This window comes from Pseudomonas sp. HP_12 (genome assembly GCF_055283955.1).
Genome location: NZ_JBTOQG010000009.1, coordinates 1 through 112,736, shown reverse-complemented (window position 1 = coordinate 112,736; position 112,736 = coordinate 1). Strand labels below are relative to the sequence as shown.

Here is a 112,736-nt window from a genome sequence, read left to right as displayed (position 1 = left end):
TGCGTCTGCGCCAACCGCATCTATGTGCAGGACGCGGTCTACGACGCGTTCGCCGAGAAGCTGCAGGTTGCCGTCGCCAAGCTGAAAGTAGGCGATGGCCTGGCTGAAGGCACCACCACCGGTCCCCTGATCGATGAAAAAGCCGTGGCCAAGGTCAAGGAACACATCGCTGACGCGTTGAGCAAAGGCGCGAAAGTGCTGAGTGGCGGCAACAGCCTGGAAGGCAATTTCTTCGAACCGACTATCCTCGTCAACGTGCCGAAAAACGCAGCCGTCGCCAAGGAAGAAACCTTCGGTCCACTGGCTCCGCTGTTCCGCTTCAAAGACGAAGCCGAAGTGATCGCCATGGCCAACGATACCGAGTTCGGGCTGGCGTCGTACTTCTATGCGCAGAACCTGAGCCGCGTGTTCCGTGTGGCGGAAGCGCTTGAGTACGGCATGGTGGGCATCAACACCGGCCTGATCTCCAACGAAGTCGCGCCGTTCGGTGGCATCAAGGCGTCCGGTCTTGGCCGTGAAGGCTCCAAGTACGGCATCGAAGATTATCTGGAAATCAAATACCTCTGCCTCAGCATTTGAACCGGCTGAGTGGCAGAGTGAAGTAACTGTTCTACAACCTGCGGGACGCGAGAGCGCCGTTTCGCAGGTTTCAGTGGCACCAACTTATTGGTGGCCGGGAGGCCGCGACAGTCGATCATCGTATGCTGTTGCTGTTGACCCCGCTGCTTGATCCTTGAACCGCGCCGCCCGATGAGCGGCGAATGAGGAAATGATGAGCAAAACTAACGCATCCCTGATGAAACGCCGCGAAGCTGCTGTCCCACGCGGCGTTGGTCAAATTCACCCGATCTTCGCTGAGTCTGCGAAGAACGCCACCGTTACCGACGTCGAAGGCAATGAGTTCATCGACTTCGCGGGCGGCATTGCGGTACTGAACACCGGTCACCTGCACCCGAAAATCGTCGCCGCCGTTCAAGAGCAACTGACCAAGCTGACCCACACCTGCTTCCAGGTGCTGGCGTACGAGCCTTACGTCGAACTGTGCGAGAAGATCAACGCCAAGGTCCCGGGCGATTTCGCCAAGAAAACACTGCTGGTCACCACCGGTTCGGAAGCGGTTGAAAACGCCGTCAAGATCGCCCGCGCCGCGACAGGCCGTGCAGGCGTCATCGCCTTCACCGGCGCCTACCACGGCCGCACCATGATGACCCTGGGTCTGACCGGTAAAGTCGTGCCGTACTCGGCCGGCATGGGCCTTATGCCGGGCGGTATCTTCCGCGCCATCTACCCGAACGAGCTGCACGGTGTCAGCGTTGACGATTCGATCGCCAGCATCGAGCGCATCTTCAAGAACGACGCCGAGCCGAAAGACATCGCCGCGATCATCATCGAGCCGGTGCAGGGCGAGGGCGGTTTCTACGTCGCGCCAAAGGCGTTCATGGCGCGTCTGCGTGAACTGTGCGACAAGCACGGCATTCTGCTGATCGCTGACGAAGTGCAGACTGGCGCTGGCCGTACCGGCACCTTCTTCGCCATGGAACAGATGGGCGTGAGCGCCGACCTGACCACCTTCGCCAAATCCATCGCCGGTGGTTTCCCGTTGGCCGGCGTGTGCGGCAAGGCCGAATACATGGACGCCATCGCCCCGGGCGGTCTGGGCGGCACGTACGCGGGTAGCCCGATCGCATGCGCGGCTGCGCTGGCGGTGATGGAAGTGTTCGAAGAAGAGCACCTGCTCGATCGCTGCAAAGCGGTTGGCGAGCGTCTGGTCACTGGCCTGCGTGCCATCCAGGCCAAGTACCCGGTCATCGGCGAAGTTCGCGCGCTGGGCGCCATGATCGCCGTCGAGTGCTTCGAGAATGGCGACACCCACAAGCCGAACGCTGCTGCCGTCGCACAAGTGATCGCGAAGGCTCGTGACAAGGGGCTCATCCTGCTGTCCTGCGGCACCTACGGCAACGTATTGCGCGTGCTGGTCCCGCTGACCTCGCCGGACGAGCAGTTGGACAAAGGCCTGAAGATCATCGAAGAATGCTTCGCTGAAATCGCCTGACTTCATGCCGATGAGCTGCGGCACGTTTGATCAAATGTGACCGCTTCGTCAGAAAAAACCTGCTTCGGCAGGTTTTTTTGTTTTTGACGTCAGGAAATTCTCTTTCGGTTTGTATCCCTGCGCAGTCTTTGACTATGGTGAAGAGACTGATGCCGGAGAGTCATGATGACCGTTGTAGAGGCGCTAGCCGTTCCCCGCGTGTTGATCGCTGAATCGGACCCTTGGGCCCGCGAGATGCTCAACGAATTGGTCCTGGATGTGCGTTGTGACGCGCAGCTGGACATCTGTTCCAACGGCCGGGAGGCCATCGAGCGGATGAGCGGGTACATCCCCGACCTGGTAATCGCCTCCCGCGAGCTGCCGGGCGTCGATGGGCTCAGCCTGCTGCGCGGGCTGCGGCAGCTGCGCCGTCAGCCGCCGGTTCGTTTCATTCTGCTGAGCAGTCGCAGCGACAGCGTCAGCGTGCGTGAAGCCGTGCAGCTGGCGCCCACGGCCTACCTCACCAAACCCCTGAACCTGGAAGGCCTGCGCCAACGGCTGGAAACGCTGCTGTTGCAGGACGGTGCGCAGGTTGCCTGTGCGGTGCCTGGTCTGGTGCCGGGCGTCGGGCTGGATGCGTTTCTGGAACAGCGCCGGGAAGTCGCAGACGGCGGACCGCTGTTCGTTGACGTGGCCGCGGCGGTGGCCAGCAGCCGCGGAGCGTCGGGCGTTGATCTGACGTTGCTGGAACAGGCGTTGACCCACGACCCCCATGTCACCGCGTTGTTGATTGCCGCCGCCAACAGCGCGTCCCACCATCAAGGCAAGCCCGTGCAGACGCTGGGGCAGGCGCTCGCCGTATTGGGCGGTACCCAGAGCGTCAATCTGGTTCAGGGTCTCGCTCTCAAGCGTGGCGCGGTGCTCACGGATGCAGCGTTGCTGCTGCAAGCCAGCGAAATCTGGGAGGTCTCGCAACGCACCGCCGAATGTGCGCGGACGCTGGCGCTCAAGCTGGATCTGAATCACGAGCGTTGTTACTGCGCCGGTTTGCTCAGGGGGCTGGGCGAATTGACGGTGTTGCGCTGTTTGCAGGACTGGCTGATCGCCGGCGGCGCGCTGGATGAGGCCACCATTCGCCGCGCGTTGGCGCAGTATTCGGCCTCGTTTGGCTCGGCATTACGGACGCGCTGGCGCCTGCCGTTGGAGCTGCGTGAGCTGATTGCGGCGGTGTACCAATACAACACCGGCGTGTTCACGCGCGAGGTCCTGGCGATGAATGTGGCGGGACAGATGGGATCACTCGGACTTGAAGACCCGCTGGAGGCACTGGCGAAAAGCAAATCGGCGCGGCTCTTGAAGGTCAGCAGGTCAGATCTGGAAGGGGTGCGCAGCAAGACGGTGGCTTAGCCGGGAGGTTGATTCGGAAAAGCAGGCTTACACCAGCACAATCTGATTCTTGCCCTGGCGCTTGGCCTGGTACATCGCAGCGTCAGAGCGTGCGTAGAGCGCTTCCAGGCTCTGGTCCTGGTCGCCGAGGTTGGTCAGCCCCTGGCTGGCAGTGATACCGAAAGTTTTGTCATTGCACTGAAAGCTCAGGCGCTGAATCTCCCGCTGCAACCGCTCGGCAATCTGCTGGGCCATTTCCGGCGCACAGCCCGGGAACACCGCGGCAAATTCCTCACCGCCAATTCGCCCGAACAGATCACCACGACGGAGCGTCTTGCGCCCGCATTCGGCAATGCGTTGCAGCACGAGATCGCCTTCCTGGTGGCCGTAGGTGTCGTTGACCAGTTTGAAATCATCCACGTCCAGCAACAGGAATGCCATCGGCGTGCCCTGCAAACGGGCCTGCTCGAATTCCCGCTGAGCGCATTCGAAGAAGTGCCGGCGATTGCTGCTCTGTGTCAGGACATCGGTGGTGGCCAGACGCTGCAGCTCGTCTTCGAGGTGCTTCTTCTCGGTGATGTCCTCGGCGATACCAACCACGATCAGGCGCTGGCTGTGCTCGGCCTGATGACTGACGAAGCACTTATCGCTCAGCCAACGGACCTGGCCGTCGGCGCGAATAATGCGGTACTCGCGGTCTTCGATGGAGCCCTTCTCAAGCACTTCGCTCAGGCTGCGCTCGGCGTAGTCCAGATCGTCGGGGTAGATGCTGTCGCGCCATTCGCTGTAATCGGCGAGCAACAAACCGGCGGAACGGCCGAAAATGCGCTCGTAGGCGGGGCTGACATAGATCATGCGTTGCGTCTGCCAGTCGAACGCCCACAACACGGCGTTCACGCTGACCAGCAGAGAACTGAACAACTGCTCGCGCTCGCTGAGACGCGCCACTTCCGCCTGGGCATGCATCAGCGCCAGAAGGGTTTCTGCTGCGGCGGGGGTCTCAACGTGGGGAGTCTGGTTGTCCATGAGCACTGCATCTCGGAATAAGGTGCGGCGCATGCCACAACATGTCACACAGCATAGTGCGAAGGTGTTAATGAGATAGGAGTAATGGCACTAAGTTCCGATCGGTGCCACTCGGACGAATGGTCACCGATCAACGGCATCAGGCGTGATGAGGCCGCAGCGAGTAGGTTTTCAGCTGATCGGCGAAGTCACGCAGCGACTGAATACCGCTGGCTTCCGCCTCGTGGACCCAGTCCTTGATGGCCGCCAGCATGTCGTGACCATTGCTGCTGGTCTTTGCCCAGATCTGCTGCAGCGCCAGGCGTTTTTCGTAGATCACTTTCAGTGCCTGACTGTGCTCCAGCATGGTCTGGATGCGCGCTTGATGCTTGTCTTCCAGCAGGCTTGGCTCGCGGGAAAGCAGGCGTTTGGCGCGGCGGAACTGGTGACGCACGGATGCATCGGCTTTGGCCAGTTCCTGCGCGACCAACGGCGCAATGACCAGCTTGCGGTACTGAGCCATGATCTGGAAACGGTTGTTGAGGATGGCCATCGCCGTGTCCATGTCCAGATGGCCCTTGCCTTCCACACGGTGCGCGATCGGCGCGACCCGCTGCACCTTCGCCAGGCGCAACCAGCTGAACACTTTGATCCACGCCCAGCCCATGTCGAACTCCCAGCGCTTGACCGACAGCTTGGCCGAGTTGGGGTAGGTGTGGTGGTTGTTATGCAGCTCTTCGCCGCCGATCAAAATGCCCCAGGGCACCAGATTGGTGGCAGCGTCGCGGCATTCGAAGTTGCGATAGCCGACCGCGTGGCCGAGGCCATTGACCACACCCGCTGCCCATACAGGAATCCACATCATCTGGATCGCCCAGACGGTGATGCCGATGACGCCAAACAGCGCCAGATCGATCACGCCCATGAGCGCGACGCCTAGCAGTGGATAGCGCGAATACAGGTTGCGCTCGATCCAGTCCTCGGGGCAGTTTTTACCGTAGATGCGCAGCGTCTCGGGGTTCTCCGCTTCGGCGCGGTATAGCTCGGCGCCTTTGCGCAGCACGGTCGACAGACCCTTGATGACCGGGCTGTGCGGATCATCGACGGTTTCGCATTTGGCGTGGTGCTTGCGGTGGATAGCGGTCCACTCGCGGGTGTTCTGCGCCGTGGTAAGCCACAGCCAGAAACGGAAAAAGTGCTTGAGCCCTGCGTTGAGTTCCAGGGAGCGATGCGCTGAATAGCGATGGAGATAGACCGTGACGCCGACGATGGTGACGTGTGTCATCGCCAGGGTGACTGCGACCAATTGCCAGACGGAAAGGTCGAGCAGACCGTTGTTCCACATAGGCTGATTTGCCCTCGGTTGTAACGCGTGCAATGTACGGATCCGCCTGAGCAGACCCTGAGACAGAAGCGGGCATTATCACTTAGCTCACAGATAAAAACAGTCGGTCTTTCAGAGAAGCGTCGCAAGATGTTTCTTGTTCTATAATTTCCGACTTTCGCAAGGTTGTTTCTTTCTATGTCGAGCATTACCCGGGATGCGCTACGCACCGCAACGTTGTACGGGCTTTTGTCGATGGTGTGGCTGGCGATCAGTGACTACTTACTGCCGCGGCTGATCGAGGACGCGACCGTGCTGGCGCGAGCGCAACAGACCGGCGGTTATCTCTGGCTGGCCGTCAGCGCAGTGCTGATCTATCTGGCTCGCTCGCGGCTGCTGCGATTCATGGGCGTCACCGAGCTGGCGCGCCGGCATGAGGACATGCAGCGTCTGCGACTGGCAGCGGCCGTATTCGACACCACGCTGGAAGGCGTGCTGGTCACCGATGCCACGGGCGTGATCGTCCACGTGAACCGTGCCTTCAGCGAGATCACCGGGTATCAGCAGGACGAAGTGGTGGGTTTGCGGCCGAGCACGTTCAAGTCAGGCCGCCATGGCCCCGAGTTCTACGAACGGATGTTCAAGACCATCCTCAGCGCCGGGCAGTGGAGCGGCGAGATCTGGAACCGGCGTAAAAGCGGCGAGATCTACCCGCAGTGGCAGAGCATTCGTCCGATCCGGGACGAGCAAGGCGAAATCACACAGTTCGTCGCCGTGTTTTCCGATATTTCTTCGATCAAGCATTCCGAGCGAGAGCTGGCGCATCTGGCCCATTACGATCCTTTGACCGGTCTGCCCAATCGCCTGCTGTTCACCGACCGTGCCGAGCAGGCTCACACCCACGCACGCCGCAATAAACGCACCCTGGCGCTTCTGCTCGTCGATCTCGATCACTTCAAGCACATCAACGAAAGCCTTGGCCACAACGCTGGGGACGAAGTGCTGAAAGCCGCCGCCGAGCGGCTGCAAATCCATCTGGAAAAGGGCGTCACGCTGGCCCGTCTGGGCGGCGACGAATTCGCGATTCTGCTCGAAAATGCCCAGCAGGTCGCGCAATCCGCCGAACTGGCGCAGAGCATTCTGGAAGGGCTGCGCGAGCCTTTTCTGGTCAGTGGGCAATCGCTGTTTCTCACCGCCAGCGTCGGCATCAGCATCTTTCCCCAGGATGCGCTGACCGCCGAGCAACTGCTGCGCAATGCCGACGCCGCGCTGTCACAGGCCAAGCATCAAGGCCGTGAAAGCTACGCGATGTACACCGCCGAACTGACCGCCCACGCCCAGCGCCGCGTCGAGTTGGCGGCCGAGCTGCGACAGGCCGTCGAGGAGAACGAGCTGCGGGTCTTTTATCAGCCGATCCATAACCTCCACAGCCGCTGCATCGAGGGCGTCGAGGCACTGGTGCGCTGGCAGCACCCCGCGCGCGGCATGGTCTCGCCGGGTGAATTCATCCCCATCGCCGAGCAAAGCGGGCTGATCGCCGACATCGACAACTGGGTGCTGACAGAAGCCTGCCGGCAGATGGGCGAGTGGCTGGCGCAGGGTGTGAATATCGCCTTCGTCGCGGTCAACGTGTCCAGCCGGTTGTTCGGACGCGGTGATCTTGATCGCCGGGTGGCCAAGGTGCTGAACGAAACTGGTCTGGCACCGGAGTTTCTGGAGCTTGAGGTGACCGAAAGCGCGATCATGGACGACCCTGATCAGGCCATCGAGCAGATGCACCGTCTGCGGGATCTGGGTCTGAAACTGTCCATCGACGATTTCGGCACGGGGTACTCGTCACTGCTGCGGCTCAAGCGCATGCCGGTGCAGAAACTGAAAATCGATCAAGGGTTTGTGGCCGGGTTGCCGGACGACGATGACGACATCGCGATCGTCAACGCCATCATTGCCCTGGCGCGCGCCATGGGCATGCGCGTGCTGGCAGAAGGCATTGAGCAGGCCAGTCAGGCCGGTTTTCTGCTGAAGCACAATTGCGAACTGGGGCAGGGCTATTGGTTCGCGCGCCCCATGCCGGCGGAACAGATCAACTGGCAGCATGCGCCGGTGTTTGTCTCTGCCTGACACAGCCGTGTGGCGCGCGCCACACGTTCAGAACCGCTTTATCGGTGGTTCCCGGCCAACCTCAGGCGCAAATTCCTTTTGGTTATATCTGCATTCTTAAATAGTATTTTTAAGAATATCTCTGCCTCTCTAATATCGCGCTCACGCCACAAGCAGCGTCTGCCCCCACGCTGCGGCAAATCTTTCAAGGAGCACGAACATGAGCGCATCTCTACGTAGCGTTGACGGCCAGGACGAAGCAAGCATTTTGCGTGAAATTCAAAGCGCGCTGCGTGACCTGCGTTTTGGCGCGGTTGAAATCACGGTGCACAACGCGCAGGTGGTGCAGATCGAGCGCAAGGAGAAATTCCGTCTGCAAAACCCGAGCAACAAGCAGGGCTGAGCCATGCTCCCGCATAACGAACACCGCATGACCTAAAACTAGAAAAAGCCAACAACACAAAATTTGTCCAGGAGCCTGATTCATGTCCATTCGTCGTTATGCGCTGGCCGCGCTCGCCAGTGCGGTGTTTGCCGGTTCTGCTATCGCCAAGGATTTCACCCTGCTGAACGTCTCGTACGACCCGACGCGCGAGCTGTATCAGGACTACAACGCCGAATTCATCAACTTTTGGAAAAAATCCCATCCGGGCGACACCGTGAAGATCAACCAGTCCCACGGTGGCTCGGGCAAGCAGGGCCGCTCGGTGATCGACGGCTCGCCTGCCGACGTGGTGACCCTGGCGCTGGCCGGCGACATCGACGAAATCGCCAAACTGGGCAAGACCATTCCTGCGGATTGGCAGACCAAGTTGCCGGACGCCAGCACCCCGTACACCTCGACCATCGTGTTCCTGGTGCGCAAGGGCAACCCGAAAGGCATCCATGACTGGGGCGACCTGATCAAGGACGGTGTATCGGTCATCACGCCCAACCCGAAAACATCCGGCGGCGCTCGTTGGAATTTCCTGGCGGCTTACGGCTATGGCTTGAAATCCAATGGCGGCGACGAAGCCAAGGCCAAGGATTACATCGGCAAACTGTTCAAGCACGTTCCGGTGCTGGATACCGGCGCACGCGGTTCGACCATCACTTTCGTCAACAACGGTCAGGGTGACGTGTTGCTGGCGTGGGAAAACGAAGCGTTCCTGGCCCTTAAAGAAGACGGCGGCGCGGACAAGTTCGACATCGTCGTCCCTTCGCTGTCGATTCTGGCCGAGCCTCCAGTGGCCGTCGTCGAGAAGAACGCCGAGAAGCACGGCACCACCGAAATCGCCACCGAATACCTGAAGCACTTGTACAGCAAGGAAGGTCAGGAAATTGCGGCGAAAAACTTCTATCGTCCTCGTGACGCGGAAGTAGCCGCCAAGTACGAGAAGCAATTTCCTAAACTCAATCTGCTGACCATCGACAAAGACTTTGGTGGCTGGAAATCGGCTCAGCCCAAGTTCTTCGATGACGGCGGTGTGTTCGATCAGATCTACATCCCGCAGTAACCGCAGCGCCCCACGGAATAAATGGACCCGGACTTGTTCCGGGTAACGTGTGTAAACCAAGGACTTTTATGTCTCGACGCATATCCCCCGTCATACCCGGCTTCGGGCTGACGCTGGGCTACACATTGGTGTACCTCAGTCTGATTGTGCTGATACCGCTTGCGGTCATGTTCATCCACGCCTCCCAACTGAGCGCCGTTCAGTTCTGGAACGTCGTCACGGCGCCTCGCGTGCTTGCAGCGCTCAAGCTGAGTTTCGGCACGGCGTTCTTCGCGGCGATCATCAACGGCATCATCGGCACCCTGCTGGCCTGGGTGCTGGTGCGTTACACCTTCCCCGGTCGCAAGATCATCGACGCGATGATCGATCTGCCCTTCGCATTGCCCACCGCCGTTGCCGGTATCGCGCTGACTGCGCTGTACACGCCGACGGGTTTCATCGGCCAGTTCGCTGCCGATATGGGCATCAAGATTGCCTACACCCCCTTCGGTATCACCCTGGCGTTGACCTTCGTCACCATGCCCTTTGTGGTGCGCACGGTTCAGCCGGTGCTGGCGGACATTCCGCGTGAAGTCGAAGAAGCGGCGGCCTGCCTTGGCGCCAAACCCATTCAGGTGTTCCGTCACATCCTCGTGCCGGCCTTGTTGCCTGCCTGGCTGACCGGCTTTGCGCTGGCCTTCGCCCGGGGCGTGGGTGAATACGGCTCGGTGATTTTCATCGCCGGCAACATGCCGATGAAGACCGAAATTCTGCCGCTGCTGATCATGGTCAAGCTCGACCAGTACGACTACACCGGCGCCACGGCGATTGGCGTGATGATGCTGCTGGTGTCGTTCGTGCTGTTGCTGCTGATCAATCTGTTGCAGCGACGCATCGAAACCCCTAACTGAGGAGGCGCACGTATGTCTGGTTCATCGCTCATTGCAGCGTCCTCCGCCAATGCTGCCCGTCGTGGCAGCGCGGTGTCGCGGCGCATTCTGATCGGCCTTGGCTGGCTGGTCTTCGCGTTCTTCCTGCTACTGCCGCTGGTGGTGGTGATCGGCCAGGGTTTGAGCAACGGCCTCGGCGGATTCTTCGCGGCTATCCTGGAGCCCGATGCACTGTCGGCCCTCAAGCTCACGGTGTTGGCTGTATTGATTTCGGTGCCGCTCAACGTCGTCTTCGGCGTCGCGGCGGCCTGGTGCGTGAGTAAATACTCGTTCCGCGGCAAGGCGATTCTGGTCACCCTGATCGACCTGCCGTTCTCGGTCTCGCCAGTGATCGCCGGTTTGATTTATGTGCTGATGTTCGGCGCCCGTGGCGTGTTCGGCCCCTGGCTGCAGGAGCACGACATCCAGATCGTCTTCGCCCTGCCGGGCATCGTGCTGGCGACCATCTTCGTGACCGTGCCGTTCGTGGCCCGCGAGCTGATCCCGCTGATGCAGGAGCAGGGCACGCAGGAAGAAGAAGCCGCGCGCCTGCTCGGTGCCAATGGCTGGCAGATGTTCTGGCATGTGACCGTCCCCAATATCAAATGGGGCCTGATCTACGGCGTGGTGCTGTGTACCGCGCGGGCCATGGGCGAGTTTGGCGCGGTGTCGGTGGTCTCGGGCCACATTCGCGGCGTGACCAACACCCTGCCGCTGCATGTCGAGATTCTCTACAACGAGTACAACCACGTGGCTGCATTTGCCGTGGCGAGCCTGTTATTGATCCTTGCGCTGTTCATCCTGCTGCTCAAGCAGTGGAGCGAAGCGCGCATTAGCCGTCTGCGCAAAAACGCGGCGGAGGAATAATTCATGTCGATCGAAGTCCGTAACGTCAGCAAGAATTTCAACGCCTTCAAGGCCCTCGACGGCATCAGTCTGGATATCCAGAGTGGCGAGCTCGTGGCGCTGTTGGGCCCGTCCGGCTGTGGCAAGACCACGCTGCTGCGCATCATTGCCGGGCTGGAAACGCCGGACAAAGGCAGCATCGTGTTCCACGGCGAGGATGTCTCCGGCCACGACGTGCGCGATCGCAATGTGGGGTTCGTCTTCCAGCATTACGCGCTGTTCCGCCACATGACGGTGTTCGACAACGTCGCCTTCGGCCTGCGCATGAAGCCGAAGAACCAGCGCCCGAACGAAAGCCAGATCGCGGTCAAAGTGCATGAGCTGCTGAATATGGTGCAGCTGGACTGGCTGTCGGATCGCTATCCGGAGCAATTGTCGGGCGGTCAGCGTCAGCGGATTGCGCTGGCCCGCGCCTTGGCGGTGGAACCCAAAGTGCTGCTGCTGGACGAGCCGTTCGGCGCGCTGGACGCCAAGGTACGCAAGGAGCTGCGTCGCTGGCTGGCGCGGCTGCACGAAGACATCAACCTGACTTCTGTGTTCGTGACCCACGACCAGGAAGAGGCGATGGAAGTCGCGGACCGCATCGTGGTGATGAACAAGGGCGTGATCGAGCAGATCGGTTCGCCCGGGGATGTTTATGAGAACCCGGCCAGCGATTTCGTGTATCACTTTCTGGGTGACTCGAACCGTCTGCATCTGGGCGAAGACAACCACGTGTTGTTCCGCCCGCACGAGGTGTCGTTGTCACGGCATGAAGTGGAAGGGCACCACGCGGCGGAAGTGCGGGATATTCGTCCGTTGGGCGCCACGACGCGGGTGACGCTGAAGGTCGAAGGGCAACCCGAGTTGATCGAAGCCGAAGTGGTGAAAGACCACGACAGCCTGACAGGGCTGGCGCGGGGAGAAACGCTGTTCTTCAAGCCGAAGGTCTGGCAGAAGCGAGAGAGTATTTAGGGCGCTCTCTGATCAAGAGTATTTAAGCGCTCTCTAATCAAATGGACAGCTCGGCCACCGCGCTGTCTGGGGGTAGATACACATCTTGTGGGAGCGAGCTTGCTCGCGAAGAGGTCATTACATCCGCTAGATTTTCAGCGGCTGGAATCCAGCCTTCGTGAGCAAGGTGGAGCGCCATCCCGGTCACTCCCACATTCCTTCATCCGCAGGGAAATCAGCGATGTCCTTCGACGATCGATCTGATTGGTTGTTAAACACAGTTCTAGACCGTCGCTTTTTTCAGATCCCGCCGGTGCGTCTTGCCCACCCGCGCCTCAATGGCGTGTTGCAACTTCTTTCGCATTCCCAGCAAAAAAGCCGCTTCGGCAACGACAAACAGCGGGCCGATGATCAGGCCTGTGAGGTCGTCGACAAACGCCGGCTTGCGGCCCTCGTAATAATGGCCCACAAACTGAATCGCCCAGCCGAGCACGAACAACCCGACGCCGGCGCTGAGCCAGACCATGGTGGTCTGTTGCGCCAGGCTTGCGCCGAGCCACAGGCAAAGCGCGAGCAGAACGCCCATCAGCACGCCGAAGAAGGCGTCCAGCCGCAGGTAGAAAAACGTCGCCGCCAGACTCACCAGCAAGGCCGGCGACACCCAAAGCCCGCCGAGGGACCAACTGGTCCAGCCGGGGTGTGACAACAGCACGGCCACGGCGATCACGATCAGGGGAATGCCGACGAAGTGGGTAACGATGTTACGGGTGTCGCGGTGGTAGGCCGCGTACTGGCTGAGGTGATCGACGAGGTTTTTCATTGTTATTCCTCTCTGGATACATGGATCATGCCGCTGATTTTTTTTGGCTGAGGCCGCTGCACGGCTCAGCCTGCAACAAAACGCCGGCTATCAAAAGGAGATTCACATGACGAATGGAACCCAATGGCGCTCATGGTTTATCAACGACCGATGGTTCCGCGATCTGCCTGCGCTGTTGCAGGATAGCTTGCTGATCGGCATGCGGCAGCGCCGGGTGACGCCCGGCAAATCGATCTTCCAGCGCGGCGATCCGGCGCCCGGCCTGTATGCGTTGCTCACGGGCTCGCTGCGTATCAATCCCCTCAAACCGCAGCAAGCAGACGGGCCCCCGGCAGAAGGCTATCGGCCGTTCTGGTTTGGCGAAGCCTCGTTGTTCGACGGCCTGCCCGCGACCCACGATGTCTTCGCCCAAGACGCGGTCATTCTCCTGCACATGCCCCACGCGCCAATCAAGCAACTGCTGGCTGAACACCCGGCCTTGTGGCGGCATTTCCGTGATTTGCTGGGGCGCAAGCTCGGGCTCGCCGTGCCCGCCCTTGAAGACATCACCCTGATGCCCACCGAGGAACGCGTGGCGTTTCGGCTGCTGATGCTGGCCGAGGCCTACGGCGAGATGGATCGTTCGGTGCGCAGCGTGCCTCTGTCCGACATGGCCTCCAATCGCTGCCTCGGGCTGAGCGCTGAGGTGGTCGAACGGGTACTTGGGGCGTTCGCCGAACGGCAAATCGTGCGCCGCGATCACGACCTGATCCATGTGCTGGACACCGAATGGTTGCGCGAGACGGCGCTTCATCGCCTGACCGGCGCAGGCGCGTGATGGCGTCACCGGTCAGCGATTCATCCCTTCGCGGTACTGGCTGGGCGTCATGCCGGTCCAGCGCTTGAACGCGCGGCTGAAACTGCTGGTGTCAGCGAAGCCGAGCAGATAGGCCACTTCACTGAGCGAGCAAACGGGGTCGCGCATGTGTTGCAGCGCCAGATTCTGCCGGCACTGATTGAGCAGCAGATCGTAGCGACAACCCTCGTCGGCCAAATGACGCTGAAGACTGCGCAAGCTCAGGTGCAGCGTGTGGGCGATGTGCTCGGCGGACGGCTCGCCTTCCGGCAATTGAGTTTCGATGGCGCCGCGCACCTTGCGCTCCCAGGTCAGCGCGCTGAGTTGTTCGAGGGTGCGGTTGAGCACGGCCTCGTTATGCTCGGCCAACTCGGGATTGGCGTCGTCCAGATGGCTGTCGAAATCCTTACAGGAGAAGATCAGCAGGTTCTCCGCCGCACCGAAGAACAGCGGCGCACGAAAGACGGCATGCCAGGGCTGCGGATCTTCCGGCTGCGGCCGCATCAGGTGAACGGCCAGCGGCGCGTAATGACGCCCCAGGCGGTTGCGGCAGGTGCGCACGTAGATTGCGGCGAAGGCGTCCATGGCCTCATTGGCCGGTATCGGACTGCCGTCGGGCACGCGGAAACGAAATTCGTAACGCTCGTTCACACGTTCAAAACTCATGACCAGCGCGTCGCTCACCACCGGGTGATAACGCACGATGCGCTCGAACACCTCACGCAACGACCCGCTGGCAACCAGCGCATAACCGAGTGCATGAAAGGTCGTCGGGCTGACGAACCGTGACACTCGCAAGCCCAGCGCCGGATCGCCGCTGGCCTGCACGGCCAGTTCCCAAAAACGGGTGGTGACCGTCACCGGGTATCGCGCGTTGGGGTCATCCATCAGCTGCGGATCCAGGCCCGCAGCCCGGCTCAGTGCGAGGCTGTCGAGGCCGAGGGCATCGAGTTGCTTGCGCAGGGCGCGGGTCCAGCTGGCGAGGATGCTCGGCTCAGACATACAAGTTGGCGCTTCCGGTCTACAGATTGGCGTTCACGGTCAGGCAGCATCCGGGCTTAAGCGGCAAAGTGGTGCCACGTTTTTTCATCCTGAAACCGGAGAATGGAAGCATGCACGACACTTCTGCAAGTGCTGCCGGACTGAATGCACAACAACGATCAGCGCATATTCGTGCGGTGGTTTCCGCCCATGGTGCCGCGCTGCGAGAGCGCTATCCGCTGCTGCGGCACCAGGATGCCATCGGCGCCGGCATCCTGTGCTTCGCACTCGCCGGCATGATTGGCAGCGCGACGCTCTATATCGGGGGTTACCTGGCCTGGTGGGCGTGCCTGCTGCTGAATGCGTTCTTTGCGTCGCTGACCCATGAGCTTGAACACGACCTGATCCACAGCATGTATTTCCGCAAGCAGCGCGTGCCCCACAACCTGATGCTGGCGCTGGTCTGGATGGCGCGGCCGAGCACGATCAATCCCTGGATTCGTCGGCACCTGCACCTCAATCATCACAAGGTCTCCGGCACCGAGGCAGATATGGAAGAGCGCGCCATTACCAATGGCGAGCCGTGGGGCCTGGCGCGGTTGCTGATGGTCGGCGATAACGTGATGTCGTCGCTGATCCGCATGCTGCGGGCGAAAACCTGGGCGCATAAATTCAGCATTCTCAAGCGCACCCTGCGCGTCTATGCGCCGCTGGCGCTGCTGAATTGGGGCGCGTGGTACGTGTTTCTTGGCTTCCATGCCGCCAATGGCATTGCCGGTCTGATGGGCAGCTCGATTGACTGGTCGGCGAACACGCTGGCGGTCATGCACGTCATCGACGTCGCTGTCGTGGTCCTCGTCGGTCCGAACGTGCTGCGTACGTTCTGTCTGCATTTCGTCAGTTCCAACATGCATTACTACGGCGACGTCGAACTGGGCAATGTCATGCAGCAGACCCAAGTGCTCAATCCGTGGTGGATGTGGCCGATGCAGGCGTTCTGCTTCAACTTCGGCAGCACCCATGGCATTCATCACTTTGTGGTGAAGGAACCGTTCTATATCCGCCAGATGACGGCACCCGTTGCGCACAAAGTGATGGCCGAAATGGGGGTGCGCTTCAATGATTTCGGCACCTTCGGGCGGGCCAACCGCTTTGAACGAACGACTGAAAACGACGCGGTGCTCAAGCCTGCACGCGGTTGATGCTTGGCGGCCCATCGCGCCAGTCTCGCCGGCTTGTGGGAAATTTCTCCGGATAAAAATTTCTGTAACAACCGCCCCTTAATCTCTGCTCATCCCCGGCGAGCTGGGGGCAGACAGCGTGATTCTCAGGGTCACCCCTTTAAGGCAGGGGGTGGCCCTCTTTTTTTGCGCCTTTCCCTGAAGCTGCGGCATATATTTTCGAGCTATTAACAAATAGCTTCTTATTCTTTTTCGAATATATGTCCGATCCCTATACTCGCCCCCATGAACGCACCATGCAGGAGGCGAAGGCCATGCATAACGAATCGATCCGTTACCTGATCGTGCCAGGCTGGCAAGGATCTGCCGACGACCATTGGCAAACCCATTGGCAGAACAGTCTGCCCAATAGCGTGCGTGTGGAGCAGGCCGACTGGCTCAAGCCGCGCCGAGAAGATTGGGTGGGTGAGCTGCAACGCGCTATCGCCTCTGACAGCACCCCGGTGATTCTCATCGCCCACAGCCTGGGTTGCGTGACCGTTGCCCATTGGGCGCAGCTGGCGCCACTGGCGAGTTTGCGTCAGGTGCGCGGGGCCCTGCTGGTGGCGCCCGCTGACGTCGAGCGCCCCAATTGCCCGCCGGCGATCCGCAATTTCGCGCCGATTCCCGTGCACCTGCTGCCGTTCCCGACCCAAGTGGTCAGCTCCGATAACGATTCAGCCGTCAGCGCATTGCGCGCGATGGAAATGGCCCGCAACTGGGGCGCCGAAATCGGCATCCTCAGCGGCGCGGGTCATATCAACGTGAAGTCTGGGCATCAGCGCTGGGAACAGGGTTTCGCTTATCTGTACCGGCTGCAAGGGCGCATCGAGCATTTCAACCGCCGCCGCGCATGACCATCGCAGTTGCAACGGTCGTTGCGCCTGAGACCTCTTTTCTCACGATCACTTTCGCCGCAGTGAACCGACAGGCGCTGCGGCCTTTTTTTTAAAAACGCTTCGGTCAATGGATGGCCGGGGCGGGAGCCTGCCATGAGCCTTTCCGACCTATCGAGCAACCCGCTGTTGACCTTCCCTGATGCTGAAAAAAGCCCGCTGAGCATCCGCGCCAAGGCCTTGGTGTTCATCGATCCTCGATCGCGGCAATTGCGCGAAGAGATGGAACTGCTGGCGCCGCTGGACTTGCCCGTGTTGATCCGCGGCGAATCCGGCACGGGCAAGGAATTGCTGGCGCGTCATATTCATCGAGGTAGCGACCGGGCCGGGTTATTCGTGTCGGTCAACTGCGGCGCCATCAGCTCGACCTACGCCGACGCCGAGCTGTTCGGTTACGCCGCCGGCGCCTACAGCGGGTCCGCCAGCAGTCGGGCAGGCTGGTTCGGCTCGGCAACGGGCGGCACGTTGTACCTGGATGAGATCGCCGACCTGCCGATGGCGATCCAGATCAAGTTGCTGGCAGCGCTGGAAAACCACGAAGTCACCCGCGTCGGCGCCACGCAGCCCAGCCAGGTCGACGTCAGACTGGTCGCCGCGACCAGCATCGATCTGCGCCTGTCAGTCGCCGCTGGCAAATTCCACGAGCGGCTTTATCGCTACCTGAACGAAGGACGCCTCGACCTGCCGGCGTTGCGCGAACAGCCCGGCAACATTCTGCCGTTGGCCGAGTACTTCCTGGGGATTTACAGCCAGCGCTTCGATTTTGAGATGCCGCTGATCAGCGAAGACGCGCAAAGAGTGCTCGAAGCCCATTACTGGCCGGGCAACACACGAGAGCTGGAGAACGTCATTCACTTCGCGTTGCTGGTGAGCAGCGGCGCGGAGATTCTGCCTGAGCACCTGAATCTGCCGGTCCGGTAATGGCTCCTGAGCTTACCGGGCAGGTAGCCGGGTGGCAAAATGCCTGCTGATAACGAAAAAGCATAACCATCCGACTAAAAAGTATTGTCTCGGAATAAAAAATCTCGGTACTGTCCGCATCAGCCGCTCCCCTGCCAAGGGTCGATCCCGCGGCAGACCGAAAACAAAGTCGCCCACGAGGCGACCCGATTTCTATTAAGGACATCGCATGAAGAAGACGTTTTTGTTCACCGCACTGGCGGCTGCTCTCTCCCTGGGCATCAGCGCTGCACAAGCTGCCGAGAAGCTCGTCGTGGGCGCCACCGCTGTTCCGCACGCCGAGATCCTCGAGCTGATCAAGCCTGAACTGGCCAAAGAAGGCGTGGACCTGCAAATCAAGGTCTTCACCGACTACGTGCAGCCGAACGTGCAACTGAACGAGAAGCGTCTGGACGCCAACTACTTCCAGACCAAGCCTTACCTGGACGGCTTCAACAAAGGCAAGGGCGCTACCCTGGTGACCGGCGTCGGCGTACACGTCGAACCGTTCGGCGGCTACTCGAAGAAGTGGAAGTCCATTGACCAGTTGCCAGAAGGCGCAACCGTTGCCATTCCGAACGAAGGCAGCAACGCCGGTCGCGCTCTGCTGCTGTTGCAGAAGAACGGCCTGATCACCCTGAAAGACCCGACCAACGCCCTGTCGACGCCGAAAGACATCGCCACCAATCCGAAGAAACTGAAGTTCCGCGAACTGGAATCGGCTCTGCTGCCCCGCGCGCTGGATCAGGTTGACCTGGATCTGATCAACACCAACTACGCGCTGGAAGCCAAGCTCAGCCCTAAAAAGGATGCGCTGATTCTGGAAGGCTCCGACTCGCCGTACGTGAACTACCTGGTCACCCGCACCGACAACGCTCACACCGACGCGATCGAGAAGCTGTCCAAGGCGCTGACCAGCCAGCAGGTCAAAGACTTCATCAACAAGAAGTACGACGGCGCAGTTATCCCGGCGTTCTGATGAAGGCTTGAATGCGCGATTGCAGCGCATTCGTATACAAAACGCGCTTGCCCGCCGTTGCTCCCGCTCCGCTGACGTACTGTCATCGGGTGCATGGAAGTGACGGCGGGCAAGCGCGTTTTTGCGTTTCGAGCGTAGCGCCTGTGCATAAGTCGGCTTTTAGCTGCCTCGCTGATCAGTAATGGCCAACGGCCGTCGCTAGGTCGTTCGGCGCTATGCATATGCTCTAACGATATTTAAACTTCGCTTCTTATAGCTTTAAAGTCCTCCCTCCTCAGCCACACCTTTTGGAGTCGGAGTTCTCATGCCAGCAGCCTCCCACGCTTCGTCCGCGCAAGCGCCCGGTCAGCAGTTCGATGTGCGTCCATTCGCCGAAAAGGTGGGCGCGGAAATCGTCGGTCTGGATCTGTCCCGTCCGCTCAACGACGCCGATTTTGCCCGTGTGCATCAAGCGCATCTCGATTACCACGTAGTTGTTTTCCGCGATCAGCACATCACCCCGCAGCAGCAGATCGATTTCAGTCGCCGTTTTGGCGTCCTGCAGATTCATGTGCTCAAGCAATTCCTGCTCGCCAATCATCCCGAGATTTTGATCGTCTCCAATATCGTCGAAAACGGCCAGCCGGTCGGGCTGGGCGATGCCGGCAAATACTGGCACTCGGACCTGTCCTACAAAGAACTGCCGAGCCTGGGCTCGATGCTCTACGCCCAGGAGCTGCCAAGCGAAGGCGGTGACACCCTGTTCGCTGACATGCATTTGGCCTGGGACACGCTGCCCGAGCATCTGCGCAAAGCCGTCGAAGGTCGCAATGCGGTGCACAGCTATACGTCCCGCTACAGCCATGGGCATAACGCCGATAACTGGCGCCCGACCCTGAGCGCTGAACAGTTGGCCCAAGTCGCAGTGGTCAGCCATCCGATCGTGCGGACCCACCCGGAGAACGGGCGCAAGGCGCTGTTTGTCAGCGAAGGCTTCACCACCCACATCGTCGGCCTGCCGGAAGACGAGAGTCAGGCAATTCTCACAGAGCTGTACGCCCACAGCGTTCGCCCGGAAGGCGTTTACCGCCACAAGTGGCAGGAGAACGACATGGTGTTCTGGGACAACCGCTCGCTGATTCATCTAGCCGGCGGCACGCCCGATCACCTGCGCCGTCGCTTGCACCGCACCACCATTCAGGGCGATGCGCCGTTCTGATCCAGGAGAGCTCCATGAATGCTGTTCTGCAAAGCCACACGGCTAGCGATCGCTTGAACGCGCACCAGGCCAATCAGCCCACCGCTGAAGCGCTGCTGCAAGTACAAGGCGTCAGCCTTGAATACCGCACGCCGGAACGCGTGGTGCGGGCCACCCATCAAGTCAGTTTTGAAATCGATCCTGCCGACCGTTTTGTCCTGCTCGGCCCGTCGGGCTGCGGCAAGTCAACGCTGCTCAAGGCCGTGGCCGGGTTTATCCAGCCCAGCGAAGGGCAGATTCGTCTGGCCGGCCAGGAAGTAAAGGAGCCGGGGCCCGACCGCATCGTGGTGTTTCAGGAATTCGACCAGTTGCCGCCATGGAAGACGGTGATCCAGAACGTCATGTTTCCGCTGCTGGCCTCGCGCACCCTCAAGCGTCGTGAGGCCGAGGAGCGTGCGCGGTATTACCTGGAGAAAGTCGGCCTGAGCGCTTTCGCTGACGCTTACCCGCACACCTTGTCCGGCGGCATGAAGGCGCGCGTTGCGATTGCCCGGGCGCTGGCGATGCAACCCAAGATCCTGTTGATGGACGAGCCCTTCGCCGCGCTCGACGCGTTGACCCGCCGCAAGATGCAGGAAGAGCTGCTGGAGCTGTGGGAAGAGGTGCGCTTCACGCTGCTGTTCGTGACCCACTCCATCGAGGAAGCGCTGGTGGTGGGCAATCGGATTCTGCTGTTGTCGCCCCATCCGGGCCGCGTGCGCGCCGAGATCAACAGCCATCAGTACAACTTGAAAAGCCTCGGCGGCGTCGAGTTTCAGGCGTCCGCGCAGCGGATTCACCGGCTGTTGTTCGACGAGGGCGAAGCGCCGGCGGTCGAGCCGGATCTGCGGTTTCAGGATGTTCGAATTGCCTACTGATCGCGGTTCGCCGAGCTGCCCCATCAAGAGATTGCACCCATGAGCCTTTCACCCCCTCTGCGGGAAGAATACGAAGTCGTGCTGGAGCCTTTCACTCAGGAAGATCTGGCCCGCGACATTCCCCTCGCGCAACGCATCTGGCAGGTGAGTTGGGTGCGCAAGGCCGTCATCCTCGTCGCCCTCGCGATCATCTGGGAAATCGCCGCGCGCATTCAGGGCAACGACCTGCTGCTGCCGAGCTTTCTGCAAACCGCTTCGGCGTTTATCGACGGCATCGCCAGTGGCGAATTGCTGACCAAGGTCTGGATCTCCCTGACGGTCCTGGTCAAGGGTTACTTGATCGGAATCGTCCTGGCGTTCGGCCTGACCACGCTGGCGGTGTCCACTCAACTGGGTCGCGACCTGCTCGGCACGCTGACAGCGATGTTCAACCCGTTGCCGGCCATCGCGCTGCTGCCGCTGTCGCTGCTGTGGTTCGGCCTGGGTGAAAACAGCCTGATTTTCGTGCTGGTGCATTCCGTGCTCTGGGCGTTGGCATTGAACACGTACGCGGGGTTTCTCGGTGTTTCGGAAACCCAGCGCATGGCCGGGCGCAATTACGGCCTCAAGGGCCTGCGGTTCGTCTGGTACATCCTGATTCCGGCGGCGCTGCCTTCGATTCTCGCGGGCCTGAAAATCGGCTGGGCCTTTGCGTGGCGAACCCTCATTGCCGCAGAACTGGTGTTCGGCGCGTCCTCGGGCAAGGGCGGTCTGGGCTGGTACATCTTCCAGAACCGCAACGAGCTGTACACCGACAAGGTATTCGCGGGTCTGGCGGCGGTGGTCATCATTGGTCTGCTGGTGGAAAACCTGCTGTTCAGTAACGTCGAGCGCCTGACCGTGAAGCGGTGGGGCATGCAGCGCTGATCTGCTTTATCACACGAACGCTCCGCCTTGTGGCCGCTGAATGGGCCATGAGTCCGTCACCCCTTTCGCCTTCATCGTGAGAAATGTATGGAATTTCTGAAAACAGCTGCACCTTTCAAGCGCCCGACACTGACCGCGCTCGCCGCCGCCCTGGGTCTGGCTGGCGCTTTGTTGAGCAGCGGCGCTCACGCTGAAGGCAAGATCAGCATCGCCCAGCAGTTCGGCATCGGTTATCTGATTCTGGACGTCGTTCAGCAGCAGAAGCTGATCGAGAAGCACGGCAAGGAGCAGGGCCTGGACATCAAGGTCGACTGGAACAGCATCTCCGGCGCCACCGCGATGAATGAAGCCCTGCTGGCTGGCGCGCTGGACGTGGTGTCGGCGGGCGTACCGCCGATGCTGACCATCTGGGACCGGACCAAGGGCAAGCAGAACGTCAAGGCCATCGCCTCGCTGGGCTCGATGCCCAACTACCTGCTCAGCAACAACCCCAACGTGAAGACCCTCAACGACTTCACTGAAAAGGACCGCATCGCCGTGCCGGCGGCGGGCGTGGGTTTCCAGTCGCGCACCTTGCAGATCGAAACCGCCAAGCTGTTCGGGAACGACAATTTCAAGAAATTCGACAACATCTCCGTCAGCCTGCCGCACCCGGACGCCACGTCGGCGCTGATTGCCGGCGGGTCGGAGATCAGCGCGCACTTCTCCAGTCCTCCGTTTCAGTATCAGGAGCTGGAAAACCCCAACGTGCATAAAGTGCTGAGTTCTTACGATGTGCTGGGCGGCCAGGCAACGTTCAACGTGCTCTACACCACTCAGAAATTCCACGACGAAAATCCGAAGACCTACAAAGCGTTCTACGACGCACTGGCCGAGGCCGAGAAGATCATCAAGGCTGACAAGCCTGCGGCGGCGAAGACCTACATCGACGTCGAGAAATCGAAACTGCCGTTGCCGCTGGTGGAGAAGATCGTCTCCGACCCGGAAATCGACTTCACCGTCGTGCCCCAGCGCACGTTCATCTACGCCGAAAAGCTCCATGAGCTGGGTGTGCTGAAAAACAAGGCTGACAGCTGGAAGGACTTCTTCTTCGAAGAGGCCCACGGTGGTGCGGGTAGTTGATCCTCAACGTTGGTCGGTCTGTTTAGACCGGCCTGATGGGGGGCGGTGTGTCAGCCACACCGCCTTCGCGACCGTCGTAACCTCCGATTGCTCCTACAGTGGATTTGCGTGCGACCCAGATATTTGGCGCGCCGCGAACCTGTGGCATATCCCGTCGTCCAGACGACGCGCTGTCTGGCATCAAACACACCCCCTGTGGGAGCGAGCTTGCTCGCGAAGGCAGTGTGTCTGCCAACATCGATGTCACAGACCACCCCCCATCGCGAACAGGCGTGCTCTAGCGTAGATTGGCGTGCGCTGTAGATGCCGGCAGAGTTCGGTGCCTCAAGGAACCCTGATGTAAGCTCACAGTCGCATGATCACATCGCAACGGCGTCCGGCGGCGCGGTGTCGCAACGGCATTGGCACAAGGAGCTTGCATGCCCGCCCAACCCCTCTTTTTTCATGGTCGTCTGACCGTTCTTTCCCTCGGTCTGTGCCTGGCCGTTCTTGCTGGCTGCGGGAAGGAAAAGCCCCAGGAACCGGTGCGCGCACGCGTGCAGGCCCAAGAGGTCAAGACGGCCGATTTCGCTGCGGACGTCGCGCTGACCGGCGATGTCCAGGCGCGGGTGCAGACCCAGCTTTCATTCCGGGTGGGCGGCAAGATCATTCAGCGCACGGTCGACGTGGGCGATCGGGTGTCGGCCAAACAAGTGCTGGCCAAACTCGACCCCAAAGACCTGCAGACCAATGTCGATTCCGCCCTCGCTGCCGTTGCCGCCGAGCAGGCGCGCGTGAAACAGACTTCCGCCGCCTTCGTGCGTCAGGAAAAGCTCTTGCCCAAGGGCTACACCAGCCGCAGTGAATACGATTCCGCCCAAGCCCAGCTTCGTGGCAGCCAGAGCGCGCTCAAAGCCGCCCAGGCGCAACTGGCCAACGCCCGCGAGCAACTGGGTTACACCGCATTGATCGCCGATGCGCCGGGCATCATTACCGCGCGGCAGGCCGAAGTCGGGCAGGTCGTACAGCCCACCGCGCCGATCTTCAGCCTGGCCCGCGATGGCGAGCGCGATGCCGTGTTCAACGTCTACGAGTCGCTGTTCGTCAACCCGCCGACCGACCAGCCGGTCGAAGTGACGCTGCTGGACAACCCGAAGGTCAAGGCCGTCGGCAAGGTGCGCGAAGTCACGCCAGCCGTATCGGCGCAAACCGGCACGCTGCAAGTGAAGATCGCCCTCACCTCGCTGCCGCCGGGCATGGATCTGGGTTCGGTGGTCAGTGCCGCGCTGAGCGTGCCGGCCAGGACCAGCGTCGAGCTGCCATGGTCCGCGCTGACCAAAGGCCTGGGCGATCAGCTCGGCAAGCCGGCGGTGTGGGTGGTCGATGGGGATAACAAGGTCAGCCTGCGCAGCGTCACGGTCGGGCGCTACCTGACCGGCAAAGTGATCATTGTCGACGGTCTGAAGAATGGTGAAAAAGTGGTCGTTGCCGGTAACCAGTTGCTGCACCCGGACATGCAGGTGGAGCTTGCCGACGTGTACCCCGATGCCTCGAAACAGCCGACAGGAGCCCAGCAATGAAGCGCTTGTCGGGGGTTGTGCTGGCGGGCCTGTTGTTGAGCGCATGCAGCAAGGAAGAGCCGCCACCCGAGCCGGTTCGGCCGGTGCTGTTCATTGAGGTAAAACCCCAGGCTCAGGAAAGCCTGGGTCGTTTCGCCGGCAACATCGCCGCGCGCTATGAAAGCACTCTGGGCTTTCGCGTCTCGGGTCGCATTGCCCAGCGCAGCGTCGACGTCGGCGCACAGGTCAAGAAGGGCGATATGCTCGCCGTGCTCGACCCGACGGACCAACAGAACCAAGTGCGCTCGACCCAGGGCGATCTGGCCCGGGTCGAAGCCCAGCTGATCAACGCCCAGGCCAACGCCCGTCGGCAACAAGAGTTGTTTGATCGCGGCGTTGGCGCCCAGGCCGCGCTGGATGTCGCAGTCACCGACCTGAAAACCACTCAATCTTCCTACGATCAGGCCAAGGCCGCGATGCAACAGGCCAAGGATCAGCTGAGCTACAGCGAGCTGCGCGCCGATCACGATGCCGTCGTCACCGAATGGAAAGTCGAGGCCGGCCAAGTGGTCAGCGCGGGCGAGCAGGTGGTGACACTGGCGCGCCCGGACATCAAAGAGGCGGTCATTGATTTGCCGGCGCAACTGAGTGATCAACTGCCCAGCGACGTGGTGTTCAAAGTCGCCAGCCAGCTGGAGCCAGAGATCAACACCACCGCAACCGTGCGAGAACTCGAGCCCCAGGCCGAAAGCACCACCCGCACCCGTCGCGCACGTTTGACCCTGGCGGATACGCCGGCGGCCTTCCGTCTGGGCACAGCGATCAGCGTCACCCTGAGCTCGGCGATCAAACCGCGCATCGAGCTGCCCGCCACCTCCTTGCAGGAAGTCGACGGCAAGACGCAGATCTGGGTCATCGACATGCAGAACCAGACCGTTTCCCCACGCGTCGTCACGGTCGTCAGCCGCAGTGATGATTCAGTGGTACTGGCCGATGGGGTCAACAACGGCGATCGAGTTGTGACCGCCGGGGTCAACAGCCTCAAGCCGGGGCAGAAAATCAAAGTCGATAAGGAAAGCCCGCGATGAAAGGGAAGTTCAACCTCTCCGATTGGGCGATCAAACATCAGTCTTTCGTTTGGTACCTGATGTTCGTCGGCCTGCTGATGGGCGTGTTTTCCTACATGAACCTGGGTCGTGAAGAAGACCCTTCGTTCACCATCAAGACCATGGTCATACAAACCCGCTGGCCGGGCGCGACTGTGGATGAAACCCTGGAGCAGGTCACCGACCGCATCGAGAAAAAGCTCGAAGAGCTCGACTCCCTCGATTACGTGAAGAGCTACACCCGGCCGGGTGAGTCCACTGTTATGGTTTACCTGCGCGACACCACCAGCGCTGAGGCCATTCCTGAAATCTGGTACCAGGTTCGCAAGAAGATCGATGACATTCGTGGGCAGTTCCCCCAAGGTATTCAGGGCCCGGCGTTCAACGATGAGTTCGGCGACGTTTACGGCTCGATTTACGCCTTCACCTCCGACGGCCTGACCCTGCGCCAGTTACGCGACTACGTGGAGCAAGTGCGCGTCCAGATTCGCGACGTGCCGGGTCTGGGCAAAGTCGAAATGATCGGCGAGCAGGACGAAGTGCTGTACCTGAACTTCTCCACTCGCAAACTGGCGGCACTGGGCCTTGATCAGCGCCAGGTCGTGCAGAGCCTGCAATCGCAAAACACCGTGACGCCCGCCGGGGTCATCGAGGCCGGTCCGGAGCGCATTTCCGTGCGCACCTCCGGCCAGTTCGCCTCGGAAAAAGACCTCGAAAACGTCAACCTGCGCCTCAACGATCGTTTCTATCGCTTGAGCGACATCGCCGAAATCACCCGCGGCTATGTGGATCCGCCCAAGCCGTTGTTCCGCTTCGACGGCAAGCCTGCCATCGGCCTGGCCATCGCCATGAAGAAGGGCGGCAACGTTCAGGAGTTCGGCAAACAGCTGCACGAACGCATGAGCGCCGCGACCGCCGACCTGCCGATTGGCGTCGGCGTGCATGTGGTGTCCGATCAGGCGCAGGTGGTCGAGAAGGCCGTCGGCGGGTTCACCAGCGCGCTGTTTGAAGCGGTGGTGATCGTGCTGATCGTCAGCTTCATCAGCCTTGGCATGCGTGCGGGGCTGGTGGTGGCCTGCTCCATTCCGCTGGTGCTGGCGATGGTCTTCGTGTTCATGGAGTACAGCGGCATCACCATGCAGCGTATTTCCCTGGGCGCGCTGATCATCGCCCTCGGCCTGTTGGTCGATGACGCGATGATTACGGTGGAGATGATGGTGTCGCGCCTTGAAAAAGGCGAAACCAAAGCCCAGGCCGCGACGTACGCCTACACCTCGACGGCCTTCCCAATGCTCACCGGTACGCTGGTGACGGTTGCGGGCTTCGTGCCGATCGGCCTGAACGCCAGCTCGGCGGGGGAATACACCTTCACCCTGTTCGCGGTGATTGCCGTCGCCATGCTGGTGTCGTGGGTCGTTGCCGTGCTGTTCGCCCCGGTGATCGGCGTGCACATCCTTAGCGAAAACGTGAAGAAGCACGACGAAAACGCCAAGCCCGGACGCATCGCCAGAGCCTTCAACGGCTCGATGTTCTGGGCCATGCGCCATCGCTGGCTGACCATCATCATTACGATTTTGCTATTTGCCACGTCGCTGTTCTGCATGCGCTTCGTGCAGAACCAATTCTTCCCGTCATCGGACCGCCCGGAGATTCTGGTCGACCTCAACCTGCCGCAGAATGCATCGATCAACGAGACGCGCCGCGCGGTGGACAAGCTCGAGGCGACCCTCAAGGACGATCCGGACATCGTCAGCTGGAGCACCTACATCGGCGAAGGCGCGGTGCGTTTCTACCTGCCGCTGGATCAGCAGCTGGAAAACCCGTATTACGCACAGTTGGTGATCGTCAGCAAAGGGCTGGAAGAGCGCGGCGCGTTGACCGAGCGCTTGCAAAAACGCTTGCGTGACGATTTCGTCGGCATCGGCACTTATGTGCAGGCGCTGGAAATGGGGCCGCCGGTGGGGCGCCCGATTCAGTACCGGGTCAGCGGCGAGAACATTGATGAAGTGCGCCAGCACGCCATCGAACTCGCCACCCTGCTCGACAAGAATCAACACATCGGCGAGATGATCTACGACTGGAACGAGCCCGGGAAAGTCCTGCGCATCGACATCAATCAGGACAAGGCGCGGCAGTTGGGGCTGTCGTCCGAGGACGTTGCGCAACTGATGAACAGCGTCGTGACCGGCTCGGCGGTGACCCAGGTGCGCGACGACATCTACCTGATCAATGTCGTCGGGCGCGCGGTGGATGCCGAGCGCGGGTCGCCGGAAACCCTGCAGAACCTGCAGATCGTTACGCCCCAGGGCACGTCGATTCCGCTGCTGGCCTTTGCCAACGTGCGCTACGAGCTGGAACAGCCGCTGGTGTGGCGTCGTGATCGCAAACCGACGATCACGCTCAAGGCGGCCGTGAGCGACGATATGCAGCCGACTGACCTGGTCAAGGAGCTCAAGCCCGAGATCGACAAATTCGCCGCCGGTTTACCGGTGGGCTACAAGGTCGCCACGGGCGGTACGGTGGAGGAGAGCGGCAAGGCCCAAGGGCCAATCGCCAAGGTGGTGCCGTTGATGATCTTCCTGATGGCGACGTTCCTGATGATCCAGCTGCACAGCGTGCAGAAGATGTTCATCGTCGCCAGTGTCGCGCCGTTGGGATTGATCGGCGTGGTGCTCGCGCTGGTGCCGACCGGAACGCCGATGGGCTTTGTGGCGATCCTCGGGATTCTGGCGCTGATCGGCATCATCATCCGCAACTCGGTGATTCTGGTGACCCAGATTCATGAGTACGAGGTGGCGGGCTATCTCCCGTGGGATGCGGTGGCGGAAGCCACGGAACACCGGCGCCGGCCGATCCTGCTGACCGCAGCGGCGGCGAGCCTGGGCATGATCCCGATCGCCCGCGAAGTGTTCTGGGGCCCAATGGCTTACGCAATGATCGGCGGGATCATCATCGCGACCCTGCTGACGTTGCTGTTCCTGCCGGCGCTGTACGTGGCCTGGTACAAGATCAAGGAGCCGAGTGAGGAGGAGCGGCGCAAACATCAGGAACGCCAGCAGGAAGAGCAACACCGCCGTGATGACGATACGGACGACGGCGCGTCCTCTCCCGCGCATTAATACCTATGGTTCAGGCGGAAGCGGTCGGGTGGCCACTTCCGCTTTTTATCGGCGCACCGGTGAGGGGGTTGTCAGGTCAGCTCGAAATCTTTGAAATGCACCTGCCCTGCCTGAGTTTTCAACTTTTCCGGATCAGAGACGGTGTGTACCTGCACGGTCACCGTAGTGGCAGGGATCGGTTTGCGCTTCATCTCGAGAGTGACTTTCTTCCACTCCTCGGTTGCTACCGAAATGTCACCAAACGCCTCGGCGCTCCCGACCGTACTGATCAGCACCCCATAACTGAATAGTATGGAATCGCCGGGCTTTATGATTTCCCCGGCCCGCACATAAAAACTAAATTGGCTGGGTTTATAATTGCCCTCCGGGAGGGACTGGGACAGACCGGCTGCCTTTGCCAGCTGCACGTAGTAAACCGACCCCTCTTCCTTGATCTCTCCAGTGACCTCACTGGAGGTGATGGTCCAGGGTTCTAATTCGCCGGATGCGAAGTCATTGTTTTTCAATAAATTACTCATCGTCATTCCCTTGCTGATTGGCGATTGGCAGCCTGTGTTCATCAGGCAACCGGATCGTGGTTGGCACTCATGGCGCGGGTCCAGTGTGTGCGCGGGGACAGGAAGGGGCTACTGTCAGAAATGACAGTCCCGGACCCCCGTCAATTGAGCGAGCGTTTGCGAGGTGGGGCAAGGCCAGTCGTGATTTAGGAACGGTCCGACAGACACTCGTCGGTCCCTGCCTTACTGTGCCCCGCTGAATCGCTTCGCGGGGCTCGACATGTCTTTTTCCTTGGTACGCTTGTGTGTCTGCCTCTTGTTGGGCTGGATGCCCCCATTCGGCAGTTCGGCTGAAACGTTGGAAAACGACTTCTGGCGGGTGGACGTTGATCCGCAGACACTCGCGGTCCGCGTCTCGCCGAGCGGGCAACCTGCCTTGCAAGCGTCAAGCGGGGTCAAGGCGCATCGCGTCAGTGAGCTCAAGACCTCGCAGGACTACCTCGCGTGGCAGTGGGACGAGGGCGCCTGGCATCTCGAAGCCCGGCTGCAGCAACGTGACCTCTTGCTGACCATCAAGGCCCGGAATGCCGGGGTACTGGAGTTCCTGAATCAGCCAGGCGACGCCATGGGCAAAGCGCTGATCTGGCCGATGGCCGAGGGGCATTATGTCCCTCGGGGGAACACTGTCTGGCAGCAGTTTCTTGCGACCCAGGGCGAGATCAATACCACTCAGGACCTCAGTCTCCCGTTATGGGGCATGGACCACGGCGCATTCACCCTGACCTGGCTGTTGACCCATCCATTCAACAACCGCCTTCGTTTGCATCTCCAAGGTGACGCCCTGGGTTTGTCCGCCCGACATGAGTTCACGGCGCTGGATGTCAGCACGCCAATGACCTTTCGCCTGTCGCTGGATGCCGCCGATCCGCTCGCTGGCGCAAGGCGTTACCGGCAGTGGCTCATCGACAATGGAGACTATCAGACGCTGGAAAGCAAGTTCGAGAAAACCCCAGAGGGGCGCAAGCTGCTCGGCGCCGCTCACCTGTATCTGTGGGGCAACGACCTGTTGGCCCTTGATGATATTCAGTCCTGGGGGCGTCTGACTCAGGTACTTGCGTCCGAAGACCCACTGGCTGTGCAGTTGCGCAACCGGCTGGATAAAGAAGCGCTGGTTTTGCTGAGTGGCAGCCAGGGACACTTGCAGCGCTGGCAACAAGTCGCGCTGCTGCGCAGTCTCAACAGGGCGTTCAACTCTGTCGCAAGACAAGCATGGCAACGTGATGCCCAGCCAGACGTCTCGCGGTTGACGTCGCGTTACGGTGAGCTTCGCGCGGAGGTCGCCCACCTGTTTGCCGGCGCTCTCGCGGATGACCCGTCGACCTGGGGCGGCGCGCTGTCCCTGAAGGGTATCGAGAGCCTGCAAGCATCTGGTTTGTCACGCCTGTGGCTGGGGCTCGGCGAAGGTTGGGAGGGTGGTCTCTGGCATCCCGAAGCCGTTCGCGCCGCTGTGCAGGCGGGGTATCTGATTGCGCCTTATGACTCCTACGAAACGGCTCTTGCGACCCATGAAAACCCGGACTGGGTGACCGCTCACCTGGGCAGCGACGCACATCGTCAATGCGCCATTGTGCTGAAGGACGGAACGTTCAAAGCCGGTTTTCAACAGTCAGGGCATTACACCGATCCGCGTTGTGTCCGGCCTTTAATGGAGGCGCGGGTTACAGCTGTCCAGGCCGCTGCCGGTTTCAATAGCTGGTTTCTGGACGCCTATGCCACGGGGATGCTGTTCGACAGCTATCGGCCCGGCGCGACCATGACCGAGATGCAAAACGCCGCCGCTAATGTCAGTGCTTCGCAGTGGGTGGCTGAAGCCCGAGCGCTGCCCTCAGGTTCCGAGGACGGCAATGCCGTCACCGCCCAAGGCATCCTTTTCGCCCACGGCATGCAGACGCCGGTGATCGGATGGGGTGATCCGGAGCTCAGCCAGCACAAGTCCTCCCGCTGGTACCTGGGCAGTTGGTACCCGCCGGAGCAGCCGGACGTGTTCTTCAAACCGGTACCGATCAAGGAGCCTTATCGCACCATTCACTTCAATCCGACGACCCGCCTGCCGCTCTATCAGGCCGTGTTCCATGGATCGGTCATCACGACTCATCACTGGCTTTTTGACAGCCTGAAACTGGTCAATGTCAGGCAGGAGAACGAGCTCGCCCAGTTGCTCTACAACGTGCCGCCGCTGTATCACCTGAGCAGCGCGACGCTGGGCGAACGGTTGCCGGTGATGCAGCGTCAGGACCGGTTTTTCAGGCCACTGCATGAGCGCCTTGGTACCCAGGCGATGACGGCGTTCAGTTGGCTGACGCTTGATCGACAAGTTCAGCAGGCCACGTTCGCGGACGGAACGAGACTGGTGGCGAACTTCGATGGTGGGACCCGTGAGGTAGGGACGACCCGGTATGCAGGGCATAGCGTGACGGCGGTTGCGCCTGACGGAGCGGTCAGCGTTTATCACGCAACGGACGAGGGCGGCTGATACACCAGGTTTTCCGAGTCTTGCTACGGGAGACCTGCAGCGGTCAGACCTTGCGCCACACGCTCGCCAGCCATGGCTGTTGATCTCTCGGCAATCCCGGCGGTCGGTAGTAATGCTCGACTTCGGTGAACCCGGCCTCGGTCAGTAACGCGCTCCACGACTCCAGATCATGGAACGCGCCATAGCGCTCGCCTTTCCAGCCTTCCTGATTGTCGCCTCGGGGATTGGAGCTGAACAGCACGCCGCCGGGCTTGAGTGCAGCGCGCAACTCACGCAGCACCCGAGGCAACTCCTGACGCGGCACGTGGAACAGTGAGGCATTGGCGAAGATGCCGTCGAAGCGTTCTGCGGGCAGATCAAGTTCCAGGAAGTTTTGATGGAGCACGTCGCAGCCGCTGTCGGCGCGGGCCATCTCGGCGAAGCGTTCGGAGCCATCCAGGCCAGTGGCGATGTGGCCCATGGCAGTGAAGGTCTGCAGATCACGGCCAGGCCCGCAGCCGAAATCGAGAATCTGAAACGGCGCCGGGCCTGTGATATTGCGCAGCAGCGCATCAATGTTCTGGCTCACATCATGGTCGCGGGTCCCTTCGCGAAAACCCTCGGCGACCTCGTTGTAATTGCCGAGGGTAGTGGCCGTGATCTGGGCGAGGTCGGTTTGATCAAGTTTCATGAGGTGGTTGTCTGGGCGAATAAGGCCGCCAATATACCCCGCTCTCGAATTGCAATCTCCTGGCGGGACTGCATGCCGTTGGTAGGACCGGCTTCAGCCGGGAAGGGGCCCGTGTCAGCGCCATCAATTTTGTAGGGTGACGCCTGACGCTTTCCCGGCTAAAGCCAGTCCTACTGAATGAACGCATGCTGTTAGTGGGACCGGCTTCAGCCGGGAAGGGGCCCGTGGCAGCGCCATCAATTTTGCAGTGTGGCACCTGACGCTTTCCCGGCTAAAGCCAGTCCTACTGAATGAACGCATGCCGTTAGTGGGACCGGCTTCAGCCGGGAAGGGGCCCGTGTCAGCGCCATCAACTTTGCAGGGTGACGCCTGACGCTTTCCCGGCTAAAGCCGGTCCTACTGAATGAACGCATGCTGTTAGTGGGACCGGCTTCAGCCGGGAAGGGGCCCGTGTTAGCGCCATCAATTTTGCAGGGTGACGCCTGACGCTTTCCCGGCTAAAGCCAGTCCTACTGAATGAACGCATGCTGTTAGTGGGACCGGCTTCAGCCGGGAAGGGACCCGTGCCAGCGCCATCAATTTTGCAGGGTGACGTCTGACGCTTTCCCGGCTAAAGCCAGTCCTACTGAATGAACGCACGCCGTTAGTGGGACCGGCTTCAGCCGGGAAGAGGCCCGTGTCAGCGCCATCAATTTTGCAGTGTGGCACCTGCCGCTTTCCCGGCTAAAGCCAGTCCTGCTGAATGAACGCACGCCGTTAGTGGGACCGGCTTCAGCCGGGAAGAGGCCCGTGGCAGCGCCATCAATTTTGCAGGGTGACGCCTGACGCTTTCCCGGCTAAAGCCGGTCCCACTGAATGAACGCACGCCGTTAGTAGGACCGGCTTCAGCCAGTCCTGCAGGGAAGGCGCCCTTTGATCAGCGCTTGTTCAGTCGCAACGCCAATCGATCCCCGCCCAACTGAATCACCGCTACCAGGATCACGAGCAACACGATCACGGTGAGCATCACCTGCGTATCAAACCGCTGATAACCATAGCGATAAGCGATGTCGCCCAGGCCGCCCGCGCCGATGGCACCGGCCATGGCCGACGAATTGATCATTGTCACAATGGTGATGGTAAATCCGCCGACGATGCCCGGCAGCGCTTCGGGCAACAGCACGTGCCAGACGATGTGCCACCGGCGGCAGCCCATCGCTTGTGCCGCTTCGATCAGGCCGTGGTCTACCTCGCGCAGGCTGACCTCCGCAATGCGCGCGAAGAACGGCGTCGAAGCAATGGTCAAGGGCACCACCGCCGCCCACACGCCGTAGGTCGTGCCGACGATCAGCCGCGTGAACGGGATCAGCGCGACCATCAGAATCAGGAACGGCACCGAACGGAAAATATTCACGAACGCGCCCAGCACCCGGTTCACATTGGGCGCCTCAAAAATGCCGCCTTTGCCGCTGGTGACCAGAATCACCGCCAGTGGGATGCCCAGCATCAACGCGATCAGCGACGACACGCCCACCATCAGAAAGGTGTCGATGACGCCCTGCCACAGACGATCAAGCCACATAACCCAATACCTCCGCGTGCTGCGCATGTTTACGGGCGCGATTGAGCAATTCTTCCGCCGACAACGGCGAATGACTTACCGCCAGCAGCAGGTGACCCAGCGCACGCCCTTGAATGCGCTCGACGCCGCCGTGCAGCAGGCTCACCCGCCCGCCAAATGCATTGAACAGCGCCGACAAATCGGGCTCCTTGCCGTCGCTGCCGGTGAATTGCAGGTCCAGCACAACGCTGGCGTGATGCTCGGATGGCTGCGGCTGCAAGCGCGCCTGCAAATCCTCCGGCAGCGCATGTTGCAGCGGCGCCAGCAGCGTCTTGCTCACCTCATGTTGTGGATTGCCGAACACCTGCCAGACCGGGCCTTGCTCGACCACTTCACCTTTTTCCAGCACCACCACGCGATCGCAGATTTCCCGGATCACCGCCATCTCGTGGGTGATCAAAATGATCGTCAGGCCCAGGCGCTGATTGATCTCCCGCAGCAGGCCGAGAATCGATTGCGTGGTTTCCGGATCGAGGGCCGAGGTCGCCTCATCGCACAGCAGAATCGCTGGATCATGCACCAGCGCCCGGGCAATGCCGACGCGCTGCTTTTGCCCGCCCGACAATTGCGCGGGATAGGCGGTGTGCTTGCCTTCCAGCCCCACCAATGCCAGCAGCTCGGCGACTTTGCGCTGACGCTGCGCCTTCGGCACGCCCGCCACCTTCAGCGGCAGCTCGACGTTCTGCCACACGGTCTTGGCCGACATCAGATTGAAATGCTGAAAGATCATGCCGATGCGTCGGCGCAGCGCCACCAGCGTGTCTTCGTTGAAGTCGCCGATGTCCACCTGATCGATCAGCACGCGCCCGCTGCTGGGTTTTTCCAGGCGATTGATGGTGCGGATCAGCGACGATTTGCCTGCGCCGCTTCGGCCAATGATGCCGAACACTTCACCGCGCTGGATATCCAGATCGATGCCCTGCAGCGCCGGCACCGGCCCTTGCGGACCTTCATAGACCTTGCCCAGATTGATGAAGCGCACATGGGCGCGTTGCTTCTCCGGGTGCAGTTCTGCTTGCTCGGCGGCATGGGGAGCCGCAGCACCCTCAAGCGTCAAAGCGCGTTGCGCGGATGCCGTCATGATCAGTTCTTCCAGCCAACCTGATACAGCGAGCCATTGACCTTATCCAGCGAGGCGCGCACGACCGGCGAGTGTTGGTAGATGTCGATGAACTTGGCCAGACGCGGGTCATCCTTGTGGTCCGGTTTGATGACGAACTGAATCACGTACTCCGGGTGATCGAGGCCGTCGAACAGAATCGCCGAGCCGGCATCGAAGGTCTTCGACAGACGAATGTAGGCCGGGTAGCCCTGCACCAGATCGGCATCGTCATAGGCGCGCACCAGTTGCACGGCTTCGACCTGAATCAGCTTGATCTTCTTCGGGTTGGCGGTGATGTCGTCTTCGGTGGCCTTGTAGCCCACGCCCGGTTTTAGGGTAATCAAGCCGGCTTTGGCGAGCAGCTGCAGGCCGCGACCGCTGTTGATCGGGTCGTTGGCGATGGCGACGGTGGCGCCGGTTGGCAGCTCATCGAAGCTTTTGTACTTCTTCGAGTACAGTCCGACATTGTTGATGATGCCCGGCGCGTACGGCACCAGATCAAAACCCGACGCCGCTTTGGCGTTTTCCAGAAACGGAATGTGCTGGAAGTAGTTCACGTCAATGTCGCCAGCGTTGAGGCTGACGTTGGGCGCGATCCAGTCGGTGAATTCCACCAGTTCGACCTTCAGGCCTTGTTTATCGGCTTCAGCGACGGCCGCTTCCAGCGGTATGGCAAACGCAGCCGTGGTGCCGACTTTGAGCGGTTGATCGGCAGCGTGGGTGACGCCGGCAAACAGGCCCAGGGACAGCGCGAGAGTGAGGAGGGTTTTGGTCATTGAGGGGTAATCCGGTTCAGTGGTCTGGTTTGAATTTGGGGTGCTTGTAAGGCCGTCTCGCGAGCAAGCTCACTCCTACAGATTGCTTCGCGTTCTATAAGCCGCCCCCGCATGCCGTTCCGGCAGTCGAGCGTCGCCGTCTTCAAACAGCTTCTCGCGCAAGGTGCCGTGCTCGTAGGCGGTCTTGTACGAGCCGCGCCGTTGCAGCTCGGGGATCACCAGATCGATGAAATCCTCGTAGCTCTCCGGGGTGACGATGCGGGTCAGATTGAAGCCGTCCAGGCCGGTTTCGGCGATCCACGATTCCAGCTCGTCGGCGACCTGCCCGGGCGAGCCGATCAGCGTGATGTACCGGCCGCCGAGGGCGTGTTGATCGAGCAGCTTCTGGCGGGTCCAGTCGTTGTTCTTGAGAATCTTCGTCGCTGACTGAATGGCGTTGCCTTTCACGTGCTGGATCGGCTCGTCGAGCTCGTAGTCGGCGAAGTCGATGCCGGTGGACGCAGCAAAATGCGCGAGCCCGGCCTCGGCGCTGGCGTAGTTTAGGTACTCCGCGTGTTTGGCCCGCGCCGCTTCTTCGGTGGGGCCGACGATGACGTTGAGGCCCATGAACACTTTGATGTCATCGGGGTTGCGCCCGGCCGCCACGGCACTGGCGCGGACCTTGTCGACCTGCTCGCGGGTCGCGGGTTTGTTCTGCGCGCTGATGAACACGCACTCGGCGTTGCTGCCGGCAAACTGCAAACCCCGCTCGGAACTCCCAGCCTGAAACAGCACCGGCGTGCGCTGCGGCGACGGCTCGCACAGGTGATAACCCTCAACCTGATAGAACTCGCCGCTGTGCCGCACGTAATGGACTTTCTCCGGCTGGGCGTAGATGCGCGCCTGACGGTCCTCGATCACCGCGTCGTCCTCCCAACTGCCTTCCCACAGCTTGTACAAAACCTCCAGGTATTCATCGGCCTGGTCGTAGCGGCGGTCGTGTTCGATTTGCTCGGTCAAGCCCATCGCGCGCGCGGCGCTGTCCAGATACCCGGTGACAATGTTCCAGCCCACGCGTCCGCGGGTCAGGTGATCCAGCGTCGACATGCGCCGGGCGAACAGATACGGCGCCTCGTAGGTGAGGTTGGCGGTCAGGCCGAAGCCGAGGTTTTTGGTGACTGCGGCCATGGCCGATACCAGCAGCAGCGGATCATTCACCGGCAGCTGGATCGATTCCTTCAGGGTGACGTCCACCGACTTCTGGTAGACGTCATAGACCCCGACGATGTCCGCGATGAACAAGCCGTCGAACAACCCGCGCTCCAGCAACTGCGCCAGTTCTGTCCAGTATTCCAGGGTCTTGTACTGGGTCGACGTGTCCCGGGGGTGTGTCCAGAAACCGTGGTTGATGTGGCCGATGCAGTTCATGTTGAACGCGTTGAGCAGGATCTTTTTCTTGCTCATCAGATCGTCCCCCGGCGTGGCGGGTTGACGTCATTGAGGTAGTAGTTGCCGATGGCGTGATACTTCCAGCGCACCGGGTCGTGCAACGTGTGGACTCGCGCGTTGCGCCAGTGCCGGTCAAGGCCGTGCTCTGCCAGCGTGGCCTGGGAACCGGCGAGTTCGAACAAGGTGCTGCCGGCTTCCAATGAGATTTCAGTGCTGATCGCCCGCGCCTCCGCGACCGCAATCGATGCCTGGGCCAGATTCTCTGGCGTGGTCTCGGCCTGGGCTCGATCCAGGAATTCCCCCGAACGTTCGAGCAGGGCTTCGGCGGCGTGCAGGCGAATGCCGAGCTTGCCAAAGCTGTGCAGCGTCAGCGGGTCATCGACGGCTTTTTCGATGCCGGAGTCGATCCAGGGCCGCGTACGAGTGCGCACAAAATGCAGTGCGTCTTCAAAGGCAGCGCGGGCGATGCCGGTGTCGATGGCCGCATGGAGAATCTGCGCTAAAGGGCCGACAGTGGTCGGGCGCTCGAAGGCGGTCTGAAACGGCACCACATCATCGGCGTCAACGTACACGTTATCGAACACCACCGAGCCGCTGCCCGTGGTGCGCTGGCCGAAGCCGCTCCAGTCATCGATCACGCTCAGCCCCGTTGCGTTGGCTGGCACGAATGCCAGCTGCTGCACGCCGTTGTCATCAACGACCGAGGTTGGTATGCGTTGGGCGTAAAGCGCGCCGGTGGCGTAGAACTTGCGGCCGTTGATGCGCCAGCCGCTGTCGTCGCGGCTCAGTCGGGTGGTGCGGTCGTGGGCGGTTTTGGTGCCCAGTTCAGCCAGCGCGTTACCGAAGCGCTGACCGGCGAGGACCTCGGCGTACAGCCGCGCCTGCTGCGCCGGGCTGCCATTCACCCGCAGCACTTCCAGCGCGTAAAAGTGGTTTTGCGGGATCTGCCCCAGAGAAGCATCGGCGGCAGAGATGATCCGAATGACCTCGGCCAGGGTGACATTGGACACGCCAGCGCCGCCAAAGGCCTTTGGCACGCTGATGCCCCACAGTCCCGAGCGGGAAAACGCTTCCAGTTCCTGATGGGGCAGGCGACGTTCGCGATCACGCGTCGCGCTCTGTTGCTTGAAATCTTCCGCCAGCGTGCGGGCGATACGCAGCGCCTCGGCGTCGTCACGAATGATCGCGGTCACGGCGGTCGCCTGCGTGTCACGCGGCAAGGTTTGAAGGCTCATAGGTGTGCTTCCAGTGGTCTGGTTATATCCAGGAGTGACGGGCGGGCAGGGCGCCGTTCAGGTGCCAGGCGCCGACGGCGTGGACCTTCCAGCGCACCGGGTCGTGGAGGGTGTGAACCCGCGCGTTGCGCCAGTGACGATCGAGATTGAATTCGGCCAGCGTCGCGCGACTGCCCGACAGCTCGAACAGCTTTTCGCTGGCCTGCAGGGCGATTTGCGTCGTCAGCACCTTGGCTTCGGCGACCACGATGGACGCCCGCGCCGCTGATTGTTCGTCGATGGGTTCGGCGGCAATGTCATCCAGCACGCGGCCGGCCTTGCGCAACAGCGCTTCGGCGGCGTGCAGCTCGAGTTTCAGCTTGCCGATGTCAGCGATCACATACGGATCGTCACCGGCGCGCTCGACATTGGCGTCGATCCACGGCCGCGAACGCTCGCGCACAAAACGAATGCTTTCGTCGATGGCTTCCCGGGCAATGCCCGCATCGATGGCGGCCTGAATCAGTTGCGAGACCGCGCCCTGAATGTTCGGAGACAGGCCCAGCTTCCAGTTATCAACAACCAGTTCGCCACTCACGCACACGTTTTCCAGCAGCACGCTGCCGCTGGCGGTGGTGCGCTGACCGAAGCCGGACCAGTCGTCGATGATGTGCAGCCCCGGCGTCCCGCGTGGCACGAACACCAGCACCTGTTTGCCGTCGTCATTGATGGCCTTGACCGCCACCCAGTGGGCGAACAGCGCGCCGGTCGAGTAGAACTTGCGGCCATTGAGCAAAAACTGATCACCGTCCGCAGTTATTCGCGTTCTGACGTCGAGGGTGTTTTTGGTCCCGCGTTCGGGGCCGCCGTTGCCGATGCGTGCGCCGCCGAGCACGCTGGCGAACAGGGTTTCTTTCTGCGCCTCGGTGGCGCTGCCGATCAGCGAGTTGAGAATCCCGAAGTGGTTTTGCGGAATTTGGCCCACGGCAGGGTCAGCCGCCGAGAGGATAGCGAAGACCTCGGCCACGGTTACGAACGACACCTGCGGCCCGCCGTATGCGCGCGGTACCGAGATGCTGCCCAGGCCGCTGCGGCTGAACAGCTCGATTGCCGACCAGGGCAGTTGCCGCTCGCGGTCACGGGTGGCGGCATGGGTGCGCACGATGGCGGCCAGTTCATGGGCCGCGGCAAGGGCATCGGCGTCGTTGCGCAGTACGTTGGCAGGGAGCAGGGGAGGAGCCACGTCCAGGGTGTGCTGGACAGAAAGGGCGTTCAGATCAGTCATGGTGGTGACCTTCACGAGCGCGAGCACTGGGGTCGTTGTGCTTGACCATTCGAACCTCGAATCAATACCGCGATAGCGGCGGGAAAATTGACGATGGTCCGGTGGTCCGGTGCATATACCCTAAGCGTGTATAAACATTAAATAAACTCACATTTAGGCATAAGCATAGAAGGCGAAATGGCGGCTGCTGTCGCCAGCGCAGTGGCTTGCGTGTAGGTCAGGCATGAACCGAAGGCCAGTGCCAGAATCATGTACTTGACCAAATGTCTGAAGGGCATGGCGAACACCTTGTGAGGGGTTTCACCGCAGGCTAGCAGTCCGTTCCCGCGTATCCAGGGGGAAGCTGTAGGACGCTGATGGAGATGATGTGGGAGGTTTCTTCTCTGTGGCTGATCCGTGGCGCCGTTCACGATTGCAGCACGCCGGGCGGCAGACGTATCGCGGCACGCCGAGGGTGCGCCGCGACAGCGTCTTGAGCGGGGTAGATATCAAGCTCCGACCTCATCGGTCATGTCGGTCGATACCTTGATCATCCGCGCCGGCGCCCAGCGCGAGTTATTGCCGACCCGGTCAATCACGCAATAGCTCACCTCCAGGTGCGGATCATCGCCCGCCTCGCGCACCAATTCTGCTGGTACTTCAACCACGATGGGCAGGCCGACGTCTTCTTGGGTGAGCGCTGGCAGATCCAGACGCATGTCGCCCCAGCGAAGGGTGATTTCATCGTAGGCATCCATGTTGGGATAAGCGTCAAGGGTGAGCTGTACGCCCTCATCGAAGTGGCGCGCAGTCAAACCGTCCCGCATGACCGACTCGGCGAACGTCACCGGTGCCAGTCCCTGATTCTCATCGCCCTCGCCGCTGACCAATTGACCGCCGGGAATCTCCAGTTTGACCCATAGCTTGGCGCCGGGAGATTTAATGGGTTCGCTGCCAATTTTGGTAACGCGATAGTAGGTTTTCACTTTTCCACTTCGAAGAAAACTTTCGGGTACATGTAGGACGGATGTGTGCCCGATGTCGGACTCCGATAATAGTTTTGAGGCGGCATAACAGCCTCCCCAAAACAATTCGATCAAATCACCGCAGTCCATCTCTGGCCAGGGGTCGATGTGCACTCGCAGATCGGCCGCCGCCAGGGCGCCAATCCCATGCTTGTTCGACTGCGGAAGATACGGCGCCATCAACTTGAAAGACTGAGTCATTACAGGGATACGGATCATCTTTTAATACTCTTCGAATGCGTGCCTGGATCAAGGCAAGTCAGGTGATTAATTCATTGCAACTGCAGCGTGAAAACGCCTGGCACTAGTACACGCCGGGATGCATAGACATGGCAAACATTACAAACGGTGGTAATTAGTGGGTTGCTGTTCTGGAAAAAGAATAAACCGAGAGCGATTTCAGCTAATTGTGTTGCGGTGTTTGTGTCAACAGTCATTAAGTTTTTAAAGTGTGTGTAACGTAAATGCAGAAGTTTCCTACAGTGGGGCGTTGCTTATGGGGAGGGGGGTGCGACTGTGGTCCTACCTGAGCCGCCGGGCGCGCCGTATTCCGCAGTCAGCAAGCTAATGAAAAGTGTCAGCGACAGTTATTTGTGGGCGAGGAAATGGTCAATCAACGTTGCGGGGAAGTAGAGCGAGTCAGCGCTGTTCGTATTGAAAAAACAGATAGATTGATTGCGGCAAGCCGGCGTCGAAATAGTAGGACTTTTAGTGGGTCAACGCTTTTCTAAATATGAACGACAAAGAAAACGGCGCCTATTGGCGCCGTTTTAAACACATAACGTGTCGGACTAATTCCTGCTGCGCTCAAGAAACTGCCTTGTGCGTTCTTCTTTAGGGTTGGCGAACAGCTCTTTCGCTTCGCCCTGTTCAACGATGACGCCCTTGTCGATGAAAATTACCCGGTTGGCGACGTCCCGCGCGAAGCTCATCTCGTGGGTCACGATCACCATCGTGCGTTTCTCCAGCGCCAGAGCGTGGATCGTATTCAGCACCTCGCCCACCAGCTCGGGATCGAGCGCCGACGTTGGTTCATCAAACAGAATGACCTCCGGCTCCATGGCCAGCGCCCGGGCAATCGCCACCCGCTGTTGTTGGCCGCCGGACAGACGACGCGGATAGGCGTCCTCTTTACCCGCGAGGCCGACTTTGGCCAACAACGCGCGGCCCAACTCGATCGCCTGATCGCGCGGCATCTTCTTGACCACGGTCGGGCCTTCGATGACGTTTTCCAGTGCCGTGCGGTGGGGGAACAGATTGAAGTTCTGGAAGACAAACCCGACATGCTGGCGCAGTTGCCGGATAAGACCCTGCTGCTGGCTCAACGGTCGGCTCAAATCGACTTTGATGTCGCCCACGACAATGCTGCCGCTCGTAGGCACTTCCAGCAGATTCAGGCAGCGCAGCAGCGTCGTTTTACCCGAACCGCTAGGGCCGATGATCGCTACCACTTCGCCCGGCTCGACCGTCAGGTCAATGCCTTTGAGCACTTCGTTGCCCTTGAATTGCTTGGTCAGTTTTTCAACCGTGATCATGCCTCAGGACTCCACATCGTGGCGGTTGGCCCGTGCTTCCAGGCGATTTTGAAAATGCGCCAGGATGCTGCACAGCACCCAATAGATCACCGCAACGGTGAAATACATGGTGAAGATCTCCAGCGTCCGCGAAGAGATCAGCTGCGCCTGGCGGAACACTTCCGGCACCTGAATGGTGGCGGCCATCGCCGTGTCCTTGACCAGTGAAATAAAGCTGTTGCCCAAGGGCGGCAACGCGGTGCGTGCAGCTTGCGGCAGGATGGCGCGACGCATGGTCTGGGCACGCGTCATACCAATGCTCGCAGCGGCTTCCCATTGCCCTCGGTCCACCGAACCGATCGCGGCCCGAAGGATTTCGCAGGCATACGCGGCCATGTTCAGCGACAGGCCGATCAGCGCTGCGGTGATCGCATCCAGTTCAATGCCCAGGTCCGGCAAGCCGTAATAGATCATGAACAGCTGGACGAGCAGCGGCGTGCCACGGAAGAACGACACGTAAACCCTGGCGACGGCGCTGATGACCCAGATCTTCGACAAACGCATCAGTGCCAGGCCGAAGCCCAGCACCAATCCGAAAAACATCGACCCCAGGCTCAAGCCCACCGTGTAATACGCGCCCTTGAGCAGGAAGGGCGCGGAGTCCAGCGCGAGCTGAAGGCTCTCTGGAATCATTTGGTCACGTCAGCCTTGAAGTACTTGTCCGACAGCTTGGCGAGGGTGCCGTCGGCGCGCAGCTTGTCGATGGCCTTGTTGATCGCGTCCAGCAGTTCAGGCTCGCCCTTGCGCAGTGCGATACCGGATTCCTGACGGGAGAACGGTTCGCCGGAAACGGCCAGCTTGTCCTTGGTCTTGGCGACCAGTTCCAGCGCAGCGAGACGGTCGACGAGGATGGCGTCGATACGGCCGACACGCAGGTCCTGGTATTTGGTCGGATCATCGTCGTAGGTTTTTACGATGGCATCAGGCACGTTGGCTTTCAGCCATTCTTCGTAGTTGGTGCCCAGGCCGACACCCACTTTCTTGCCTTTCAGGTCGGCAGCCGTTTTGATCACGCCGACGTCTTTGGTTTGCACCAGCGCTTGAATGCCCGACACGGTGTAGGGTTCGGAGAAGTCGTACTTCTTTTTACGCTCGTCGGAGATGGTCACCTGATTGACCACGATGTCCAGACGCTTGGACTCCAGTGCGGCCAGAATGCCGGCCCACGGCGTGGCCTGCAGCTTGACCTTGACGCCCAGTTCCTTGGCCAGTGCTTCGGAGAACTCCACTTCGAAACCGGTCAGCTTGCCGTCTTCACCCACGAAGCTGAAGGGTGGATAAGTGCCTTCCAGGCCGACATTGAGGGTTCCATTCTTTTTGATGGTTGCCAGTTGATCGCCAGCGACAGCCTGGCTAACCAGACCCGTGCCCAGCACCAGGCTAAAGGCCGACAACAGAAAGGTGCGGCGGATTGCAGACATGTTCATGAAAGTCCCCTGTTTTAATTGGAATGTCAGGCAAGTATCAGACCCGACGAAGCTACGTTGGCATCACGCGTTTATCCAGCTTTTTCAGTCGCCTGCAAGGCTCTGCACGCCGGCTGGCGGCGATCATAAGACTCGAACCCAACGATGAAAAATAATAAAAAGCGGATCGCTTATCAGTTTCTGGAATATGGCGTTCACGCGACGGTTTGCGTGGCAGCGGGACGAAGGCCCTATCCCGCCGAAAAGACGTCTTGATACGCAAACAAAGCTGGCGCGCCACCGGTGTGGAGAAAGACGATCGGGCCATCTTCGAAGCGCTGCCTGCCAATGCCGTCGAGCAGTCCAGCCATGGCTTTGCCGGTGTACACCGGATCCAGCAGCAGCCCTTCATGACTGGCCACCAGCCGGATTGCCGCCAACGTCCCGGCATTCGGCTCGCCGTATCGTGGGCCGAAGTATTCATCCCACAGCTGCACCTTGAATGCGGCGGGCAACGATTCTTCCAGCAGTTCGACGGTTTGCTCGGCCAGGCGCTGAACCTTGGGCGCCTGGGTTTCTTCCGGGCGCGACACGGTCACGCCTATCACCGGAAGCTCAGGCAGTTCTTCCGCCAGCGCCAACGCCAGGCCGCTGTGGGTGCCGGCACTGCCCGACGCGAGCACGACGGCCGCGAATGACAGGCCGCTTTGCTTGATCTGCTCGGCCAGTTCAAAACCGGCCTGCACATAACCCAGTGCGCCGAGGGCATTCGAACCGCCGATCGGCACTAGGTAGGGCTTCTTGCCGCTCAACCGCAGTCGGCTGGCCAGGGCTTGCAGTTGCTCGTCGGCGTTGTCGAGGTTCTCGACCAATTCGACCTTGGTATCGAACAAATCCAGCAGCAGGCGATTGCCGTTGCCCAGGTAATTGCTGTCGTCGGTTGCAATCGGGTTTTCCAGCAGCGCCACACAACCCAGGCCGAGGCGGGCGGCGAGGGCCGCCGTCTGACGTACGTGGTTGGACTGAATGGCGCCCGCGGTGATCAGCGTGTCACAGCCCTGAGCCAGGGCATCGGCCGCGAGGTATTCCAGCTTGCGCAGCTTGTTGCCGCCCATGGCCAGCGGGGTGATGTCGTCGCGTTTCACGTAAATGTCGCGCCCGGCCCAGTTCGAAAGGCGTTCGAGCTTTTCAAAGGGCGTCGGACCGCCGAGCAATTCCAGACGATTAAAACGGGCGAGCTGTTGTTTGATCATGGTGGCGTCGACAGGTCTGCAATTGAGTCGCAGGACTATAGGCAGACGTTTCCCACAGGGCAACCGCCCGGCGTCCTCCATCCCCTGCACAGAAGCCCCACGAAAATAGTTATTTTTTTGCCGCGAAGGGATGTCGTAGAGTGATTCCACTTCGGCCGTTACAGCCTGACTCGCCGTTGAATTGAGGAGAAATCTGCGTGAGCACTATTCCCGACCTGTCCCCGGAATCCTGCGCCGAGGGCGTGACCGGCCACTGGCAACTGCAGCGGATTGTGGGCGAATTGCGCGCCGCGCGTGATGACTGGCGTACCAGCAACGGCCGAATCAGCGGCGAGAAGGGCGGCCGCGAGCTGCCTTCCCGCGAGGCCATGCGCGACATTCTCGATGCGTTGTGCGGCGCGCTATTTCCAATGCGGCTGGGGCCGGTGGACCTGCGCGAAGAGAGCGAGGACTTCTACGTCGGCTACACCCTCGACGTGGCGTTGAACTCGCTGCTCGATCAGGCGCGGCTCGAACTGCGCTACGCCGCCCGGCAGAAAGGCCAAGATGCCAGCTGCGCGGATGTGCATGCGGAACGGCTGATTCAGGATTTCGCCAGCGCACTGCCGACGATTCGCCGCGTCCTCGACACCGACGTGCTGGCGGCGTACCACGGTGACCCCGCCGCGCGCAGTGTCGATGAGGTGTTGCTGTGCTACCCGGGCATTCTGGCGGTGATTCACCATCGTCTGGCCCATCACCTGTATCACAACGGCTTGCCCCTGCTGGCGCGCATCAGCGCCGAACTGGCCCATTCCGCCACCGGCATAGACATCCACCCTGGCGCGCAGATCGGCCCGAGCTTCTTCATCGATCACGGGACCGGCGTGGTCATCGGCGAGACCGCCATCATCGGTGAGCGTGTGCGCATCTATCAGGCCGTTACCCTGGGTGCCAAACGCTTCCCCTCCGATGAAGACGGCCAATTGCTCAAGGGCCATGCCCGTCACCCGATCGTCGAAGATGATGTAGTGATCTATGCCGGCGCCACGATTCTGGGGCGCATCACCATCGGCAAGGGCTCGACCATCGGCGGCAACGTGTGGCTCACGCGCGGCGTCCCGGCGGGCAGCAACGTCAATCAGGCGAGCCTGCAGCACGAGGATGGCTGTCCGAAGTAGCGTAGGTCGCGGCACTGACTCCTACGGAATTCACTGTGTAGGGCATCTCCCGTTGCTCAGACGATGCGGTCAGGCAGCAAACGCAAACCTTGTGGGAGTGAGCTTGCTCACGAAGATGGCATCCCAGCCGCTGGAAATGTAGCGGATATACCGACCTCTTCGTGAGCAAGCTCACTCCCACAATTGATTTGTCTGCAAACGCCACCTAAGGCCTCCATAATTTTCAAGCGCGTTGAAAACCCTCCCGAACCCACGGAACGAAAGGCTTTCGTCGTCCGTCCTACCCTCGCCTGATTAAGCGTCACGCCACCGTGCATTAGTCTCCGGCCGTCTATTCGTGCTTTAATTGAACGTTCAATCAAGTTAAACCGGTGGTTCGCTGCCCGCTGATCTCAGGAGGCCTACCTTTGCCGCATCTACGTTGCATGATCGATCCCCTCGCCCGCGCGGCGGTATTCATATGAATAATTCAAGCGCTTCGAACAGCTCGCCTGTTCGCATGAATGGCCCTGTTTTCTACTTCGCTGCCAGCTTCATCCTGATCTTCGGACTGGTCGTGATCGGCTTCCCGGAAGCCTCCGGGGCTTGGTTGCTCGCCGCGCAGAACTGGGCCGCCAACACTGTTGGCTGGTACTACATGCTGGCCATGACCCTGTATCTGCTGTTCGTTGTGGTCACTGCGCTGTCCGGCTACGGCAAGATCAAGCTCGGCGCGGACCACGACGAACCCGAATTCAGCTACCTGTCCTGGGCCGGCATGCTGTTCGCCGCCGGGATCAGCATCACGCTGTTCTTCTTCTGCGTGTCCGAGCCGCTGACCCACATGCTGCAGCCGCCGCAGGGTGAGGGCGGGACCACCCAATCGGCACGTCAGGCCATGCAGCTGCTGTTTCTGCATTGGGGCCTGCACGGTTGGGGCGTGTTCGCCTTCGTCGGGATGGCGCTGGCCTACTTCGCCTATCGCCACAACCTGCCGCTGGCATTGCGTTCAGCGCTGTATCCACTGATCGGCAAGCGCATCAACGGCCCGATCGGCTATGCGGTCGACGGCTTCGGCATCATCGCCACCATCTTCGGCCTCGGTGCTGACATGGGGTTTGGCGTATTGCACCTGAATTCCGGGCTGGACTACCTGTTCAACGTGCCGCACACCCAATGGATTCAGGTCGGTTTAATCACTCTGATGATGGGCGCGGCAATCCTGGTGGCCATTGCGGGCGTCGACAAAGGCGTGCGCGTCATGTCCGACATCAACATGCTGCTGGCCTGCGCGCTGCTGCTGTTCGTGTTGTTTGCCGGACCCACTCAGCACCTGCTCAATACCCTGGTGCAGAACATCGGCGATTACCTCGGCGCGTTGCCGGTCAAGAGCTTCGACGTCTATGCGTACGATGGCCCGAGCGACTGGCTGGGTGGCTGGACCGTGTTCTATTGGGCGTGGTGGATTGCCTGGTCGCCGTTCGTGGGTCTGTTCATCGCGCGTATCTCCCGTGGTCGCACCATTCGTGAATTCGTCTGCGGCGTGCTGCTGATCCCGCTGGGCTTCACCCTCGCGTGGATGTCGATTTTCGGTAACAGCGCAATCGACCTGGTGCTGAACCACGGCATGGCTGCGTTGGGCCAATCGGCTATCGACGATCCGTCGATGACCCTTTACCTGATGCTGCAGACGTACCCATGGAGCCGGACGGTCATTGCCGTGACGGTGTTCATCAGCTTCGTGTTCTTCGTGACTTCGGCCGACTCCGGCACCGTGGTGCTGTCGACGCTTTCTGCCAAAGGCGGCAGCCCGGACGAAGATGGCCCGAAATGGCTGCGTGTGTTCTGGGGCGTGATGACGGCGCTGATCACCAGCGGCTTGCTGTTCTCGGGCAGCATCGATGCGCTGAAGTCGGCGGTGGTACTGACTTCGTTGCCGTTCTCGCTGATTCTGCTGCTGATGATGTGGGGGCTGCACAAGGCGTTCTACATGGAGTCCCAGCGCCAGATCGCTCAGCTGTATTCACTGGCACCGGTCTCCGGATCCCGGCGTGGCGGCTGGCGTCAGCGTCTGACTCAGGCCGTGGCATTCCCGTCCCGTGATGAGGTTTACCGCTTCCTCGACCAGACCGTACGCCCGGCGATTGAAGAAGTGACGGCAGTGTTTGTCGAGAAGGGCCTGACGGTCGTGACTCAGCCGGATCCCGCCAACGACACGGTGGGCCTGGAAATCGGCCACGGTGAAGAGCGTCCGTTTGTGTACCAGGTGACCATGCGTGGCTATTTCACACCGTCCTTCGCACGCGGCGGCATGGGCTCCAAACAGCTGAACAACCGCCGTTATTACCGCGCCGAAGTGCACTTGAGCGAGGGCAGTCAGGACTACGACCTGGTGGGCTACACCAAGGAACAGGTCATCAACGACATCCTCGACCAGTACGAGCGCCACCTTCAGTTCCTGCACCTGGTGCGTTAAGGCGCTTTCTTTTGTAGAAACACGCGTGCCCGCGACGGCGTCGTGTCAGTCGCCCAACCGGGGACGGACACGACGCCCTTGCGGGCACGCTTGCTTTTACACCTTCGATTTCTATTTAGGCCAAGCCACCATTGACACGCAGCACTTGACTATTCACCCAGCCTGAATCCGGGCCGGCCAGAAAGGACACAACGCTGGCGATATCCTCAGGCTGGCCCAGGCGCTGCAACGGCGGCATGTTGGCAAAGTGCTGGATTTGCTCCTCGGTTTTGCCTTGCAGGAACAGCTCGGTCGCCACCGGCCCCGGCGCGACGGCATTCACCGTGATATTCCGCCCGCGCAGCTCCTTGGCAAACACATGGGTGAAGGCTTCGACGGCCGCCTTGGTCGCGTTATAGATGGCATAGCCCGGCAGGTTCAGCGCCAGCGCACTGGTGGAGAAATTGATGATGCGCCCGCCGTCGTTCATCCGCGCGCTGGCCTCGCGCAAGGTGTTGAAGGTGCCTCGGGTGTTGATGTTGAACACCTGATCGAATTGCTCATCGCTGGTGTCTGCCAGCGGCAGTGCCTTCATGACGCCGGCGTTATTGACCAGCACATTGACCTTGCCCAGCTTCGCTTCCGTTTGCTCGAACAACTCGCGGACCTCGTCAGCCTTGGCAACGTCGGCTTTGATCGCGATGGCCTGACCGCCCTCGTCGTTGAGCTGCGCAACCAGGGCGTCCGCTTCTGCCGCGCTGCTGGCGTAGTTCACGACCACCGCGAAACCGTCGTGGCTCAAGCGCCGGGCGATTTCCGCGCCGATACCACGGGAGGCGCCGGTGACGATGGCGACCGGACGGGCGATGTGTAGAGAGGACTGCGTCATGGTGAGGCTCCGATTCATTTGAAAGTGAGTGCAGCTTCACATGGCAGACCGCGTTGATAAACGCCGCAAAAATGCCTTCATTGTTCTGCTGCAGCGAACAATGCAGTGGCCGTCGCTTTTCTTCAGCGCTGGAGCGTAGCGTTCGTCCACTCTCTTGAACCCCCTCGCCGCAGAGAAATCCGAGTAATCTCGCAGGTTCGTTTTGTGACTGACTTCCATACAAGAAAGAGAGGACTGGATGACTTACATCGCTGCCGAAAACCGTTATGAACGCATTCCCTATCGTCGCGTAGGCCGCAGTGGCCTGGTGCTGCCAGCGCTCTCCATGGGTCTGTGGCACAACTTTGGTGACAGCACGCCGATCGACACCCAGCGTGCGATGCTGCGCACGGCCTTCGATCTGGGTATCAACCACTTCGACCTCGCCAATAACTATGGCCCGCCGTACGGCAGTGCCGAAATCAACTTCGGTCGCCTGCTCAAGGAAGACTTCAAGCAATACCGCGACGAACTGATTATCTCCAGCAAAGCCGGCTGGGACATGTGGCCAGGGCCTTACGGTCAGGGCGGCGGATCGCGCAAGTACGTGCTCGCCAGCCTCGACCAGAGCCTGCAGCGCATGGGCCTGGACTACGTCGATATTTTTTATTCCCACCGCTTCGACCCTGATACCCCGCTGGAAGAAACCGCGAGCGCACTGGCCACCGCTGTGCAGCAGGGCAAAGCGCTGTATATCGGGATTTCGTCGTATTCGGGCGCCAAAACCCGAGAAATCGCAGGCTTGCTGAAAGAGTGGAAAGTGCCGCTGCTGATTCATCAGCCGGCCTATAACCTGCTCAATCGCTGGGTGGAAAAAGACCTGCTGGACACCACCGAAGAACTCGGCTCGGGCGTCATTGCATTCACCGCGCTGGCCCAGGGGCTGCTGTCGGATAAATACCTGAACGGCATTCCAAAAGACGCACGGGTCAACCGTCCCGGTGGCGGCTCGTTACAGGCGGGGCATTTGTCGGAGCAGAACATCGAGCACGTGAGTGCGCTGAACGAGATCGCCAAGCGTCGCGGTCAGAGCCTGGCGCAGATGGCACTGGCCTGGACACTGCGCGATCCGCGCGTCACGTCCGCACTGATCGGTGCAAGCCGTCCGGAGCAGATCATCGAGAACGTCGGGGCCCTCGACAATCTTGAGTTCAGTCAGGAAGAACTGGCCGAGATCGACCGGTTTGCGGTGGAAGGCGGGATTAATCTGTGGGAGAAGCCATCTTCGGCTGAGTAAACCCGCAGCCATCGTGGGCGTCCTTGCCCGCGATGGCGTCCTGCCTGCGGCGAATCCGTCTTTCGACTGACGCCATCGCAGGCAGGCGCTGCTGCCTATCGCAGGGCTTAGCCCTCGTCACCCTCGTCGTCATCCCCGCCATCTATCTTCATACCCAACTCCTTGATCTTGCGGGTCAAGGTATTGCGGCCCCAGCCCAGCAGCACGGCGGCGTCGCGACGACGGCCGGCGGTGTGCTTGAGCGCGGTCTCGATCATGATGCGTTCGAACGTCGGCACGGCACTGTCCAGCAGGCTGGATTGACCGCGGGCCAGCGCCTGATCGGCCCATTGGCGCAGCGCTTGTTCCCAGTTGGTCACCGGGGCAGCGTCCTGGGGCAGACTCAGCAGTTCAGGTGGCAGATCGCTGACATGCACTTCGCGGCCCGACGCCATCACCGTGATCCAGCGACAGGTGTTTTCCAGCTGACGGACGTTGCCCGGCCACGGCAGGTGCTTGAGGTATTCCTCGGTTTCCGCCTTCAGCAGCTTGGGCTCAACCGCCAGTTCCTGCGCAGCGCGGCTGAGGAAGTGGCGCGCCAGCGTCGGAATGTCTTCGCGACGGTCGGACATGCGCGGGATGTGAATGCGGATCACGTTCAGGCGGTGGAACAAGTCTTCGCGGAACTTGCCGGCCTGGACCAGGGTTTCCAGATTCTGGTGGGTCGCCGCAATGATGCGCACGTCGACTTTGACCGGCACGTGGCCGCCAACGCGGTAGAACTCGCCGTCAGCCAAGACACGCAGCAACCGGGTTTGGGTATCGGCCGGCATGTCGCCGATTTCATCGAGAAACAGGGTGCCACCGTCGGCTTGCTCGAAACGCCCACGACGCAGGTTCGCCGCGCCGGTGAACGCGCCTTTTTCGTGGCCGAACAGCTCGGACTCCATCAAGTCTTTCGGAATCGCCGCCATGTTCAGCGCAATGAACGGCGAAGCCGAGCGTGGGCTGTGGCGGTGCAGGGCGTGGGCAACCAGCTCTTTACCGGTCCCGGACTCGCCGTTGATCAGCACGGTGATGTTGGAGTGGCTCAAGCGGCCGATGGCGCGAAACACCTCCTGCATCGCCGGCGCTTCGCCGATGATTTCCGGGGTGCGGGTCAAGGTTGGCGGAACGGCCAGGCCCTGCTGCTCCTGAGCGTGCTGATTGGCGCGTTTGACCAGCGAAACGGCTTCGTCAACGTCGAACGGCTTTGGCAGGTACTCGAACGCACCGCCCTGATAGGACGCCACGGCGCTGTCTAGGTCCGAGTGAGCGGTCATGATAATGACCGGCAGGCGTGGATGCTGTTCGCGAATGCGCGCCAGCAAGTCCAGGCCGCTGGCGCCGGGCATGCGGATGTCGGAAATGATCACGTCCGGTTGCTGACGGGCCAGGCGGCTCATCACGCCATCGGCGCTGTCGAAACTCTGCGTGGTCATGCCCTCTTGCTGCAGGGCTTTCTCCAGTACCCAGCGGATGGAACGGTCGTCATCGACGATCCAGACAGTTTCACTACGGCTCATGTCGACGCTGCTCCTTGTTCCAGCGGCAGGAAGATCGAGAATGTTGTATGGCCAGGGTGGCTATCACACTCGATCAGCCCCTGGTGCTGACTGATGATGTTCTGGGTAATGGCAAGGCCCAGCCCGGTGCCATCCGGGCGGCCGCTGACCATGGGGTAAAAAATGGTTTCTTGCAGCTCCGGCGGAATGCCGGGGCCGTTGTCGATGATTTCGATCTTGCTGACCAGACGATGGCGCACATGGCCGATGGTGAACTGGCGCATGGCACGCGTGCGCAGGCTGATGCGGCCCAGACGCAGCTCGTTCTGGCTGCTGATGGCCTGCATGGCGTTGCGCACGATATTGAGCACGGCCTGAATCATCTGCTCGCGGTCAATCAGCACATCGGGAATGCTCGGGTCGTAGTCGCGCACGATAGTGATGCATCCCTGGCTTTCGGCTTCGACCAGGCTGCACACGCGCTCGAGCACTTCATGCACGTTGGTCATCGCCAGCATCGGCAGCTTGTTCGAGCCCAGCATGCGGTCGACCAGATTACGCAAGCGGTCGGCTTCTTCGATGATGACGTTGGTGTAGTCCTTGAGGCTCTCCTCCGGCAGCTCGCGTGCCAGCAACTGCGCGGCGCCGCGAATCCCGCCGAGGGGGTTCTTGATTTCATGGGCCAGGCCACGCACCAGCATTTTGGTGGTCTCCTGCTTGGACAACTGAGCCTCTTCCTTGGTGATCCGCAGCAAGCGATCACGGGGGTGGACTTCCAGCAGCAGCATGGTCTCGGCCTGGGAAAGAATCGGGGTGACGGCGTAATCGACCGTCAACGTCTGGCCGGTGAGGGCGGTCAGCATCGCTTCACGTTTCGTGAACGGGTGCGCCTGTTCCACCGCCTGACGAAGCGAACTGAGCGCTTCGGCAGATTCAGTGAACAGCTCGCTGATGAATTGGCCGTGGCTACGTTGACCACTGATGGCCAGCAGCATTTCAGCGGCAGGATTCATGTACTCGAGGCGCAGGTCCGAGTTGAGCAGAATCGTGGCAGTGGTCAGGTTGTCGAGTAACAACCGATGCAACGCATCGCTGATAGTCATGAATCCCGGTGACCTCTTTTGGCTCTATGCACTCGGGCTGGGCCGTGAGTGCAGGCTCTGATTGGTCTTTGCCAGCGTATGGAACCGCCAGAACGTGTGGTGTGCTCGCGCATTCATTACAAAATGCAAAAACCAAACCAAGGCTCCGAAAAGAAGCGCGGATTGAGGAATTACGAACGTTTTTTGGACGGCAGGCCCGGCGACAGTGCATGGATTCCTGAACGCCGAACCAAAATGGGCTTTACATGCGAAAGCTCGTTCAGGTTGTGCACCAGAATAGAGCATAGCCGGTCGGGCAGGGTTTAGCGGAAGAACGAAAAGAAACTCGATTCTTCTTCCGGCTTGTCCTTGATAGGGCATTCGGGGCGCACACCGTAATCATCGTTTTTACAGGGCTGTGCGAGCCGCTTCTGGGCCAGAGAGATGCGTATCAGGTGAAAGGGTTGATTGGGTGTTCGCTCCAGCACTCGCCCGTACTGATCAATGATCTCTACGGACAGCTGGTGAGTGCCACGGTCGATGTTCGTCAGCGGGAAAACCGGGCTGCGCGTCGGCTCGCCGTAGGGTTTGCTGTCGAGCAGTAACCTGTACAAATGATCCGGCTGCAACTCGGGATCATTGCTGACGGTGACATTCAGATTGCCTTCAATATCGCGGATCGTGCTGTCGGGTTCCGGCGCCAGAATGCGCAGCAACTGATAATGGAAGATGGGTCTCGCCGCTGGCTTCGGTGTGGATGCCCGAGTGGGCGCCTTCGTGGGCTGATCGACCCGGTTGGTCGGCGCTATGTCGACCTTCTTCGCATTGCGGTGAGGCTGATCGGTGAAGACCCGATTGCCGTCTGCATCGACGTAGGTATACACCTCCGCCAAAACGGCCTGGCTCACGCTGAACAGCAGGCACAGAGCGACGGCCAACTGGTAGACGTATTTAAGGCCGGCCGACATGGACTCGCTGCACTGTCAGATTGACCGTCTCGCTTTGCTGGATCGAACGCCGATTTTCCAGCACCTGAACAGAAAAGCTGTGTTCGCCCCGATCAAGCTCCATGACCTGCAGCCGCGGAATATTGGTGGGCTGGCCATAGGGTGCGCCGTCCACCACCAACTGCAACAAATGCCCGGGCTGCAAACGGGGCTCTATGGCCACGCCAACAGTGAACGAGCCGTTATTGGCACGAAGCGCTTCGTCCTGGTGCAGGTCTTTCAGCGCGAGCACCTGATAGGTGGCGGCGCTTTGCTGGTCCCGGGTTTGGTTTTGGTTTTGGTTCTGGTTCTGCGTCGCGGGCAGTGGCGGCGGCGGTGCAGGGACGACGGTCTCGACACTGTTGAGCGGCGGCAGCTCGACAGTTTCGGCTTTGGTACCGTTCGGCGGCTGGTTGCTGTACGCCGTGTTCCCGGAGGCATCGGTGTATTTGTAGATCTGCGCGGCAGCGGGCAGCGCAAATACCAGCAACAGAAGGGCAAGACATTGACGCATGAACACTCCGGTGCAGCGATCAGGACAACCAACAATGGTGCCGCGCTAAATCCATGACGCGGCACGGGTCAGCATAGAGGAATACTGATCGACGGTGTCATTTGAGAAGCGGACCTGCGCACCCGCTCACGGGCTTGGTGTGGTCCGGCAGAGGTCGCCTCCCGCCCGTTGCAGCGCGGTCTCAATGACGGGATCACTTGCCTGTCGCTGGATTTCCGACTGCACCCAGCCAGCGCATTTGGCATCGCTGCGGTAAGGCTGAAACGCCGAGTAACTTTGCATCAACACCGGCAGCAGCGTATCCAGCCGACCGCGGATGCCATCGGTCAGGTTGACGTCTGGCTTCTCCGGAGAGTGACCGGTGTCGCGCCACTGTTCGAGGCGCGCGTATTGCACCATTTTGTTGGCTTCCATCTGGGCGGTCATGAAATCGCGTACGTCGTCGGCGCCCAGCTTGAATTCACTCGCCCGTGACTCGGCGTTCTGAATCACCTGGCGCTCGCGCTCATTGTCCTGAACCGGCTTGCCGCTGTGCCATTTGCTGCGCGCCACGTCATTGGCGATTTCCAAGCGTTGCTCCATGGCTGCGATGAGCGGTTGAAGCTGTGCGGGAGGCTGCTGAGCAGGAGTCGCGTGAAGCCCGGTCGACACCAGGCCGCAGGCCAAGGCAGCGAGTTGGAGCTGTTTAAGCATTGTCATGTCCTCACGTATGACCAAGCGATCACTGTTTAACATTTTGGCTGGTAGAAAGTGGCATTCCCTGTGTTCCGGCATAAAAAACGACGAGTTCCACTGCGGTGTCCCCCGTCAGGCCTCGATGCTGCCTGTCGACCATCTCAGGCAGCACATCCCCTGGCTTGAGCAGAATCGATTTATCGCCTTCGCGGGTTTCCACCCTGAGATTGCCGGACACGACATAGGCCGCATTCGGCATCGGGTGCTCGTGCCATGTGAGTGCGGTGTTGGCGGGGATTTTGATGTTGAGGACAGTCAGCTCAGGCTTGCCGACGGGGTAAGCGTCATAGGCTGTTCCGTCCCAGGAACTTGAGCTTTTGAGCAGCAGAGTGGACTGGACCGTTGAGACCGGAACGGAGCTGGACGTTTGCGCGGTGGCGCATCCGCCAAGGGCGATCATCGCCAGCAGCAGGCAAGCGGGGGTGACGTTGAACATGAACGAAATCCTTGTGTTTTGAAGACAGAAACACAAGGTTGCCGGAAACGTCGTTCCCATCTGCGGTACATGTTTATAGCTGTATGGCGACCGAGCAATACGCGCCCAGTAACAAAAAAGGCCTCCCGAAGGACGTCTGTTCAATCACACACACAAAATCGGATGCGTCCTACAGATCAGTTAGTCGCTATCCGCTAACTTGGCGTGAATTTACCTACTTGGATACTAACTGCATCTGACAGAAAAGCCCTCGCTCTATATCGGCTTCATCTGACGTGGTGGGTCATACGGTAGGACGCTTTAACTGTTCATCAAGGATGACAATCAAGCGACTTGGCTGAATTCCGGTTTGCGATGCCCACGGGCGACGCGCGATCTGCTGAGGCAAACTGACGCTCCCAGGACAGCGCCTCCAGGTTGGAAGGACGTATAACCCAACAAAGGAAGGAAATAAAAATGGAAGGGTATTTTCTTGTACGCGGTGACAAAACTTCGTGCGGCGGAGAAGTTCTGGCGGGTTCACCTAGCTTTACGCTCAATGGATACGAGCGTATTTGTGAAGATGATCCGTGACGGCAAGTTGTCCTCATCCTGATCGTATGCATGAACTTGCCGGTTACATTGCCGATGAGATGAATGGCAATATTCGCCATCCTTCGGTTTTGAAGATGAGGGAGTTGAATAGTTATGAGGCGGTAAAAGAGACCAAAAAATACTTTCAACAGCCGTTTTATCTGACGATGGGGCATGTGCCTAACTTCAATGCCATCGAGCTAGCGAAAAAAGCTGAGGCATTTGCGTTGTGGGCCGAGCGGGTGGGGCAGAATCGGCCATGGGATCATAAGCCGATAATCCGTAAAAGTTTCGGAGGTGTTTGGCATAAGCACGGTGAGTACGACTATTACTATGATATATGGTCGAACATCCATTATGGGTATGTAGGGACTATCGGTGGGATTTCCGAAAGTTCATTGTTGGACGGTGCCGGCCTTGAGCAGATTGCCTAAGACACTCTCAGGAAAGTAAAAGAGGTGTGGAATAAGCCTGGGAACGAATGGGAGCTTCCGGGACCTCATGCTACAGCCACCCCTCGGACTTCGTTGCGGTCGTGGGATGATGTCGCTGATAGAGTCTCCATCAGCATTGGAATTAAGCTGGCTGGAGAATATTGGGAAGGTGGAGTAACGGCCGGTTTGATTATGGATGAAGTTTTGGCCTTTGAGCCGACTCTTTGGGGGGATGGAGCACAGGTGCATAAATGTGAGCAAACCTAAAAAGAAATTCAGGTTGTTTTTTTACGCGTTGCTGATTTTATTGTTTGGCAATCTGATTTTTAAGGCTGTTTGTCCATCGGTTACGGTTAGGTATCCTGCCGAAGGTGTAGGAGAGATTAGGTATATATGGAATGTTCAGGACGAGATTTATAAGGGTGGGATGAAGCCTGGGGGTGTAGCGTATGATGTGGGACACTTGTTCCCAGGCGATGATTATTTTATGGAGTTCAACTGGTGGAAAAATACAGGAGGACGGAGGCACTGTGTGAGTATCAAGCCAGGCTGGTTTGAGGTTCATATCCAGCTGGACTTGAACGGGGAAATCGATAGGCATGATAAAAGCGGCACCACCGTGGCACGGCTTAAAGCGTGCGAATGGGATTCCGCAAAAATGTAGAGCTGGGTAGAGGGTGTTTACGCCTTCGTTAGCTCCTGGTTCGTTTGGAGCTGGAATACATTAGTGAGTGCCAAGGATGTTACTTCGATGGTGGAGTAACGTCCGGTTTGATTGCAGACGAGGTTCAGGCCATTTGATCCAAGTTTGTTTTCCACATATTGCAAAAAGGCCTCCCAAAGGAGGCCTTTTGTTCACGCGGCTCTCGCCGGCGCGACTGGATCAGCAGCTGTAGTACAGCTCGTATTCCAGTGGGTGTACGAACGTGCGCACTTTGATTTCTTCTTCGGACTTCAACGCGATGTAAGCGTCGATGAAGTCGTCGCTGAATACGCCGCCTTTGGTCAGGAACGCACGACCTTTGTCCAGCTCTTCCAGGGCTTCCTTCAGGCTGCCGCAAACTTGCGGGATCTCTTTCGCCTCTTCAGGCGGCAGGTCGTACAGGTTTTTGTCAGCCGCATCGCCAGGGTGGATCTTGTTCTGGATGCCGTCCAGGCCAGCCATCAACAGGGCAGCGAAGGCCAGGTACGGGTTGGCTGCCGGGTCCGGGAAACGTGCTTCGATACGACGGCCTTTCGGGCTGTTGACGTAAGGAATACGGATCGATGCCGAACGGTTACGCGCCGAGTAGGCCAGCATGACCGGCGCTTCGAAGCCTGGAACCAGACGCTTGTACGAGTTGGTTGCCGGGTTGGTGAAGCCGTTCAGGGCCTTGCCGTGCTTGATGATGCCGCCGATGAAGTACAGAGCGGTGTCGGACAGGCCGGCATAACCTTCGCCTGCGAAGGTGTTCTTGCCATCTTTGGAGATGGACATGTGAACGTGCATACCCGAACCGTTATCGCCGTAGAGAGGCTTGGGCATGAAGGTAGCGGTGCGGCCGTAAGCGTCGGCAACGTTGTGCACGACGTATTTCAGGGTCTGAACTTCGTCAGCCTTTTTAACCAGCGTGTTGAATTTCACGCCGATTTCGTTCTGGCCTGCGGTTGCCACTTCGTGGTGGTGAACTTCGACGACCTGGCCCATTTCTTCCAGGGCGTTGCACATTGCGGTGCGGATTTCGTGGTCGTGGTCGAACGGTGGAACCGGGAAGTAGCCGCCTTTGATGCCTGGACGGTGGCCCTTGTTACCGCCTTCGATGTCGGCGTCGGACATCCACGAACCTTGTTCGGAGTAGATTTTGAACATGGAGCCGGAGATGTCGGACTTGAATTTCACTTCGTCGAAGATGAAGAATTCTGGCTCAGGGCCGGCGAATACAGTGTCACCGATACCGGTCGACTTCAGGTATTCCTCGGCGCGGTGAGCAATGGCGCGTGGGTCGCGATCATAACCTTGCATGGTCGAAGGTTCGATGATGTCGCAAACCAGGATCAGGGTAGGCTCTTCGGTGAACGGATCCAGCACGGCGGTTTCGTCGTCCGGCAGCAGGATCATGTCGGAGGCTTCAATACCTTTCCAGCCCGAGATGGAGGAACCGTCGAACATTTTGCCGACTTCGAAGAAGTCGTCTTCCAGCGCATCGCGGGCCGGCATGGTCACGTGGTGCTGAGTGCCTTTGGTGTCCGTGAAGCGCAGATCAATCCACTTAACGTCATGATCTTTGATGAGTTGAACCGACTTCGACATGTTGTCCTCCGGGGTGGATTAGGGCCTGAGTAGTGGTTGGCCCTTCAATTTGGGTGATGCCGGGCGCGATACTCGACCAAGGCAACCTGCCTCACAAGGGAGCAATTTGCATGCCAGTGCCCTGTGTTGGGTTTTCCGCGGGAATAGCTAACTTTAAGCGCGTTAAACGTCGCATATTCGAAAACCGGCGCACCCTTATGGTGCCAAGTAATTGTATACAGGGCCGTTTTGGTGCGCGGACGATTGGCCGTACGATAACTGGTTAAACCTTGAGCAATTTCCGCTATAATCCGCGCCCCCCTTTTTCGACCGGGACCTAGCGCGCTGTTTTCATGAAATTAATCGTCAAAGTCTTCCCAGAAATCACTATCAAAAGCCGGCCTGTGCGCAAGCGCTTCATCAAACAGCTGGCCAAGAACATCCGTACGGTGCTCCGCGATCTGGACCCGGCGTTGGTGGTGGATGGTGTGTGGGACAACCTTGAGGTCGAAACCAGGGTCGAGGATGCCAAAGTCCTGCGCGAGATGACCGAGCGGCTCAGCTGCATGCCCGGCATCACGCACTTTCTGCAGGTTGACCAGTATCCGCTGGGCGACATGGAAGACATCTACGAGAAGTGCAAGCTGCACTTCGGCGACGCGCTCCCCGGCAAGATTTTCGGGGTGCGCTGCAAGCGTGCGGGCCATCATGACTTCAGCTCCATGGACGTCGAGAAGTACGTCGGCAGCAAGCTGCGTCGTGAATGCAACGCCGCCGGCATTTCGCTGAAAGCCCCGGAAGTCGAGGTCAGAATCGAGATTCGGGACCAGCGCCTGTTCGTGATCCACAGCCAGCACAACGGCATCGGCGGTTATCCGCTGGGTTCGCTTGAACAGACCCTGATCCTGATGTCCGGTGGCTTTGACTCAACCGTGGCCGCGTACCAGATCATGCGTCGCGGCCTGATGAGCCATTTCTGCTTCTTCAATCTGGGCGGACGTGCCCACGAGCTGGGCGTGATGGAAGTCGCGCACTTCATCTGGAAGAAGTACGGCAGCTCCCAGCGGGTGCTGTTCGTGAGCGTACCGTTCGAGGAAGTTCTGGGAGAAATTCTCGGAAAAGTCGATAACAGTCATATGGGCGTAGTATTGAAGCGTATGATGTTGCGCGCTGCGACCAACATTGCCGACCGGCTGGAAATCGACGCGCTGGTGACCGGCGAGGCGATTTCCCAAGTGTCCAGCCAGACGCTGCCCAACCTGTCGGTCATTGATTGCGTGACGGAGAAGCTGGTCCTGCGACCGCTGATCGCCAGTCACAAGCAGGACATCATCGACCTGGCCGATCAGATCGGCACCGGCGATTTTGCCCGGCACATGCCCGAATACTGCGGTGTGATTTCGGTGAATCCGAAGACCGCCGCCAAGCGCAATCGGGTCGAGCACGAAGAAAAATCGTTCGACATGGCCGTGCTCGAACGTGCGCTGGAAAACGCTCGTCTGGTACCGATCGATCGCGTGATCGAGGAATTGGGCCAGGACGTTCAGATTGAAGAAGTCAGTCAGGCGCTGGCGGGGCAAGTGGTCATCGACATCCGTCACCCGGATGAAGCAGAAGACCGCCCGCTGGCGCTGACTGGCGTCGAAGTACAAACGCTGCCGTTCTTTGCATTGAACAGCCGTTTCAAGGAACTGGATGACACGCGCCAGTACCTGCTCTATTGCGACAAAGGCGTCATGAGTCGCCTGCATGCTCATCATCTGCTCAGTGAGGGGCATGCCAATGTGCGCGTTTATCGACCGAGCTAAGTGCCCGGGGCTGTTTGCCTGTGGCTTGCGTCACCGGCCCCCCGACACCAGTCGTCAGCCGTAACGGCTTTCGCCGGCTCCACCGTTCATAGCTGCCTACAATCAGACAGCTGACCGAATCCTCTGATCGAGATACACAAGTGATCGAAAATCTACGCAACATCGCCATCATTGCTCACGTTGACCACGGTAAAACTACCCTCGTCGACAAGCTTCTGCGCCAGTCCGGCACCCTTGAGCGCAACGAGCTCAACGACGAACGCGTGATGGACTCCAACGACCAGGAAAAAGAGCGCGGTATTACCATTCTCGCGAAGAACACCGCGATCAACTGGAATGGCTACCACATCAACATCGTTGACACCCCGGGCCACGCCGACTTCGGTGGTGAAGTAGAGCGCGTGATGTCGATGGTTGACTCCGTTCTGCTGCTGGTCGACGCTCAAGACGGCCCTATGCCGCAAACCCGTTTCGTGACCAAGAAGGCTTTCGAAGCCGGCCTGCGTCCGATCGTGTGCATCAACAAGGTTGACCGTCCAGGCGCGCGTCCGGACTGGGTTCTGGACCAGATCTTCGACCTGTTCGACAACCTCGGTGCCACCGAAGAACAGCTGGACTTCAAAGTCGTTTACGCCTCGGCCCTGAACGGCATTGCCGGTCTGGATCACACCGACATGGCTGAAGACATGACCCCGCTGTACCAGTCGATCGTCGACAACGTACCTGCGCCGAAAGTCGACCGTGATGGTCCGTTCCAGATGCAAATCTCGGCACTGGACTACAACAGCTTTCTGGGCGTCATCGGTGTTGGCCGTATCGCTCGTGGCCGCGTCAAGCCGAACACCCCGGTTGTCGCGATCGGTGCTGACGGCAAGCGCCGCAACGGCCGTATCCTGAAACTGATGGGTCACCACGGTCTGCACCGCATCGACGTAGAAGAAGCTGCCGCTGGCGACATCGTCTGCATCAGCGGTATGGACTCGCTGTTCATCTCCGACACTCTGTGCCACCCGGACGCAGTTGAAGCGATGAAGCCGCTGACCGTTGACGAACCGACCGTTTCGATGACCTTCCAGGTCAACGACTCGCCGTTCTGCGGTAAAGAAGGCAAGTTCGTGACCTCCCGTAACATCAAGGAGCGTCTGGACAAAGAGCTGCTGTACAACGTTGCTCTGCGCGTTGAAGAAGGCGACTCGGCTGACAAGTTCAAGGTCTCGGGCCGTGGTGAGCTGCACTTGTCGGTACTGATCGAAACCATGCGTCGCGAAGGCTTCGAAATGGGTGTCGGTCGTCCTGAAGTGATCATCCGTCAGGTAGACGGCGTGAAGCAGGAACCGTTTGAAAACGTGACCATCGATACCCCGGAAGAATCCCAGGGCAAGGTCATGGAAGAGATGGGTCTGCGTAAGGGCGACCTGACCAACATGGTGCCGGATGGCAAAGGCCGTGTGCGTCTGGAATACAACATCCCTGCTCGTGGCCTGATTGGTTTCCGTAACCAGTTCCTGACCCTGACCAACGGTGCTGGCATCCTGACCTCGATCTTCGACCGCTACGACACCATGAAGTCCGGCGACATGTCCGGTCGTCAAAACGGCGTTCTGGTATCGGTTGAAACCGGTAAGGCACTGACCTACTCCCTGGAAACCCTGCAGGCGCGCGGCAAGCTGTTCGTCGAGCACGGTCAGGAGATCTACAACGGTCAGATCGTTGGCTTGAACAGCCGCGACAACGACATGGGCGTCAACCCAACCAAAGGCAAGAAGCTCGATAACATGCGTGCTTCGGGCAAAGACGAGACCATCGCTCTGGTTCCACCTGTTCGCTTCACCCTGGAACAGGCTTTGGAATTCATCCAGGACGACGAGCTGTGCGAAGTCACCCCTAAGTCGATCCGTCTTCGCAAGAAGATCCTCGACGAAGGCGAGCGTACCCGTGCTGCCAAGAAAGCCAAGGCGTAACTAGCCCCGGCTGAACGAAAACGCCCCCGGTCGAAAGGCCGGGGGCGTTTTTGTTTGTCTGGATTTTGGTTTGGCCGGTGTCGATGCTGTGAGGGCGATGTTGCTGGAATCGGCCCCTTCCCGGCTAAAGCCGGTCCCACTAAAGTCCGCGCGCCTTTGGTAAGACCGGCTTTAGCCGGGAAGACGTACCCGAACTCTGTAGGGGCTTAGAACTTCAACGGCACACGGCCTGAGTTCGAGTTCAGCGTACCGGTGCTTTCGCGCACGACTTCTTTCGGCTTGTACGCGCAATAACCCGGGCGAGGGCCGATCTTCGGGTGATTGCGGCAGGTGTCGGGGCGCTTATCGTAGATCGTGCACAGCCGGCTCTTGCGATCCAGGTACAGGCAATCGTTGTTGCTCATGCGCTGGAGGGTGAAGATCCCGGACTTCTGATTGAAGCGCTCGACGATCCCGTCCTTCTGCAACCGCTTGGCGATGTTCTTCGGGTTATCCCCTTGTTCGAACTCGTCAACGATGCCGATGCGGATCAGGTCCTTGATCTTCACTTCCACAGGCAGCGTGCAGCAGCTGGAAACGCAGCCCCCGCACATATAGCTGGAGTATTTCTGCCAGGTCTCGATGCGGTCGAGTTCTGCAGCGGCGATCAAGGTGGGTTTCATGCGCGTGTGCTTCCGGGTGTATCGGGCGCGCGATCATACCGGTCCGCGCGCAATTCCCCTACCGCAAAATGATTGAAGCGACTGTCGGCAGCTTGCCGCCCGATCAGTCGTGTGGCTCATTTCAGACGAGCACGGTCTTCGCCAACGCCTCGACTTGCTCCTGCCGCTCGCTTTGATTCAGCTTCGCCCCCGGACTCAGCGACGACCATTGCGGGTGCGCCCGCGCCTTATGCAGCGCCTCCGGCAACTTGCCTTCGCGCCAGGTTTTGTCGAGAGGGGCCGTAAGTTTGATGCTCTCTATCGCGGCATGACCCCGCACCTCCAAGGCTTGCAGCAGTTGCCGTTGGCGCAGCGCCAGCAGTCGGAGCACGGCATCGTCGACCGTCAGTTCGCGCTGCCCCTTGAATTTGTCCATCAACCGGCTGCCATAACTGCGCGCTGTTTGCAGGGCGCCGCCGGCAATCGCGCCGACCAGTGCCGCCGCACCCAGCGTGATGCCGCCAACCAGCAAATCCACGCCAGCACCTGCGGCCGCGCCCGCAGCGATACCGCCACCCACGCGCACGCCCAGCAATTTCAGGGTTTCGGGATTGAACAGATCATCGCCCCAACGGCCATCCATCAAGGGTAAATCGCTGGCCGAGGCGTCTTCGCGACGAAAGGCATAGAGCTTGAGCAGCGACTCGACACAACGTTGTTCGCGCTGGCGCACGGCCTTGCGCAGGTCATCGATCGCCGCCTGCACCTGACCGGAATCCGTTGCCACACTTCGGCGACAGGCTGCGCAGTCCAGCAACAGTTCGGCGATCAGCCTGGCTGCGCTCTGCTTGCGAGCTTCACGCTGGGCCTGCTGGTCTGCGATAAGACGCTCAAGTCTTCCCCGTGATGTTTCCAGCAGCAGGGCGAGGCTTTCATACAGACGGCGTTCGCCATCTTCCGGTGGGGCGACGCTGTCAAAACGCACCAGCGCATGCAGTCCGAGACGCGCCAGCGCTTCACGCCAGTCCGGATCGCGCTGCTGCGCACTGCTGACAAAATTGAGCACGGGCAGCAAGGGTTTGCCGCAACTGGCGAGGACCGCCAGCTCGTCGCGATATTTGGCGAGCACCGGCTCTCGCGCGTCGATCACGTACAAGCCGGCGTCGGAGGCGAGCAACTGACGCAGCACCTTTGCCTCCTGTTCGAAACGCTGGCGCGCCTCGCTGCCCTCCAGAAAGCGCCCGAGCCGCGCCGGGCCGTCGAGCCGTTCGCCGGGTCTGTCCAGCCGCTCGAGATAATCCAGCAGGGCGATGGCGTCTTCCAGGCCAGGCGTGTCGTACAGCTCAAGTAGCGCCTCGCCATCCACCGACAACCGCGCGCCTTCGACGTGCCGGGTGGTGCTCGGACGATGGGAGACTTCGCCGAAGCCGACGTCGCGGGTCAGCGTGCGCAACAGCGAGGTTTTGCCGACGTTGGTGTGGCCAACCACGGCCAGTTTCAGCGGTCGAATTGCGTCCTTGTCAGTCATGTCCGCTCTCCAGCCAGGTCACTGGCGCGCTGTCGGTCCAGTTCAGTTCAAGCTGCTGCAGCGCCGTGTGCCAATCCTCCAGTCGGTCGGCGTCCAGCGCCTGTCCGGTGGGGGCCGGCAACAGCCAGATGCGTGTCGAGGTGGCGCAACGCGCGAGTTCTGCAATCAACGCCAGGCTGCCGCGGTCTGGCGAGCGACGTGGGTCGCAGGCAATGGCAAGGCGTGCGGGCGGATAGCGTGTCAGTTGGTCAAGCAGTGTGCGCCGTGATTCCCGGGAGTCGAGAACGCCGGCATTGACCACGTTGTCGGGAAGCTCGGGCGGCCACGGCTGCTGATTGTCCAGCTCGATGGCGACCAGCAGCGCGCCCTGGCTTTCGCTCGCCGACGGACCGGAGGTTACCGCGTGAAGCTCAGGAGGCGCTGCATCGTTGATGCCCAGCCGTTCACTGCTGGGCATCAAGCGCTCGCGCAGTTCGACGAAGCCGGGGTGACTCAGATCCAGCGCCAACCCTTGTCGACCCACGCGCCAACGCAGGTAACACAGCACCGTCAGCAGAAGACGCGGCACAATACCGAATACCACCAGCACGCCGACCAGCCATCCAGCCCAGGCCTGACGGGCGTTTTCAATGGCGAGCGCGTTATCACCGCTGGCGCGAATCATCGGTTCGGTCGGCACGCTGAAACCCAGCAACGACGGAATCGTCCCCAGGCCTCGGGTCAGGCTGACAAAGGTGTCGCTGCCCAGAATGGTGGTTTCCCAGACGAAGCCGTAGCGCCGCGTCGCCATCAGTAACAGCAGCAGGGTCAGAGCGCTGAGCAGGGCGAGCAGCCACAGGCCATTGACGCAGATGCCCAGCACCCAGCGGTTCAGACGCTTGCGTTGCAGCAGCAATATCAATGCCGGCGCTAGCTGCGCGGCCTGGGCATCGCGTGCCAGCTTCTCGCTGAGCCACATCCAGAGGCGACCGAGGCCGGCGGTATTTTCCCCGACGAAGAGCAGGCCCATCGCCCAGCTTGTCAGCAGAATCAGGTTAAGCCCGAGCAGGCTGCCCAGCGCCCAGAACACATTGACGGGCGTCTGTCCGTCGCCCAATGCGGCGAAAGCCAGTCCGGCGCCGCTGACCACCGCGAACACCGCCAGCACGATCAACGCCAGCCGTGCGCCTTGTTTCCAGTGGTGCAGGGCCTTGCGCATGCCGTCACGTTCGGCGAGCCACAGGGCACGGTGTTTGATCCGGGTTTGCAGGTCGCCCGCAGCAACGCGAGCGCGGCGATTGGCTTCTTCGTCTTCGAGCGCGCCGGCGTATTCTTCACGCAGGCGCACGGCTTCGGTCAGCCAGAGTTCATCAAGGGGAGTCAGTGCAGTCACGCGGCGTCTCGTCGGTAAAGTCGTGGGTGAGCATAACCGGTGTGGCTGCGATCACGCATTGCCAAGGGTTCGCGTTGTTTGGACAACCGCCATCGCGAGCAAGCTCACTCCTACAGGTTCGTCGTTCGCAATTTTCCGCCATCTGCGGCCATTGTAGGAGTGAGCTTGCTCGCGATAGGGGCCTTCCGGGCGATGGTCATTCGGCTCGCACTCCGGGGAAGGAATCAGGGGGTGGCCTCTGATATCCTCGCACCATGAAAAAACATCTCCCCCTGAGCTTGATCGCCGCACTCGCTGAAAACCGGGTCATCGGCGTCGACAATTCCATGCCCTGGCACCTGCCGGGCGATTTCAAATATTTCAAGGCAACCACGCTGGGCAAGCCGATCATCATGGGTCGCAAGACCTGGGATTCCCTGGGCCGTCCGCTGCCGGGTCGGTTGAATCTGGTGGTCACGCGCCAGCAGGATTTGCAGCTTGAAGGCGCCGAAGTATTTACCTCTCTGGACGCGGCGGTGCACCGCGCGGAAGAGTGGGCGCGCGAGCAAGGTGTCAGCGAAGTGATGCTGATCGGCGGCGCCCAGCTTTACGGCCAGGCCCTCGAGCACGCTGACCGCCTGTACCTCACCCGCGTTGCGTTGAGTCCCGAAGGCGATGCGTGGTTTCCGGAATTCGATCTGGCGCAGTGGAAACTGGTTTCCGACACGCCAAACCCGGCACTGGATGACAAGCCTGCGTACAGTTTCGAGGTTTGGGAAAGGGCCTGATATCGCTATCGCGAGCAAGCTCACTCCTACAGGGGGAATGCGATCAACTGTGGGAGTGAGCTTGCTCACGAAGATGGCATTTCAGCCGGTGAAGATTTAGGGGATGTGCTGGCCTATTCGCGAGCAAGCTCGCTCCCACGAGTTTAAGCAGCTCAAGCGTTGTCACAAAAACGTCGTTTTCATGTCATCTGTCGCGAATGGCGCCCGAGGTGACGCGGTGAGGACGGACGTTGTCGCTGACGCATCGAAACAGTCATGGCTTTTTGTTACGGTCCTCCTCGAACCAAAAAAGGGGAGGGGATCACCATGAAATTCGTACCAACATTATTGGCCACCGCACTGTGTCTGGGCCTGGCCGGACAGGCACTCGCCACCGAACTGACCCACTGGCCTGCGCCTGCCGCCAAGCAGCTCAACGCAATGATTGCGGCGAACGCCAACAAAGGTAACTTCGCCGTTTTCGACATGGACAACACCAGCTACCGCTACGACCTGGAAGAGTCACTGCTGCCGTTCATGGAAAACAAAGGGCTGATCACCCGCGACAAACTCGATCCTTCTCTCAAGCTCATCCCGTTCAAGGACACCGCTGACCATAAGGAAAGCCTGTTCAGCTATTACTACCGGCTGTGCGAAATCGACGACATGGTCTGTTATCCATGGGTCGCGCAAGTGTTTTCCGGCTTCACCCTCAAAGAACTCAAAGGCTACGTCGACGAGCTGATGGCCTCGGGTAAACCCGTACCAAGCACGTATTACGAAGGCGACGTGGTCAAGACCATCGAAGTGCAGCCGCCCAAGGTCTTCACCGGCCAGGCCGAGCTGTACAACAAGCTGATGGAAAACGGCATCGAGGTCTATGTGATGACCGCGGCGTCAGAAGAGCTGGTGCGCATGGTCGCCTCTGATCCTAAATACGGCTACAACGTGAAGCCGCAGAACGTCATCGGCGTGACCACGCTGCTGAAAAACCGCGAGACAGGCGAGCTGACCACCGCGCGCAAGCAAATCACCGCCGGCAAATACGATGAAAAAGCCAACCTTGGTCTTGAGCTGACGCCTTACCTGTGGACCCCGGCGACGTGGATGGCCGGCAAGCAGGCGGCGATCCTGACCTACATCGATCAGTGGAAAAAACCGGTGCTGGTGGGCGGCGACACCCCTACCAGCGACGGTTACATGCTGTTCCACAGCGTCGACGTCAGCAAAGGCGGCGTTCACCTGTGGGTCAATCGCAAGGACAAGTACATGACCCAGCTCAACGGCATGATGAAGACCAACGCCGAGGCGCAGGCCAAAGAGGGCTTGCCGGTGACGGCGGACAAGAACTGGGTGATCGTCAAGCCGGACGAGATTCAGTAAGCCGTCTCATCGCGCGGCGTGGCGATATGCCGTGCCGCGCACTGTCAGGCCCATAGCCTGCGGTAGGCGCCGTCGGCATCATGTTCGTCCGCCTGCTTCGTGGTGTTGAATCGCCGACCGCCCCTCGGGTCCGTTCCGTAGCCGGCGATGTACAGCCAATTGCCCTGATTGCTGTAGACGTCGTAATCCACCAGCTGCGCTTCGAACCAGGCGGCCCCGGCGCGCCAATCGCCCTTCAGGTCAAAAATCAGGTAACTGGCGACGATCTGGCGCATTCGGTTGGATAAATAGCCGGTTGCCGCCAATTCCCGCATGCCAGCGTCAATCAACGCCTCTCCGGTTTCACCCCGACACCAGCGCGCGAACCCCTGTGGGTTGTGGCCCGGCTCGCTGCCACCTTTCAGGCCGCTGGCGCGGTAGAGAAACCTGCCGTATTTCAGATGCAGCAAGCGGAAGTAATCGCGCCACAGCAACTCGAAATAGATCCAGTACTTGCTGTCGTTGGCGCCGTGTTCGGCCTCGAAAGCCTTCAACGCCTGATCAATCTGAGGCGCTGACAGCGAACCCCGTGCAAGCCAGGGCGAAAATTTGGTTGAGTCGTCGACTGCGCTCAAGTTGTTGCGCGTGGCTTTGTAGCTGTTCGCCAATCCGCGGCTGAAATACTGCTGCAGATGCTCAATGGCTGCATGCTCGCCACCGTGGAACGCTTGCTGTTGGTAAGGAAATGCCGAGCGGGTGTCCAAAGCGGGAGGCGCCTGCAGCGTGACCGGCTTGATGCTCGAACCTGGGGGCAGCGCAGGAATCGTCGTTGGCGACGGTATGACGGGGCGCGCAGAAGTGTGGGCTTTTTCCACAAGACGACGAAAGCTGCTGAATACGTCGGGCAACTCCTCGACCGCCATCGGCAACTCATCCAGCGAAAACAGCGTCGACTGCCAGTGATCTTCCACGGTCAATCCCGCTGCGCGAAGGCCCTGCACCTGTGCTTCCTCTTCCGGCGCCGCGATGCGTTCGCAGATGACCGTATCGACACCCCATTCGTGGGCCAGGGCGACGAGCCGCTCCACCGGATCACCCTCGATCTGCATCAACCCACTGCCGTGAGCCCGCAACTGCTCGGCCAGTGCGCTGACCGCTGATTGTTCGAAATACTGACGATGGGCGCCGATGCGCTCGAATCCCCATGGCGACGATGTCGTCACGGGTGTGCAGTAAACCGGCAGCAGCGTGTCAGCAATTTCACATGCGTGAGTGAACGCTGGGTTGTCAGCAAGCCGAAGGTCCTGACGGAACCAATAGATCAACGTATTCATATGAAGGTCTCAGCGTCTAGGGATCAAGGCCTTGATCAGTTGGTTTGAGGACGTGGTCCTTTTTCCGTTCGAGCGAAGAGAAGCTAAACAGGATTGCGCTTTTGAGCGATAGTCTTTCAAGTAAATGACTGGAAGGGGCTCAAATGAAAGCGTTGTCGCTGTCTTCGTCGCCAAGGTATGTCGCCCTGCTGGGCTATGGGGGGTTGCTGCCGTTCGTTGGGCTGCTGTTGCTGATTCTTTTTTCAGTCGAATATCGCCCTTTCTTGACGCAAGCGCTGGTTGCTTACGGGGCGGTGATCCTGAGCTTTGTGGGCGCGCTGCATTGGGGGTTCGCCATGACCCTGCAAGGATTGAGTGCCGATCAATGTCGCGAGCGGTTCATCTGGAGTGTCATCCCGGCACTGATCGCCTGGCCCGCTCTGTTATTGCCGGCACCGCTGGGGCTTTTGCTGTTGATTTTAGGTTTTGTCACGCACTACTGGCAGGACCGGCGTCTGGTGAAGGCGACAACACTGCCCGCCTGGTATTTGCCGATGCGTCTGCGTCTGACGTTGGTGGCCAGTCTTTGCCTGCTGTTGGGTGCGATCACCGTAGCGATCGGCTCATGAACCGCCGGTGTCTGGATCCGTTGCCGGCGGAATTGATGGGCCCGGGTGGATGTTCGACGGATGGTCGAGCCTTGCCTCTTTAAAGCGGCCGGCAGACAAAAGAACACCCCGACAGGCGGGGTGTTTTTCAGTGCGGGGTGATGCTTACGGCACCAGCTTGTCCAGCAGGGCCTTGTCACGCACAGCACCTTTGTCGGCGCTGGTCGCCAGCAGGGCGTAGGCCTTGAGGGCGGTGGTCACCTTGCGCGGGCGCGACTCAACCGGCTTCCAGCCTTTCTTTTCCTGCTCGGCGCGACGTTCGGCCATTTCCGCGTCGTCGATCATCAGGTTGATCGAGCGATTCGGAATGTCGATCAGCACTTTGTCGCCGTCACGAACCAGACCGATCGCGCCGCCGGCTGCGGCTTCAGGAGAAGCGTGGCCGATGGACAGGCCAGAGGTCCCGCCCGAGAAACGTCCGTCGGTCAGCAGCGCACAGTCTTTGCCCAGGCCTTTGGATTTCAGGTATGACGTCGGGTACAGCATTTCCTGCATGCCCGGGCCGCCTTTCGGACCTTCGTAACGGATGATCACGATGTCCCCGGCCTTCACCTCGTCCGCCAGAATGCCGCGAACGGCGCTGTCCTGGCTTTCGAAAATCTTGGCGTTGCCTTCGAACACATGAATCGATTCGTCCACGCCGGCGGTTTTTACCACGCAGCCGTCGAGCGCGATGTTGCCGTACAGCACGGCCAGGCCGCCTTCTTGCGAGTAGGCGTGCTCGACGCTGCGGATGCAGCCGTTCTCGCGGTCGTCGTCCAGGGTTTCCCAACGGGTCGACTGGCTGAAGGCCGTCTGGGTCGGAATACCGGCAGGGCCCGCTTTGAAGAAGTGATGCACCGCTTCGTCGTCAGTCTGGGTGATGTCCCACTTGGCGATGGCTTCTTCCATGGATTTGCTGTGCACGGTCGGCAGGTCGGTGTGCAGCAGTCCGCCACGGGCCAGCGAGCCCAGAATGCTGAAGATGCCGCCGGCGCGGTGGACGTCTTCCATGTGGTACTTCTGGATATTCGGCGCGACCTTGCACAGTTGCGGCACGCGGCGCGACAGGCGATCGATGTCGCGCAGGTCGAACGGAATCTCGGCTTCCTGGGCAGCGGCCAGCAAATGCAGGATGGTGTTGGTCGAGCCGCCCATGGCAATGTCGAGGGTCATCGCGTTCTCGAACGCCTTGAAGTTGGCGATGTTGCGCGGCAGCACCGAGTCGTCATTGTCTTTGTAATAGGTTTTGCACAGGTCGACGATGGTGCGGCCGGCCTGCAGGAACAGCTGTTCGCGGTCGGAGTGGGTCGCCAGCGTCGAGCCGTTGCCCGGCAGCGCAAGGCCCAGGGCTTCGGTCAGGCAGTTCATCGAGTTGGCGGTGAACATCCCGGAGCACGAACCGCACGTCGGGCAGGCGCTGCGCTCGTATTCAGCGACTTTTTCGTCGGACGCGGTGGAGTCGGCAGCGATGACCATGGCGTCGACCAAGTCCAGGCCGTGGCTGGCGAGCTTGGTCTTGCCGGCTTCCATCGGACCGCCGGAGACGAAGACCACCGGGATGTTCAGGCGCAACGCAGCCATCAGCATGCCGGGTGTGATCTTGTCGCAGTTGGAGATGCAGACAATCGCATCGGCGCAGTGGGCGTTGACCATGTATTCGACCGAGTCGGCAATGATCTCGCGGCTTGGCAGCGAATACAGCATCCCGTCATGGCCCATGGCGATGCCGTCATCCACCGCGATGGTATTGAATTCCTTGGCGACGCCGCCTGCTCTTTCGATCTCGCGCGCCACCAGCTGACCCATGTCCTTCAAGTGGACATGGCCCGGTACGAACTGGGTGAACGAGTTGGCGATGGCGATGATCGGCTTCTTGAAATCGTCGTCCTTCATGCCCGTGGCACGCCACAAGGCGCGCGCGCCGGCCATATTGCGGCCGTGGGTGGACGTTTTCGAACGGTAATCAGGCATTGGAACACTCCGGCTAATCGGCTGAATAAGGAAGGGAGTGAGCTTCTAGTGACGTCGTGTGCAAAAGGCAGTGACCGGATGCAGCGAAGAAACCGAACGATACGGGATCACCGTACGCCCAGCCTGAGCTCATAAACCCGCCGGGGGATGACTGGCGATGAATAGCGCTGATTCTACACCTGTGAGGGCGGGAGGGAATGGCGGGAAGTGGTGCTGCGGATTCATCGGTCTGATAACACTGATCTATCTGCAGGCAAACGCAACTGTGGGAGTGAGCTTGCTCACGAAGGTGGCGGTACATTCGCTAAAGCTTCAGCGGGTGCAACGCCGTCTTCGTGAGCAAGCTCACTCCCACAAGGATCAGTCGCCTACAGATCCGCGCGGGATCTGCATAAATGGGCGATCTCTTTACGCCACAGCCATCAGCTGTTCGGCAACAACCGGCAGGTGATGCTTTTGATGTAGCGCGTCTCTGGGATCGCAGGGTGGACCGGGTGGTCCGGGCCCTGGCCGCCGCGCTCGAGCAGCTGGATGTTGCGGTCAAGATGGCGGGCGCTGGTCAGCAGGATGTTTTGCAGATCGTCTTCCGGCAGGTGCATCGAGCAGGAAGCGCTGACTAGAATGCCGTCCTTGCTGAGCAGGCGCATGGCTTGCTCGTTCAGGCGGCGGTAGGCGCCTTCGCCGTTTTTCATGTCTTTCTTGCGTTTGATGAACGCGGGCGGGTCGGCGATGATCACGTCGAAACGCTCTTCAGCGGCTTTCAGCTCCTTCAGCGCTTCAAACACGTCGCCTTCGATGCAGGTGACCTTCTCCGCGAAGCCGTTCAGCGCTGCGTTACGCTCTACCCCGTCCAGCGCAAAGGCGGACGCATCCACGCAGAACACTTCGCTGGCGCCGAACGCACCGGCCTGAATGCCCCAGCCGCCGATGTAACTGAACAGGTCCAGCACACGCTTGCCCTTGGCGTAAGGCGCCAGGCGCGCGCGGTTCATGCGATGGTCGTAGAACCAGCCGGTCTTCTGGCCTTCCATCACCGGCGCTTCGAATTTCACGCCGTTCTCTTCCAGCGCGACCCACTCCGGCACCAGGCCGAACGCGGTTTCAACGTAGCGGTTCAGCCCTTCGGCGTCGCGCGCGGCGGAGTCGTTCTTCAGCAGAATGCCGCTCGGCTTGATCACTTGAATCAGCGCAGCCAGCACGTCGTCTTTCAGTTGCTCCATGGCGGCTGACGCCAGCTGCACCACCAGAATGTCGCCGAAACGATCGACTACCAGACCCGGCAGCAGGTCGGAGTCGCCATAGACCAGGCGATAAAACGGCTTGTCGAACAGACGCTCGCGCAGCGACAGGCAGACGTTCAGGCGATGAACGAGCAACGACTTGTCCAGTGGCAGCTTGACGTCGCGGGACAGCAACCGTGCGCAGATCAGGTTTTGCGGGCTCATCGCGACGATGCCCAGCGGCTTGCCACCCGCGGCTTCGAGAATGGCTTGAGCGCCAGGAGCAAAGCCGTTGAGCGGGGTGGCAGCGACGTCGATTTCGTTGCTGTAGACCCACAAATGACCGGCGCGCAGGCGGCGATCGGCGTTGGGCTTGAGGCGCAAGCTAGGCAGGGACATGACGTCGCTCCGGAAAAAAGAGCGGGAGTATAGCGCGTCAGCCGGCTGGCGGGCGCGCCGTGCTCTGTTACCGTCTGGCTGTCCGTCGGATCCGTTGAATCGTCATCCAGTTGTCGACGCATGGCCGCTAGGGGTTAGAATCGTGCCCTGACCCCGAGTGTGAAGTTATGTCCCAAGAGCTTACGTCCGAGCAGATCCAGCAGGCGTTACAAGGCATCAGCGTCCCGCCCCAGCCGCAAATCATGGTGGATTTGCAGATGGAGCAGTACATGCCCGACCCTGACCTGGGTGCCATCGCCCGGTTGATCGCCCAGGATCCGGGGCTTTCCGGCGCGCTGCTGAAAATCGTCAATTCCAGCCATTACGGCCTGAGCAATAAAATCGCTTCGATTCAGCGGGCGGTGAATCTGCTCGGCAGTCGCTCGGTCATCAACCTGATCAACGCGCAGTCGATCAAGGGCGAGATGAGTGACGAAACCATCGTCGTGCTCAACCGTTTCTGGGACACCGCCCAGGACGTTGCGATGACCAGTCTGACGATCGCCAAGCGCATCGGCTCACAAACCGTGGACGAATCCTACGCGCTGGGTCTGTTTCATGACTGCGGCGTGCCGCTGATGATCAAGCGTTTCCCCGATTACATGAGCGTGCTCGAAGAAGCGTATTCCAACGCCACCGCCGAGTGCCGCGTCGTCGACACCGAGAACAGGCTGCTGAACACCAACCACGCCGTTGTCGGTTATTTCACTGCCAAGTCCTGGCGTTTGCCTGAACATGTGAGCAACGCCATTGCCAATCACCACAACGCACTGGCGATTTTTCAGGACGACTCGGGTCGCAACGCGCCACTGAAAAACATGCTGGCCGTGCTGAAAATGGCCGAGCATGTGTGCGAATCTCACCGCGTCCTGGGCAACGAGCCCGTCGACCACGAGTGGAACAGCATTGGTCCTCTGGTGCTCGACTACGTCGGCTTCTCTGACTATGACTTCGAAAACCTCAAAGAAAGTATTCGTGAGCTGAGTGCGCACTGACCCTGCGCACCTGATCTTACCCTTCATCGAGCGGCCCCATGCCTGAATTACCTGAAGTCGAAACCACTCGTCGGGGCATCGCACCGCATCTGGTGGGCCAGCGCGTCAGCCGGGTGATCGTGCGCGATCGTCGCCTGCGCTGGCCGATCCCCGAAGACCTCGACGTGCGCCTGTCGGGGCAGAAAATCGTGGCCGTCGAGCGCCGCGCCAAGTATCTGCTGATCCAGGCGGAGGTCGGCACCTTGATCAGCCACCTCGGCATGTCGGGCAATCTGCGCCTGGTGGATGCCGGTCTGCCGCCGCTCAAGCATGAGCACGTCGACATCGAACTTGAGTCCGGCCTGGCCTTGCGCTACACCGACCCCCGTCGTTTCGGCGCCATGCTCTGGAGCCTGGATCCGCTCAACCACGAGCTGCTCGCGCGCCTGGGGCCGGAACCGCTGACCGAGGTGTTTGATGGTTTGCGTCTGTTCGAGCTGTCTCGCGGCCGGGCGATGGCAGTCAAGCCGTTCATTATGGACAACGCAATCGTGGTGGGCGTCGGCAACATCTATGCGACCGAAGCCCTGTTTGCCGCCGGAATCGATCCGCGCCGTGCCGCCGGGAGCGTTTCCAAGGCGCGCTATATAAAGCTGGCGATTGAAATCAAACGCATCCTGGCCGCCGCCATCGAGCGAGGCGGGACGACGCTGCGGGATTTCATCGGCGGGGACGGCCAGCCCGGCTACTTCCAGCAGGAACTGTTCGCGTACGGCCGCGGCGAGCAGCCGTGCAAGGTCTGCGGGACCACGCTGCGAGAAGTGAAGCTGGGTCAGCGGGCCAGCGTTTACTGCCCGAAGTGCCAGAAATAATTCCCGGCGGCGACAGGAAGTACTGACCGCCGCTTGATCGCCAGGGTTTGTCCGACGTCTCCTACAGGGCGTGTGTCGTCAGTGAGACACGCCGCCCCTTGCGTAAGCCCGCGCCCTGTTTATAGTGAACAGCTTCATATCTGCCTTAGCCTGAAGGACCATGCCATGAGCCCGTTTCGCATGCTTGCTGCCACGTTGGCCGTGTTCTTCGGCTTGCAATTCACGCCTGCGCTGGCTCAGGACGCGACAGGCAGTGGTGATCCCGTCTACGAAATCGAAAGCCCTCCTGCCTACGCGATGATCGGCGACCTGCTGATTGCGCGGCCGATTCTCATCGTTGCCACCGTCATTGGCGCCGGGTTGTTTGTGGTTGCATTGCCGTTTACCGCCGCCGGTGGCGGCATTGGCCGCACCGGCAAGGCGCTGGTCGTGGATCCGGGCAAGGCGGCATTTGTCCGCTGCCTGGGTTGCACCGGCGATGGTTACGGCAAGCAGGACTGATCGGCGCAGGCGCGCATCAGCTTCAGCGCGCCATCGGGTTTGAATATCGTCGAAACGCCAATGCCGCGTGGATCACTGGCCGCTTCAACCCGGCCACTGTTCTTGTGCCACAACAACACCTGCTGGTTGCCAAAATCCTTCGCCGTCTCTTTCAGCGTGTAACCGCGCTCGCGCAGGTCAGCCAGTTCCTGCTCCGTGAAAGTCCCAGGCTCGTACTCGACCACATCTGGCGTATGCTGGTGGTGATAGCGCGGCGTTGATGCCCAGTTGGCAATCGGCTGATCATCCAGGTATTGCAGTATCGACAGCAGCACCATGCTGGGGATACGGCTGCCGCCCGGGGTGCCGAAGGCTGCGAGGGACTGCGGGCCTTCTATGAAACTCGGGCTCATGCTGGAGAGGGGCCGCTTGCCCGGCTCAATGGCGTTGGCGTGACCGCCTGCCGCCGCCGAGGTGCTTTGGCCTTTGGGGTCGATGGCAAAGTCGTCCATTTCATCGTTGAGGATGATCCCGGTGCCAGGCACGGTGAACGCGGAGCCGAAGGGCAGATTCAGCGAGAGTGTCGCCGTGACGGCGTTGCCCTCGTTATCCAGGACCGCGAAATGGCTGGTGTTATCGCCCTCACGCCAGCGCGGGGCGGGTGGCAGGATGTTGTTGGGCGTGGCGCGGTGGGGGTCGATGCTGGTGGTGAGTTGCAGCAGGTAGTCGGGGGAGAGCAGTTGAGCCACCGGATTGGGCACGAAGTCAGGGTCCCCCAGCAATACGCGATCACGGTAAGCGCGGCGCAGTGCCTCGATCACCAAGTGCGCCCGCTGGATTTTCCCTGACTCCCGCCACGGCAGTTGTTGCAGCATGAACAGGCTTTGCGCCAGAGCGATGCCACCTGCCGAGGGCGGAGGTGCGCTGATCAGCTCCCGTTGATGGGCCATCTGAACGCGCAGAGGCGTGCGCGTGACGACTTCATATTCTTCGAAATCGTGGTAATTCCAGATGCCCCCTGCGCGGCGAACGCCGCTGACCATCGCCTGCGCCACCAGACCGCTGTAGAACCCTGCGCGGCCATTGTCGGCAAGGCGCTCCAGCGTCTGCGCCAGTTCCGGCTGGGTGATGACGTCACCCAGATTTGGCACATCGTTGTTGCGCAGAAACAGGCGCGCACTCTCCTTGTCATTACGCAGCGCGAACAGCCGCCAACTGGCGCGTTCGCGATAAACACTGTCCACTTTGAAACCGCGATAGGCGACCCGGATTGCCGGCGCGAGTGAAATCGAAAGCGGCAATCGGCCATAGCGTTCGGCGAGTTCGACCAGCGCAGCGGGAAGCCCGGGAATCGCGGCCGCCAGAGGTCCGTTGAGGGACAGGTCCGGCTGGAGGATGCCTTTGCGGTGGAACATTTTGGGTTTGGATTTGAGCGGCGCCTTTTCGCGCGCGTCGAGAAACTGATACTGAACGGGGTCGCCGGATTGGCGCAGCAGGAAAAACCCGCCGCCGCCGAGGCCCGACCCGTAGGGCTCCACAACGGCGAGGGTCGCGCTGATGGCGATTGCGGCATCGAATGCGTTGCCGCCGTCGACCAGGATTTCCTGACCGGCGGCCGTCGCAATGGGGTGCGGACTGGCAATGGCGGCCTGATCAGGGTGATCGGGGCTGGCCTGGGCCGAAAAAACCCACAGCAGAAACACTGCGCCTGACAAAACAGGTATCCGTTCCAGCATAGAGATCATGCGTATCTCGCTCAATTCAACAGGCGTTAAGCCAGTGTCTTCGGCGAAAGCACGTATGCCGACAGGATATGCGTTCGGTTATGCCTTGCTTGTGATCAGGTTGTACTTGGCCATGAGCTCGTCCTTGCTCTCCACGTGGTTTTCGTCCAGCGGGATGCAGTCCACAGGGCAGACTTGCTGGCACTGCGGCTCGTCATAGTGACCCACGCATTCGGTGCACAGGTTGGGATTGATCACGTAGATCTCTTCACCCTGGGAAATCGCTTCGTTCGGGCACTCGGGTTCGCAGACGTCGCAGTTGATGCAGTCGTCGGTGATGATCAGGGACATGGATACTCCTGCCACGGTCGACACCGGGGCATATCAAAACGAATGCGGCGGATTGTGCCGCATTAGCGCTCGGTATGCACCTCGCCTCGACGCAAGGCCTCAGGCTTTTTTGAAGCGTTCGCTCAGCGCCTGGGCCACGGCGGGGTGTACGAATTTGGTGATATCACCACCTAACGCTGCGATTTCCCTGACCAGCGTAGATGAAATGAACGAATAGCGTTCGGACGGCGTAAGAAAAAGACTTTCGATGTCCGGGGCCAGTTGCTTGTTCATGTTGGCGAGCTGAAATTCGTACTCGAAATCCGACACCGCACGCAGGCCGCGCAGCAGGATGTTGGCGTTCTGTTCCTGGGCGAAGTGTGCCAGCAGTGTCGAGAATCCTACGACCTCCACGTTGTGCAGGTGTTTGGTCGCTTCGCGGGCAAGCGCAACCCGTTGCTCCAGCGGAAACAGGGGATTTTTCTTGGGGCTGGCGGCGACGGCAATGACCACTTGATCGAACAGGCGCGAAGCGCGCTCGACCAGATCGCCATGACCCTTGGTGATAGGGTCGAAGGTGCCGGGGTACAACACTCGGTTCATCGCGTCGTCCTGGTCGGAGTTCGTTGGGGACTGGATGGTAGCGCAGCACGCTGAGCCGGCCAAGTCGCGCAAGTCTGGAGTGGGCCTGCCGGCGTGATAACCCTTGGTTTTACGGCGTGACGCCAAATGCCTTCCCGGCGAAAGCCAGTCCTGCAATGTTCCACAGCCATCCCCGCCGACTGCATGCGGTCTCATAGTGGGACCGGCTTCAGCCGGGAATAGGCCGGTGTGGGCGCCATTAGATTTGCGGCGTGACGCCAAATGCATTCCCGGCTAAGCCGGCCCCAGAATGTTCCACAGCCAGTCCTGCGGGGCGCGTTGTGTCGGTGTGAATTCGCACACGCATCAGCGCACGAACAGTCGCTGAATCAATTTCTGGATCGCCTTTCCATAGGGCGGGTAGATCAGGCGTGCGGCGTTGAAGCGTTGTTTGATCAGCACGCCTTTGGCATGACTGAACGTCAGAAACCCTTCGTGCCCGTGGTAATGGCCCATGCCCGACGCGCCGATGCCGCCGAAAGGCAAGTCGTCCTGAGCGACATGCAGCAGGGTGTCATTCAGGCAGACGCCGCCCGAATGCGTCTGCTCCAGCACGCGGTTCTGTTCATGTCGGTCGTAGCCGAAGTAGTACAGCGCCAGTGGCCTTGGGCGTTGATTGATGTAGGCGAACGCGTGCTCGATGTGGTCATAGGGCACGATCGGCAGCAGCGGTCCGAAGATCTCGTCCTGCATGATCAGCATGTCGTCGCTCACATCCAGAATCAGGCTGAACGGCATTCTGCGGTCCTGCCCCTCGGCGAACAGCTGAACCACCCTGGCACCCTTGGTTTGCGCGTCGGCGAGATACGAATTCAGCCGTGCGACATGCCGCTGATTGATGATTGCGGTGTAGTCCGGGTTGTCGGCCAGCGTGGGATAAAAACGCATGACCGCTTCCCTGTAGGATTCGACGAATTCGTCAACGCGATCCCTGGGCACCAGCACGTAGTCGGGCGCTACGCAGGTTTGTCCGGCGTTGAGGCTTTTGCCGAAAGCGATGCGTTCGGCGGCGGCCTTGAGCGGGATGTCGCGGGACACGATGGCGGGGGATTTACCGCCCAGCTCCAGCGTCACGGGCGTGAGGTTTTCCGCCGCCGCGCGCATGACATGCCGCCCGACGCTGGTGGCGCCCGTGAACAATAAGTGATCAAACGGTAACCTCGAAAAGGCCGCGCCGACCTCCGCCTCGCCCAGCACAACCCCGACGTGATCCTCCGCAAACACTCGTGCCAGCAGGCTTTTTAGCAAAGCGCCGGTGGCGGGCGTGGATTCGCTGAGCTTGAGCATCACGCGGTTACCCGCCGCCAACGCGCCCACCAGCGGCCCGATGGCCAGATACAGCGGGTAATTCCACGGCACCACCACGCCAATCACGCCTAATGGCTGGTAAACGACTTTCGCGCTCGCGGGCTGGAACGCCAGGCCGACGCTTCGGCGGGAAGGCCGCATCCATTGCTTCAAATGACGCTGGGCATGGCGGATGTTGTGCAGGCAGGGCATCAGCTCGGCGAGGAGCGTTTCATCGGCGCTGCGGTGGCTGAAATCAGCGCTGATCGCGTCAATGATCGCCTGACGCTCGGTGCTGAGCAGCCCGTGCAGGCGGTCGAGCCATTGCTTGCGTTCTTGCAGCGTCGGCATCGGATTGGCGGCGAATGCGCGACGTTGTTCGTCGAATACCTGCTCCAGGCTGCTGCGAAAGGGAGGGGCATCGTCTGCATAGGGCAGAAGCTTGGATTCGACGGGCATCGCAGCAGTCCTTATTAACGTTATGCAGGGGTTTTTAGAGTCATTGCTCTACGAAGTCAACGGTCCTTGCATTCGCTCCCAGGCGCACGCCAGACTGTCCCGGCTAAAACTGAACTGCCGCCCCTGCACCACCCGACACGGAGTCTCAATGCGCACGGACTATCTGGCGTTTTTCATTTCCCTGTTTCTCTCCCGCCTCGCCGATCAGGTTCTGCTGTTTCTGGTGCCGCTGATTGTCTTTCAAACCACCAACAGCGCGTCTCTGGCGGGGCTGGCGTTCTTCGTCGAGACATTGCCGCGCTTCCTTGCATTCCCGATTTGCGGCGCGCTGTGCGACAAATACTCGCCCATCCGGTTGCTGCACATCAGCCAGATCTACCGCGCATTGATCTGTCTGGTCGCGATGGGGCTGTACGGCCTGTTTGGCGGCATCGGCTGGCTGATCGGGCTGTCGGCGATCTGCGGCGTCCTGACCACCCAGGGGATCATGGCCCGGGAAGTGGTGATGCCGCATATTTTCCCGGATTACCGCTACGGCAAGACGCTCTCCTACTCTCAGATCGCCGACCAGACCGGCCTGGTGCTCGGGCCTTTGCTGGCCGCGCTGGCCCTGGAAATCTGTCCGTGGTGGGGCGTCGTGATGGGTGTGGCGCTGGTGTTCGTTGCGGCGGATCTCGCCATGGGCGTCTGGCAACGCAAGAGCGACGTCACGCTGGAGCGCTTTGATCAGCACGCAGGCCGCTGGACCCAGCCACTGAAAATCGCCTTCGGACACATCTTCCGACTGGCCGAGCTGAAGAAGATCATTTTGCTGGCGGTCGGCGTTAACCTGATCGTCGGCGTCACCCTGGCCAGCTCGGCGGCCATGGTGATCGGCTCGTTTGGCGAGAGCAAAGATTTCTACGCCGGTCTGCAGGCGGCGGGCGCCTTGCTGACCATCGCGATTCTGTTTGTTCTGGCCCGGGTCAGCCTGCCGCTGAAACTGCTCGGTGTGATGTCATACATCGCCTTGCTGCTGGGCGCATTCATTACCGCCACAAGTGCGTCATCCGAGGTCTACCTTGTCGGCTTTCTGCTGATCGTCGGCTTCGACAAGATGTTCAACGTCTACATGCGCAGCATTCGTCAGCGGGTCATTCCGGCGCGGGACTTCGGCAAGACCGTCGGCGTCATCACGCTGCTGAACAACCTGTCGCAACCACTGGCCGGGTTACTGGTGGGAGTGCTGACGGCGCCGATCGGTCTGCGCGGCGTCATTTTAATCAACGTGCTGGCGGCAGCCGTGCTCGGTGTTGGCGTCGCAGCGGTGGTTCGGCTCAGGGTGGCAACGGCCGTGGAGCGATGAAGTCTGCAACGGATCCGACGCTTGCGTTAAGATCCGGCACATCCCTGTTACGTTTCGACGTTCGAGTTGAACATGGCGCCGCGCATCAAAACCGTACGCATCAAAACCGTACGCATCAACACCCGTGAACGCATCGTGCACAGCAGCCTGGAGCTGTTCAATCAGCAGGGCGAGCGCAGCGTCAGCACCAATCACATCGCTGCGCACATGGAAATGTCGCCCGGCAATCTGTACTACCACTTCCCCAACAAGCAGGCGATCATCGCCGAGTTGTTCACCGAATACGAAACGCTGGTCGACAGCTTTCTTCACCCGCCCAAGGGCCGTCTGCCGGGTGTCGAAGACAAACGCCATTACCTGATGGCGATCATCGACGGCATGTGGCGCTACCGTTTTCTGCACCGCGACCTCGAGCACCTGCTTGAAACCGATCCCGAGCTGGCAGTGCGTTACCGACGCTTTTCCCAACACTGCCTGATCAAGGCGATGTCCATTTACAGCGGCTTTGTCGACGCGCAGATTCTGAGCATGGACAAGGTCCAGATCGAATCGCTGACGCTCAATGCGTGGATCATCCTCACGTCTTGGGTGCGTTTTCTGTGCACCACCCGGGAAAACGCCGCTCACCTGAATGAGGACGCGATACGTCGCGGCGTTTATCAGGTGCTGATGCTGGAACTGGCCTACGTCACGCCCCAGGCGCGGGAAGCAGTGAATACGCTGTGCGCGGAGTTTTACGTGCCGTTGGCCAAGGCACTGGAAGACGCTGGCTAACTCGGCCCGGTCGTCTCACTCGATTGTCATATCGCCCTTTTTTACTGCCTGCAGGAGCCTGTCATGTCCATCGCGCAATTGATCAGCCCGCAACAATTGTCAGAACGCCTGACCCAGCCCGGGCTTGTGATACTGGATTGTCGTTCGTCGCTGGACGATCTGGACTACGGCCAGCGCAGCTACGCAGAGGGCCATATCGAAGGAGCTTCTTACGCTGACTTGCTCAATGATCTCAGTGGTGCCATCACCAAGGGTGTGACCGGTCGCCACCCGCTGCCGGATCCGCAGACACTGATCGAGCGCTTGCGGTTCTGGGGTGTGAACAACCACAGCGACATCGTGCTTTACGACGATGGCCCGGGTGCGTATGCCGCCCGAGCCTGGTGGTTGCTGGCGTGGCTGGGCAAGCGCGACGGCGTGTATGTGCTCGATGGCGGGCTCAAGGCCTGGCATGGGGCGGGTCTGCCGCTGAGTCTTGATCCGCCGCACCAACCCGAGGGTTCATTCGACGGCGTGCCAGATGAATCGATGGTGCTGACGGCCGAGCAACTGCAGGCCCGCATCGGCGATCCCGCCATGACGCTGATTGACGCACGTGCCCCCGCGCGGTTCCGGGGTGAGGTCGAGCCCATCGACCCTATTGCGGGGCACATTCCGAGCGCACAGTGCGCGGCATTCACCGACAACCTCGGGCCGGATGGCCGCTTTCTCCCGGCAGAGCAATTGAAGCAGCGCTTCGCCGAGGCACTACAAGGCCGTCCTGCCCATGCGCTCGTCGCCTATTGCGGTTCCGGCGTGACGGCCTGTCACAACCTGTTTGCCTTGGCCCTCGCCGGGTATCCGTTGGGGGCGCTGTACGCGGGATCGTGGAGCGAATGGATCAACGACCCGCAGCGGGGCGTCGCGACCGGGGACTAAAGTGGCGACGTAGGTGCCTCACATCTGGCCCATCGCCCAGCGCAGCAAGAAGAACACCAGCAATCCGCCGCCAATGGTCGCCAAAAGGTTACGGCTGAATGCCGCAATGCCAATCGACACGATCCCGGCCAGCAAGTAGGCGTTGTCCAGGGACAACTGCCAGTGCGCGCCGTCGGGCAGCAACATGCCAGGGACGACGATGGCGGTCAGCACGGCGGTGGGTACGTAATGCAGGCCTTGGCGCACCAGCGGCGGGAAACGCAGGTTCGGCCAGGCGAACAGGCTGTAGCGCATCAGAAAAGTGATCGCCGCCATGCCCAGAATCAGCCACCAGTACGTCATGGGCGCACCTCGTTCGGGGTCATGTCGTCCAGCCTTGCCGCTTGCCTTCTCTCCAGAAACACCCCCGCCGCGATGCCACTGAACGCTGCGGCCATGAGCCCCAGCTTGTAGGGCCATGACCATGTCAGCAGGGCAACCGCGCCAGCGACCAGCGCGGCGGCGATCTGCGGTTGGTTGCGCAGCAGGGGCACGACGATGCCGATGAAGGTTGCCAACATCGCGAACTCCAGGCCCCAACTGGCCATGTCGGGAAAAGCCTGACCAAACAGCACGCCCACCAGCGAGCTGCTTACCCAGCAGGCATACAGCGAGCTCGCCACGCCCAGCCAGTACCAATGCGCGAGCGGCGTCCGGCCGTGGACCAGGTAGTGGCGTTGAACAATGGCGAAAGTTTCGTCCGTCAGCCAGAACGCCAGCAGCAGTCGCCAGCGCTGGGGCAGCCCCTGAACCTGTGGCTGCAGGGTGGCGCTGTACAGCACGTGGCGCAAATTGACGATGAACGTGGTCAGCAGAATCACCACCGCGCCGGCCCCGGCGCCCATCAGGCTGATGACGATAAACTGCGCCGATCCTGCGTAAACGAACATCGACATGCCGACCGCCTGCCACAGGGTCAGCCCACCCACACCGGCGAGGGTGCCGAAGATAATGCCGAATGGGGCAATGCCAACCAGCATCGGCACGCTGTCGCGAAGGCCGCGGACGAAGAATTGATGACGGGACATGGTTTTTCTCCTTATGCCCCGGATGGTAAGCGGGTGGCGCACACGTGTCTTGAACGATCGTGCAGGCGTTAGCGGCTTGGCTGCGTGCCATGGACGTCCGTCAACCACGCCGGAATCCGTTGCTCCAGGTAATACGTCGGCTTTCTAATCGTGCCGCCCACAAAACCCACGTGCCCGCCTTTTTTCTGCAGGTCGAATTCGGTACTGGGCGAAAGCTCCGAGCCTTCAGGCAGGCTGTGCTTGAACACGAACGGGTCGTCCAGGGATTGAATCAGCAGCGTTGGCGTGCGGATGGCGCCGAGGAAGTACCGACTGGAGGCGCGCCGGTAGTAATCATGGGCGTCCACGAATCCATTGAGCGGCGCTGTCACGCGCCCGTCGAAATCCCAGAACGTGCGCATGTCTTTCAGCGAGCCCAGTGCCGCCAGTTCTGCCAGCCCGTCACTGAGGCCTTCGTGCTGAAAGCGTCGCTGCTTGTCCTTGATGTAGCCGACCATCTCGCGCATGAAGTGCCGCTGGTAAACCCTGGAAAACCCCAGCCCGATCCGGTCGGCGCACTCGTCCAGTCGAAACGGCACCGACACCGCCGCAGCCCCCTGCAGGTGGCTGTCGAACCCGGTTTCGCCAAGGTGCTTGAGCAAAATGTTGCCGCCGAGGGAATACCCGACCGCGTAAAGCGGCGCCAACGGTCGAGCCTTGTGCAGATGATCGATCACGGCGGCAAGGTCTTCGCTGGCGCCGGAGTGATAGCTACGGGGCAACAGGTTCGGCTCCCCTGAACAACCTCGCCAGTTCAGGGCAACACTGGCCCAGCCGCGTTTTTCCATGGCGTGCTGCAGCCCGGCGACATAGGGGGAGTTGGACGAGCCGGTCAGACCGTGCAGCACCAGCACGATCGGCACAGTGGCGTCGTGCGGGCCGTGCCAGTCCATGTCGAGGAAATCACCGTCTTCCAGCCAGATGCGCTCGCGCCGACGCTCGAGGTGAGTGGTCGGCCGCCAGAGCGGTCCCCACAGGGTCTGCAAGTGCGGGTTGCCCAGGCCGAATGCCGGGACAAACCCGGGAAGGTCAGCTCGCGACGGCACTGCGTTCCCACACCGCGTAGTGAACCTGACCGGCTTTCTTTTCACGGTGCAGGCGCCAGTTGGCGGGCATGCCCAGCGTCGACGGCGCGGTTTCGCTTTCGGTGTAGATCCACGCGCTGTCCGCCAGCCAGTTGCGCTCTTCCAGCAGCGTGCAGGCAGGCATCAGCAAGTCCTGGTGGAACGGCGGGTCGAGGAACACCACGTCGAACTGTTCGGCCGGCTGGGTCTCCAGATGACGGAGCGCGTCGCCGGTAGCGGTTTTGCCGACGGTGCAACGCAGCGTGCCGAGGTGTTCGCGCAGGCTGGAGATCGCCATCGAGTTGGTATCCAGCGCCAGACCCATGCTGGCGCCGCGGGACAGGGCTTCGAGGTACAGCGCGCCACTGCCGGCGAACGGATCGAGCACGCGCGCGCCCTCGATGTACGGGGCCAGCCAGTTGAACAGGGTTTCCCGCACACGGTCCGGCGTCGGACGCAGACCGGGGGCGTCAGGGAAACTCAGACGGCGACTGCGCCATTCGCCGCCGATGATCCGCAGTTGGCCCAGGCCCGTGTGGATTTTGTGCCCTTTGTGGATACGCGGCGGCTTGGAAGTCGAGGTCATCAGTGCTCCGGAACACCGAGCGGTTGCTCGGCGGGTTTGTCAGTAGGGGGTGGCAGTGGCTTCTGCGGGACGGTCGGACCTGCGGTCACGATCACCAGCTTGTCGGCGTCCAGATGTTTGTTCATCACGGTCTTGATCTGCTCGACCGTGACGCTCTGGGACTGCGTCATGAAATCTTCGAGGTAGGTCAGCGGCAGATTATAGAAGCCGACTGCGCCCAGTTGGCCAACGATGGCCGCATTGCTGGCAGTCGCCAGTGGAAAGCTGCCGGCCAGTTCGCGCTTGGCATCATCGAGCTCTTTTTGGGTCGGGCCGTTGGCAAGGAATTCACGGGTGATGTCCTTCACCAGCTTGAGGGTGTTTTCGCTGAGTTCGGCCCGGGTCTGCAGGCTGATCATGAACGGACCTTGTGCCTGCATCGGCGTAAAGCCCGAAGAGACGCCGTAGGTCAGGCCACGTTTTTCCCTCACTTCGGTCATCAGACGGCTGCCGAAGCCGCCGCCACCGAGGATCGAGTTGCCCAGTGACAGGGCCGCGTAATCAGGATCGCCGCGAGTGATGCCCAGTTCAGCCAGCATCAGGTGCGTCTGCTTGGACGGAAACTCGATGTGAGTCTCACTCGGCTTGGGTTCGGTGGGTGCGACGGTTGGTGCCAGCGCCGGGCCTTTGGGGAGCGCAGCGGAAACTTGCGCCGCGACCGCTTCGGCTTCCGTTCGCGTCAGGTCTCCGGCCAGCGCAATCACTGCATTGCCAGCGGCGTAGGCCTTGGCATGGAAGGCCTTCAGTTGAGCCAAGGTCAGAGGCGCGATGCTTTTGGCCGTGCCCATGCTCGGATGCGCGTAGGGATGATCGCCGTACAACCGCTTGAACAGCTCATCGCCTGCGAGCTTGCCCGGGTTCTGCTTTTGATATTCGAAGCTCGCCAGCAGCTGATTTTTGATCCGCGCCAGCGAGTCCGCCGGGAAGGTCGGTTTGCCCACCACCTCGGCAAACAGTTTCAACGCAGGCTCGCGTTTGTCAGCGGCGCTCAGGCTGCGCAGCGAAGCGATCGCCATGTCGCGATAGGATCCGTTGCCGAAATCAGCGCCCAGCCCTTCGAAACCTTCGGCGATGGCGCTGACGTTCTTGCCTTTGACGCCCTCGTTGAGCATCGCGTTGGTGACCAGCGCAATACCAGGATTGGCGCCGTCCTGGCTGCTGCCGGCCGCGAACAGCAGGCGCATGTCGAACATCGGCAGTTCATGGGCTTCGACGAAGAGCACGCGAGCGCCTTCGGCGGTATTCCACGACTGGATGTTCAGCGAGCGGCGAGCCGGCGCTTTACCGTCCAGCTCTTTCAGGGATTCCAGCGTGTTGGCGGCCTTATCGATGGCTTTCGGGGCTTCGGCGGCGGTCTCTGCCATCGCCGATGCCGCACCGAACAGACCAAAGGTTACGGCAAGTGCGAAGGAGCAGGCCCGCGTTCGCGCAAAGCGGGATTCGTTGCGCTGGTTCATTGGGCTTTCTCCTCAGGCAAAACATGCGCAACGGCGAGGCGCTCGCGGGTGAAGTACGTACAGGCGGCTTTCTGGATGTCTTCCGGCGTCACGCTTTGCAGCGCGGCCAGTTCCTGATCGATGAGTTTCCAGGACAGGCCCACTGTTTCCAGTTCGCCAATGGTGCTGGCCTGACTGGTGATGGAATCGCGCTCGTAGACCAATCCGGCGATCACCTGGGCCCGGACCCGCTCCAGCTCTTCCTTGGCGGGCGGCTTGGTTTTCAGCTCGTCGAGCAGGCGCCAGATGCCGGCTTCAGCGTCGGCGAGGGTTTTCTTCTTTTGCTGATTGGGCGTGGCGCTGATGGTGAACAGGCTGTCGCCGCGGGTGTAGGCGTCGTAATCGGATGAGGCGCCGGTTACCAGCTCTTCGCCACGCTCCAGGCGGGTCGGGATGCGCGCACTATAGCCGCCGTCGAGCAAGGCCGAAATCAGGCGCAGTGCGTTGACTGACTGTGGATCGGGGGCGGTGGCCAGGCTCGGCACATTGAAGCCATACATCAGGCTCGGCATCTGCGTGGCGACATGCACGGTGATCTGGCGCAGGCCGGGCTCGGCAAGCTCCAGCGGTTTTTTCGACGGCGGTACGTCGCGGCGTGGCACCGGGCCGAAGAAGCGCTCAGCCAGGGCTTTTACTTCATCAGGCTTCACGTCACCGACCACCACCAGCGTGGCGTTGTTGGGGACGTACCAGGATTCATACCAGTGGCGCAGCTCCTCGACCTTCATGCGCTCAAGGTCCGCCATCCAGCCGATGGTGGGCGTGTGGTAGCCGCTGGCGGGGTAGGCGATGGCCTTGAAGCGCTCGTAGGCCTTGGCGTTCGGCTTGTCATCGGTGCGCAGGCGGCGCTCTTCCTTGATGACTTCGATCTCCCGGGCGAACTCTTCAGGGGGCAGGCGCAGGGTGGCCATGCGGTCGGCTTCCAGTTCGAAGGCAACAGCCAGTCGATCACGGGCCAGCACTTGGTAATAAGCGGTGTAATCATCGCTGGTGAAGGCGTTCTCTTCAGCGCCCAGGTCGCGCAGGATCAGCGATGCTTCGCCCGGACCTGCCTTGGAGCTGCCCTTGAACATCATGTGTTCCAGCGCGTGGGAAAGGCCCGTCTGGCCAGGCGTCTCGTAACTGGAGCCGACCTTGTACCAGACCTGTGAAACCACGACCGGCGCGCGGTGATCTTCACGGACGACGACCTTCAGGCCGTTGTCCAGCGTGAATTCGGTGGTGGGTTGTGGGTCGGCAGCCGATGCGGCGAAGGGCAAACAGATTGTGCTGAGCAGCAGGCCTGCGGCACAGCGGGCTAGAGCATTCATTCGTGATTTGAACCTTGGAGACGGCCTGCTTAGCGTCAGCGGGCGCGGGGGTGTTAGGATAGCGGCCAGTTTGCCTGACGACTATGGCTAAGATGTCCGAGCCGTAAACAGACCTTGTAAGACCTGGCCCGAATTCGCGGGTAGGACGGCCTGGCGACGGTCCGCTTATTTGACGTGGGCAACCTATGAACAAGCGGACATAAAAGCAGTCTGTTTCGCATACAGAATTTTTCAGAGGCGCCGCTCTGGCGCGTCGTTACCGTGAGATAGCCGTCCTCCATGTTTGGTTCCAACGACGACAAGAAGACCCCAGCCCCTGCTGGCGAGAAGAAAGGCCTGTTCGGATGGCTGCGCAAAAAGCCGCAGGAAGCCACTCCAGAACCGCCTCAGAATGCCCCCGCCCCCGCGCCAGAATCCGTGCCCGATCAGGCGCCGGCTGTTGCTGAGCAGATCAACGCCCCGGTCATCCCGGCCGAGCGCGCGCCGCAACCCACGTCGCAGCCCTTGCCACACACAGCGACGACTGAAGCGCTTTCGGCCCCGGTCGACGATCCTTGGCTTCACCTGCCTGTTGCTGAAGAGCCAGTCGCTTTCACCGATGAGCGCGAGCCTCACGTTACGCCGCCCATCCCGGTTCACACCGAGTCCAACGTGGAATCTGCAGCCGCTCCCTTGGCTGAAGTCCCCGCTCAACCGGCGCTCATCGACACCACCTCATTCGAAGTGGCTCCGTCTGTTGAGCCGACCCCGGTCGCGCTGCCTGATCCGGTGTCTGGCAATGATCTCCCGTCGCTGGCGCCGCCGCTGACGACAGCGCCGATGGTTCCAGCCGCAGCTGCCGTGCCCGTTCTTGAAACCAACGTGCCGCCTGTCCCGTTCGAAGGATCCGCCGCACCCAAGCAGCCTGGTTTCTTCGCGCGCCTGAAGCAGGGCCTGTCGAAAACCAGCGCCAGCCTCGGCGAAGGCATGGCCAGCCTGTTCCTCGGCAAAAAAGCCATCGACGACGACATGCTCGACGAGCTGGAAACCCGGCTGTTGACCGCCGACGTCGGCGTGGAAGCAACGTCGGCGATCGTGCGCAACTTGACGCAGAAAGTAGCGCGCAAGCAGCTCACCGACAGCGATGCGCTGTACAAGTCGCTGCAGAACGAGCTGACTGAAATGCTCAAGCCGGTGGAAGCTCCGCTGGTCATCACTTCGCAGCACAAGCCTTTCGTGATTCTGGTTGTTGGCGTCAACGGCGCGGGTAAAACCACCACCATTGGCAAGCTCGCCAAGAAGCTTCAGCTGGAAGGCAAGAAAGTCATGCTGGCGGCAGGCGACACCTTCCGCGCCGCAGCCGTTGAGCAGCTGCAGGTCTGGGGCGAGCGCAACAAGATCCCGGTCATTGCCCAGCACACGGGCGCGGATTCCGCTTCGGTGATTTTTGATGCCGTTCAGGCCGCCAAGGCACGCGGCATCGACGTGCTGATCGCCGACACGGCGGGCCGCCTGCACACCAAAGACAACCTGATGGAAGAGTTGAAGAAGGTTCGCCGCGTGATCGGCAAGCTCGACGCCGACGCGCCCCACGAAGTGCTTCTGGTGCTGGACGCCGGTACGGGCCAGAACGCGATCAACCAGGCCAAGCAGTTCAACCAGACCGTCCAGCTCACCGGCCTTGCGCTGACCAAGCTCGACGGCACGGCCAAGGGCGGCGTGATCTTTGCGCTGGCCAAGCAGTTCGGCCTGCCGATTCGCTACATCGGTGTCGGCGAAGGCATCGACGATCTGCGCACCTTCGAAGCCGAGCCGTTCGTCCAAGCCCTATTCGCCGAGCGGGAGCGCCCATGATTCGTTTCGAACAGGTCGGTAAACGCTATCCGAACGGACACGTCGGCTTGCATGAGCTGAGCTTTCGAGTACGTCGTGGCGAATTTCTGTTTGTGACCGGTCACTCCGGAGCGGGCAAAAGTACCTTGCTGCGCCTGCTGCTGGCGATGGAGCGTCCTACCACGGGCAAGCTGTTGCTGGCGGGTCAGGACCTGGGCCAGATCAGCACCGCGCAGATTCCTTTTCTGCGTCGTCAGATCGGCGTCGTGTTCCAGAACCACCAATTGCTGTTTGATCGCACGGTGTTCAATAACGTCGCGCTGCCCCTGCAGATCCTTGGCCTGTCCAAGACCGAAGTGGTCAAGCGCGTCGACTCGGCGCTTGAGCGCGTTGCGTTATCGGACAAAGCCGAGCTGTACCCGGGCGATTTGTCCACCGGTCAGCAACAGCGCGTGGGCATCGCCCGCGCCATCGTTCACCGCCCGGCCCTGCTGCTGGCGGACGAACCCACCGGTAACCTCGACCCGCGACTGGCAGCTGAAATCATGGGTGTGTTCGAAGACATCAACCGATTGGGCACCAGCGTGCTGATTGCAAGTCATGACCTCGCATTGATCGCGCGGATGCGCCATCGCATGCTGACGTTGCAACGCGGCCGACTGATCGGCGACGGGGAGGCTGGCGTATGAGTGCCACTCGCAGTCCCAAGGTGTCCGAACGCGTAGCGCCCAAAGCTTCAGACCCGGCGCCGCAAAAGAAAAAGAAACGCGATGACGACGATGGCCCGAGTTTCGGCGAGTTGTTCAATGCCTGGATCGAGGCCCACCGTTCAAGCCTGCTAGACAGCCTGCGCCGTCTCGGCAAGCAGCCCATTGGCAGCTTTTTTACCTGTCTGGTGATGGCCATTGCGCTGAGTTTGCCGATGGGCTTGTCGTTGTTGCTGAGCAATGTCGAGCGCCTGGGCGGATCCTGGCAGCGCGCGGCGCAGATATCTCTGTACCTGCAACTGGACGCATCGCCGAGTGAAGGCGAGGGCCTTGTCCGTCAGATCAAGGAAATGGGCGGCGTCGCCGATGCCGAATACATCAGCCGCGATGAGGCACTGAACGAGTTCCAGAAGCAGTCTGGTCTGGGCGAGGCACTGAAGGAACTGCCTGAAAACCCGCTGCCCGGTGTTGTGCTGGTTACACCGTTGGAAGTTGACAAAGCCGCGCTGGAAGCATTACGTACGCATCTGGCCGAGTTGCCTAAGGTGCAGCAGGCCCAGCTTGATCTGGTCTGGGTCGAGCGGTTGGCAGCGATCCTCAAACTGGGTGACCGGTTCGTGTTCGGCTTGACGGTGTTGTTGGTCGCAGCGCTGCTGTTGGTCATCGGTAACACCATTCGTCTGCACATCGAGAACCGTCGTACGGAAATCGAGGTCATCAAGTTAGTAGGCGGTACGGACAGTTACGTCCGTCGGCCCTTCCTTTATATGGGTGCGTTGTACGGGCTGGGTGCCGGGGTTCTTTCCTGGGGTGTTCTCGCTTTCGGGCTAGACTGGTTGAACGAAGCGGTGGTCCGGCTGGCCGGACTCTACGGCAGCAACTTTGCCCTTGCCGGCGTGCCGGTGTCCGACGGCGTGTCGCTCTTGCTTGGAGCGGTACTGTTGGGGTATATCGGTGCGTGGATTGCAGTGGCACGCCATTTAAGAGAGTTGGCGCCTCGTTAATGTTGAGTGGCTACATCGTTAGTAAATTTTGTTTCACCTATTGACTTTTCAGCTCAGGGAACTTGTCTAGCGGTTCCCGGTCAATTTCGCAGTGCTGAACTGCACGAGTTATGTGTCGGAGGTTTTTCGTAATGACCAATTCTTTGCAACCTGCGTATGCCTTAGTCCCGGGTGCGAACCTGGAAGCCTATGTGCACACGGTTAACAGCATCCCACTGCTGACGCCAGAGCAGGAGCGTGAACTGGCCGAGAGTCTCTTCTATGAGCAGGATTTGGGGGCGGCTCGGCAGATGGTGCTCGCCCACCTGCGATTTGTCGTGCATATCGCACGCAGTTATTCCGGTTATGGCCTGGCTCAGGCTGACCTGATTCAGGAAGGTAACGTTGGCCTGATGAAGGCCGTGAAGCGCTTCAACCCCGAGATGGGTGTGCGCCTGGTGTCCTTTGCCGTGCACTGGATCAAGGCCGAGATTCACGAGTTCATCCTGCGCAACTGGCGCATCGTGAAGGTCGCGACCACCAAGGCTCAGCGCAAACTGTTCTTCAATCTGCGCAGCCAGAAAAAACGCCTGGCTTGGCTGAACAACGAAGAAGTACATCGCGTAGCGGAAAGCTTGGGTGTCGAACCCCGCGAAGTGCGCGAGATGGAAAGCCGTCTGACCGGCCACGACATGGCCTTCGACCCGGCAGCAGAAGCCGACGACGACAGCGCCTTCCAGTCGCCGGCCAACTACCTGGAAGACCATCGCTACGATCCGGCGCGTCAGCTGGAAGATTCTGACTGGACTGACAGCTCGACGGCCAACCTGCACGAAGCGTTGAACGTGCTCGATGACCGCAGCCGCGACATTCTGTATCAGCGCTGGCTGGCGGAAGAGAAGGCCACGCTGCACGACCTGGCCGAGAAGTACAACGTCTCCGCCGAGCGTATTCGTCAGCTGGAGAAGAGCGCGATGAACAAGCTGAAGCTGTCGATCGCTGCCTGATTGCTACGCCGAAATGCAAAACGCCCCGAGATGATCGGGGCGTTTTTGTTTGTGGGATGTATCTCAGTAGGACCGGCTTCAGCCGGGAAGAAACCGGGTTGAGCGCCATTAGGCTTGCGGCGTGACGTGTGACGTGTGACGCGTTCCCGGCTAAAGCCGGTCCTACGGAAGCTTACATCCAGTCCTACGAAAGCCATAAAGCCAGACTTGGGCTCACCACTTCCGACTGTGATTCAGCCCCATCAGATACTCATCCCCACCCAACTGACGCATCTGCTGGCGGATCCAGCCGGCGCGGCGCGAGACATAGCTGCTGGGGTGGCTGGCGCTCCATTCCCGTGGGTTGGGCAGGACGGCGGCCAAATAACTTGCCTGTTGCGTCGAAAGCTGGCTCGCATTCACATGGAAGTGATGCTGCGCGGCCGCCTGGGCGCCGAAGACGCCGTCGTCCCATTCAACGCTGTTCAGGTACACCTCAAGAATGCGCTGCTTGGACCAGAACACCTCGATCAGCCCGGTGAACCAGGCTTCAAGACCCTTGCGGAAGTAACTGCGGCCCGACCACAGAAACAGATTTTTCGACACCTGCTGGCTCAGCGTACTGGCCCCGCGCAGGGAGCCGCCGCGTTCGTTATGAACCAGTGCCGCCTGAATGGCGTCGATATCGAAACCCCAGTGCTCGGCAAACTTCTGGTCCTCGCCGGCAATGACAGCGATTTTCAGGTCATCGGAGATGTTGTCCCATGACTCCCAGTCGCGCTGCAGGTCAATGGGCTGACCGTCGAACCAGGATTCAATTTTGCGCTCGACCATCAAGGCGGTAAACGGAGGAGGGACCCAACGGAAAATCAGCACCAGCACGACACTCGTCGCTGCGAACCAGAGCAGGCCTTTGGCGACACGACGGAGAAGTAATTGCAGCATAGAGATGGCTTGGCCGAAGCGTTTGAGCGGGCCATTATACAGACCACGCGTCATTGAACTTGCCTGGAGTTGTACATGTTACGAACCTTTCTGATGCTGGCCTCCTTCTTCGGATTCACCGGCGTCGCCCTTGGCGCGTTCGCTGCCCACGGCCTGAGAAACCGCCTGACCCCCGAGTACCTGGCGGTCTTCCACACCGGCGTGCTCTACCAGCTGATTCATGCGCTGGCGATTTTCGGCGTGGCGCTGCTGGCGATGCAGATCCAGGGCCGGCTCGTCACCTACGCAGGCATCTCCTTTACCCTGGGCATCATCCTGTTTTCCGGCAGCCTCTACCTGATGACGCTGACCGGCGCGACCAAGCTGGGCATCATCACCCCCTTTGGTGGCCTGTTTTTCCTGATCGGCTGGGCGATTCTCGGCTGGACAGCATGGCGCCTGGGGCTCGACACGCTTTAATCCCGTCTGGAGCGCGCGTCTGCGGACGCGTCGCAAGCCCTTGGCTACGCCCGAGACGAATGGCGTGGCTTTGCCTTGGTCATACCGACCGATCGGGCTAGAATGCTCGCCCCCTAAAATGATGGCTGCCCCTCGCATGCGCATTCAGTTGAACGGTGAATCCTTTGAGCTGCCCGACGGCGAAACCGTCGCGGGACTGCTGACACGTCTGGATCTGACCGGGCGCCGAGTCGCCGTCGAGCTCAATCTGGACATCGTCCCGCGCAGCCAGCATGCCGCCACGACGCTGGCCGAAGGCGATCAGGTCGAAGTGGTGCACGCCATCGGTGGCGGCTAGCCTTCGACGTGCCGCCGGCCTGATCCGCAGGCACTGCAAGAACCTCAACCGTAAAGAGGATTTCAGATGAGCAACGTTCGCAGCGACAAGCCGTTCACCGTGGCCGGTCGTACTTTTCAGTCGCGCCTGCTGGTCGGCACTGGCAAGTACACGGACATGGAACAGACCCGACTGGCCATCGAAGCCTCGGGCGCCGAGATCGTCACCGTTGCCGTGCGCCGGACCAACCTGGGCCAGAATCCGGGCGAACCGAACCTGCTCGACGTGTTGCCGCCGGACCGCTATACCATCCTGCCGAACACCGCCGGTTGCTACGACGCCATCGAAGCCGTTCGCACCTGCCGCCTGGCCCGCGAGCTGCTCGATGGCCATAATCTGGTCAAGCTGGAAGTCCTCGCTGACCAGAAAACCCTGTTCCCCAATGTCATCGAAACCCTCAAGGCCGCCGAAACGCTGGTCAGGGACGGCTTCGACGTCATGGTCTACACCAGCGATGACCCGATCATCGCCCGCCAGCTCGCCGAAATCGGTTGCTGCGCGGTGATGCCCCTCGCGGGCCTGATCGGTACTGGCCTGGGGATCTGCAACCCGTACAACCTGCAGATTATCCTCGAAGAATCGAAAGTCCCGGTGCTGGTGGATGCCGGTGTCGGCACTGCGTCCGATGCCACCATCGCCATGGAGCTGGGGTGTGAGGCGGTGCTGATGAACTCGGCCATCGCCCACGCGCAACACCCGGTACTGATGGCCGAAGCCATGAAACACGCCATTCTGGCAGGCCGCATGGCCTACCTGGCCGGCCGTATGCCGAAGAAACTCTATGCCAGCGCGTCTTCGCCGCTGGATGGTCTGATCAAGTAAGAGCCTGTTGATGATTGATTCGCAAACGCCCGACCCACTTCCGGACGATGAAGTGATGAACGACGAAAACACCAAAGCCCAAGGCGATGACAGCCACCATCGGCGCATCAAGAGCTTCGTGATGCGTGCCGGTCGCATGACCGAAGGCCAGCAACGTGGTCTGGATCAGGGCAAGGAGCGTTTCGTGCTGCCGCTGGCCGACGCCCCGGTGGATTTTGATCAGGTGTTTGGTCGCTCCGCCCCGCGCACCCTCGAAATCGGCTTCGGCATGGGCCACTCGCTGCTGGAAATGGCCGCCGCCGCGCCAGAGCAGGATTTCATCGGCGTGGAAGTGCACCGTCCGGGCGTCGGCGCCTTGCTCAACGGCGTGCTGACCCAGCGGCTCACCAACCTGCGCGTTTATGATTGCGATGCGATCGAAGTGCTCAACCGTTGTGTGGCCGACAACAGCCTGGATCGGCTGATGCTGTTCTTCCCGGATCCCTGGCACAAGTCGCGCCATCACAAGCGCCGCATTGTCCAGGCCGAATTTGCCGAGCTGGTGCGCACCAAGCTGAAGCCGGGCGGCGTGCTGCACATGGCGACCGACTGGGAACCCTATGCCGAATACATGCTGGAAGTGATGAACGTGGCGCCGGGTTACCGCAACCTGGCCGAAGACGGCAAATGCGTTCCGCGCCCTGCGGAGCGTCCGATCACCAAGTTCGAGCGCCGTGGCGAACGCCTCGGTCACGGGGTTTGGGATCTGAAGTTCGAGAAGCTGGCCTGATCACTTCCCGACCAGGAGCGGTCCGGTAGTGGCCGCTTTTGAGTTTTTACAGCACATTTCAGCCGCTTTTTGCCTTGTATGACGAACCCTTCGATTTCTTCCTAAGGAGGCTACAAGGTCTTCGGAATCGTCCGACATCCATTTTCAGTTCTGATCTTCATAGTCCCCGCCGTTGCATATATCAATATTGATGACGAGGAATGAAGATGAACAAGTTTTGGCAAATGGCTGCGATCGCCACGCTGATTGCGACCACCAGCGGCTGTGTCAGCTATAACGTCAGCCAGCCAAGCGCTTCGCTGTCCGGCGACGTGAAGACTGATCTGAAGGCTGACGTCAAAGTCGGTGAAGCCATCAGCGGCGAGTCGTCCACCAATGTTCTGTTCGGCTGGTTGAACATCGGCGGCGATACGCAATTTGCGGACGGCGTGACCTACGGCGGCGCGAGCGGTGGTGGCGGCATCGGCCTGCCTCTGCCGGACCCGATCTCCTCCACCAAGGCCGCCGCAGCGTTCAAGGCCGTCAAATCGTCCGGTTCCGACCTGATCGTGGCGCCGCGTTATGAAGTCACCGTCAACGATTACTTCATCTTCAAGCAAGTGAACGTGAAAGTGACCGGCAACAAAGGCAGCATCCAGAGCATCCGCTGATGGGCTGATCGCATTCGGCAACTGCGGAGTGTGATTCTTGAGAGCGCCCTTCCCGCCATAGCGGGCAAGGGCGCTTTTGCATGTCCGGTCGGTTATTTCCGATCGGCCACTACCCCGATCAACACCAGCACTACCACCAATACCGGTGCCAGGCTGTAGTTGTTGAATTGGCTCAGGGCGCGAACGACCCACGGCGTTGCATAAATCAGCGCAGCGCCACTGCCGACGGTGCAGAGCAGCGCCATGATCGGAATGCGCAGGGCGCCTGCAAAGCCGCCGATGCGGCCTTCGATCCAGCCCTTGATGTCAGTTCCGAACAGAATCAGCAGACAGCCCACCAGTGCCAGGGCGATTTCCGACAAATTGCTGCGACTCCAGCGCGAGACGGTGGCCAGTAAGTCGAGTACGAATTCCATTCAGTGTCCTTTGTGTTGAGCCTTACAGAAGAAAGTGCTGCAGCAGATCGTTGAGGAATAACTGGCCGCGAGCGGTCGCCACCAGCCGTGACGGATCGGTCTCCAGCAAGCCGCGGTGTTCCGCCTCAAGACGGGCGCTGGCAAGCGAATCGACGCTTAGACCGGTGCGGCGCTGAAATAACGCAGCGTCCACGCCTTTTGTCAGGCGCAGGGCGTTCATCAGGAATTCAAACGGCATCTCATCCAGTGGCAGCAGCTTTTCGCCAGCCTGATAGGCCTTGGCGGGATTCAAATAGTCTTTGGGCAAGCGGGTTTTCCAGGTGCGGATGATGCGCCCGTCCGGGTGGCTGAGCTTGCCATGGGCGCCCGCTCCGATCCCGATGAAATCCCCGAAGCTCCAGTAATTCAGGTTATGCCGCGCCTCGCGTCCCGGCTGCGCGTATGCCGACACTTCGTATTGGCCGTAGCCGTTTTCCCGAAGCAGCGTCTGACCGGCCTCCTGGATATCCCAAAGGATGTCATCTTCCGGCAGCGTGGGCGGCTGATTCCAGAACACGGTGTTCGGCTCAAGGGTCAGCTGATACCAGGACAGGTGCGTCGGGGCGAGGGCGATGGCCTGCCGCAGGTCGCCGAGCGCGTCTTCCTGGGACTGATCCGGCAGACCGTGCATGAGGTCCAGATTGAAGTTATCGAAACCCGCCCGACGGGCCATGTCCGCTGCGCGCACGGCCTCATCGCCGTTATGGATACGCCCAAGCGCCTTGAGCTTGGCCTCCTGAAAACTCTGGATGCCGATCGACAGCCGATTGATGCCCAGGCCGCGATAAGCGCTGAATTTCACCTGCTCAAAGGTGCCGGGGTTGGCTTCCAGCGTGATCTCGATGTCGGGCGCGAAACGGATGCGTTGTTCCACGCCGCGCAACAAACGGCCCAGCGCATCGGCGCTGAACAGGCTGGGCGTGCCGCCACCGAAGAAAATCGTGCTCAGCTCGCGGCCGTAAACGTGGGGCAGGTCCTGGTCGAGGTCGGCCAGCAACGCGTCGACGTATTCCTGCTCCGGCAAAACCGGGCTCGCGGTGTGGGAGTTGAAATCGCAGTACGGGCATTTGCGCACGCACCACGGAATATGGATGTACAGCGACAGCGGTGGCAGCTCGGCAAGGGGGGGCCGTGGCTGCTCAGAGGAGAAACCGGCCGCGCCCAGAATCAGCGGCCGGGTGTTGGAGTCCTGAGTCATTGCTGATCAGGGCTCAGCCCCAGACGCTGACGCAGGATGGCCATGGCGCGGGCGCGGTGGCTGATCTGGTTCTTGTCCGCCGGGGTGAGTTCGGCGCTTGAACAGTTGCGCTCCGGCACCCAGAACAGCGGGTCATAACCAAAGCCGTGTTCGCCGCTGGCGGCGGTGAGGATGCGGCCGTGCCACAGACCTTCGCAGAGGATCGGCAGCGGGTCGTCGGCGTGGCGTACCAGTGCCAGAACGCAGACGAACTGGGCGCCGCGCTGTTCGGCGGGGACGTCCTTGAGGGCGTCCAGCAATTTGGCGTTGTTTGCCGCATCACCCTTGCCGTCGGCGTAACGCGCGGAGTAGATGCCCGGCGCACCGCCCAGGTAATCCACCGCCAGCCCCGAGTCATCGGCCAGCGCCGGCAGGCCGGAAATTCGCGCCGCATTGCGCGCTTTGAGGATGGCGTTTTCGACGAACGACAGCCCGGTTTCTTCGGGCTCCACGGTGCTGAACTCGCCGATCGAGCGCAGCTGTACGCTGGCGCCGAGCATGGCCTGAAGTTCTTTGAGTTTGCCGGCGTTGTGGCTGGCCAGTACAAGCTGGGTGAGATTCATGATGAGTCCGTATAAATCGGCTGCGTGAAAACTGCTGCGTTTAAATCCGCTGATTGAAGCTGAGCCCGTTGCGTTGCTGTCGCCCGCTTTCTTCACTTGGGTGCTAACGCTGGCTGGCAGGGCTTTACTGCCCTGCGGCACCGGTCACACGGCTATCTGATGGTCCTGCAAGCCCGGGCTGCTGACGCGATAGATGCCGATTTCACCCAACAGATTAGGCCAAAGCTTGCTGGCCCAGCCGTGCCGGTGCTGTTGATCGACCGCGAGCCGATCAATGACCTTCGCCGAGCGACCGCGGCACAGCTCTTCGAAATCTTCGAAGGTGCAGAAGTGGATGTTCGGCGTGTTGTACCACGTGTACGGCAGGAACTCGGAAACCGGCATCCGCCCCTTGCTCGCCAGGTACCAGCGGCAGCGCCAGTGCCCGAAGTTGGGGAAGGTGATGATGCACTGACGGCCTACGCGCAGCATTTCATCAAGGATGCGGTCCGGGTAGTGCACGGCCTGAAGCGCCTGGGTCATCACCACGACATCGAAACTGTTGCTGGCGAAGTTGCCCAGCCCCTTGTCCAGATCCTGTTCGATGACGTTGACGCCCCGCGCCACGCAACGGGCGATGTTGTCAGCGTCATTTTCCAGGCCATAGCCCGTCACTTGCTTGTGCTGCTGCAGCCAGGACAGCAATTCGCCGTCGCCGCAGCCGAGGTCGAGCACACGGCTGCCAGCCGGTATCCAGTCTTGGATGATGTCCAGGTCGGCTCTCATGGTGTCCTCAGAGTGCAATTCGGTTCATGTAGCTGGAGAAGGCCTGCAAATAGCGCGGGATCGGGATCAGGAAGGCGTCGTGGCCCTGGGGCGCATCGATCTCCAGATAACAGACGTCCTTTTTCGCCGCCATCAGCGCGTCGACCAGTTCCCGCGAGCGGGCCGGGGAGAAGCGCCAGTCGGTGGTAAACGACATCACACAGAACTTGGCGCTGGCATTGGCGAAGGTGGCGGCGAGGTTGTCGTTGAAGTTGGCGGCCGGATCGAAGTAGTCCAGCGCTTTGGTCATCAGCAGGTAGGTGTTGGCGTCGAAACGCCCGGAAAACTCCTCACCCTGATAACGCAGGTAGCTCTCGACCTGAAACTCGACGCTGTGAAAGTCGTAGTTGAGGTTTTCGTTCTTCAGGCCCCGGCCGAATTTCTCACCCATCGAGTCATCGGACAGGTAAGTGATATGCCCGACCATGCGCGCCAGCATCAGGCCGCGCTTGGGGATCACGCCGTGTTCCTGAAACGAGCCGCCGTGGAATTCCGGGTCCGTCAGGATCGCCTGCCGCGCGACTTCGTTGAACGCGATGTTCTGCGCCGACAACTTGGGCGCGGAGGCAATCGCCAGACAGTGCCGCACGCGCTCGGGGTAGGTGATCGTCCATTGCAGCGCCTGCATGCCGCCCAGGCTGCCGCCGACGATGGCGGCCCATTGATCGACGCCCAGCCGGTCGGCCAGACGCGCCTGGCTGTGCACCCAGTCTTCGACCGTCAATACCGGGAAGTCGGCGCCGAAGGGCCTGCCGGTTTCCGGGTTGAGGCTGCTGGGGCCGGTGGAGCCGTTGCAGCCGCCGAGGTTGTTCAGGCTGACGACGAAGAACTTGTCGGTGTCGATGGGCTTGCCGGGGCCGATGCAGCTGTCCCACCAGCCTGGCTTGCGGTCTTCGGCGCTGTGGTAGCCCGCCGCGTGGTGATGACCCGACAGCGCGTGGCAAATCAGCACCGCGTTGCTTTTGGCGGCGTTGAGCTGACCGTAGGTTTCGTAGATGAGGTCGTAGGCAGGCAACGAGCGACCGCAGGCCAGGGCCAGCGGCTCATTGAAATGCGCCGTTTGCGGCGTGACTAGACCGACAGAATCTTTGGGAAAGACCGTGGACATCGACCTGCTCTCGCTGAAATGAGGCGTAAGTCTAAAGATCGCGCGGGGGTGCGGCAACAAAGTAAATGGCTGATTTCGCGGAGGGTGACGCTTTGGATTTTTGCCGGCGCGACATTCATCCGACTGGGAAAAAGGCGACGGCTGCTGGCGCCGTCGCCCCAAGATCTAAAGCTTCCCGGCTGAAGCCGGTCCTACTGTCAGAGTTACCGCGTTCTCATTGGTTGCATGCGGCGGCAGTCAGATCAACCGCCAAAGCTCTTGCGGCATGCCGGCATAGGCCGCCAGTTCAGGCATGACGTAAGACTGCAGCACCTGGATCGCCAGGAAGGCGAAGATCGGCGAGATGTCCATGCCGCCCAGGTTGGGGATGATGCGACGGAATGGCGCCAGGATCGGCTCGCTGATCTGGTAGGCGAGCTCGGCCGCCGGGTTGTGGCTGCCCGGAGCAATCCACGACACGATAACCATAATGATCATCGCGACCCAGAAGATCTTCAGCAGCAGCGACGTGATGCCGATGATCGACCACATCAACAGGTGCGGGATATCGCCGATGGTGCCGTAGGTCATCATCAGCACGAAGGCCATCAACAGCGCCTGAATGACGATCGCCAGCAGCAGCGAGGACGTGTCGAGTCCGAAGACGCTCGGCACGATGCGCCGGATAGGCTTGAGCAACGGCTGGGTCGCACGGACGGCGAACTGGCACAGCGGGTTGTAAAAGTTGGCTTTGACCAGCTGCAGCACGAAGCGCAGCAGAACGATGGTCAGGTACAGGCTGATGAGCGTCTGGATGACGAAAATCGTGGCGCCGGTGAGTGCATTCATGAGTGGTTCCTTATTTGCCCAGCTGTTCGGCGAGTTCGGCGGAGCGATGTGCAGCGGCGCCCAGCGCCTTCTCCACAATGGCTTCGAAGCCATCGGCCTGGAACGATTTGATGGCCGCTTCGGTGGTGCCCGCAGGCGAGGTCACACGGCGACGTAGTTCAGCGGCATCGACGTCGCTGCCGGTCGCCATCAGTGCAGCGCCCAGTGCGGTTTGCAGGGTGAGCTTGCTGGCAACGTCAGCCGGCAGGCCGAGTTTGACGCCTGCGGCCGTCATGGCTTCGATCAGCAGGAAGAAATACGCCGGGCCGCTGCCCGACACCGCCGTTACGGCGTCGATGTGGGCTTCTTCGTCGACCCACAGTGCAATCCCGACCGCCGACAGCAACGTCTCGGCCTGCTCGCGCTGGGCCGGGGTGACATCCGCCGTCGCATACAAGCCGCTAACACCCTGGCGCAACAGCGCCGGGGTATTCGGCATGCAGCGCACGAGGGGCTGCTCGCCCAGCCACGACCGCATGCTGGCGCAGGTAATCCCGGCTGCGATGGACACGATCAGTTGATGCGGTTTGAGTGCCGGCTTCAGCGCTTCGCACACGGCTTTCATCATTTGTGGCTTGACCGCCAGCAGCACCACATCGGCGCCTTCAATGGCCTCGGCGTTGTCGGCGACCACCTTGATGCCGTGTTCTTGTGCCACGCGCTCGCGGGTCTCTGCGCCAGGGTCACTGGCGCGAATCAGCTCAGCGGCGACGCCCTGGGCGCGCATGCCGCCAATCAGGCTGGCGGCCATGTTGCCGGCGCCGATGAACGCGATACGGGTTTTGCTCATGAACGGTTTCCTGTGGGGCAAAGGTTAAGGCTGCCCATAATTGCGGGCGCCAAAGAGGGCTGTGCCAATCCGCACCCAGGTCGCGCCTTGTGCGATGGCGGCTTCGAGGTCGTGGCTCATGCCCATGGAAAGCGTGTCCAGCGGCAGGCCCAGTTGCGCCTGCAGCGTGCTGACGGCGGCGAACGAAGCGTTCTGTTCATCGCGGTCATCGGTGGGTTCGGGAATGGCCATCAGGCCGCGCAGTTTCAGATTCGGCAGCGCGCTGATGGCCTCGGCCAGTGCGGGCAGGTCTTCAGGGCTGCAGCCTGACTTGCTGGCCTCGCCGCTGACGTTGACCTGAATGCAGATGTTCAGCGGCGGCAGTTCCGGCGGACGCTGTTCGGACAGCCGTTGTGCGATTTTCAGACGGTCCACGGAATGCACCCAGGCAAAGTGCTCGGCGATGGCACGAGTCTTGTTGGACTGGATGGGGCCGATGAAATGCCAGATCAAGGGCAGGTCACTCAATTCGGCCTGTTTCCCGAGGGCTTCCTGGAGGTAATTCTCGCCAAAATCGCGGAGGCCGGCGTCGTAGGCTTCCCGCAGATCATTCGCCGGCTTGGTCTTGCTCACCGCCAACAGGCCCACAGACGCCGGGTCGCGCTGTACCGCTTGCGCCGCGCTACGAATTCGCTCGGCGAGCGTTGAAATGTTCTCTGCTATCGTGGACATTGATTTGCGCCAGCAGGGCTAAAGTCTGCGGCATTCTATGTGATGAGGAGCTGTATGGATATTACCGAGCTGCTGGCCTTCAGTGCCAAGCAAGGCGCGTCGGACTTGCATCTCTCTGCCGGCCTGCCGCCGATGATCCGCGTCGATGGCGATGTGCGGCGGATCAACCTGCCCGCACTGGACCAGAAAGAGGTTCAGGGGCTGATCTACGACATCATGAACGACAAGCAGCGCAAGGACTTCGAAGAAGATCTGGAAACAGACTTCTCATTCGAAGTGCCGGGCGTGGCGCGCTTCCGGGTCAACGCGTTTAACCAGAATCGCGGCGCGGGCGCCGTGTTCCGGACCATTCCGTCGAAGGTCCTGAGCATGGAAGAGCTGGGCATGGGCGAAGTGTTTCGCAAGATTACCGACGTGCCGCGCGGCCTGGTTCTGGTCACCGGTCCGACCGGCTCGGGCAAGTCGACCACCCTGGCTGCCATGGTCGACTACCTGAACAGCAACAAGCATCACCACATCCTCACCATCGAAGACCCGATCGAATTCGTACACGAGTCCAAGAAAAGCCTGATCAACCAGCGCGAAGTCCATCGCGACACCCACGGTTTCGCCGAAGCGCTGCGATCGGCACTGCGGGAAGACCCTGACGTGATTCTGGTGGGTGAGCTGCGCGACCTCGAAACCATTCGCCTGGCGCTGACGGCGGCAGAAACCGGTCACTTGGTGTTCGGCACGCTGCACACCACGTCCGCGGCCAAGAGCATCGACCGTATCGTCGACGTGTTCCCGGCGCAGGAGAAGTCGATGATCCGCTCGATGCTCTCCGAGTCGCTCCACGCCATCGTGTCTCAGGCGCTGCTGAAGAAGGTCGGCGGAGGTAGGGTTGCGGCCCACGAGATCATGATCGGCACGTCGGCGATCCGTAACCTGATCCGCGAGGACAAGGTGGCGCAGATGTACTCGTCGATTCAGACCGGGGGATCGCTGGGGATGCAGACGCTGGATATGTGCCTGAAGGACCTGATCAGCAAGGGGCTGATCACGCGCGAGAGTGCGCGGGAGAAGGCGAAGACGCCTGATAATTTCTGATCAGGAATACAAACGACTGTGGGGAGCGAATGAATTCGCTCCCCACAGTGTTTTTCAGACGGCGGGTGCGATCAGCGCTGGGCGATGCGCACGGTGCCTTTCTGACTCGGCGGCTGCTTTGGCAGCACACGCTTGGCGACGACGTAATGGCTGTCCCAATACGGCTTCTTCAGCGTGTCGATCGTCACGGACTTGCCACGGCGTGGCGCGTGAACGAATCGGTCGTTGCCGAGGTAAATCGCAACGTGGTTCACCGTGCGGCTCTTGATGTTGAAGAACAGCAAGTCGCCCGGCTTCAAATCCTTGCGGTCAACCTTCTGCCCGTGACCTTCGGCCATGGCGTTGGACGTGCGCGGCAAATCGACTTCGCTCACGTCGTTGAAGGCGTATTTCACCAGTCCGCTGCAGTCGAACCCTTTTGTTGGGCTGGTGCCGCCCCAACGATAAGGTGTACCGATGGCGTTGACGGCCCGGTTGACCACGGTGCTGCTCTGTTTGGTACCCATCTGCGCCGTGTTGGCCAGGGCGACAGTGTTCTGCGAAATCTTGCGAGTGCTGCGGGATGGTTTTCCCTTAACAGCTTTGGCTCGCTTGCCAGAGGTCTCGAGTGGAGTAGCCGTCTGTTCCAGTGCAGCCATTGCAGCTCGTTGAGCAGCGATGTTGCGTGAAACGGATTCCGGCGACTCGGACCTGGCGGTGAAACCGGTGAAGCTCGGTGGAAGCGTTTGCTCACGATTGGTGGCGTGGGCGGCCAGTGGCATAAATAGACAAATAGTCAGCCATGTCTTGAAAAATGGACGCATTAGGCAGGGCTCTTGTTGGTCAGCGCGCAACTTTATAACAGCTTTTTGCGAAATTCTGAGCCCCCTTGTCGAACAATTTACTGCCCTCAAAGTCAGTTTTGGCTGCAGAATCGTCATCTGAGTGTGCTGATCACCTTGCAGAACAAGGGTTTGCACGATTGAAAAGAGGTTCAAGCCATACGTCGGACGGCGTCATGAAAGTCACAAAACTTACGCATATTTTTTTCTATTGCAGCAAGCGAGGTCAACAATGAACACCTATCAACCCGACATTCAACGTCCGGACACCCACAGCAAGGTCATGGGCTATCTGCTCTGGATTGTGGGATTTACCGGGGCGCATCGCTTTTATTACGGCAAGCCGGTGACCGGCACGATCTGGTTTTTCACGCTGGGCCTGTTTGGCATTGGCTGGCTGATCGACTTGTTCCTGATCCCTGCGATGGATCGGGAAGCGGACCTGCGATTCAACGCAGGCTCGACCGATTACAGCCTCGCCTGGATTCTGCTGACCTTCCTGGGCGTGTTCGGCGTGCACCGGATGTATCAGGGCAAATGGATCACCGGGATCATTTACCTGTTCACGGGAGGTCTGGCGCTGCTGGGCGTGCTGTACGACTTCTGGACGCTGAATGACCAGATCTCGGTGAAGAACGCCCGCCGGTAATAGAGGTTGCTTTGGGCTCGTCCGTGGAAGTGAGAGAGGTCACCCCACGATGAGGTGCGTCATCGCTGACGGTAGGGGCGCGACACAAAACCTGTGGGAGCGAGCTTGTTCACGAAGGGGCCGGTGCATTCAGCCGTTTTCTCTGAGGCTGAAAGTAAGCCTTCGCGAGCAAGCTCGCTCCCACATAATCAACGTCTGCCTGAGGTTGGGCATCTCACCCGTTATAGCTAACCCGCCCATCTACAAACGTGTACTTCACGGCGCTTGGCAGGCAATGGCCGAGGAATGGGCAGTTCTCGCCTTTCGACAGCCATTTCTCGCCCGCCACCGTCGACGCAGCAGGGTCGAACAGCACCAGGTCCGCAGGTGAGCCGGCAATCAGCGTTCCGGCCGGCAGGCGCAGCGCAGCGGCCGGCCCGGAGCTGAGGCGTGCCAGCAGCGTCGGCAGGTCCAACAGGCCGTCTTCGACCAGCGTCATCGCCAGTGGCAGCAACAGCTCCACGCTGCTGATGCCCGGCTCGGTTGCGCCAAACGGTGCCAGCTTCGCATCACGCTCATGGGGCTGGTGGTGACTGGAGATCGCCTGCACCACGCCCGACTTCACCGCCTCACGCAATGCGTCGCGATCCGCGCGGGTGCGCAGCGGCGGCTGCACATGATAAAGACTAGAGAAGCCTGTCAGCGCCTCGTCGGTCAGGATCAACTGATACAGCGCCACATCTGCCGTCACCGGCAGGCCTCGCGCCTGCGCCTGGGCAATCAAGGCCACGCCGCGCGCACTGGTCAGTTGCGTGAAATGGGCGCGCACACCGCTTTGCTCGACCAGCAGCAGGTCACGCGCCAGTGCCACCGTCTCAGCCGTTTCCGGAATGCCCGGCAAACCCAGAAACGCAGCCGTCGGGCCGTCGTGGGCCAGGCCGCCTTCAGCAAGGTCGTGGTCCTGAGAGTTGAAAATCACGGTCAGATCGAACGTCGCCGCGTATTCGAGCGCGCGGCACAACGTGCGGTTGCTGCGGAAATTGACCATGCCGTTGGTGAACGCCACGCAACCGGCGTCGCGCAGGGCAATCAGCTCGGCCAGTTGCTCGCCTTCCAGACCCTTGCTCAACGCGCCGATCGGATAGACCTTGCTGTGGCCGGCTTCGCGGGCGCGGTCGAGGATCAGCTCGGCGACGGCGGACGTGTCGAGCACCGGTTTTGTACGCGGCGGACAGCACAGGCTGGTGACGCCGCCGGCCGCCGCTGCGCGGGTTTCGCTAGCGATATTGCCCTTGCGGCTGTAACCGGGCTCGCGCAACGACACGTTCAGGTCGACCAGCCCGGGGGCGGCGATCAGGCCGGCGGCGTCGATGGTTTCCATAGGGCTGAAGCCGGCAGGTGCCGCGCCGAGGGCGAGAACCTTCCCCGCTTCAAGATGGATGTCGGTGACTTGATCCAGACCGCTGACAGGGTCGATGACGCGAGCGCCGAGGATGCTGAACTTCACTGGGCGATCTCCTGCTCGAACTGACGTTGTGCGGTTTGGCCACTCATGGCCATGGACAGAACGGCCATGCGCACGGCAATGCCGTAGGTCACCTGATTGAGAATGACCGAGTGCGCACCGTCCGCTACGGCTGATTCGATTTCCACGCCGCGGTTGATCGGGCCCGGGTGCATCACGATGGCATCGGGCTTGGCGCCGGCCAGACGTGCCGTGGTCAGGCCGAACAACCGATAGAACTCACCCTCGCTCGGCAGCAGACCGCCCGACATGCGCTCGCGCTGCAGGCGCAACATGATCACGACGTCGACGTCCTTCAGGCCTTCGTTCAGGTCTGTGTAGACCTTCACGCCGTATTGCTCGACGCCCACTGGCAGCAGGGTTTTTGGCGCGACCACGCGGATGTCCGGGCAGCCCAGCGCCTTGAGCGCGATCATGTTCGAGCGCGCGACGCGGGAATGCAGAATATCGCCGACGATCGCCACCGAAAGATTCTCGAAGTTACCCTTGTGGCGGCGGATGGTCAGCATGTCGAGCATGCCCTGGGTCGGGTGCGCATGGCGGCCGTCGCCACCGTTGATGATCGCGACCTGAGGGCTGACATGTTCGGCGATGAAGTGCGCCGCACCAGAGTCACCGTGGCGCACCACGAACATGTCGGCGGCCATGGCTTCAAGGTTGCGCAGCGTATCGAACAGCGTCTCGCCCTTGCTGGTCGAGGAGGTCGACACGTTCAACGTAATGACGTCCGCCGACAACCTTTGGGCCGCCAGCTCGAACGTGGTGCGTGTGCGTGTCGAGTTTTCGAAGAACACGTTGCACACGGTCTTGCCGCGCAGCAACGGGACTTTCTTCACCGCCCGGGCGCCGACTTCGAGGAAGGAGTCGGCGGTGTCGAGGATTTCGGTGAGCAGTTCGCGGGGCAAACCGTCGAGGGAGAGGAAATGCTGCAGCTGGCCCTGATGGTTCAGTTGCAGCGGGCGCTTGGCGTCGAGAGGCGTCATCGCAAAGGACTCTTAGAGGGCGGGGGAATCGGTGGAGAGGTCTTGCAGTTCGAGCGTCAGCGGCGTTGGCCCGGACAGCTTGACCCGTTCATTCGGCCCCAGTGACAGGGTCGCGCCCGTCACGTTTGGCCGGATCGGCAGGTCAGCAGCGTCCAGATCCAGCAGCGACACCAGGGTCACGCTGGCCGGGCGGCCGTAATCGAACAGTTCGTTGAGCGCCGCACGAATGGTGCGCCCGCTCATCAGCACGTCATCGATCAGCACCAGATGCTGGCCTTCGATCTCGAACGGCAGTTCCGAAGGGCGCACTTGCGGGTGCAGGCCGTTCTGGCTGAAGTCGTCGCGGTAAAAAGAGACGTCCAGCGTGCCCAGCGGCGACTGGATGTTGAGGGCTTCAAGGAGCGCCTGCGCGACCCACACGCCACCGGTGCGAATGCCGATGAAGCGAGGCTCCTGGATGCCGCGTTTGTTCAGGTGCGCGTTGAGATCAATCGCCATCTGGCTGATCAGTTCGGCGGGATTTGGCAGACTCATGGTTGCTCCTTCAGGTGCCCCGGCGTGCGCTGCACGAACGTCCTGGGTAAATCGAATTCGGTTCAGCGTAGATAGATCAGGTTTCAAACAGCGCGGTGTTGGCTTCCAGCCAGCTTTGCAACAGCAGCGCTGCGGCGATGGCGTCCACGGGATTGTCCCGGTAGCTGCCATGCTGGCCGCGAGAGGCGCGTTCGCCCTTGGCTTCGAACGTGGTCAGGCGCTCGTCGTGGGTGTAGACCGGCAGGTTGAAGCGGCCATTGAGCTTGCGCGAAAACTTCTCGGCACGGGCGCTCATCTCGCTCGGCGTGCCGTCCATGTTCAGCGGCAGGCCGACGACGATGGCGTCCGGTTTCCATTCGGTGATCAGCGCCTGCACTTTGTCCCAGTCCGGCACGCCGTTCTGCGCTTTCAATGTGCAAAGCTCGCGGGCCTGCCCGGTGATCACCTGGCCGACCGCCACGCCGATCTGTTTGGTGCCGTAATCAAAGCCCAGTAACAGACGCAGTCCGGCCATCAGGCGTGACCCGCCTGACTGGTCAGCAGATTGAGGTTAACGCCCAGTTTGGCGGCAGCGGCGTCGAGGCGGTCTTCGCTTTCGACGTCGAAAAGGATCGCCGGGTCGAATGCGCAGTTGAGCCACGCGTTGGCGGCGAACTCGGCGTCAAGCTGGCCGGCGTCCCAGCCGGCATAGCCTAGGGTGATCAAATTTTGATCAGGGCCGTAGCCGTCTGCGATGGAGAAGAGGACGTCCTGAGAGGTCGAGAGCGAAATGCCGCCCAGGTCCACGGTCGCCTGGAAGACCTGGCCGGAAGGGTGCAGGACGAAACCTCGATCGGTTTGCACCGGCCCGCCAAGGTGAATGGCGATGTCCTTGCAGCGCGCAGGTGGCGGCAATTCGGGGCGCAGCTGTTCCAGAATGTCTGCCAGCGACAGGCTTTGCGGTCGGTTGATGATCAGGCCCATGGCGCCATTGGCATTGTGCTCGACGATGTAGGTCAAGGTCTGAGCGAAGTTCTCATCGTGCATGTGGGGCATGGCGATCAGAAACTGGTGTTTGAGGTACGACGGAGAGACGTTTTTCATGAGCCCTAGTGTGGCGTCGCGGGGCTGTTGTGACAACTGGCAGAACCGACTCACGGGCGGATAAATCGCGACGCAGGTCAGGTTTCATATTGCGCGGCATTGGCTGATCAATTACTCGACAGCTTGTCCCCGCGCGCAAATTTCCAGGTGCGGATGATCTCGAGCCGGTCAATATCGGCCAGATCGCCACTGAACGGCGCAAAGGGTGCGGCCAGGCGGACAATCTTCTGCGCCGCCTGATCCAGCAGCGGCTGGCCTGATGACTCCAGAATCAGCACTTCGTACAGCGAGCCGTCGCGATTGATCGAGACCATCATCCGCAGGCTGCCGTAGATCTGCTTGCGGCGCGCTTCGTCCGGGTAATTCAGGTTGCCGATGCGCTCGATCTTCTTGCGCCAGTCTTCTTTGTACCAGGCGCCCTTGTCGCGCATCGTTGAGGCCGCGCTCAGGCGGTGGATCTTCGGACGCTTGGCGTACGCCTGCTGCTCATCCGCCAGCTCGGCTTCGAGGCTGGCGATTTCGCTGTTCAGCTGCGTGCTGTCGATGGTCGGCGCGACCTTCTTCTGTTCTTCCGGCTTGACCTCATCGCGCCTGGCGACGGTCTTCTGCGGAGACTGGGCTTTCGTGGCGACAGCGGTCTTCGGCGCGTCCTGCTTGATCACCGGTTTGGCGGCAGGCGGTGGCGTGACCTTGTTGATCTGGTTGTCTTGATACGGGGCTATTTCGGTGGTCTTGGGCACCGCTTTCTTGTCGAGGGTGCCGCTGCCCTGCTGGTTTTCCTGGGCGAGGAAGTCGGCGTCCTTGGGCTTGGTGTCGCTTCTGAAGGGGGCGAGGGTGATCTCCAGGGTCTGGCTGATCTTTTCCGGTTTGACGTAGGTGAAACCGACGCCAAGGATCACCGCCAGATGCACCAGTGCGGCGATCATCAGGGTAAACCCGAGGCGATCGGCAGGGCGCACGCCGGTGCGGGTCAGGGACAGGGGGAGATCATCGTCGACCGCAGCGTTCATCCACGCTCCGGCAGCACATGTGCCAGCATTACTACTCACCTAGCGCAAAAATTCAGGCCGCGCATGATAACGCAATGTCAGGACTGGCTTGGCGTTTGATGTCACCGGGCCGATTAGTGGGCGGTGCCTTTCCCGTTGGGTGCTTGCTCACAAAGACCTGCTTCAAGCCCCAGAGAAGGAGAGTGAATGTCCTGGCCTCTTCACACCCTGAGGTCATCCGTCAATCTGCAGCCAGCTCAGCCAAGCGCTCTGACAAAGGCGATCCGTGCCTGCTCAAGGCTTTCAAATAGATCTGCTCCTCATAC

Annotated in this window: 103 protein-coding genes and 3 pseudogenes (1 of these 106 running past the window's edge); 49 read left to right on the top strand and 57 right to left on the bottom strand. The window is 60.6% G+C overall.

Going from position 1 to position 112,736, the window contains the following annotated elements:
* From gabD to ACYASU_RS08780, 3 genes are all read left to right on the top strand, one after another.
* Nucleotides 1-579 carry the final stretch of an NADP-dependent succinate-semialdehyde dehydrogenase gene (gabD, locus tag ACYASU_RS08790; RefSeq protein WP_463582549.1) on the top strand. It extends 864 nt beyond the left edge of the window, so only the last 579 of its 1,443 coding nucleotides appear in the window; its start codon lies beyond the left edge, outside the window; the stop codon is at nt 577-579.
* 193 nt (nt 580-772) lie between these two features.
* On the top strand, nt 773-2,053 hold the full coding sequence (gene gabT, locus ACYASU_RS08785) for a 4-aminobutyrate--2-oxoglutarate transaminase (RefSeq protein ID WP_172610090.1): 1,281 nt from the start codon (nt 773-775) through the stop codon (nt 2,051-2,053).
* Nucleotides 2,054-2,215: 162 nt separating this feature from the next.
* Nucleotides 2,216-3,439, top strand: a complete 1,224-nt coding sequence (locus ACYASU_RS08780; protein WP_463582548.1) for an HDOD domain-containing protein — start codon at nt 2,216-2,218, stop codon at nt 3,437-3,439.
* Between the two features lie 27 nt (nt 3,440-3,466).
* Here ACYASU_RS08780 and ACYASU_RS08775 read toward each other — a convergent pair whose 3' ends face one another.
* On the bottom strand, nt 3,467-4,444 hold the full coding sequence (locus ACYASU_RS08775; RefSeq protein WP_065990974.1) for a GGDEF domain-containing protein: 978 nt from the start codon (nt 4,442-4,444) through the stop codon (nt 3,467-3,469).
* A 139-nt stretch (nt 4,445-4,583) separates the two neighbouring features.
* Entirely contained in the window at nt 4,584-5,768 is a 1,185-nt protein-coding gene (gene desA, locus ACYASU_RS08770; RefSeq protein ID WP_133775675.1) for a delta-9 fatty acid desaturase DesA, read from the bottom strand.
* A gap of 177 nt (nt 5,769-5,945) precedes the next feature.
* Between desA and dibA the strand changes: the two genes are divergently transcribed.
* The 6 genes from dibA to ACYASU_RS08740 all read left to right on the top strand — a co-directional run bounded on the left by dibA (nt 5,946) and on the right by ACYASU_RS08740 (nt 12,111).
* Nucleotides 5,946-7,868, top strand: coding sequence for a phosphodiesterase DibA (gene dibA / locus ACYASU_RS08765; RefSeq protein ID WP_463582547.1), 1,923 nt, complete (start codon nt 5,946-5,948; stop codon nt 7,866-7,868).
* A 199-nt stretch (nt 7,869-8,067) separates the two neighbouring features.
* Complete coding sequence (oscA, locus tag ACYASU_RS08760) at nt 8,068-8,250, top strand: sulfur starvation response protein OscA (RefSeq protein ID WP_065990977.1); 183 nt, start codon at nt 8,068-8,070, stop codon at nt 8,248-8,250.
* Nucleotides 8,251-8,332: 82 nt separating this feature from the next.
* Complete coding sequence (locus tag ACYASU_RS08755) at nt 8,333-9,343, top strand: sulfate ABC transporter substrate-binding protein (RefSeq protein WP_463582546.1); 1,011 nt, start codon at nt 8,333-8,335, stop codon at nt 9,341-9,343.
* Nucleotides 9,344-9,411: 68 nt separating this feature from the next.
* Nucleotides 9,412-10,233, top strand: coding sequence for a sulfate ABC transporter permease subunit CysT (gene cysT, locus ACYASU_RS08750; RefSeq protein ID WP_463582545.1), 822 nt, complete (start codon nt 9,412-9,414; stop codon nt 10,231-10,233).
* Between the two features lie 12 nt (nt 10,234-10,245).
* Nucleotides 10,246-11,118, top strand: a complete 873-nt coding sequence (gene cysW, locus ACYASU_RS08745; RefSeq protein ID WP_463582544.1) for a sulfate ABC transporter permease subunit CysW — start codon at nt 10,246-10,248, stop codon at nt 11,116-11,118.
* Nucleotides 11,119-11,121: 3 nt separating this feature from the next.
* A complete protein-coding gene (locus ACYASU_RS08740; RefSeq protein ID WP_172610084.1) occupies nt 11,122-12,111 on the top strand; it encodes a sulfate/molybdate ABC transporter ATP-binding protein in 990 nt (329 codons plus the stop codon).
* Nucleotides 12,112-12,373: 262 nt separating this feature from the next.
* Here the strand turns inward: ACYASU_RS08740 and ACYASU_RS08735 are convergent, their stop codons facing one another.
* Nucleotides 12,374-12,910 carry an Mpo1 family 2-hydroxy fatty acid dioxygenase gene (locus ACYASU_RS08735; protein WP_463582543.1) on the bottom strand — a complete coding sequence of 179 codons (537 nt, stop codon included), beginning with the start codon at nt 12,908-12,910 and terminating at the stop codon, nt 12,374-12,376.
* 106 nt (nt 12,911-13,016) lie between these two features.
* Here ACYASU_RS08735 and ACYASU_RS08730 point away from each other — a divergent pair, with 106 nt between their 5' ends.
* Nucleotides 13,017-13,727, top strand: a complete 711-nt coding sequence (locus ACYASU_RS08730) for a Crp/Fnr family transcriptional regulator (RefSeq protein WP_463582542.1) — start codon at nt 13,017-13,019, stop codon at nt 13,725-13,727.
* 12 nt (nt 13,728-13,739) lie between these two features.
* Here ACYASU_RS08730 and ACYASU_RS08725 read toward each other — a convergent pair whose 3' ends face one another.
* The gene (locus tag ACYASU_RS08725) at nt 13,740-14,747 is read right to left on the bottom strand and encodes an AraC family transcriptional regulator (protein WP_463582541.1); all 1,008 of its coding nucleotides are present in this window, start codon (nt 14,745-14,747) and stop codon (nt 13,740-13,742) included.
* Nucleotides 14,748-14,857: 110 nt separating this feature from the next.
* Here ACYASU_RS08725 and ACYASU_RS08720 point away from each other — a divergent pair, with 110 nt between their 5' ends.
* The 11 genes and pseudogenes from ACYASU_RS08720 to ACYASU_RS08670 all read left to right on the top strand — a co-directional run bounded on the left by ACYASU_RS08720 (nt 14,858) and on the right by ACYASU_RS08670 (nt 28,645).
* Nucleotides 14,858-15,928 (top strand): fatty acid desaturase, encoded by a 1,071-nt coding sequence (locus ACYASU_RS08720; RefSeq protein ID WP_192173038.1) that lies wholly within the window; start codon nt 14,858-14,860, stop codon nt 15,926-15,928.
* Between the two features lie 293 nt (nt 15,929-16,221).
* On the top strand, nt 16,222-16,803 hold the full coding sequence (locus ACYASU_RS08715) for an alpha/beta hydrolase (protein WP_463582540.1): 582 nt from the start codon (nt 16,222-16,224) through the stop codon (nt 16,801-16,803).
* A gap of 135 nt (nt 16,804-16,938) precedes the next feature.
* Nucleotides 16,939-17,754 (top strand): annotated as a pseudogene (locus ACYASU_RS08710) (sigma 54-interacting transcriptional regulator); the annotation flags it as partial.
* A 217-nt stretch (nt 17,755-17,971) separates the two neighbouring features.
* Nucleotides 17,972-18,760, top strand: a complete 789-nt coding sequence (locus ACYASU_RS08705) for a MetQ/NlpA family ABC transporter substrate-binding protein (protein WP_192173035.1) — start codon at nt 17,972-17,974, stop codon at nt 18,758-18,760.
* A gap of 304 nt (nt 18,761-19,064) precedes the next feature.
* Nucleotides 19,065-19,958, top strand: a complete 894-nt coding sequence (locus ACYASU_RS08700; protein ID WP_192173034.1) for a TauD/TfdA dioxygenase family protein — start codon at nt 19,065-19,067, stop codon at nt 19,956-19,958.
* A 14-nt stretch (nt 19,959-19,972) separates the two neighbouring features.
* Nucleotides 19,973-20,854: an ABC transporter ATP-binding protein gene (locus ACYASU_RS08695; protein ID WP_463582539.1), complete on the top strand. Its 882-nt coding sequence runs from the start codon at nt 19,973-19,975 to the stop codon at nt 20,852-20,854.
* A 39-nt stretch (nt 20,855-20,893) separates the two neighbouring features.
* A complete protein-coding gene (locus ACYASU_RS08690; protein ID WP_463582538.1) occupies nt 20,894-21,760 on the top strand; it encodes an ABC transporter permease in 867 nt (288 codons plus the stop codon).
* Between the two features lie 87 nt (nt 21,761-21,847).
* The gene (locus tag ACYASU_RS08685) at nt 21,848-22,882 is read left to right on the top strand and encodes an ABC transporter substrate-binding protein (RefSeq protein ID WP_282371876.1); all 1,035 of its coding nucleotides are present in this window, start codon (nt 21,848-21,850) and stop codon (nt 22,880-22,882) included.
* Nucleotides 22,883-23,301: 419 nt separating this feature from the next.
* Nucleotides 23,302-24,441 (top strand): efflux RND transporter periplasmic adaptor subunit, encoded by a 1,140-nt coding sequence (locus ACYASU_RS08680; protein WP_463582537.1) that lies wholly within the window; start codon nt 23,302-23,304, stop codon nt 24,439-24,441.
* Nucleotides 24,438-25,508: an efflux RND transporter periplasmic adaptor subunit gene (locus tag ACYASU_RS08675; RefSeq protein ID WP_463582536.1), complete on the top strand. Its 1,071-nt coding sequence runs from the start codon at nt 24,438-24,440 to the stop codon at nt 25,506-25,508. Before ACYASU_RS08680 ends, ACYASU_RS08675 begins: the two co-directional genes overlap by 4 nt.
* Nucleotides 25,505-28,645: an efflux RND transporter permease subunit gene (locus ACYASU_RS08670; RefSeq protein WP_192173030.1), complete on the top strand. Its 3,141-nt coding sequence runs from the start codon at nt 25,505-25,507 to the stop codon at nt 28,643-28,645. Before ACYASU_RS08675 ends, ACYASU_RS08670 begins: the two co-directional genes overlap by 4 nt.
* Before the next feature lie 71 nt (nt 28,646-28,716).
* On the opposite strand, the gene ACYASU_RS08665 is transcribed toward ACYASU_RS08670, so the two are convergent.
* Nucleotides 28,717-29,163 carry a carbohydrate binding domain-containing protein gene (locus ACYASU_RS08665; protein WP_463582535.1) on the bottom strand — a complete coding sequence of 149 codons (447 nt, stop codon included), beginning with the start codon at nt 29,161-29,163 and terminating at the stop codon, nt 28,717-28,719.
* A 259-nt stretch (nt 29,164-29,422) separates the two neighbouring features.
* On the opposite strand from ACYASU_RS08665, the gene ACYASU_RS08660 reads away from it, so the two are divergent.
* The gene (locus ACYASU_RS08660; protein ID WP_463582534.1) at nt 29,423-31,675 is read left to right on the top strand and encodes a glycoside hydrolase; all 2,253 of its coding nucleotides are present in this window, start codon (nt 29,423-29,425) and stop codon (nt 31,673-31,675) included.
* A gap of 43 nt (nt 31,676-31,718) precedes the next feature.
* On the opposite strand, the gene ACYASU_RS08655 is transcribed toward ACYASU_RS08660, so the two are convergent.
* The 12 genes from ACYASU_RS08655 to ACYASU_RS08600 form a co-directional block, all read right to left on the bottom strand.
* Nucleotides 31,719-32,345, bottom strand: coding sequence for a class I SAM-dependent methyltransferase (locus ACYASU_RS08655; protein ID WP_463582533.1), 627 nt, complete (start codon nt 32,343-32,345; stop codon nt 31,719-31,721).
* Between the two features lie 916 nt (nt 32,346-33,261).
* Nucleotides 33,262-33,906, bottom strand: a complete 645-nt coding sequence (locus tag ACYASU_RS08650; RefSeq protein ID WP_265387880.1) for a methionine ABC transporter permease — start codon at nt 33,904-33,906, stop codon at nt 33,262-33,264.
* Entirely contained in the window at nt 33,896-35,026 is a 1,131-nt protein-coding gene (locus tag ACYASU_RS08645; RefSeq protein WP_463582532.1) for a methionine ABC transporter ATP-binding protein, read from the bottom strand. Before ACYASU_RS08645 ends, ACYASU_RS08650 begins: the two co-directional genes overlap by 11 nt.
* A gap of 2 nt (nt 35,027-35,028) precedes the next feature.
* Nucleotides 35,029-35,823, bottom strand: coding sequence for a MetQ/NlpA family ABC transporter substrate-binding protein (locus ACYASU_RS08640; protein WP_192173025.1), 795 nt, complete (start codon nt 35,821-35,823; stop codon nt 35,029-35,031).
* A 75-nt stretch (nt 35,824-35,898) separates the two neighbouring features.
* Complete coding sequence (locus tag ACYASU_RS08635) at nt 35,899-37,266, bottom strand: LLM class flavin-dependent oxidoreductase (protein ID WP_463582531.1); 1,368 nt, start codon at nt 37,264-37,266, stop codon at nt 35,899-35,901.
* Entirely contained in the window at nt 37,266-38,471 is a 1,206-nt protein-coding gene (locus ACYASU_RS08630) for an SfnB family sulfur acquisition oxidoreductase (RefSeq protein WP_463582569.1), read from the bottom strand. Before ACYASU_RS08630 ends, ACYASU_RS08635 begins: the two co-directional genes overlap by 1 nt.
* Nucleotides 38,472-38,508: 37 nt before the next feature.
* On the bottom strand, nt 38,509-39,750 hold the full coding sequence (locus ACYASU_RS08625) for an SfnB family sulfur acquisition oxidoreductase (protein WP_463582530.1): 1,242 nt from the start codon (nt 39,748-39,750) through the stop codon (nt 38,509-38,511).
* Between the two features lie 488 nt (nt 39,751-40,238).
* Nucleotides 40,239-40,973 (bottom strand): hypothetical protein, encoded by a 735-nt coding sequence (locus tag ACYASU_RS08620; RefSeq protein WP_463582529.1) that lies wholly within the window; start codon nt 40,971-40,973, stop codon nt 40,239-40,241.
* 572 nt (nt 40,974-41,545) lie between these two features.
* Entirely contained in the window at nt 41,546-42,289 is a 744-nt protein-coding gene (tcyN, locus tag ACYASU_RS08615) for an L-cystine ABC transporter ATP-binding protein TcyN (RefSeq protein ID WP_463582528.1), read from the bottom strand.
* Between the two features lie 3 nt (nt 42,290-42,292).
* Nucleotides 42,293-42,961: a cystine ABC transporter permease gene (gene tcyL / locus ACYASU_RS08610; RefSeq protein ID WP_133775647.1), complete on the bottom strand. Its 669-nt coding sequence runs from the start codon at nt 42,959-42,961 to the stop codon at nt 42,293-42,295.
* Entirely contained in the window at nt 42,958-43,755 is a 798-nt protein-coding gene (tcyJ, locus tag ACYASU_RS08605) for a cystine ABC transporter substrate-binding protein (RefSeq protein WP_346627270.1), read from the bottom strand. Before tcyJ ends, tcyL begins: the two co-directional genes overlap by 4 nt.
* Nucleotides 43,756-43,985: 230 nt before the next feature.
* On the bottom strand, nt 43,986-44,987 hold the full coding sequence (locus ACYASU_RS08600) for a D-cysteine desulfhydrase (protein WP_463582527.1): 1,002 nt from the start codon (nt 44,985-44,987) through the stop codon (nt 43,986-43,988).
* A gap of 215 nt (nt 44,988-45,202) precedes the next feature.
* Between ACYASU_RS08600 and epsC the strand changes: the two genes are divergently transcribed.
* Nucleotides 45,203-46,147, top strand: a complete 945-nt coding sequence (gene epsC, locus ACYASU_RS08595) for a serine O-acetyltransferase EpsC (protein WP_197983925.1) — start codon at nt 45,203-45,205, stop codon at nt 46,145-46,147.
* Nucleotides 46,148-46,607: 460 nt separating this feature from the next.
* Nucleotides 46,608-48,602, top strand: a complete 1,995-nt coding sequence (gene betT, locus ACYASU_RS08590) for a choline transporter BetT (RefSeq protein ID WP_192173016.1) — start codon at nt 46,608-46,610, stop codon at nt 48,600-48,602.
* A gap of 115 nt (nt 48,603-48,717) precedes the next feature.
* Here the strand turns inward: betT and ACYASU_RS08585 are convergent, their stop codons facing one another.
* On the bottom strand, nt 48,718-49,470 hold the full coding sequence (locus ACYASU_RS08585; RefSeq protein ID WP_463582526.1) for an SDR family oxidoreductase: 753 nt from the start codon (nt 49,468-49,470) through the stop codon (nt 48,718-48,720).
* Between the two features lie 238 nt (nt 49,471-49,708).
* Between ACYASU_RS08585 and mgrA the strand changes: the two genes are divergently transcribed.
* Entirely contained in the window at nt 49,709-50,746 is a 1,038-nt protein-coding gene (mgrA, locus tag ACYASU_RS08580) for an L-glyceraldehyde 3-phosphate reductase (RefSeq protein ID WP_463582525.1), read from the top strand.
* Between the two features lie 107 nt (nt 50,747-50,853).
* On the opposite strand, the gene ntrC is transcribed toward mgrA, so the two are convergent.
* The 6 genes from ntrC to ACYASU_RS08550 form a co-directional block, all read right to left on the bottom strand.
* A complete protein-coding gene (ntrC, locus tag ACYASU_RS08575; protein ID WP_074890141.1) occupies nt 50,854-52,290 on the bottom strand; it encodes a nitrogen regulation protein NR(I) in 1,437 nt (478 codons plus the stop codon).
* The gene (glnL, locus tag ACYASU_RS08570) at nt 52,287-53,372 is read right to left on the bottom strand and encodes a nitrogen regulation protein NR(II) (RefSeq protein ID WP_074890143.1); all 1,086 of its coding nucleotides are present in this window, start codon (nt 53,370-53,372) and stop codon (nt 52,287-52,289) included. Before glnL ends, ntrC begins: the two co-directional genes overlap by 4 nt.
* Nucleotides 53,373-53,674: 302 nt before the next feature.
* On the bottom strand, nt 53,675-54,319 hold the full coding sequence (locus tag ACYASU_RS08565) for a DUF4124 domain-containing protein (RefSeq protein WP_463582524.1): 645 nt from the start codon (nt 54,317-54,319) through the stop codon (nt 53,675-53,677).
* Nucleotides 54,303-54,851 (bottom strand): DUF4124 domain-containing protein, encoded by a 549-nt coding sequence (locus ACYASU_RS08560; RefSeq protein ID WP_463582523.1) that lies wholly within the window; start codon nt 54,849-54,851, stop codon nt 54,303-54,305. Before ACYASU_RS08560 ends, ACYASU_RS08565 begins: the two co-directional genes overlap by 17 nt.
* Nucleotides 54,852-54,977: 126 nt before the next feature.
* Nucleotides 54,978-55,544 (bottom strand): chorismate mutase, encoded by a 567-nt coding sequence (locus tag ACYASU_RS08555; protein ID WP_463582522.1) that lies wholly within the window; start codon nt 55,542-55,544, stop codon nt 54,978-54,980.
* A gap of 28 nt (nt 55,545-55,572) precedes the next feature.
* Nucleotides 55,573-56,022, bottom strand: coding sequence for a cupin domain-containing protein (locus ACYASU_RS08550; RefSeq protein WP_463582521.1), 450 nt, complete (start codon nt 56,020-56,022; stop codon nt 55,573-55,575).
* Between the two features lie 581 nt (nt 56,023-56,603).
* Here ACYASU_RS08550 and ACYASU_RS08545 point away from each other — a divergent pair.
* Both ACYASU_RS08545 and ACYASU_RS08540 read left to right on the top strand, forming a co-directional pair.
* Nucleotides 56,604-57,296, top strand: a pseudogene (locus ACYASU_RS08545) (polymorphic toxin type 44 domain-containing protein); the annotation flags it as partial.
* Entirely contained in the window at nt 57,283-57,693 is a 411-nt protein-coding gene (locus ACYASU_RS08540) for a hypothetical protein (RefSeq protein WP_463582520.1), read from the top strand. The pseudogene ACYASU_RS08545 and the gene ACYASU_RS08540, both read left to right, overlap by 14 nt.
* A gap of 219 nt (nt 57,694-57,912) precedes the next feature.
* Here the strand turns inward: ACYASU_RS08540 and glnA are convergent, their stop codons facing one another.
* Nucleotides 57,913-59,319: a glutamate--ammonia ligase gene (glnA, locus tag ACYASU_RS08535; RefSeq protein ID WP_037018763.1), complete on the bottom strand. Its 1,407-nt coding sequence runs from the start codon at nt 59,317-59,319 to the stop codon at nt 57,913-57,915.
* 332 nt (nt 59,320-59,651) lie between these two features.
* On the opposite strand from glnA, the gene thiI reads away from it, so the two are divergent.
* A complete protein-coding gene (gene thiI, locus ACYASU_RS08530; RefSeq protein WP_122624387.1) occupies nt 59,652-61,106 on the top strand; it encodes a tRNA uracil 4-sulfurtransferase ThiI in 1,455 nt (484 codons plus the stop codon).
* A gap of 140 nt (nt 61,107-61,246) precedes the next feature.
* Entirely contained in the window at nt 61,247-63,067 is a 1,821-nt protein-coding gene (typA, locus tag ACYASU_RS08525) for a translational GTPase TypA (RefSeq protein WP_122536774.1), read from the top strand.
* A gap of 206 nt (nt 63,068-63,273) precedes the next feature.
* Here the strand turns inward: typA and ACYASU_RS08520 are convergent, their stop codons facing one another.
* From ACYASU_RS08520 to ACYASU_RS08510, 3 genes are all read right to left on the bottom strand, one after another.
* Entirely contained in the window at nt 63,274-63,729 is a 456-nt protein-coding gene (locus ACYASU_RS08520) for a YkgJ family cysteine cluster protein (protein WP_074890161.1), read from the bottom strand.
* Between the two features lie 121 nt (nt 63,730-63,850).
* Nucleotides 63,851-65,236, bottom strand: a complete 1,386-nt coding sequence (locus ACYASU_RS08515) for a GTPase/DUF3482 domain-containing protein (protein ID WP_463582519.1) — start codon at nt 65,234-65,236, stop codon at nt 63,851-63,853.
* Complete coding sequence (locus tag ACYASU_RS08510) at nt 65,229-66,608, bottom strand: DUF2868 domain-containing protein (protein ID WP_463582518.1); 1,380 nt, start codon at nt 66,606-66,608, stop codon at nt 65,229-65,231. Before ACYASU_RS08510 ends, ACYASU_RS08515 begins: the two co-directional genes overlap by 8 nt.
* Nucleotides 66,609-66,862: 254 nt before the next feature.
* Here ACYASU_RS08510 and ACYASU_RS08505 point away from each other — a divergent pair, with 254 nt between their 5' ends.
* Both ACYASU_RS08505 and ACYASU_RS08500 read left to right on the top strand, forming a co-directional pair.
* Nucleotides 66,863-67,375, top strand: coding sequence for a dihydrofolate reductase (locus ACYASU_RS08505; protein ID WP_282373378.1), 513 nt, complete (start codon nt 66,863-66,865; stop codon nt 67,373-67,375).
* 306 nt (nt 67,376-67,681) lie between these two features.
* Nucleotides 67,682-68,737 (top strand): HAD family hydrolase, encoded by a 1,056-nt coding sequence (locus ACYASU_RS08500; protein WP_463582517.1) that lies wholly within the window; start codon nt 67,682-67,684, stop codon nt 68,735-68,737.
* Nucleotides 68,738-68,781: 44 nt separating this feature from the next.
* Here ACYASU_RS08500 and ACYASU_RS08495 read toward each other — a convergent pair whose 3' ends face one another.
* A complete protein-coding gene (locus ACYASU_RS08495) occupies nt 68,782-70,050 on the bottom strand; it encodes a DASH family cryptochrome (protein WP_463582516.1) in 1,269 nt (422 codons plus the stop codon).
* A 143-nt stretch (nt 70,051-70,193) separates the two neighbouring features.
* Between ACYASU_RS08495 and ACYASU_RS08490 the strand changes: the two genes are divergently transcribed.
* Nucleotides 70,194-70,658, top strand: a complete 465-nt coding sequence (locus ACYASU_RS08490; RefSeq protein WP_463582515.1) for a DUF3429 domain-containing protein — start codon at nt 70,194-70,196, stop codon at nt 70,656-70,658.
* 144 nt (nt 70,659-70,802) lie between these two features.
* On the opposite strand, the gene ilvD is transcribed toward ACYASU_RS08490, so the two are convergent.
* On the bottom strand, nt 70,803-72,650 hold the full coding sequence (ilvD, locus tag ACYASU_RS08485) for a dihydroxy-acid dehydratase (RefSeq protein WP_192173005.1): 1,848 nt from the start codon (nt 72,648-72,650) through the stop codon (nt 70,803-70,805).
* 422 nt (nt 72,651-73,072) lie between these two features.
* The gene (locus tag ACYASU_RS08480) at nt 73,073-74,269 is read right to left on the bottom strand and encodes a class I SAM-dependent rRNA methyltransferase (protein WP_237252892.1); all 1,197 of its coding nucleotides are present in this window, start codon (nt 74,267-74,269) and stop codon (nt 73,073-73,075) included.
* Nucleotides 74,270-74,436: 167 nt separating this feature from the next.
* Here ACYASU_RS08480 and ACYASU_RS08475 point away from each other — a divergent pair, with 167 nt between their 5' ends.
* From ACYASU_RS08475 to ACYASU_RS08465, 3 genes are all read left to right on the top strand, one after another.
* Nucleotides 74,437-75,303, top strand: coding sequence for an HDOD domain-containing protein (locus tag ACYASU_RS08475; RefSeq protein ID WP_192173003.1), 867 nt, complete (start codon nt 74,437-74,439; stop codon nt 75,301-75,303).
* Between the two features lie 38 nt (nt 75,304-75,341).
* On the top strand, nt 75,342-76,154 hold the full coding sequence (mutM, locus tag ACYASU_RS08470; RefSeq protein WP_282368664.1) for a bifunctional DNA-formamidopyrimidine glycosylase/DNA-(apurinic or apyrimidinic site) lyase: 813 nt from the start codon (nt 75,342-75,344) through the stop codon (nt 76,152-76,154).
* 165 nt (nt 76,155-76,319) lie between these two features.
* Entirely contained in the window at nt 76,320-76,655 is a 336-nt protein-coding gene (locus tag ACYASU_RS08465) for a multidrug transporter (protein WP_192173001.1), read from the top strand.
* Here ACYASU_RS08465 and ggt read toward each other — a convergent pair.
* From ggt to ACYASU_RS08445, 4 genes are all read right to left on the bottom strand, one after another.
* The gene (gene ggt, locus ACYASU_RS08460) at nt 76,637-78,370 is read right to left on the bottom strand and encodes a gamma-glutamyltransferase (RefSeq protein ID WP_463582568.1); all 1,734 of its coding nucleotides are present in this window, start codon (nt 78,368-78,370) and stop codon (nt 76,637-76,639) included. The two genes, ACYASU_RS08465 and ggt, sit on opposite strands and share 19 nt — an antisense overlap.
* An 87-nt stretch (nt 78,371-78,457) precedes the next feature.
* Entirely contained in the window at nt 78,458-78,709 is a 252-nt protein-coding gene (locus tag ACYASU_RS08455; protein ID WP_065991092.1) for a YfhL family 4Fe-4S dicluster ferredoxin, read from the bottom strand.
* Between the two features lie 99 nt (nt 78,710-78,808).
* The gene (gene coaD, locus ACYASU_RS08450; protein WP_192172999.1) at nt 78,809-79,291 is read right to left on the bottom strand and encodes a pantetheine-phosphate adenylyltransferase; all 483 of its coding nucleotides are present in this window, start codon (nt 79,289-79,291) and stop codon (nt 78,809-78,811) included.
* A gap of 345 nt (nt 79,292-79,636) precedes the next feature.
* Nucleotides 79,637-81,076, bottom strand: a complete 1,440-nt coding sequence (locus tag ACYASU_RS08445; protein ID WP_463582514.1) for a coniferyl aldehyde dehydrogenase — start codon at nt 81,074-81,076, stop codon at nt 79,637-79,639.
* A gap of 148 nt (nt 81,077-81,224) precedes the next feature.
* Here ACYASU_RS08445 and ACYASU_RS08440 point away from each other — a divergent pair, with 148 nt between their 5' ends.
* The 3 genes from ACYASU_RS08440 to ACYASU_RS08430 all read left to right on the top strand — a co-directional run bounded on the left by ACYASU_RS08440 (nt 81,225) and on the right by ACYASU_RS08430 (nt 84,113).
* Complete coding sequence (locus ACYASU_RS08440; protein ID WP_463582513.1) at nt 81,225-82,421, top strand: MFS transporter; 1,197 nt, start codon at nt 81,225-81,227, stop codon at nt 82,419-82,421.
* Between the two features lie 72 nt (nt 82,422-82,493).
* On the top strand, nt 82,494-83,195 hold the full coding sequence (locus tag ACYASU_RS08435) for a TetR/AcrR family transcriptional regulator (RefSeq protein WP_463582512.1): 702 nt from the start codon (nt 82,494-82,496) through the stop codon (nt 83,193-83,195).
* A gap of 63 nt (nt 83,196-83,258) precedes the next feature.
* Nucleotides 83,259-84,113, top strand: a complete 855-nt coding sequence (locus ACYASU_RS08430; RefSeq protein ID WP_346627257.1) for a sulfurtransferase — start codon at nt 83,259-83,261, stop codon at nt 84,111-84,113.
* An 18-nt stretch (nt 84,114-84,131) separates the two neighbouring features.
* Here the strand turns inward: ACYASU_RS08430 and ACYASU_RS08425 are convergent, their stop codons facing one another.
* The 6 genes and pseudogenes from ACYASU_RS08425 to ACYASU_RS08400 all read right to left on the bottom strand — a co-directional run bounded on the left by ACYASU_RS08425 (nt 84,132) and on the right by ACYASU_RS08400 (nt 89,714).
* On the bottom strand, nt 84,132-84,455 hold the full coding sequence (locus tag ACYASU_RS08425; RefSeq protein ID WP_192172994.1) for an AzlD domain-containing protein: 324 nt from the start codon (nt 84,453-84,455) through the stop codon (nt 84,132-84,134).
* The gene (locus ACYASU_RS08420; protein WP_463582511.1) at nt 84,452-85,180 is read right to left on the bottom strand and encodes an AzlC family ABC transporter permease; all 729 of its coding nucleotides are present in this window, start codon (nt 85,178-85,180) and stop codon (nt 84,452-84,454) included. Before ACYASU_RS08420 ends, ACYASU_RS08425 begins: the two co-directional genes overlap by 4 nt.
* Before the next feature lie 68 nt (nt 85,181-85,248).
* Entirely contained in the window at nt 85,249-86,265 is a 1,017-nt protein-coding gene (locus ACYASU_RS08415) for a hydrolase (RefSeq protein ID WP_463582510.1), read from the bottom strand.
* On the bottom strand, nt 86,249-86,869 hold the full coding sequence (gene rsmD, locus ACYASU_RS08410; protein WP_065991110.1) for a 16S rRNA (guanine(966)-N(2))-methyltransferase RsmD: 621 nt from the start codon (nt 86,867-86,869) through the stop codon (nt 86,249-86,251). The genes ACYASU_RS08415 and rsmD overlap by 17 nt, the downstream gene beginning before the upstream one ends.
* Nucleotides 86,869-88,245 (bottom strand): annotated as a pseudogene (locus tag ACYASU_RS08405) (M16 family metallopeptidase); the annotation flags it as partial. The gene rsmD and the pseudogene ACYASU_RS08405, both read right to left, overlap by 1 nt.
* Nucleotides 88,246-88,361: 116 nt before the next feature.
* Nucleotides 88,362-89,714, bottom strand: a complete 1,353-nt coding sequence (locus ACYASU_RS08400) for a M16 family metallopeptidase (RefSeq protein ID WP_463582509.1) — start codon at nt 89,712-89,714, stop codon at nt 88,362-88,364.
* 279 nt (nt 89,715-89,993) lie between these two features.
* Between ACYASU_RS08400 and ftsY the strand changes: the two genes are divergently transcribed.
* The 4 genes from ftsY to rpoH all read left to right on the top strand — a co-directional run bounded on the left by ftsY (nt 89,994) and on the right by rpoH (nt 94,223).
* Nucleotides 89,994-91,547, top strand: a complete 1,554-nt coding sequence (gene ftsY / locus ACYASU_RS08395) for a signal recognition particle-docking protein FtsY (protein WP_463582508.1) — start codon at nt 89,994-89,996, stop codon at nt 91,545-91,547.
* The gene (gene ftsE, locus ACYASU_RS08390; RefSeq protein ID WP_037018829.1) at nt 91,544-92,215 is read left to right on the top strand and encodes a cell division ATP-binding protein FtsE; all 672 of its coding nucleotides are present in this window, start codon (nt 91,544-91,546) and stop codon (nt 92,213-92,215) included. Before ftsY ends, ftsE begins: the two co-directional genes overlap by 4 nt.
* On the top strand, nt 92,212-93,237 hold the full coding sequence (gene ftsX / locus ACYASU_RS08385) for a permease-like cell division protein FtsX (protein WP_192172988.1): 1,026 nt from the start codon (nt 92,212-92,214) through the stop codon (nt 93,235-93,237). The genes ftsE and ftsX overlap by 4 nt, the downstream gene beginning before the upstream one ends.
* A gap of 131 nt (nt 93,238-93,368) precedes the next feature.
* A complete protein-coding gene (rpoH, locus tag ACYASU_RS08380) occupies nt 93,369-94,223 on the top strand; it encodes an RNA polymerase sigma factor RpoH (protein ID WP_463582507.1) in 855 nt (284 codons plus the stop codon).
* Nucleotides 94,224-94,436: 213 nt separating this feature from the next.
* On the opposite strand, the gene mtgA is transcribed toward rpoH, so the two are convergent.
* Entirely contained in the window at nt 94,437-95,147 is a 711-nt protein-coding gene (gene mtgA, locus ACYASU_RS08375; protein ID WP_463582506.1) for a monofunctional biosynthetic peptidoglycan transglycosylase, read from the bottom strand.
* Nucleotides 95,148-95,222: 75 nt separating this feature from the next.
* Between mtgA and ACYASU_RS08370 the strand changes: the two genes are divergently transcribed.
* The 5 genes from ACYASU_RS08370 to ACYASU_RS08350 all read left to right on the top strand — a co-directional run bounded on the left by ACYASU_RS08370 (nt 95,223) and on the right by ACYASU_RS08350 (nt 98,223).
* Nucleotides 95,223-95,606 (top strand): DUF423 domain-containing protein, encoded by a 384-nt coding sequence (locus ACYASU_RS08370; RefSeq protein WP_456292246.1) that lies wholly within the window; start codon nt 95,223-95,225, stop codon nt 95,604-95,606.
* 136 nt (nt 95,607-95,742) lie between these two features.
* Nucleotides 95,743-95,943, top strand: coding sequence for a sulfur carrier protein ThiS (thiS, locus tag ACYASU_RS08365; protein WP_463582505.1), 201 nt, complete (start codon nt 95,743-95,745; stop codon nt 95,941-95,943).
* A 66-nt stretch (nt 95,944-96,009) separates the two neighbouring features.
* Complete coding sequence (locus ACYASU_RS08360; RefSeq protein WP_074892362.1) at nt 96,010-96,804, top strand: thiazole synthase; 795 nt, start codon at nt 96,010-96,012, stop codon at nt 96,802-96,804.
* A 55-nt stretch (nt 96,805-96,859) separates the two neighbouring features.
* On the top strand, nt 96,860-97,573 hold the full coding sequence (gene trmB, locus ACYASU_RS08355; RefSeq protein WP_463582567.1) for a tRNA (guanosine(46)-N7)-methyltransferase TrmB: 714 nt from the start codon (nt 96,860-96,862) through the stop codon (nt 97,571-97,573).
* Nucleotides 97,574-97,779: 206 nt separating this feature from the next.
* Nucleotides 97,780-98,223: a hypothetical protein gene (locus tag ACYASU_RS08350; RefSeq protein ID WP_074892395.1), complete on the top strand. Its 444-nt coding sequence runs from the start codon at nt 97,780-97,782 to the stop codon at nt 98,221-98,223.
* Nucleotides 98,224-98,315: 92 nt separating this feature from the next.
* Here the strand turns inward: ACYASU_RS08350 and ACYASU_RS08345 are convergent, their stop codons facing one another.
* The 8 genes from ACYASU_RS08345 to ACYASU_RS08310 form a co-directional block, all read right to left on the bottom strand.
* Nucleotides 98,316-98,639: a DUF3392 domain-containing protein gene (locus ACYASU_RS08345; RefSeq protein ID WP_192172985.1), complete on the bottom strand. Its 324-nt coding sequence runs from the start codon at nt 98,637-98,639 to the stop codon at nt 98,316-98,318.
* Nucleotides 98,640-98,661: 22 nt separating this feature from the next.
* A complete protein-coding gene (gene hemW, locus ACYASU_RS08340) occupies nt 98,662-99,876 on the bottom strand; it encodes a radical SAM family heme chaperone HemW (protein ID WP_463582504.1) in 1,215 nt (404 codons plus the stop codon).
* Nucleotides 99,873-100,481 (bottom strand): RdgB/HAM1 family non-canonical purine NTP pyrophosphatase, encoded by a 609-nt coding sequence (gene rdgB, locus ACYASU_RS08335; RefSeq protein WP_463582566.1) that lies wholly within the window; start codon nt 100,479-100,481, stop codon nt 99,873-99,875. The genes hemW and rdgB overlap by 4 nt, the downstream gene beginning before the upstream one ends.
* 141 nt (nt 100,482-100,622) lie before the next feature.
* The gene (gene metW, locus ACYASU_RS08330; protein WP_192172983.1) at nt 100,623-101,243 is read right to left on the bottom strand and encodes a methionine biosynthesis protein MetW; all 621 of its coding nucleotides are present in this window, start codon (nt 101,241-101,243) and stop codon (nt 100,623-100,625) included.
* 7 nt (nt 101,244-101,250) lie between these two features.
* A complete protein-coding gene (metX, locus tag ACYASU_RS08325) occupies nt 101,251-102,390 on the bottom strand; it encodes a homoserine O-succinyltransferase MetX (protein WP_192172982.1) in 1,140 nt (379 codons plus the stop codon).
* A gap of 237 nt (nt 102,391-102,627) precedes the next feature.
* Nucleotides 102,628-103,218, bottom strand: a complete 591-nt coding sequence (locus ACYASU_RS08320) for a YggT family protein (protein ID WP_192172981.1) — start codon at nt 103,216-103,218, stop codon at nt 102,628-102,630.
* Nucleotides 103,219-103,228: 10 nt separating this feature from the next.
* The gene (proC, locus tag ACYASU_RS08315; protein WP_463582503.1) at nt 103,229-104,047 is read right to left on the bottom strand and encodes a pyrroline-5-carboxylate reductase; all 819 of its coding nucleotides are present in this window, start codon (nt 104,045-104,047) and stop codon (nt 103,229-103,231) included.
* A gap of 24 nt (nt 104,048-104,071) precedes the next feature.
* Nucleotides 104,072-104,758 (bottom strand): YggS family pyridoxal phosphate-dependent enzyme, encoded by a 687-nt coding sequence (locus tag ACYASU_RS08310; RefSeq protein ID WP_463582502.1) that lies wholly within the window; start codon nt 104,756-104,758, stop codon nt 104,072-104,074.
* Nucleotides 104,759-104,812: 54 nt separating this feature from the next.
* Between ACYASU_RS08310 and ACYASU_RS08305 the strand changes: the two genes are divergently transcribed.
* Nucleotides 104,813-105,847 carry a type IV pilus twitching motility protein PilT gene (locus tag ACYASU_RS08305; RefSeq protein WP_192172978.1) on the top strand — a complete coding sequence of 345 codons (1,035 nt, stop codon included), beginning with the start codon at nt 104,813-104,815 and terminating at the stop codon, nt 105,845-105,847.
* Nucleotides 105,848-105,918: 71 nt separating this feature from the next.
* On the opposite strand, the gene ACYASU_RS08300 is transcribed toward ACYASU_RS08305, so the two are convergent.
* The gene (locus ACYASU_RS08300; protein WP_133775605.1) at nt 105,919-106,650 is read right to left on the bottom strand and encodes a C40 family peptidase; all 732 of its coding nucleotides are present in this window, start codon (nt 106,648-106,650) and stop codon (nt 105,919-105,921) included.
* Between the two features lie 250 nt (nt 106,651-106,900).
* Between ACYASU_RS08300 and ACYASU_RS08295 the strand changes: the two genes are divergently transcribed.
* Entirely contained in the window at nt 106,901-107,317 is a 417-nt protein-coding gene (locus ACYASU_RS08295; RefSeq protein WP_463582501.1) for an NINE protein, read from the top strand.
* 214 nt (nt 107,318-107,531) lie between these two features.
* Here ACYASU_RS08295 and ACYASU_RS08290 read toward each other — a convergent pair whose 3' ends face one another.
* From ACYASU_RS08290 to ACYASU_RS08265, 6 genes are all read right to left on the bottom strand, one after another.
* The gene (locus ACYASU_RS08290) at nt 107,532-108,803 is read right to left on the bottom strand and encodes a dihydroorotase (RefSeq protein ID WP_346627247.1); all 1,272 of its coding nucleotides are present in this window, start codon (nt 108,801-108,803) and stop codon (nt 107,532-107,534) included.
* Nucleotides 108,800-109,804: an aspartate carbamoyltransferase catalytic subunit gene (locus tag ACYASU_RS08285; protein WP_037018862.1), complete on the bottom strand. Its 1,005-nt coding sequence runs from the start codon at nt 109,802-109,804 to the stop codon at nt 108,800-108,802. The genes ACYASU_RS08290 and ACYASU_RS08285 overlap by 4 nt, the downstream gene beginning before the upstream one ends.
* 12 nt (nt 109,805-109,816) lie before the next feature.
* Nucleotides 109,817-110,338, bottom strand: coding sequence for a bifunctional pyr operon transcriptional regulator/uracil phosphoribosyltransferase PyrR (pyrR, locus tag ACYASU_RS08280; protein ID WP_463582500.1), 522 nt, complete (start codon nt 110,336-110,338; stop codon nt 109,817-109,819).
* A 76-nt stretch (nt 110,339-110,414) separates the two neighbouring features.
* Nucleotides 110,415-110,852 carry a Holliday junction resolvase RuvX gene (gene ruvX / locus ACYASU_RS08275; protein WP_237254516.1) on the bottom strand — a complete coding sequence of 146 codons (438 nt, stop codon included), beginning with the start codon at nt 110,850-110,852 and terminating at the stop codon, nt 110,415-110,417.
* The gene (locus tag ACYASU_RS08270) at nt 110,852-111,421 is read right to left on the bottom strand and encodes a YqgE/AlgH family protein (RefSeq protein ID WP_192172975.1); all 570 of its coding nucleotides are present in this window, start codon (nt 111,419-111,421) and stop codon (nt 110,852-110,854) included. The genes ruvX and ACYASU_RS08270 overlap by 1 nt, the downstream gene beginning before the upstream one ends.
* A gap of 107 nt (nt 111,422-111,528) precedes the next feature.
* Nucleotides 111,529-112,431, bottom strand: coding sequence for an energy transducer TonB (locus ACYASU_RS08265; RefSeq protein WP_192172974.1), 903 nt, complete (start codon nt 112,429-112,431; stop codon nt 111,529-111,531).
* Nucleotides 112,432-112,736 lie beyond the last annotated feature (305 nt).

What these genes read in the sequence shown, in the direction of transcription:
- oscA (WP_065990977.1), top strand. Translation starts at nt 8,068, where the DNA reads ATGAGCGCATCTCTACGTAGCGTTGACGGCCAGGACGAAGCAAGCATT.
- ACYASU_RS08655 (WP_463582533.1), bottom strand. Translation starts at nt 32,345, where the DNA reads ATGAAACTTGATCAAACCGACCTCGCCCAGATCACGGCCACTACCCTC.
- mgrA (WP_463582525.1), top strand. Translation starts at nt 49,709, where the DNA reads ATGACTTACATCGCTGCCGAAAACCGTTATGAACGCATTCCCTATCGT.
- mtgA (WP_463582506.1), bottom strand. Translation starts at nt 95,147, where the DNA reads ATGCTGCAATTACTTCTCCGTCGTGTCGCCAAAGGCCTGCTCTGGTTC.
- thiI (WP_122624387.1), top strand. Translation starts at nt 59,652, where the DNA reads ATGAAATTAATCGTCAAAGTCTTCCCAGAAATCACTATCAAAAGCCGG.
- ACYASU_RS08735 (WP_463582543.1), bottom strand. Translation starts at nt 12,910, where the DNA reads ATGAAAAACCTCGTCGATCACCTCAGCCAGTACGCGGCCTACCACCGC.
- cysT (WP_463582545.1), top strand. Translation starts at nt 9,412, where the DNA reads ATGTCTCGACGCATATCCCCCGTCATACCCGGCTTCGGGCTGACGCTG.
- ACYASU_RS08695 (WP_463582539.1), top strand. Translation starts at nt 19,973, where the DNA reads ATGAATGCTGTTCTGCAAAGCCACACGGCTAGCGATCGCTTGAACGCG.
- ACYASU_RS08305 (WP_192172978.1), top strand. Translation starts at nt 104,813, where the DNA reads ATGGATATTACCGAGCTGCTGGCCTTCAGTGCCAAGCAAGGCGCGTCG.
- ACYASU_RS08295 (WP_463582501.1), top strand. Translation starts at nt 106,901, where the DNA reads ATGAACACCTATCAACCCGACATTCAACGTCCGGACACCCACAGCAAG.
- gabT (WP_172610090.1), top strand. Translation starts at nt 773, where the DNA reads ATGAGCAAAACTAACGCATCCCTGATGAAACGCCGCGAAGCTGCTGTC.
- ACYASU_RS08505 (WP_282373378.1), top strand. Translation starts at nt 66,863, where the DNA reads ATGAAAAAACATCTCCCCCTGAGCTTGATCGCCGCACTCGCTGAAAAC.
- glnA (WP_037018763.1), bottom strand. Translation starts at nt 59,319, where the DNA reads ATGTCGAAGTCGGTTCAACTCATCAAAGATCATGACGTTAAGTGGATT.
- ACYASU_RS08635 (WP_463582531.1), bottom strand. Translation starts at nt 37,266, where the DNA reads ATGAGCAAGAAAAAGATCCTGCTCAACGCGTTCAACATGAACTGCATC.
- ilvD (WP_192173005.1), bottom strand. Translation starts at nt 72,650, where the DNA reads ATGCCTGATTACCGTTCGAAAACGTCCACCCACGGCCGCAATATGGCC.
- ACYASU_RS08420 (WP_463582511.1), bottom strand. Translation starts at nt 85,180, where the DNA reads ATGTCCCGTCATCAATTCTTCGTCCGCGGCCTTCGCGACAGCGTGCCG.
- rsmD (WP_065991110.1), bottom strand. Translation starts at nt 86,869, where the DNA reads ATGACCTCGACTTCCAAGCCGCCGCGTATCCACAAAGGGCACAAAATC.
- desA (WP_133775675.1), bottom strand. Translation starts at nt 5,768, where the DNA reads ATGTGGAACAACGGTCTGCTCGACCTTTCCGTCTGGCAATTGGTCGCA.
- ACYASU_RS08620 (WP_463582529.1), bottom strand. Translation starts at nt 40,973, where the DNA reads ATGATCCGTATCCCTGTAATGACTCAGTCTTTCAAGTTGATGGCGCCG.
- ggt (WP_463582568.1), bottom strand. Translation starts at nt 78,370, where the DNA reads ATGCTGGAACGGATACCTGTTTTGTCAGGCGCAGTGTTTCTGCTGTGG.
- cysW (WP_463582544.1), top strand. Translation starts at nt 10,246, where the DNA reads ATGTCTGGTTCATCGCTCATTGCAGCGTCCTCCGCCAATGCTGCCCGT.
- thiS (WP_463582505.1), top strand. Translation starts at nt 95,743, where the DNA reads ATGCGCATTCAGTTGAACGGTGAATCCTTTGAGCTGCCCGACGGCGAA.
- ACYASU_RS08350 (WP_074892395.1), top strand. Translation starts at nt 97,780, where the DNA reads ATGAACAAGTTTTGGCAAATGGCTGCGATCGCCACGCTGATTGCGACC.
- ACYASU_RS08625 (WP_463582530.1), bottom strand. Translation starts at nt 39,750, where the DNA reads ATGACTGATCTGAACGCCCTTTCTGTCCAGCACACCCTGGACGTGGCT.
- ACYASU_RS08300 (WP_133775605.1), bottom strand. Translation starts at nt 106,650, where the DNA reads ATGCGTCCATTTTTCAAGACATGGCTGACTATTTGTCTATTTATGCCA.
- metW (WP_192172983.1), bottom strand. Translation starts at nt 101,243, where the DNA reads ATGAGAGCCGACCTGGACATCATCCAAGACTGGATACCGGCTGGCAGC.
- ACYASU_RS08370 (WP_456292246.1), top strand. Translation starts at nt 95,223, where the DNA reads ATGTTACGAACCTTTCTGATGCTGGCCTCCTTCTTCGGATTCACCGGC.
- tcyJ (WP_346627270.1), bottom strand. Translation starts at nt 43,755, where the DNA reads ATGAACATGTCTGCAATCCGCCGCACCTTTCTGTTGTCGGCCTTTAGC.
- pyrR (WP_463582500.1), bottom strand. Translation starts at nt 110,338, where the DNA reads ATGAGTCTGCCAAATCCCGCCGAACTGATCAGCCAGATGGCGATTGAT.
- ACYASU_RS08320 (WP_192172981.1), bottom strand. Translation starts at nt 103,218, where the DNA reads ATGAATGCACTCACCGGCGCCACGATTTTCGTCATCCAGACGCTCATC.
- ACYASU_RS08720 (WP_192173038.1), top strand. Translation starts at nt 14,858, where the DNA reads ATGCACGACACTTCTGCAAGTGCTGCCGGACTGAATGCACAACAACGA.
- proC (WP_463582503.1), bottom strand. Translation starts at nt 104,047, where the DNA reads ATGAGCAAAACCCGTATCGCGTTCATCGGCGCCGGCAACATGGCCGCC.
- coaD (WP_192172999.1), bottom strand. Translation starts at nt 79,291, where the DNA reads ATGAACCGAGTGTTGTACCCCGGCACCTTCGACCCTATCACCAAGGGT.
- ACYASU_RS08465 (WP_192173001.1), top strand. Translation starts at nt 76,320, where the DNA reads ATGAGCCCGTTTCGCATGCTTGCTGCCACGTTGGCCGTGTTCTTCGGC.
- ACYASU_RS08780 (WP_463582548.1), top strand. Translation starts at nt 2,216, where the DNA reads ATGATGACCGTTGTAGAGGCGCTAGCCGTTCCCCGCGTGTTGATCGCT.
- glnL (WP_074890143.1), bottom strand. Translation starts at nt 53,372, where the DNA reads ATGACTATCAGCGATGCGTTGCATCGGTTGTTACTCGACAACCTGACC.
- ACYASU_RS08360 (WP_074892362.1), top strand. Translation starts at nt 96,010, where the DNA reads ATGAGCAACGTTCGCAGCGACAAGCCGTTCACCGTGGCCGGTCGTACT.
- ACYASU_RS08515 (WP_463582519.1), bottom strand. Translation starts at nt 65,236, where the DNA reads ATGACTGACAAGGACGCAATTCGACCGCTGAAACTGGCCGTGGTTGGC.
- trmB (WP_463582567.1), top strand. Translation starts at nt 96,860, where the DNA reads ATGAACGACGAAAACACCAAAGCCCAAGGCGATGACAGCCACCATCGG.
- ACYASU_RS08740 (WP_172610084.1), top strand. Translation starts at nt 11,122, where the DNA reads ATGTCGATCGAAGTCCGTAACGTCAGCAAGAATTTCAACGCCTTCAAG.
- hemW (WP_463582504.1), bottom strand. Translation starts at nt 99,876, where the DNA reads ATGACTCAGGACTCCAACACCCGGCCGCTGATTCTGGGCGCGGCCGGT.
- ACYASU_RS08690 (WP_463582538.1), top strand. Translation starts at nt 20,894, where the DNA reads ATGAGCCTTTCACCCCCTCTGCGGGAAGAATACGAAGTCGTGCTGGAG.
- ACYASU_RS08285 (WP_037018862.1), bottom strand. Translation starts at nt 109,804, where the DNA reads ATGACGCCTCTCGACGCCAAGCGCCCGCTGCAACTGAACCATCAGGGC.
- ACYASU_RS08495 (WP_463582516.1), bottom strand. Translation starts at nt 70,050, where the DNA reads ATGAATACGTTGATCTATTGGTTCCGTCAGGACCTTCGGCTTGCTGAC.
- ftsY (WP_463582508.1), top strand. Translation starts at nt 89,994, where the DNA reads ATGTTTGGTTCCAACGACGACAAGAAGACCCCAGCCCCTGCTGGCGAG.
- ACYASU_RS08265 (WP_192172974.1), bottom strand. Translation starts at nt 112,431, where the DNA reads ATGAACGCTGCGGTCGACGATGATCTCCCCCTGTCCCTGACCCGCACC.
- mutM (WP_282368664.1), top strand. Translation starts at nt 75,342, where the DNA reads ATGCCTGAATTACCTGAAGTCGAAACCACTCGTCGGGGCATCGCACCG.
- ACYASU_RS08645 (WP_463582532.1), bottom strand. Translation starts at nt 35,026, where the DNA reads ATGACGGCATCCGCGCAACGCGCTTTGACGCTTGAGGGTGCTGCGGCT.
- ACYASU_RS08775 (WP_065990974.1), bottom strand. Translation starts at nt 4,444, where the DNA reads ATGGACAACCAGACTCCCCACGTTGAGACCCCCGCCGCAGCAGAAACC.
- metX (WP_192172982.1), bottom strand. Translation starts at nt 102,390, where the DNA reads ATGTCCACGGTCTTTCCCAAAGATTCTGTCGGTCTAGTCACGCCGCAA.
- ACYASU_RS08480 (WP_237252892.1), bottom strand. Translation starts at nt 74,269, where the DNA reads ATGTCCCTGCCTAGCTTGCGCCTCAAGCCCAACGCCGATCGCCGCCTG.
- ACYASU_RS08600 (WP_463582527.1), bottom strand. Translation starts at nt 44,987, where the DNA reads ATGATCAAACAACAGCTCGCCCGTTTTAATCGTCTGGAATTGCTCGGC.
- ACYASU_RS08455 (WP_065991092.1), bottom strand. Translation starts at nt 78,709, where the DNA reads ATGTCCCTGATCATCACCGACGACTGCATCAACTGCGACGTCTGCGAA.
- ACYASU_RS08310 (WP_463582502.1), bottom strand. Translation starts at nt 104,758, where the DNA reads ATGTCCACGATAGCAGAGAACATTTCAACGCTCGCCGAGCGAATTCGT.
- ftsE (WP_037018829.1), top strand. Translation starts at nt 91,544, where the DNA reads ATGATTCGTTTCGAACAGGTCGGTAAACGCTATCCGAACGGACACGTC.
- rpoH (WP_463582507.1), top strand. Translation starts at nt 93,369, where the DNA reads ATGACCAATTCTTTGCAACCTGCGTATGCCTTAGTCCCGGGTGCGAAC.
- tcyN (WP_463582528.1), bottom strand. Translation starts at nt 42,289, where the DNA reads ATGATCACGGTTGAAAAACTGACCAAGCAATTCAAGGGCAACGAAGTG.
- ACYASU_RS08640 (WP_192173025.1), bottom strand. Translation starts at nt 35,823, where the DNA reads ATGACCAAAACCCTCCTCACTCTCGCGCTGTCCCTGGGCCTGTTTGCC.
- ACYASU_RS08500 (WP_463582517.1), top strand. Translation starts at nt 67,682, where the DNA reads ATGAAATTCGTACCAACATTATTGGCCACCGCACTGTGTCTGGGCCTG.
- ACYASU_RS08270 (WP_192172975.1), bottom strand. Translation starts at nt 111,421, where the DNA reads ATGAAAAACGTCTCTCCGTCGTACCTCAAACACCAGTTTCTGATCGCC.
- ACYASU_RS08555 (WP_463582522.1), bottom strand. Translation starts at nt 55,544, where the DNA reads ATGCTTAAACAGCTCCAACTCGCTGCCTTGGCCTGCGGCCTGGTGTCG.
- ACYASU_RS08650 (WP_265387880.1), bottom strand. Translation starts at nt 33,906, where the DNA reads ATGTGGCTTGATCGTCTGTGGCAGGGCGTCATCGACACCTTTCTGATG.
- ACYASU_RS08585 (WP_463582526.1), bottom strand. Translation starts at nt 49,470, where the DNA reads ATGACGCAGTCCTCTCTACACATCGCCCGTCCGGTCGCCATCGTCACC.
- ACYASU_RS08400 (WP_463582509.1), bottom strand. Translation starts at nt 89,714, where the DNA reads ATGAATGCTCTAGCCCGCTGTGCCGCAGGCCTGCTGCTCAGCACAATC.
- ruvX (WP_237254516.1), bottom strand. Translation starts at nt 110,852, where the DNA reads ATGGCCGGACTGCGTCTGTTACTGGGCTTTGATTACGGCACCAAACAG.
- dibA (WP_463582547.1), top strand. Translation starts at nt 5,946, where the DNA reads ATGTCGAGCATTACCCGGGATGCGCTACGCACCGCAACGTTGTACGGG.
- ACYASU_RS08520 (WP_074890161.1), bottom strand. Translation starts at nt 63,729, where the DNA reads ATGAAACCCACCTTGATCGCCGCTGCAGAACTCGACCGCATCGAGACC.
- ACYASU_RS08670 (WP_192173030.1), top strand. Translation starts at nt 25,505, where the DNA reads ATGAAAGGGAAGTTCAACCTCTCCGATTGGGCGATCAAACATCAGTCT.
- ACYASU_RS08430 (WP_346627257.1), top strand. Translation starts at nt 83,259, where the DNA reads ATGTCCATCGCGCAATTGATCAGCCCGCAACAATTGTCAGAACGCCTG.
- ACYASU_RS08345 (WP_192172985.1), bottom strand. Translation starts at nt 98,639, where the DNA reads ATGGAATTCGTACTCGACTTACTGGCCACCGTCTCGCGCTGGAGTCGC.
- ACYASU_RS08675 (WP_463582536.1), top strand. Translation starts at nt 24,438, where the DNA reads ATGAAGCGCTTGTCGGGGGTTGTGCTGGCGGGCCTGTTGTTGAGCGCA.
- ACYASU_RS08730 (WP_463582542.1), top strand. Translation starts at nt 13,017, where the DNA reads ATGACGAATGGAACCCAATGGCGCTCATGGTTTATCAACGACCGATGG.
- betT (WP_192173016.1), top strand. Translation starts at nt 46,608, where the DNA reads ATGAATAATTCAAGCGCTTCGAACAGCTCGCCTGTTCGCATGAATGGC.
- ACYASU_RS08425 (WP_192172994.1), bottom strand. Translation starts at nt 84,455, where the DNA reads ATGACGTACTGGTGGCTGATTCTGGGCATGGCGGCGATCACTTTTCTG.
- ACYASU_RS08725 (WP_463582541.1), bottom strand. Translation starts at nt 14,747, where the DNA reads ATGTCTGAGCCGAGCATCCTCGCCAGCTGGACCCGCGCCCTGCGCAAG.
- ACYASU_RS08680 (WP_463582537.1), top strand. Translation starts at nt 23,302, where the DNA reads ATGCCCGCCCAACCCCTCTTTTTTCATGGTCGTCTGACCGTTCTTTCC.
- ACYASU_RS08475 (WP_192173003.1), top strand. Translation starts at nt 74,437, where the DNA reads ATGTCCCAAGAGCTTACGTCCGAGCAGATCCAGCAGGCGTTACAAGGC.
- ACYASU_RS08490 (WP_463582515.1), top strand. Translation starts at nt 70,194, where the DNA reads ATGAAAGCGTTGTCGCTGTCTTCGTCGCCAAGGTATGTCGCCCTGCTG.
- ACYASU_RS08715 (WP_463582540.1), top strand. Translation starts at nt 16,222, where the DNA reads ATGCATAACGAATCGATCCGTTACCTGATCGTGCCAGGCTGGCAAGGA.
- ACYASU_RS08445 (WP_463582514.1), bottom strand. Translation starts at nt 81,076, where the DNA reads ATGCCCGTCGAATCCAAGCTTCTGCCCTATGCAGACGATGCCCCTCCC.
- ACYASU_RS08705 (WP_192173035.1), top strand. Translation starts at nt 17,972, where the DNA reads ATGAAGAAGACGTTTTTGTTCACCGCACTGGCGGCTGCTCTCTCCCTG.
- ACYASU_RS08665 (WP_463582535.1), bottom strand. Translation starts at nt 29,163, where the DNA reads ATGAGTAATTTATTGAAAAACAATGACTTCGCATCCGGCGAATTAGAA.
- ACYASU_RS08755 (WP_463582546.1), top strand. Translation starts at nt 8,333, where the DNA reads ATGTCCATTCGTCGTTATGCGCTGGCCGCGCTCGCCAGTGCGGTGTTT.
- ACYASU_RS08685 (WP_282371876.1), top strand. Translation starts at nt 21,848, where the DNA reads ATGGAATTTCTGAAAACAGCTGCACCTTTCAAGCGCCCGACACTGACC.
- ntrC (WP_074890141.1), bottom strand. Translation starts at nt 52,290, where the DNA reads ATGAGCCGTAGTGAAACTGTCTGGATCGTCGATGACGACCGTTCCATC.
- ACYASU_RS08435 (WP_463582512.1), top strand. Translation starts at nt 82,494, where the DNA reads ATGGCGCCGCGCATCAAAACCGTACGCATCAAAACCGTACGCATCAAC.
- ACYASU_RS08440 (WP_463582513.1), top strand. Translation starts at nt 81,225, where the DNA reads ATGCGCACGGACTATCTGGCGTTTTTCATTTCCCTGTTTCTCTCCCGC.
- ACYASU_RS08700 (WP_192173034.1), top strand. Translation starts at nt 19,065, where the DNA reads ATGCCAGCAGCCTCCCACGCTTCGTCCGCGCAAGCGCCCGGTCAGCAG.
- ACYASU_RS08660 (WP_463582534.1), top strand. Translation starts at nt 29,423, where the DNA reads ATGTCTTTTTCCTTGGTACGCTTGTGTGTCTGCCTCTTGTTGGGCTGG.
- ACYASU_RS08565 (WP_463582524.1), bottom strand. Translation starts at nt 54,319, where the DNA reads ATGTCGGCCGGCCTTAAATACGTCTACCAGTTGGCCGTCGCTCTGTGC.
- ACYASU_RS08550 (WP_463582521.1), bottom strand. Translation starts at nt 56,022, where the DNA reads ATGTTCAACGTCACCCCCGCTTGCCTGCTGCTGGCGATGATCGCCCTT.
- ftsX (WP_192172988.1), top strand. Translation starts at nt 92,212, where the DNA reads ATGAGTGCCACTCGCAGTCCCAAGGTGTCCGAACGCGTAGCGCCCAAA.
- tcyL (WP_133775647.1), bottom strand. Translation starts at nt 42,961, where the DNA reads ATGATTCCAGAGAGCCTTCAGCTCGCGCTGGACTCCGCGCCCTTCCTG.
- ACYASU_RS08560 (WP_463582523.1), bottom strand. Translation starts at nt 54,851, where the DNA reads ATGCGTCAATGTCTTGCCCTTCTGTTGCTGGTATTTGCGCTGCCCGCT.